Origin of the sequence: Phyllobacterium sp. NPDC097923 (assembly GCF_044760925.1) — a bacterium.
Lineage (GTDB): Bacteria > Pseudomonadota > Alphaproteobacteria > Rhizobiales > Rhizobiaceae > Phyllobacterium > Phyllobacterium calauticae.
Genome location: NZ_JBIWBL010000004.1, coordinates 115344 through 230686 on the forward strand (window position 1 = coordinate 115344; position 115343 = coordinate 230686).

The window sequence follows — 115343 nt, forward strand, 5'->3', positions numbered from 1 at the left end:
CTGTCTCTGCTTGCCGGTCTGATCATCTATTTCTGTATCGTGACCAACGGGTTTGCGTCGCCGCAAAGCGCGGTGTTCATCCTCCAGTCCGTCTCCATCACCGGCATATTGGCGCTAGGCGTTACGGCAACGCTGGTCGTTGGCGGTTTCGACCTTTCAATCGGATCTGTGGCGACCACCGCCATGATGGCATCGTCCTACGTCATGGTGGTGATGGGCGGAGACGCGCTGACCGCGACGCTCGTCTGTCTTGCCATCGGCATCATCGTTGGGCTGATCAATGGTATATTGATTGTCTATATGCGGGTCCCCGATCTCCTCGCGACCCTGGGCATGATGTTCCTGCTGGTCGGGCTTCAGCGCATTCCAACCGAAGGACGCTCGATCGCCACGGGAATGACCTTACCGGACGGCAGCGTCGCCAATGGCACGTTCAGCCCGGTTTTCCTCGCGCTGGGCCGTCACCGCTTCGATTTCATCCTGCCAAACCTCCTGCCGGTATCGGTCGTCGTGTTGATCGTCCTGGCCGTGCTGATCTGGTTTTTCCTCGAATACACCCGCTTCGGACGCATGATGTATGCCGTTGGCTCGAACGAGCGCGCGGCCGAACTCGCCGGCGCTCCGGTTAAAGCATACAAGATCAGCGCCTATATCATATCGGGCGTTTTTGCTTCCGTTGGCGGCATATTGCTCGCTGCGCGTCTTGGCCGGGGCGACATCGCATCGGGCAATAATCTGCTGCTGGATTCCGTCGCCGCGGCATTGATCGGCTTTGCCGTGCTGGGCGCGGCAAAACCCAATGCATTCGGCACCGGTATCGGTGCGCTGTTTGTCGGCGTGCTGCTGCAGGGGCTGACCATGATGAACGCCCCCTACTATACGCAGGATTTCGTCAAGGGCGCGGTGCTGGTGGTCGCACTGGTGTTTACATTTGCACTCTCCAAAAGAGGCAAACGCTGAGCGGGCGGATGCCCCGAGGCAATTGGGACAAGTATAAAAAATCAAAAATGGAGGAAATGAAATGAAGGTGACGCGGAGAATTTTTGCCAAGCTCGGGTTCGGCTTGCTTGGTGCGACCATGTTGGGCGGCGCTGCATTTGCCGATAGCATGCCCGCTCCGTTTGATAATCCCGGCAAGGTCAAGATTGCCCTGGTGCGATACCTTTCGACGGGTGACTTCTTCCAGTCCTATCTTTCCGGCGTCGAGGCGCAGGCAAAGGCGCTTGGCGTCGATCTTCGCGTGCTGGACAGCCGGCAGGATGCTGCCTTGCAGTCCGACATGGTTGACCAGGCGATTGCCCTCGGTGTCAATGGGATCATCATCCAGCACGGCCTGACGGAGTCCATGAAGGATGCTGCGCAACGCGCCGTGGACGCGGGGATCAAGGTCGTCGCGTTCGACGTGAATGTCGGCAACGACAAGATACCGCAAATCGAACAGTCCGATCGCGACCTTGCCCGGCTGGCCCTGGAGCAGGCCGTCAAGGACAATGGCGACAGCTGGAAAGCCGGTTATGTCTATGTCGCAGGGATCGCGCCTCTCGACCGTCGCGACGAGACCTGGAAGGAATTCAAGAAGAAATATTCCGGCATTCATGAAGCCGCCATGTTCGGAACGATGGACAATCCGATCGCCAATTCAGTAGCCAATCAGGCGCGCTCGGTCATCTCCGCCAATCCGGACATTACCGTGATGTTTGCGCCCTATGACGAGTTCGCCAAGGGCGTGAAAATTGCCGTTGACGAGGCCGGGCTTTCCTCCAGTGTCAAAATCTACTCGGCAGATATTTCGACATCAGACATCGCGGCAATGCGTGAACCGGCCAGTGCCTGGACAGCGACCGCTGCGACCAATCCGGCCGTTGTCGGCCAGGTTTCGGTGCGCGCGCTGGCCATGCTGCTTGCCGGTCAGGATCCCGGTCACAACGTCATTGTGCCCCCGACACTGATCACACAAAGCCAGCTCAACAGCGCCGATATCAAGAACATGGAAGAACTGGCGGCCAAATTGCCGCAATTCGCCCATGCGGATGTCGCGGTGCCGGCATGGATGCCGCTTCCCAAGGGGAAATAACAAACGAAAAAGGCGGCCCGAAAGGCCGCCTTTTTGTTGTGTACCAGCACGTCCCGATCAGCGCAGAGCCGCTGCGATATTCCCGCCATCAACGGTCGTCACATCGGCAGTTGTCCGCTCCGCCAGTGCATGGTGCAAAAACGCCTGAGCTACGTCATCGGCGGTGACTTCCAGCCCGAGCAAATTGCCCGCCATGTATTCGCTGGTCGAAAGCCCGCGGGACGCCGAACGGTTCGCAATCATCTCGTCGTTCAACAGGCCGGACCGGATGCGGTCTGCATTGACCGCGTTGGAGCGTATGCCGTCTGCACCATGTTCCAAGGCATACTGGCGCGACAGGAAGAGGGTCGCAGCCTTGGGCAGGCCATAGGCACCAAATTTGGCACCCGGATTGACCGCCTGCTTGCTGGCATTGAACAGAAGAGCGCCGCCGGTCCGCTGTTGTTTCATGATGCGTACGGCACATTGCGCCACGGTCTGGTGCGCGAAAAAGTTGAGTTCGAAACTCTTGCGCAGCAAATCGTCGTCAAGGGTTGCAATCGGGCTTTCCCATGCGGCCCCCGCATTGGAAACAACGATATCGACGCCGCCATAGGCAGCAACGACAGCCTCGAACGCCGCACGGACGGACGCGGGATCAGTCACATCGCAGGCCAGGCCGATGGAATCATTGCCGGCGGACCGGGCAACGGCCTCCGCCTTGGCCGCGTCGAGATCCAGCACGGCAACGTGAGCGCCCTGCAGGGCGAACAGCCTGGCCGTCGCGGCCCCGATGGCACCCGCCCCACCCGTCACCAAGGCCACCTGGCCCGTGAGCGGCTTTGCCTTCGCGCTGGCAAGCTTGGCCTGCTCCAGCGACCAGTATTCCAGGTCAAACAGATCGGGCCGGCTCACCGGTTCGAACCGCCCGATGGACTCCGCATCCCGCGCTGCCTCGATCCACATCTCACCGACATCCGCGGCAATTCTGGCATCCTTGAGCGTACGGCCGTGTCCGAACATGCCGAGGCCTGGCACCAGCGTCAGCCGGGGCATCGGATCGAGCATGATCCGCTTTCCGCTGCTGCGCTTATCATTCGTTGTGAAATAGTCGGTATAATCCGCCATATAAGCCGCAACGGCGCGTTCCACCGCCGCCTTGAACGCATCGAGATCACCGCCATCAGGCGCTGGCAGCACCATCGGACCCGTCTTGATCCGTATGGACAAGTCAGGGGTCGACACGCCGCGCTGCGCCATCTCGTGAACAGTAGTCGCATTGACAAACTCGAGGATCGCCGGCGACGAGCGGAATTCGCTGACCATGCGATCAAACTTGCCTTCGCCCCGATTGACGGCGACGGCACCGCGCACGATAGCAGCGATATCACCGGGTTTGGCCAGCGTTTTCGGCAATGCCGCCGGTGTGAACGGGTTCCGCCCCTTGTCGCGTACATAGGTCTCGACGAGCGAGACATAATGAATCATGCGGTCGTAGGCTTCCCGAGCCGTCGCGCCAAACGTGAAAATGCCGTGCTTGTCGAGAATGAGACCGTCAACGGTGGGATCCGCGTCAAAAACCTCGGCCGCCCGCTTTGCCAGATCAAAACCGGGCATCACATAGGGCACGAAGCCCATTTTGCTGCCAAAGATTTTCTCACTGAGGGCCCGGCTCTCCGCCTGGTCAGCGATAGCGAGAATTGCCGTCGAGTGGGTGTGATCCACAAATTTATGCGGGATGAAGGCATGCAGCAGCGCCTCCACCGAAGGATTTGGCGAAGCCGGATCAATCAGATTTGCCCGTTGCAGGGTGACCATATCCTCGTCCGACAATTTGCTCAGCTTGCGGGCCTTGAGCAGAGGGGCGATCTTGACGGCCGGCAGGCCGGCGGGCTCGATGACACCCATGTCCCAGCCGCTCCCCTTCACGCAGAGCACATCCCACTCGTCACCAATCAGATCCTTGACCGTGGTTTTGACGGAGGTGTTTCCGCCGCCGTGCAACACCAGCTGCGGCACGCTGCCGAGAAGCCGCGTGGTATAGGTTCTCAATGCGAGATCGCGGTTGATACCCTTGGCGGCATAGACCGCCACCATGTCTTCCGCCTCTTTGTCATTCCACAAATTTTTCATGCGAACTCCTCCCGTCCGGCAAATGGTCTCACGGCCTGGCAACGGGCCAGGCGATCCGCCAATGTTTCCAACTGTTGCTATGTTTGTTTGAGCCCGACGCCCTTGGCGCGCTTGAGCAGGCGTTTCGCCATGGATGCCGTGATCATGAGATGGGACGCGAACCCGCCCTTGATTGCTGCCACAAGCGGTTCGAACTTGCTGTCCTCCTGAACCACCAGCATCCTCTTGGGAATTTTCCGGATGGAATCGAGATCCGCAGAAATACAGCGCCGGTTATGGGCGCAGTCCAGCCACTGCCCGTCCACGTCAATCAGTTGCCCGGCAATCACACCCGCAGCGCCGGCCTGCCCGAGTGCATGCATTTCCGCCGCGGTGATCGCGCCGCATTTCACCAGATGGCTGTCATCTTCGATGCCGCCCACGGAATAAAGCGCCAATTGACAGTCCGTGATTGCCAACAACTGCTCCCGGACAACCGGCTCCCGGCGCAGCTCCTCAGCAAGACGTTCAGAGCTGAGCACGAGCGGTGCGTAAAGGTTGATGCCTTCCGCGTTCAACCGGCGGGCAATTTCAGTCGTGCATTGATCCGGGCGATAGGAATACGGCGCCCCGAGATTGCCGCAGAGCTGCACGACCGCCACCCCCTGCAGGTCTGCGTAAGGCATGACGTCGGCGATATGATAGACAGTCCGCCCCCAGGCCACGCCGACACGATCACCTTTGTTGATCAACTCAATGAACGCAGCCGCTGCAACGACGGGCATTTCAACCGATGGATTGAAAGCCTGCCGGTCTTCAGGAATGATCCAAACGGTTTCAAGGCCAAGGGCATCCTCGGTTTCGCGCGCAAGAACGTCATCGGAAAACAATTCCGTCGATGTGGAGATGGTGACAATGCCGATTTCGCGCGCACGGCGCAGATACATCGCCACGGACGCACGGGAAATATCGAGATGCTTGGCCACTTCGTCTTGCCGCAAACCATGGGTATAATAGAGCCAGGCGGCCTTATGGATTATCTGATCGGCGGACCGGACAGGCATTGAAGTTCCTCACAAAATATCGCTGATTAGACAATATTCATGTGATCTGACAAAAGTCAAATAGCGGATCATCTGCTGTCTGCGTTGCGAGCGTTTCTCTCCGCAGTTTTATGGGAAAGTCGCGTTGCCACCCTCGCCCCCCGGGGTGGCAAATCAATGCGTGAGCGCCTCAGGCGAGCTTTGGTATGGCGTTGAGGAGCGCGCGCGTATAGGCCTCCTGCGGCGCGTCGAATATCTCCTCGGCCGTCCCCACTTCGATGATCTTGCCGCGATACATCACGGCAACCCGGTCGCAGAGATGACGCACGACGGAAAGGTCATGACTGATGAACAGCAGCGTCAGGCCCAATTCCTTGCGCAGTTGCAAAAGAAGGTTGAGAATCTGCGCCTGAATAGAAACGTCGAGCGATGCCACCGGTTCGTCGCAGACAATGACGTCTGGGCGCATGGCCAGCGCGCGGGCGATGGCGATACGCTGGCGCTGACCGCCTGAGAACTGATGCGGATAGCGATCCGCAAATGCCGGATCGAGCGAGACAGCCTTCAGCCATTCCGTCACATACGAACGGGCTTCGGCCTTGCTGGTCAGACCATGCGCTATCGGTCCTTCCGCGATGGACTGTCCAATGGTGCGGCGCGGGTCAAGTGACGCAAAGGGATCCTGAAAGATCATCTGGACATTGGTGGTCAGCTTTCTCGGCTGCGGGCCGGCGGACATCACCGGGCTGTTGTTCAGCGTTACCCTGCCTTCCGTCGGCTGATAGATGCCGCAGACAATACGTCCGAGCGTTGATTTGCCCGAACCGGATTCCCCGACCAATCCAAGCGCCTCTCCCTTTGCGATGGTCAGATCAACGTTTTCAACGGCAAGCACTGGCTTCTTTGATTTGAGCAGACCGGCCCGTTCACCCAGCCGCGCCCAGAAACCACGTTTCTGTTCAAATACTTTGACGAGCCCATCCATCGCCACGAAGGACGGATCGGCCATCGTCGCGGCAACGGGATGCGCAGCGCTTTCGCTGTCATTGTCATTGGCGCCAGCACCCAACCGCCGACCGGGCTTTGACCGCGATGGCAATGCATCAAGCAGAGATTGCGTATAGGGATGGCTTGGCGTGCGCAGGACCTCGGAGGCAAGGCCCGTTTCCACGATCTTGCCCGCTTTCATCACGGCGATGCGCTTCGAGATGGAAGCCACGGTTGCCAGGTCATGACTGATCCAAATCATGGAAATGCCAAGCTCGGCAACCAGCGACTTTACTTCAACGAGAATTTCCGCCTGGACCGACACGTCAAGCGCCGTGGTTGGTTCGTCGGCAATGACAATTTTGGGCCGGTGCAGCAATGCAATGGCTATGGCAACGCGTTGGCGCATGCCGCCGGAGAACTGGTGGGGATAAAAATCCACCTTCTGTTCAGGATCGACAATGCGAACCTTTCGCAGCGCCTCGACAGCACGAAGGCGCGCATCGGCGTCTGAAATCCGTTCATGCGCCTGCAGCGCCAGGGTCATCTGATCCAATACGGTCAGGACCGGATTGAGTGTCATCATCGGGTCCTGGAAGACCATGGCAATGTCCCTGCCACGGATCTTGCGCAATTCCGGCTCGCTGAGGCCAACAAGCTCGCGACCGTCAAGTTTGATCGAACCGCTGACAATGCGGCCTGGCTTGTCGATGAGACCTATCAGCGAAAAGCCGGTAATGGACTTGCCCGAGCCCGACTCGCCCACCAGTCCCAGAATCTCGCCCTTTTCCAGATGGAGCGAGATGCCGTCGACTGATTTCACGATTCCCGTCCGCGCCTCGAAATAGGTGCAAAGATCAGTCACTTCGAGAAGGGGAGCGGTCATCGTTTCAACCTCGGATTGAGCTGACTCCGCACCTGATCACCGACAAGATTGATCGCCATGATAAGCATGATGAGAGCCACGCCCGGATAGATGGAAATCCAATATCGGCCGGAGAGAAGATACTGGAAGCCGCCGGAAATCAGCATGCCAAGCGATGGTTCGGTGGGCGGCAGACCGACCCCGAGAAATGACAGGGTTGCTTCCAGCGAAATGGCGCTCGCCACCTGAACGGTCGCCACGACGATAAGCGGCGGCAGCGCATTGGGCAGGATATGCCGTGTCACCACAAACCAGCCGCTCATGGGTACGGACAGAGCCGCCTCGACATAGTCCTTGTTCCGTTCAACGGCTGCCGCGCCATGGGCAGTACGCACGAAATAGGCGTATTGCGAAAAGACCAGTGCGACGATCAGCTGCCCCTTGCCCTGGCCGAGGAGCGCCGCCACCACGAAAGCGAGCAGGATCGCCGGGAACGAAAGCTGCAGATCCACCAGCCGCATCACGAGCGCTTCAAAACGGCCGCCCACGTAGGCGGCGGTACAGCCGACCAGCGCGCCGATCGAAAAGGCTATCGCGCCCGCGAGGAGGCCCATCTCCAGCGAAATGCGCAGGCCGTAGAGGATGGCGGAAAAGAGATCGCGGCCTTGGCTGTCGGTTCCCAGAATGTGGGTATATCCGCCGGTGCCGATATATCCCGGTGCCCTGCGTGCATCGCGCATCACAAGGCTTGAAAGATCGTAGGGGTCCTGCGGCGCAATCAGCGGCGCGAAAACAGCCAGCACAATGACAACGAGCAGTATGACGGCAGCGATGACAGCGACGGGATGACGGACAAAGTCTGCCCAGAAATCGGATGAGCTACGGGCTTTTTCAACGGATAGGGTCATTTGCCACCCCCATGGCGCATGCGCGGATCGAGGACGGCATAGGCCAGATCTACAACCAGGTTGATCGTAATGAACATGAGCGAAACCAGCATGAGATAGGCCACCATCACCGGCCGGTCCAGCGACGTGATACTGTCAATGATCAGCTTTCCGAGACCCGGCCACGAATAGATCGTCTCGGTCACGACGGCGAAGGCAATGGTCGAGCCCAGTTCCAGTCCGAATACGGTAACGAGCGGAATGGAAATCAACCGCAGCACGTGCCGGCGCAGGATCGTCCACTCATGGATACCTGCCGCCCGGGCAAACTTGATCGTATCGGTCAGCATCACTTCCCGCGTGCCAGAGGCCGCCAGCCGTATCATCATCGACATCTTGAACAGGGACAGGTTGACGGCCGGCAGGATGAGGTGGCGCATGCCATCGAACGTCAGAAAACTGAGGGGAACGCCGAAAACAGAAACCGTCTCGCCGCGGCCGCCTGCCGGCAGGATGCCCAGTTGCACGGCAAAGACCATGATGAGCATGAGCCCGATCCAGAAGGTGGGAACCGAGAAGCCGAGAATGGACAGGGCCATGATCACCTTCGCGGTCCAGCTTTCCGGTTTGTACCCCGCATATATTCCAAGTGGTATGCCGATGAGGCTTGCCAGAAGAACAGCGATAACCGCGAGCTCCATTGTCGCGGGGAAGCGCGAGGCAATCAGCTGGGAAACCGGCATGTTGTAGACGAATGAACGGCCCAGATCGCCGTGCAGAAGGTTGCTTGCGAAGTGCAGATACTGCTGCCAGATGGGCAGATCGAGGCCATACTGCGCAATGACGCGATTGCGGATATCCTGGGTTGCATCCGGAGAAATCAGCACGTCGACCGGGTTTCCGATGACAAACACACCCAGAAAAACCAGCAATGACATGACGAGCATGACCAGTGCCGCCTGCCATAATCGCCTGACAATGAACGCAACCATTCGCTCAACCTTCCCCTGCACATTCGTGCTTGTATGAATTGGCTGTCACCGGCGGGCTTTCCTGCATCCGCCGGTGACAACAATCAATGCCAGCCGTTTTCCAGCTCTTCCCGTGTTTCCCCGACGGCAACATCCCAAATCGCCAGCATGTCCGCATCGGGCCGTTCGAACAGTCCGTGGTAGTTGCCCTCGCCCTGAGAAAGCCGTGCCCGCTTGCCGCCGGCGCCGACGCGGGCTAACGCGCCAAAATCAACGCGTTCCTGTGCATGGTCTGGCTGGGCGACACCCGGAAGGCGCGTCCAGGGAAAATTTTCCATCCAGGAGGCATGCGACGCGCGATTGTCGATTTCGAGAACCGTGCCCATGGTCTTGGGTGCACGCCACCAATCGTGCATTTTCACACTGGCATCGCGATTGCGATTGAGCCATTCGGAAACAACCGTCGCCGCCGGCGTGTTGCCCCCATGGCCGTTGACAATGAGGATACGGCGGAAACCGCCATGATAGAGGCTATCAAGGACGTCCTCGATCACACCGACATAGGTGCGCAGGCTCAGCGATACGGTTCCCGGAAAATCGGCAAAACTTGAAGCAAGCCCATAGGGCAAGACCGGGAAAACCGGAACGCCAAGCGGCTCTGCTGCATCGACCGATACTTTTTCCGCCAGGATCATGTCGGTCGCGAGACTCAGCCGCGCGTGTTGCTCCACGCTGCCAATGGGCAGGATGCACCGGTCATCCCTGCGGATGCGTTCCTCAACCTGACTCCAGTTCATCGCACTTATGCGCATGCCACTTACCTCTGCTGATTTCGTCCCCAAGCATAAACACAAGGATCATGTGCATACAAGTTCCAAATGGTACAAAAATTACGTTTGACATACAGCAATAGCAAGATATTTTGTCCCTAATGGAACTTAATGGCGAGGAGCGCGCATGCAGAACCTGATTGATATCGCGCTGCTGGAGGGCCGTGCCGGACGAACGACAGCGCCGAATGAGAGTATTGCGGAAAGCGATATTCTTTACGCAAAGCTGTGGTCGAACCCCTGCTGGCTTTCCTTCCGCATCAACTATCTGGCACTGCACTACAACAACCCCGTATACGGCACGATCAATGCGGATCATGACCTGCTTCGCCCCGAATTCGTCGTGCTCTATTCGCTGTTTCTGCGGGACCGCACCACGCTTTCGGAAGTGGTGGCCGGTTCCGGTTTTCCAAAGAACACGTTGAGCCGCGCAACCAAGAAGCTCGATCGCCTCAAGCTGGTCCGGCGCGAGGAGGATCTGGGAGATCTTCGCCGCGTCGTCCTGTGCCTGACGCAGGAGGGCCGGGCGATTGTCGAAGCCAAGATGGCGCCCATGATCGACCGGGAACGCATGATGCTGGAGGCACTCAGCCCCGCCGAACGCATGATGCTGTCTGACATCCTCGCCAAAATGGTCATCGCATCGCGCGGCTGGCCCGACACAATTTCTTCCGACGCAACCGCATTCGAAGAATAAAAAAGCAACCTCTGGAATAGGGAACAACAATGCAAAGAAGACTGAGAGCCCTCTTATTGGGAACCGCACTCCTGCTGGGCACGGGCCATGCCATCGCCGCAGACCTTGTCATGGCGATCAAGGCCGGGCCGGCCTCGATGGATCCACATTTCACCGCCACCGCAGCCAACGCGGAAGCAACCAAACATATTTTCGACACGCTCATCCGCTCGGGCAACAATCTCGAGCTGGAGCCGTCGCTTGCGCTCAGCTGGACAGCCATCGACCAGACGACCTGGGAATTCAAACTGCGTCAGGGCGTCAAGTTTCACGATGGATCAGATTTCACGGCGGAAGATGTGAAATTCTCCATCGAACGCATTCCTCATGTCACCGGCCCCAACCCCGCGACAATCTTCGTGCGCCGGGTCAAATCGGTTGAGGTGGTCGATCCATTCACCGTGCGTGTCAAGACAGAAGGCCCCGCGCCCACTCTGCCGAATGATTTTGTGCGTCTGTTCATCACCTCGCACACGGCAGCCGCCAATTACTCAACGCAGGAAACAGCGGCCGAAGGTTTCAATTCGGGCAAGGCAACCATCGGTACCGGCCCTTACAAGTTCGTTTCCTGGGCTCCGACACAGGATCTGGTTCTCCAGCGCTTCGACGGCTATTGGGGCGGAGCACAGCCCTGGGATCGCGTCATCCGCAAGGAAATCCCCAACGATGCAGCGCGCGTTGCACAGTTGAAGGCAGGACAGGTCGATGTGATTTCGAAAGTGCCCGCCGCGGATGTGCCGGTGCTTGAGCGGGATGCATCGCTTGCCGTGGTCAAGAACGAGAGCATCTATATCAGCTATCTCGAATTCGATTTCCGCGAGAAAAGCCCGCAGGTCTTTGACAAGAGCGGCGCGAAGCTCGACAAGAATCCCCTGCTCGACCCGCGTGTGCGCGAAGCCATCGATCTCGCACTCGACCGCCAAACCATCGTCGAATTCGCCCTGGAGGGCATGGCTGTCGTGCCAACCCAGTTGGTCACATCGAATATCTTCGGCTATGACAAATCACTCCAGGCACCGGCCTTCGATCTGAAGCGCGCCAAGGAATTGCTGAAGGATGCGGGTTATCCCAACGGCTTCAAGATCACGCTCAGCTATGCCAATGATCGCATGCCAAACGAGCTTGGGCCGACAGTCGCGCAGATGCTAGCTGCAATCGGCATCACAGCCGATGTTAATGGCGTGCCTGCGACTGTATTCAATCCGGCAAAGACCCGGGGCGAGTATTCACTCTATATGGCCAGTTGGGGCACGTTGACAGGCGAAGCAAATTACATGCTCTCGTCGCTGATGCACGCCCACGACACCGCAAAATCGCTGGGCGCATTCAATGTCCGCGGTTATGCCAATCCGCAGATGGACAAGCTGATTGAAGACGCCGGAGCCGAGATGGATACGGACAAGCGCCGCGTCCTTCTGGAAAAGGCCAACAATCTCGTCGCAACGGACCGCCCTGACCTGCCTCTCGCAACCCAGCTCAGCGCCTGGGCCGTGAAGAAGGCCAAGGTCGTCCTGACACCCCGGGCGGACGAAGACACGCTGGCGATGAATATCCGTCCGGCGCAGCAATAAGCATCGACGTGAAAGGGCCGGATACTGATCCGGCCCTTTTGTTGTTTCACACGCAGGAAAGACAGATATGACGAACATAGCTCTGGCCATTCACGGCGGTTGCGGCGTGATGGCCAAACTTGATCTGAGCGAGGCTGAGTGGGCCGGCGCCCGCGCCGATCTGGCATCGGCACTGAAAGCCGGTTGGGCAATTCTGAGTTCCGGCGGCTCCTCGCTCGATGCGGTGGAAGCTGCGGTGGTGGTGATGGAGGACAGCCCTCATTTCAATGCAGGGTATGGCGCCGCGCTTAACGAACACGGTATCCATGAACTGGATGCATCCATCATGGACGGCTCCAGCCTGGCTGCCGGTGCGGTCTGCGCCAGCAAGGCTATCCGCAATCCCATCAAGGCTGCGCGCGCGGTCATGGAAAAGGGAGATGCGGTTCTCCTGAATGGACCGGCGGCCGATCGCTTCGCTGAAGTGGCTGGACTGGCCACGGAACCCCAAGCCTATTTCACGACCGAACGCCGCCTCATCGCTCTTGCCGCCATGAAAGCCCATGAGGCCCGGGGCACGTCCGCGCTGGCGAAGGAGGCTGAGAAACACGGCACGGTCGGCGCGGTTGCGCTTGATGCCGCCGGTCATCTCGCAGCTGCGACCTCAACGGGCGGCTACAACAACAAGCCTGATGGCCGTATCGGCGATTCTCCGATCATTGGCGCAGGAACCTATGCGCGGGATGGCATCTGTGCCGTATCCGGTACCGGCAAGGGTGAAGTATTCATCCGCCATGTCGTCGGTCACGAGATCGCAAGCCGGATGGCCTATCTCGGCGAAGACCTCAAGACAGCTTCGGACAAGGTCATCCACGAAGACCTCAAACGGCACAATGCAGGTGCCGGGCTGGTTGCCATAGGTGCCGACGGCTCCATCGTCGCACCGTATAATACCGATGGCATGTTCCGCGGCTGGGTTACCAGCAACGGTGATGTCTTTGTCGGCACGCACGACAAAGTTCTCCAGCTCCCAGGTCTTCCACGCTAAGACCTGGGCGGCATGGTTGACGGCACCTTATGGTTAAAATCGGGATTCAGTCTTTCTTGGTAATTTCCTGTTAGCAATTGCAGCAGTGAAACCGATTGGCCTCGTTCGCGCCATCGACAATTATTTCGAGTACGGGTGCCTATGCGTGTTTCGTGTGTGCTGACAATCATGTTTTCGTGCCTCGTGCTGACGAACTGCCAATCCAGTTCAGGCGTGGACGATGTGCTGGCGCAACGGCCTTCGCAGGAAATGACCAGTTCGGTGGTCCGGCCAAGCCGTTCGGTGACACGTGTCGCCATGGCAACCGTCCCCCCCTCGCCGGTACCCCAGCAGGAAATTCTGGCATGGGCCGGACCCGTCCCGGAATCGGCAGCGATACTGCCTCCGGCACCATCCCCTGTTATGGCCGCTCCAACGGAAAGGCCGGTCCCCCAGCCTGCCCCCGCGGATCCGATGGTCAAGGCTGCACCGCAGGCCCGAATGCAGATCTACAGCCGCCGTTTCCGCGATGCCAAACCCATTAATTTTGGGCCGGCATCGCCGAAGAAACTCGCCGTGCACGGGGTTGACGTTTCGCGCTGGCAGGGTGACGTGGATTGGGCGAACCTGCGTATGCAAGGCGCCAATTTCGCCTATATCAAAGCTACCGACGGCGGCGATCATATCGACCCGATGTTCAAGACCAACTGGCGCAAGGCCAAGGAAGCCGGTCTGAAGCGGGGCGCCTATCACTTCTTCTACTGGTGCCGCACGGCGGGCGAGCAGGCTGACTGGTTTATCCGCAATGTTCCCCGGGAACCCGGTGCGCTTCCACCTGCGATAGATGTGGAATGGAATGGCGAATCGAGCTGCAAGCGGCGCCCTTCCCGCGCGCAGGTGCTGGAAAAGATGCAGGTCTTCATGGACAAGCTGGAGAAACATTATGGCCAGCGGCCGATCATCTACACCGCCCCGGATTTCTATCGGGACAATCTGAGGGGCGAGCTTGCCGATTATCCCTTCTGGTTGCGCGCGGTCGCCGCTCATCCCTCCAAGGTTTATCCCGGCCGGCGCTGGCTGTTCTGGCAATACTCCGGTTCGGGCCTTTCCCATGGCGTCAGCGGCCGAATTGACCTCAACGTGTTCCACGGCAGTGAGGAGGAATGGCACAACTGGGTGACGGCCCGGGCCGGTTAAGCCCACGCAAGCGCGACGCCAATTACATGCAATTTGCGTCCAGGGTTTAACCTAATTCTGACGAATGGCCGCTATTCAAGGTGTTCCATTCTGAAGGGGGAAAACAATGGCGTGGAGACTTATGCTGGCAAGTGCCGTACTTGCCATGACACGGACGGTACCGAACGTTTTCACTGGACCGCGCAGCTCTGGTCTCGTATCGGACAACGCCCTCGAAATGCAGTTGAACCCCGCTCCCATCAATCCCGATTGGATATTGGACAGTAACCCGCAGGCGCGCGCACGCGAACAATCCGCGAGCTCCGACAGAGCAGCCTACACCGCGATATGGGATTGCACGGCCGGAACCTTCCGCTGGTATTTCGGTTGGGACGAAACCGTTTATATTCTCGAAGGTGAAGTACACGTCACGGACGCCGAAGGGCTCACCCGTACCTTGCGTGCGGGAGACATAGCCTACTTTACCGGAGGAACCTGGGCGACCTGGAAAATAGACCGCTATCTGAAGAAGGTCGCGTTCATGCGCCGTACCCTGCCGGCACCGGCATCATTCATCTATCGCGCCAGTGATGCCGCCCGCAGGCGCTGGGGCCGCACCAAAGGCGGCGCGCTGCAATGAGGCAGCCCCTTCCAGCCAAGATTTCCCGATCTATCGCAGCTTGAGATTCTCCCGGGTCAGTTGATCGACGGAGGTGCAGCCCATGAGCTTCATTCCCCGCTCTAACTCGATCTTGAGCTGATCCAGCGCGCGGTCGACGCCAGCCTGACCGGCCGCGGCAAGGGGATAAAGATAATAACGTCCGATCCCGACCGCCTTGGCGCCCATGGACAAGGCCTTGAGCACGTGCGTCCCGCGCTGGATTCCGCCGTCCATGATCACATCGATTTTGTCGCCCACGGCATCAACGATCTCAGCCAGTTGGTCGAATGCGGCGCGCGATCCATCGAGCTGTCTGCCGCCATGATTGGAGATAATGATACCCGTGCAGCCGATATCGACTGCACGCCTGGCATCCGCCACCGACATGATGCCCTTCAGGCAGAACTGCCCTGACCAGTGCTGCACCATCTCGGCCACATCATCCCAGGTCATCGAGGGATCCAGCATCTCCGTGAAATACCGGCTGATCGACATGGCGCCGCTGCCCATGTCCACGTGTTCTTCCAGTTGCGGCAGGCTGAAGCGTTCATGCGTGAGATAATTCAGTGCCCATTGCGGCTTGATGGCAAATTGCAGCATGCCGGCAAGATTGAGCCTGAACGGAATGGAAAAGCCGGTGCGCAAATCACGCTCGCGGTTACCCCCGGTAATACTGTCGACGGTCAGCATCATCACCTCGACGCCAGCGTCCTTGGCCCTCTGCATCATCGCCCGGTTCAGGCCGCGGTCCTTGTGAAAGTAGAATTGATAGACCTGCGGGCCGCTATAGGACTTGCGCAGTTTCTCAAGGCTGACTGTACCAAGCGATGAAACACCGAACATCGTTCCATGCCTTGCCGCTGCGGCTGCAACCGCATGCTCTCCCTGATGGTGAAACAGCCGCTGCAAGGCTGTCGGGGAGCAGTAGAAGGGCACGGCAAGCTTTTGTCCCATGACGACAACGGATGTATCGACACTCTTTACCCCGCGCAGCACATTGGGAATGAGATCGCAATGGTCGAAACTTTCCGTATTCCGGCGATAGGTGACTTCATCATCCGCTGCCCCGTCGATATAGTCGAAAATTGGCCCCGGCAGCCGCCGTTTGGCCAAAGTCCTGAAATCGTGGAAATTGTGGCAATCGCTCAGACGCATCATTCAACCCTTGTTTGATTCACGCCTGAGAATAGGCGGGAATTGCTGCGGATGCACTAAGTGTGGCGACAAGACATCATTTTCCAACAGGTATAAGGCCGAGCTTTCATTCCCTTGAAGAGAACTTGACGATAACTTTGCCGACACGGCGATCGATGTAGAGCCTCGGCCATATTGCCCCCATGCGTCATTTGTGGCGGCAATATCACTCAGCGTAAAATCTTATGTCTGCCCGGTCGCACTCAACGCCACCGCGAAGACGCCCGAAAAAGCTCGAACCCGAATAATATTCTTCATCTGAATGATCTCTTCTGCTGTCTTCGTCCTTCTGCCAGCAATAGTCGGACTTGCAATCTGTCGAAAAATGGGCTGCCTACACTGAAAATGGAATAAGGAGCGATCCCTTGCAGCGCACTTTTCTCCGGTTGGTCGGTTCCTGCTTGCGGTCGGCGCTTCTTTCCACGGAGACAAGGGGAAATTACTTCCGGTTCACGATTTTTCAAAAGATTTATCTGTCAGTTATATTATCAATAAAGTTCTTGATCTTGGCGTTATATGATATCGTCACACCTGTGATGGGCAGAGGACGGGGGTTCAAAGCAAAAGCAAGTTAGAGTTGCGGGCTTTTCTTTTATGGAAGCTTAGGCTATTCCGCCGTCCATGACTGAAAGGTCAATTGCAGCTACCGCGCACAATCAGCCGATAGACAGTGCTCGCTGAAGAGGCAGCACGGTGTTTTCTGCGGGCATAAGCCCGGCGATGCTCGACCTACGACGAGAGAGTTTGGAAATGGACCATGGTGTTGACGGTGCCGGACGCGACAGGGGCGCGGCGGAAAATTCAAGTAACCAGCCTGTAGCAAGGACTGGCTTCGGAAGTATTGATGCGATTGTAAAAAACGCCTCCGACTCCGGGACGATTGCACGCCCGCAGATTTTGACGGGTGCTGACTTTGCGCAGGAAGGGCGCCCGGGTGAACGGCTCGACCGCTTCTTCGAGGAGCTTGCACAAACCTATGATGCGTCACCTGCAGTTATCTCCGAAGGACGCGTCTGGACCTATCGCGAGCTGAACAGGCGCGCCAATCAGTTCGCCCGTCTCCTGGCGGATCGGGGCGTGCAGCCCGGCGACCGGGTCGGACTCCTGCTCGACCGTTCCGCCGAGACCTACGTTGCATTGCTGGCCGTGATGAAGGCCGGTGCGGCGTTTGTTCCGCTCGCCACCGCCTTTCCCGAAGAGCGGATGAAGCTCATCATCGAAGATGCCAATGTCGGACTGATCATCACCATTGCGGCCTATTCTTCCCGGGTCGAGCCGTTGCCTGTTCCCCATGTGCTGATCGACGGGGCTGCAACCGAAATCACCGCAAAGCCCGACAAGCCGTTGCCGTTGAATCCTGCAGCCTCCGTGGCCGAGGACATCTGCTATATCCTCTATACCTCGGGCACTACAGGCCGGCCCAAGGGCGTGGCCATCACGCATCAGAGCATCTGCAATTTCGTCCGGGTCGCCGCCGCATCCTACGGCTATCGGCCGGGCGACCGCGTCTATCAGGGTATGACCATCGCCTTCGACTTCTCTGCGGAAGAGATCTGGGTGCCTTTCGCCGCCGGTGCAACGGTGGTGCCCGCGCCGGGACCGCTGACACTGGTTGGCGAGGAACTCGCGGATTTTCTCCGGGCGAATGATGTGACATGCATGGCCTGCAGCCCGACCCTGCTTTCCTCCATCGAGAGCGATGTGCCAAGTCTGCGGGCGCTGCTGGTGGGCGGCGAGGCATGCTCGCACAACCTTGTGGTGCGCTGGTCGAAACCCGGACGGCAAATCCTCAACACCTATGGCCCCACCGAAGCCACCGTTACCGCCACGATGGGCCTGCTCACACCCGACAGGCCCGTGACCATCGGCGCGCCGCTGCCCACTTACTCCATTGTCGTGATCGATCCTTCCGTCTCGGCACTGACCGAGCCCGGTGAGCTTGGCGAAATCGGCATTGCCGGCATCGGTCTTGCGGTGGGCTATCTCAACCGGCCGGACCTGACGGAACAGAAATTCATTCCCGATTTTCTCGACCTGCCGAACAATCCTTCAAAGCGCATCTACCGGACGGGTGATCTTGGCCGGATCAATGACGATGGCGAGATTGAGTATCACGGGCGCATCGACACCCAGGTCAAAATCCGCGGCTACCGCATCGAACTCGGAGAAATCGAAACCGTGCTGCTGGAGCAGCCCGCAATCGCACAGGCCGCCGTCACGACCTGGGAAATTGAACCCGGCCGTGTCGAACTCGTTGCCTATTATGCTCCCAAGAGCGGCATGCCGCCGATCTCCCGCGCCGACATTGCCGGAGAGCTCAAACGGCGCCTGCCCGATTACATGGTGCCATCCTATCTGGAAGAGCTGGCCGCCATCCCGATGACCGTCTCGAACAAGGTGGACTCGCGCCAGCTTCCCAAGCCGACAAGCGTGCGTTTGTCGGCCGAACGAACCATCACCCCGCCCAGCAATGATGACGAACGCTTTTTGGCCGGCGTGCTGGCCGAAGTGCTGAAGTTCGACGAGGTATCCGTTGAGGACAACTTCTTCGACGATCTCGGCGCCAACTCTCTACTGATGGCCCGTTTCTGCGCGCGCGTTCGCACCCGGAAAGAATGGGCGACGACATCCATGCGGGATATCTATCTCTATCCCACCGTTGCCCGCCTTGCGCAGCATCTGCGCATACCCGAGGAAATGGCGACCGCCGCCAACGAGCGCGTTCTTACGCACCGGGCGTCGAACATTGCCTATTGGACCTGCGGAGCGGCGCAGCTGCTTTTCTACGGTCTCTATAGCTACTTTGGACTGTGGGCACTGGACCGCGGACTCAACTGGACCTACGACAAGCTCGACGAGCCGCTGCAACTCTATCTGCGTTGTGTCCTGCTTTCGGGTGGCATCTTCTTTGGAATGTCAGGCGTTGCCATTGTTGCAAAATGGGTGCTTGTGGGGCGCTGGAAACCGGAAGTCTTCCCCATCTGGGGCTGGCGCTATTATCGTTTCTGGGTTCTGCAGACGTTGATCCGCACAGCCCCCGTTGTGCTGTTCCGCGGCAGCCCGCTCTATAATCTTTATCTGCGGCTCCTTGGAGCCAAGCTCGGACGAAACGCAGTCATTGAGTGCCGCACCGTTCCAGTGTGCACAGACCTCATATCCATCGGTGACAATGCGATACTGCGCAAGGAATCGATGATCCTTGGCTATCGAGCCCAAGCCGGCTATATCCAAACGGGATCGCTGACCATCGGTCATGATGCATTTGTCGGCGTGGGCTGCACGCTCGACATCGACACCAAGATGGGCGACCGCTCCCAGCTCGGCCATTCTTCCTCGCTTCAGCGCGGGCAGAGCATCCCCGACGGTATCCGCTGGCACGGATCGCCGGCAGTGCCGACGACCGCTGACTATTGCAAGGTTCGTAACGTCAATCCGTCCAATATCCGGCGCTTCCTCTTTGAAGCCGTTCAACTGGTGGGCTTGTTTACCCTCGTCACCCCCATCCCGCTGTTGTTCCACAGCTATTGGCAGAATGTCAGCGACGACTACCAGGAAACCATCGGCATTGTGGCGATCGGCACCACCGTCACGCTATTCGGATATATTGTCGTGGCTTTTTTGGCAGCAACAATCGTGCCTCGCTTGCTCAGTCTGATTTTGAAATCCGGCCGCACCTACACGCTTTACGGGTTCCGGTACTGGTTGCAGACTGTGGTCGAATTCACCAGTAATTCGCGCGTTCTCAATCTCATGTTCGGCGACAGCTCGGCAATCGTCCATTACATGCGCGCCATCGGCTGGAACCTCAACAAGGTGGTGCAGACCGGTTCCAATTTTGGCAGCAACCAGCAGCACGAAAACCCGCTCCTCTGCGAAATCGGCAGCCAAACCATGGTGTCGGATGGGCTTTTCATGATCAACATGCACAAGTCCGCCTCCTCCTTCCGGCTTGAGCACACGAAGATTGGCGAACGCAACTATTTGGGCAACAACATCTACTATCCGCCGGACGGACAGACGGGTGACAACTGCCTGCTGGGCACGAAAGTGATGATCCCCATTGACGGACCTGTCCGTGAGAATGTCGGCCTTCTCGGCTCGCCGTCCTTTGAAATCCCTCGCATGGTCAACCGCGACAAGGAACTTATTGCCGGAATCAGCGAAGAGGATAGGCGCCATCGCCTCAAGTTCAAGAACCGTTACAATGCGATGACAGCGCTGCTGTTTCTGGCGGCGCAATGGGTCATGCTGTTTGTCACATTGGTGATCTGGGACCGCGCGCTCAACTACTATACCGAATGGGCGCAGACCGCGCTCTTCGTCGCCGTGCTCCTGACGTCGGTCATCACCATTCCTTTCTATATTCTGGTGGAGCGGGCAAGCCTCGGGTTCGGCAAGCTGAAGCCGCAGATGACGACGATCTATGACGTTACTTTCTGGCATCACGAACGCCACTGGAAGCTGGCGGATTCGCCCATCATCCGCCTGTTCGCCGGTACGCCATTCCGGCCGATGATCCTGCGCCTGCTGGGCGTCAAGATGGGCCGCAGGGTCTATGACGGCGGCAGCAATCTGACCGAACGTTCGCTGGTGGAAATCGGCGATGACGCCACTCTCAATGAAGGTAGCGTCATTCAGGCCCATTCGCTCGAAGAAGGTGCATTCAAGTCCGATTTTATCCGCATCGGCCGCGGCTGCACGCTCGGACCTGCTGCCTTTATCCATTACGGTGTCGTGATGGGCAACGGCTCGGTCGTGGATGCGGATTCATTCGTGATGAAAGGCGAAGTGCTGGAGCCCAACTCCATATGGCGGGGTAACCCGGCCAAGCTTCACCGCTTTGTCACGCCTGTTCTGAACGGTGGTATGAAGACAACCGCTTGACCCTCGCCTTCGCGATGTGGATTGTTGAACTGCAAAACGCTCCTGGGATGCATGCATCCCAGGAGCGATTGTGCCGGAGATAGCATATTGACAGACCGCCACGGGAAGGTTGTTGAGGTCCAGCTCGCCCCCGTCACCGAAGCCGTCAGGGCCCTGGTGACGTCGCTTGAACTTGGTCCAGAGCAGTTGGATTTTGTTGCAAGCAATACGGAATCCCTGGATGAGGCCGCGCTTGATGCGGATGCACGGCCGCGCGTCGTGATGGCCGGGGACCGCGTCGTCGGTTTCCTGATGTACGAGGCGCCCGCAGACGATGATGAGGCGACGATCTACCGTTTTATGATCGATCGTGCCTCTCAGGGCAAAGGCTATGGCAAAGCTGCCTTGCGCAAGGTGCTGGACGAAATCAGTGGCCTTGGACACGTGCGGCACGTTTCGATCTGCTATGAACCGGAAAACGAAGGTGCGCGGCACCTCTATCGCGCCGCAGGCTTCGTGGAAGAAGGATTGGACGAAGACGGAGAAATGATTGCCGATCTGGTTCTGCCGACGCAGACAGTTGATCCGTGACATACCCACCCCGCATCTCCGCATCTCCGTCAGCAGAATTAACCCTCCTGGAAGCCATGAATGGCATTGCACCGGAGGGTGTCCGGGTCGGATGCCGGACTATCCGTGACGGCGATGAGGCCTGCCTGCTGCCGCGGGAAGTACACTCCATATCGTCACGCCACCCGGCCAGGCGCCGGGCCAGTGGCGCAGCGCGGCGGGTCGCACATGGATTGCTGGCGGAACATGGCTTGAACGACGTTGCGATCCTGCGCGCGTCGTCCGGTGAGCCGGTATGGCCCACGGGGATGACAGGTTCTCTGGCCCATGACGAGGAAATGGCTGTAGCCGCGGTTGCAGCTCTTTCAGCCAAGATCGGCTCAATCGGCATCGATGTCGAACCTGCCACAGCGCTCCCGGATGATATTTTTGCGCTCGTTGCAACCCGGGACGATGTGACAGGCGCGGTGGAGCCAAGCCTTGCCGGCCGTGTCCTGTTCGCAGCCAAGGAGGCTGTCTACAAGGCTGTGTATCCGCTCGACCATGACATGCTGGACTATCACGATATCGCGGTGGATTTGAACGCAGGCCACGCGATGACCAGCACGGGACGCAGGGTGAGCCTCACATACTGCATTGCGCCAAGAGTGGTCGCCCTCGCCCTTGTTCGCGGCAGTGCTCCGGTCGGGTTCGCCTGACCCACCCCGCCCACGCGACCGGACGATTTAGTCGAGTGAACCGGATATCCGTTGGAATTTGACCGCAATCCCCACGTCAGATCACCATCTCGGGGCGCAATGGTTTGCTGCCGGCTGTCAACCATTTTGCAAAATTGATCATCCGTTTTTCCACGACCACAAATACGGCCCAAGAGACTAAAATGGTGAGAAGAACACACAGACTCATAACAAGCAGGTCGCTCCATTGCCCGGTCAATGGAAAAACCCGGTAGACAAGCGTACAGACGATCCAATGGAACAAGTATATCGAATAGCTGATCTGACCAAGGAACGAGAGGAACGCAACGTTTGGTCGCGCGCTCGAGACCGCAGCAATGAAAACAACCGCCGCGAGCCCATAGGCTCCCAGCACCGGTTGCAATCCGGTGATGACAAAACCATCGTCACGCCCAAGTGAAAAATCTGATATTGCCGCTATTGAAGCGAACTGAACACAAAGCAGGCCGATCGCTGCAAGCCCGGCATATCTAACCTTTTCCATGATGGCGAGACGCAGCAGCAAACCGCAGAACAAGAATGACAGATGCAACCCGATATATTGGACGGGAATGTTTGCAGAGAAATAAAGCCGGGCCAAAATCGGCAGAGCTGTCGACGCTACGAGGAGAAGTCCAAACGCAAAGATCGCACGAAAATCAAAGAGCAATCCGGTTGCAAACAATGCGGCAGCCAGGAAATAGAACACAAGCTCGATGAACAATGTCCAGTAAATACTGGACAGCCAGGCTTTCCCGAACAGGGTCGGTGCCATCGTCAAGTTCGCCGTGATCGTCGCAAGGCTCGGCGTGTTCCCATCGTTCCAGTACAATACCGTCAGCGCGGCAATCGCAACCCATAGCGCCGGGTACAGCCGGAACAGGCGCGATATCGCAAATCTCTTGAGAGGCCGATCGCCGCGAATGCTGAACGGGACAACGAAACCACTGATCAGAAAGAATAAAACGACGCCGAACCGTCCTAAGTCGATATTGTCAATCGATTGGCCAGCGAAGCTGAACAAAGCTCCTGGTCTAGCAGCACTACTGCGCAGCATGTCGCCGAACATATGTTGAACCAAAACGGAGAGCGCAGCGATAGCCCGCAGGCCATCGATATGGGATAGTCGGTTTAAAGACATGGTTCATCATTCAGCAGTTAGAGAAAATTGTCGGCCTAAAGCAACGAACCGTTACCCGACCCCCCAGCCAACACCGCGTATTCCCCTGAAATTTCGCGTCATGTTGTAGTCTTTGAATATTCTTGTTTCACCCTACCAGCCAGTTGTTACCTATTGCGCCGATAGTTCGGTCAGTTGTCTTAACCTGTTGTAACGAATTTGATAGCGGAGCGCTGAGCATTTGCAGCGAGCTTTTCAAGCGGTGTCAAGCGGTATTGAGCATGATAGCTTATTACGACCGGGTTTGTTCTTGTCGTTGAAACAATAGGTCAAGTTCAAATCGCAAAAGCGACCGATAAGTCTCCCGCTCCGGCGCAAGCCAAGCATGTCGAAGAAATAATGCCGTGGGTTGGTCCAAAGCCCATCTCATCTCTCTTCATCGCCTTCACTGCCAACGGTCCGCTTTTAGCGAAACTGTACGCGCGCGCCTAACGCGAGAGCGCCTGGCTTGGATAACGCAGTGTCGGATCAAAGGGATTGAGTTTCGCACTGATCGCAGTGGCTTCTGACTTCAAAAGTTCTGTCATCGTAGCGCGGCGCGCATCAGTCAAACGATCGGACAGTGTGCCGATACTAAGAGCGGCGACTGCGCAGCCCCTGTTGTCAATGATAGGCACGCCGAGCCCCGCCATGCCCGCTATCATGTCAAAATTGATGTGCGCAGCCCCCAGACGCCGCACTTCCTCTATCTTGATACGCAGATCAACTTCATCGATCTGCGAACGATCCAGAATGCGTGGCATATTGAACTGAATGATTGCGTCACGCTCCGGTTCCGGCAAAAAAGCCAGGATTGCAATACTTCCTTGGCCGATCCCAAGGGGCACCTTCCCGCCGATATCGCCAGTAAAGGACCGTATTGGAAACGGCCCTTCCACGCGATCGAGGCAGACAGCATCAAAGTTGCTGCGAACGAGAAGAAACACCGTGTCGTTCAGGGTTGCCGAGAGCCGAAGGAGCGACGGCCGTGCAATCTCCAGAATACCGTCGCGGCGGCGTGCCTGAGCCGCCATTGAAAAGAACTCAAGGGACAGGCGGTATAGTTTACTGCCTGGCAATTGCTCGACCAGGCTCTCGGCAACCAGTGATTTCAGCAAGCGGTGGGCCGACGGTTGATTCAACCCGACAGTCAGGGCCAGCTCCTTCAGCCGCATGCCTTCTGCTGGCCCCTGCGAAAGCGCCCTCATGAGATTTACCGCCTTGTTCAGGCTGGTGCTTGTTTCAATCTGCTGTTTCATTTCCACGACCATTTTTCTGAAAATTAGCACAGTAATTTTGTATTTCAGAATTTTTATTAATTTTATTCCAAAATACAATATTTCATTTGATGAACCCTTCGGATTTGGGTCACTAATAGTGAAACTGCCACAAAGCAACCACGATGGCGGATCTGAATTCAGGGGATTACGGTATGGGATTCTTACACCTCGAACGGGTTTCCAAACTTTACGGAGAGTTTGCTGCCGTTCGTGATTTCGATCTGGAAATCGAAAAAGGCGAGTTCATTTCGCTGCTGGGGCCGTCCGGTTGCGGCAAGACAACAACCCTTCAGATGATCGCCGGACTGGTGGCGCCGACAACCGGCAGAATTGCCCTCGACGGCCGGGATATCACGCGGGAGAAACCGGCCAGACGCGGGCTCGGCGTGGTCTTCCAGAGCTATGCGCTCTTTCCGCACATGACCGTCGCGCAGAATGTCGCCTTCGGACTGGAAATGCGGAAAATTGCGAGGGCCGAGCGTGACAGACAGGTTGCGGAAATCCTTTCGCTGGTTCAGCTGACCGCCCTCGCCGATCGCTATCCGCGCGAAATGTCCGGCGGCCAGCGCCAGCGGGTGGCAATTGCCAGGGCTCTCGTGATCAAGCCGCCCGTACTGCTTCTCGATGAACCTCTCTCAAATCTCGACGCCAAACTGCGCGAAGAAATGCAATTCGAATTGCGCCGCATTCAACGCGTCGTCGGCATTACCACAATCATGGTGACCCACGATCAGGCGGAAGCGTTGTCGATCAGCGATCGCGTCGTGGTGATGGAAGGTGGAAAGATCACACAGGTCGATCATCCCTACAGCCTGTACGAACACCCGAAGAACAATTTTATTTCCTCGTTCGTCGGCAAGTCGAATTTTCTGGCCGCCCGCGCGGTGAAAGAAACCGCTGGTGTATCGCTGCTCGTTGACAACACGGATCTGAAAATACCGGCAACGGGAAACTATCCGGGCGGCGAACTTTGCCTGTCGGTCAGGCCGGAAAAGATCCGCTTGACGGATCCCGCCGGCGGTATGCTGCGTGGATCGATATCGAGCCGTTATTTTCTTGGAAACCAGTGGCTTCTCAGTGTTGCGACGCCAGCGGGCGAAATATCCGTCTCGGTGGCCAATCTGGGCGCTCCGCCGCCATCTGAAGGAGAGGTCACGGGCCTCGCATGGAACATAGAAGAATGCCGGATACTGGCCGCTGAGCAGGAAGGCATTCTGCAATCATGACAGGCGCAGCGACCAGACCATCGCCGCGCCTGCCGGCACCATTCTTTCTTGCTGCACCGGCCACATTGCTGTTCGTGGGGCTTATCCTCTTACCCCTCGCATTGACGGCCGTTCTGTCATTCAATGTCTATGACTACAGCAGCGGCGTTCAGAACCGGTACACAACGGCAAACTATCTGACCGTTCTCCAGGATCCCTATTACCTCGCCATATTCTGGCGGACGTTGCGTCTTGCCTTGCTCACCACGGTGATCACGGTCCTTTTGGGAACACCGGAGGCCTATATTCTCACTTGCATGGGCAAGCCGTGGCGCTCGATCTTCCTGCTGGTCATCATCGGGCCGCTTTTGGTGTCCGTCGTTGTCAGGACCTTTGGCTGGAGCATGCTGCTTGGCCGCGATGGTCTCGTCAATCACGCTCTGGCCATGCTCGGTCTCGAACCGGTACAGCTGCTTTATACGGAAACGGCCATCGTCATCGCGCTTGTGCATATCATGCTGCCGTTCATGGTCATTCCCGTGTGGACGGCCTTGCAGAAGCTTGATCCGACGGTTGAAGCCGCAGCATTGTCGCTGGGCGCTTCGCGGTTTACCGCCTTGCGGCGGGTTGTCTTTCCTCAGGCAACGCTCGGCATTCTCTCTGGCAGCCTGATCGTTTTCGGGCTTTCGGCCAGTGCCTTTGCCATTCCGGGCCTGCTTGGCGGTCGGCGGCTCAAAATGGCTGCAACGGTGGTCTACGATGAATATCTGATCGAGCTGAACTGGCCGCTCGGAGCGGCGATTGCGATCATCGTGCTGCTGGCAAATCTTGCGATCATGCTGGCTTACAACCGCATGGTGGAGCGTCAGGCAAAGCGGAGGCTCGGATAACGCCATGCAGAAGAACGGTCTCTTTGCCCTCGCATTTCACAGCCTGATTGTCCTCTTCGTGCTTGCACCCCTGATTGTGGTCTGCCTCGTTGCCTTCACGCCTCAGAACACGCTTTCCCTGCCATGGGATGGCGTGTCCCTGCGGTGGTTTTCGGCGGTCTTCCATCATCCCGACTTCGTCGCTTCATTTTGGAACAGTGCACGCCTGGCACTCTTCTCGGCAACCATCACTACGACACTCGCCGTACCGTCAGCGCTCGCTATCACCCGGTATTCATTCAGAGGCCGGGACGCGCTCAATACCCTGTTTCTGTCGCCCCTCATCATTCCGCATCTGGTGATTGGCGTGGCCTTCCTGCGGCTCTTCTCGTTCATCGGCGCAACCGGTTCTTTCGGCTGGCTCGTGGCTGCCCATGTGATGGTGATCATGCCCTATGCCCTTCGCCTGATATTGGCCGCCCTGAACGGCATGGACCTCAGCGCAGAAATGGCGGCGCGTACACTTGGCGCCGGTGAGTGGACCGTGTTCCGGCGGATTACCTTTCCGATGCTCCTGCCCGGCATTAGCGGCGGATGGCTGCTCGCCTTCATCAACAGCTTTGACGAACTGACCATGTCGATCTTCGTGACTGCACCATCAACCGTCACCCTGCCGGTGCGCATGTACATGTATGCGAGCGAGTCGATCGATCCAATGATGGCCGCCGTCTCGACCCTGATGATCGCTTTGACGGGCGTCACCATGATCATACTCGACAGGTTGTTCGGGCTTGATCAACTGCTGGTTGGAAAAGGCTGATGGCGGCACATCATTCCCGGTCGCAGTTTCAGCGCCACTTCCGACGCGATGAAGCGCCCATCCCATTCACGATCGATGGCATTGCATATTCCGGACGGCGCGGCGACACGGTTCTCGTGGCGATCATGTCCGTAACAGATCGCCTGCGCCAGAGCGAGTTCACCAATGAACCGCGTGCAGGGTTCTGTCTTATCGGAGCGTGTCAGGATTGCTTCGTGACCCTTGCCTGCGGAACGCGGGTGCGGGCGTGCACCACGCCTCTCGAGGCGCAGATGGCATTCATAACAAGAGAATCCGGCAATGAATGATACGTCACCCACCGTGATTGTCGGAGCTGGGCCCGCAGGAATCTGCGCCGCAAAAACGCTTGTCGCCGCAGGGTTGCGGCCGATCGTGATCGACGAAGGTTTGCGTGCCGGTGGTCAGATCTATCGCCGTCCGCTCCTCGATGACGGCCGCAGTGCAACAGATCTCTATGGCTCGGAAGCGGCCAAGGCCACGAGACTGCACCGTGAATTCGATGCTCTGCTCCCGTTCATCGATTACCGTCCGCAGACATTGGTCTGGAATATTGCGGACAATCAGCTCCACCTCATGGCCAAGGGAGATCATCAGCAGATCAGCTTTCAAAATCTGATCCTTTCGACTGGCGCCACCGACCGTGTGCTGCCTTTTCCCGGCTGGACTTTGCCGGGCGTCTACACATTGGGCGCAGCCCAGACCGCACTGAAAGCACAGGGCTGCACCATCGGCCAGAAGGTCGTCTTTCTCGGATCGGGTCCGCTTCTCTACCTTGTCGCCTGGCAATATCTGAAGGCCGGCGCCAACGTGGCCGCTGTACTCGACACAGCTCCGTTCACTGCCAAGCTCAATCTTCTCTCCGCATTCCGGTTCGATCCGCGTCTCGTGCTCATCGGCATGTCCTATGCGGCAAGGCTCGTTCGCCGCGGCGTAAAGCTTCGCTACAATGTTCGCCCAACGGGTGTGGAAGGCTCTCAACATGTCGAGGGGCTGAGTTTTAAATCCGGAGCAAAGACACATTCCATAGCGTGTGACGCAGTTGCGTACGGTTTCGCGCTTCGTCCCGAAACACAATTGGCAGACCTTGCGGGCTGTTCATTCCGCTTTGATGACAGGGATCGTACGTGGTTGCCGGTAACGGATGAGACCGGCCGCACGAACCGCAAGGGCGTTTACCTCGCCGGTGATGGCAGCGGTATTGCTGGTGCCGATGCCGCGGAGATTTCAGGCGAACTCGCCGCCCTCGCCCTGATCCAGGATTCCGGAGCGGCGGCTGATCCCGTGCGAATGTCTGTGCTTGTGGAAGCACGCCGGCGGAAAGCCAAACTGAGAGATGCACTTGAAAAAGCATTTCCGTTCCCGGAAAACTGGTTTGAACAGGTTCCGGGCGAGACAAAACTCTGCCGCTGTGAGGAAATCACCGTTTCCTCCGTTGTCGACACGGTGCTTGGAAACGACCTTCGTGAGCTCAACCGGCTGAAAGCGCTGAGCCGCGCGGGTATGGGTCGCTGTCAGGGCCGCATGTGCAGCGCGGCTTTGGCTGAAGTTCTTTCATCCACGCAAAAGCTCACTCTAACGGAAATCGGTCGCTTGCGGGCGCAAGCGCCGGTCAAGCCACTGCCGCTGTCTTTGCATGAGGGTGGGGAATGACCCGGCGTCTCTCTGCAGATGTTGCGATCATTGGCGGCGGCTTGGTCGGCAGTTCCGCCGCCCTTGCGCTGCGCTTGGCTGGCTTGTCGGTCATCCTCATCGACAAGGGCTTTTGCGGGGCGCAGGCAAGCGGCGTCAACTATGGGGGCGTGCGGCGTCAAGGCCGCTCCGTAGCTCAACTCCCGCTCTCGCAACGTGCCCACCAGATCTGGCCGAGATTGAAGGAGTTGATCGGGATCGAAGGAGAATACCAGCGCAGCGGGCATCTGAAACTCGCACGCACGCCGGAGGACTTCGCAAAGCTCGAACACTATGCGGAAACCGTAAAATCCTTTGGTCTTGATCTCGAACTGTACACCGGCGCGATGGCAAAAGCCCGTTTTCCATGGCTGTCCGGAAACATCGCCGGCGCTTCGCTGTGTCCGGACGACGGACAGGCCAATCCCCGGCTGGTATCGCCAGCCTTCGCCAAGGCAGCACGGGATGCCGGGGCGATTGTCCTTGAACAGACCACTGTCCATGCGGCGGTGCGCGCAAATGACGGGTTTGCCCTTCAGGCGGGGGCGGACTGTGAAATAACCTGCCGCTTTCTCATCAACAGTGCCGGGGCATGGGCCAACAAAATTGCCGCCGACTTTGCCGAGCCCGTGCCGCTCTCCCGCATATATCCTTTAATGGTCGTGACCGAGCCGCTTGCACCGCGGCTGCCCGTAAGCCTAGGCGAGGAAGGCGGCGGTTTCTATTGCCGGCAGGTGACACGCGGAAACTATATCATGGGCGGCGGGCGTGGTTATGCCCTTGCCGATCCTGATTTTTCCCGTCCATCCACCACGGCTGCGCAATCCGTCATGAAACGGGCCACCACGCTTTTCCCGCATCTTGCCGGCGCGCACGTGATCCGGTTCTGGTCGGGGACGGAAGGCCAACTTCCCGACAACAATCCTGTTATCGGCCCAAGTGGCACGACACCGGGCCTTTTCCATGCATTCGGTTTTTGCGGCGCCGGTTTTCAGGTGGCACCGGCGGTTGGCACCGTCCTGTGTGATCTCGTCACATCTGGCGAAACTGCAACGCCGATCGACGCCTTTTCGATCGAACGCTTCAGAAACATGTCTTCACAACACAACGAGAAAAAGGGAACTCACAATGAAACAGTTGAATAATTGCCTGGTATCCATGATCGCTCTGACAGTCGCAGGATTAACCACCTCGCACGCTCAGGCTGAAACGAAAACGCTCTACGTCGGAATGAATGGTGGAAACTACGAACGCGCATTCTCCCAGGACGTCTTTCCTGAATTCGAAAAGGCCAATGACGTCAAGATCGTCGTCGTGCCCGGAACATCCGCCGATATTCTCGCCAAGGCGACGGCAGCCAAAGACAATCCGCAGATGCATGTCATGTTTCTGGACGACGGTGTCATGGTCCGCGCAATCGGTACCGGACTTTGCCAGAAACTGCAGCCTTCACCGGTTCTAGAAGACATCACGCCCGGGGCACGCATGAAGGACGACATGGCTGTCGGCATCGATATGGGCATGACGGGTCTTGCCTACAACAAGCAGATGTTTGACCAGAATGGCTGGAGCGCACCCACATCATGGATGGATCTTGCCGATCCCAAATTCAAGGGCAAGGTGGTCTTCCAGTCGGCTTCCGTCTCGACGTTTGGTCTCCATGCATTTCTGATGTTCAACCGCATCCAGGGCGGCGATGAGAACAATGTCGAACCGGGATTCGAGAGATTCGCTGATACAATTGGCAAGAATGTCCTGGAATATATCTCCAGCTCGGCAAAAATTTCGGAAATGGTCCAGACCGGCGATGCTGCGATCTTTCCGCTCACGCCGACTGCCGTCAACAATCTGAAGGAGAAGGGTATTCCGGTTGAATATGCCCAGCCAAAGGAGGGATCAGTTGTGCTGACGGTTTCCGAATGTGTGATCGCAAACAATAGCGAGCCGGAACTCAGCCAGAAACTGGCCCAATATCTTCTCTCTGCCGAGGCGCAAGCCAAGGCGCTGGACAAGGGGAACATCGTCCCTTCAAACGTCAAAACCCATGCAGGAACGGCTGGAGGCGAAGAAAAGCTGACTGCCTTTCAGACCTATATGAGCAATGCTAGGGTTGTGGATTGGGACGCAATCAACAAGAACCGGCCCGAATGGAACAACCGCTGGAACCGCAAGATCGAGCGGTAATCCATGGTGGTGGAGCGCAGCATCGATCAAGGCTGCGCTCACCGCTTTGATGGACGAAAGGCCGTACCGTCAACCCGCCGGCACCACCCGAGCGGCTGCAACTTTTATATCGTCGATCAATCGGCTGACAAACATGTCCTCCATCCGCTCGTGAAGGACGTAAATTCCCACATTGAACCGCTCAAGCACATTCTCGTCTTCGATAATGACGGGATAGACGTCCCGTTGCCTGAACGTGTGTGACATCACTGCCGAGTGACAGAAGACGGCGTCAGTCTCCTTGATGTAATCAAGGCAAGCCGCCAGTGAGTTGGAGGCAAACGCAAACTTGTAGGCATTGGAAGCGACGTCCGCCCGTTCCCTGACATTGTAGCCAAAAAGCCTCAGGTGCCTTGTTTCCGGAGAGTTGCTCACCACAGCCGGATATTCCTCCAATTCGGCCAGTTTCCGCGGTTTGCCGAGCAAAGGATGACCCGCCCGGACAAAATAGCCATTGTGCACCTGTGTCAGCGGGATGAAGGTCGTCCCCGTATCCCGCGCCATACCCTTCACCTCATGGCCGATGAAGAGTGAGGTATCGCCGGAGAGCAGTTGATCCATGCAGCGCAATTGATTGCCGATGCTCACGTAAATCGGCGCATTTGGATTTTTCTGGCGATAATCGAGGATGAGGTCCTTGAGAAAAAGCGACCACCAGGAATAGCCGGTGCCGATATTCAAACCTTGCTCGCGGCGTGCGCGCTGCTCCTCGATGGATGCGATCGTATTGTCGTAGAGGCGGCGCATGACGCGGGTGTTCTCGTACAACGTCTCGCCGTAGCTGGTGAGGGTAATGCCGCGTGATGTGCGCACAAACAGCGGCACGCCAAGGGTATCTTCCAGCTTTTTCATGTTGAACGTCAGCGTGGGCTGGGTCACGAACAATGTGGTTGCCGCCCCGCTGATGGTGCCGGCTTCCGCAATAGCAAGAAACTGCTGGAGTACCTTGTCCATGATATTTGCTCCCTACAAAGACTGGCAGATGGCTGCCGGTTCGTTTGCTTCCGGCGTCAACACGGCGATGACTCTACTTCATGATATAGATTTTATCTATAATACGATGCTCATTTCGTATTTTTCCATAGTCTGGTGAACTGTTACTGTTGCATGCCGTCATCCGGTGAGGAGACCGATGCCGGCTCGTTTCAGTGGGAGGCACTATGAACGGACAAATCGACAGGCGTCATTTTCTCAAGGCGACAAGCGCATTGCTGGCAATGGGAGCCATGGGAAGCCGGATGGCCTTTGCAGAAGGCAGCAATCTGCGTCTCATTTTCTGGGGAAGTCAGACGCGAGCCCAAGTCACCAACGCAGCCGCCGACCTTTACGGAAAAAGAGAGGGCGGCAGCATTCAAAGCGAGTTCCTGTCATGGAACGACTACTGGCCAAAATTGGCTACGCAAACCGCCGGCGGCAACGCGCCGGATGTGCTGCAGATGGATTACCGCTACATCGTCGAGTACGCCGCGCGTCAAGCGATTGCGCCGCTCGACGAGTTCATCGGCAACGCACTCAATCTCGGTCAATTCGACAAGGATCAGCTTGCGGGCGGCTCGGTCGGTGGAAAACTGTATGGCATCAGTCTGGGTGCCAATTCATGCGCAACAATGATCAATACGGATGCTTTTAAGGAAGCAGGCATTGCAGTCCCGACAAACGCCCTCACCTATGACAGTCTTCGCGACATTGGCGCGGCGTTCAAGAAAGCCAATATACGCGGCGGTATCAGGGCGATTGCGGATACATCCGGACTGGAACCAGTTCTCGAGAATTGGCTGCGGCAGCGTGGCAAGGCGCTCTACACCGCAGACGGTAAACTTGCATTTGATGCCGACGATATCGTTCAGTGGTTCAAATTGTGGACCGAGCTGCGCGCGGCCGGAATCTGCGTGACCGCGGAAGACCAGGCGCTCGACACTGGCTCGCTCGAGACCTCGATGCTTGTGACCGGCAAGGCTGCGATGTTTCCTGCAAATTCCAACCAGCTTGTCGCCCTGCAGGCACTCGTCAAAGACAAGCTCGCACTGTGCGGTTATCCGCGCGTCGCGGCAACCACGGGCGGCGGCCACTACCGGAAGCCCGCCATGCTGTTCTCCGTCGCCGGTTCATCCAAGCAAAAGGCGGCAGCGGCCAAGTTCATCAGCTTTTTCGTCAGCGACCCCGATGCCGCCAAGCTGCTCGGTACAGAGCGCGGTATCCCCTGTTCGGCTGCCGCACGCGAAGCCATTGCAGCAACCCTCGACGAAAACAGCCGTATGGCGCTCGACTTCGTGACCAATCTCGGTGACCTGCTCGGACCAATTCCTCCGTCACCGCCGAAAGCTGCAGGGGAGATCGAACTCTCTGTCCTCAGAACCCTCAGCCAGGAAGTCGCATTCGGGACTAAAACACCAGAAAATGCCGGACCTGAATTTGTTGCGCTTGCCAATGATCTGCTGAGCAGGGGCTGATCATGGATATCACCGCCTCTAATCCAGCTGCCCGCACAAACCGGCGGGCAGCGACAGGAGAGTTTTCACGCGGTTTAGGCACCAGGGAGCGCTACGGTTATCTGTTCCTGGCTCCCTGGTTCATCGGTTTCTTTGGCCTGTCGGTCGGGCCGATGATCTGGTCCTTCTATCTGTCATTCACAAACTTCGACCTGTTGACCGATCCCAAATGGGTCGGCGCCAGCAATTACATCCGTATGTTCACGACCGATCCGAAATTCATGACGTCTATGCGTGTTACGCTGTTCTTTGTCGTCCTGTCCGTGCCCCTGAAACTGATCGCGGCTTTGACCGTCGCCCTGCTGCTCAACCGCGGTATGAAAGGCTTGCCGATCTACCGCGCCCTGTTCTACCTGCCGTCGCTTTTGGGAGCCAGCGTGGCAATCGCCATACTGTGGCGGCAGATCTTTGCGGGGAACGGGCTGGTCAACAAATTTCTGGCGCTCTTCGGAATCGCCGGGCCAAGCTGGATATCCAATCCCTCCTATTCGCTCTGGACGCTCATCATCCTGTCGGTTTGGCAGTTTGGCTCACCGATGATCATTTTTCTCGCCGGCCTGCGGCAAATTCCTGCAGATGTCTACGAGGCTGCCAGCCTTGACGGTGCCGGACGCTGGCGGCAGTTCATCAAGATCACCCTGCCCCTGCTGTCCCCGGTGGTTTTCTTCAATGCGATCATTCAGACCATAGAAGCATTCAAGAATTTTACGCCGGCCTTCATTATCTCCGGCGGCACCGGCAATCCGATCAACTCGACCCTGTTCTATACGCTTTACCTCTATCAGGAGGCGTTCGGCTTCTTCCGCATGGGCTATGCCTCGGCGCTTGCCTGGGTTCTTCTTGCGCTCGTGGCGATCTTCACCGCCTTTGCCTTCCTCACAGCGAAGTATTGGGTGCACTATGACTGACACCGCAAAGCAACCGGCTGTATCGGCAGAGGCGTCGCAGAACGCGCGAAAATATCTGACATTGGGCGCAACGCATATCGTCCTGATCATCGCCTGCGTGGTGATGCTCTATCCACTTCTATGGATGCTGTCGGCCTCGTGCCGTCCGGAACAGGAGATCTTCACATCGGTCAGCATCTGGCCGTCATCCTGTCATTTTGATGCCTATGTCCGCGGATGGAACGGACTGAAGGTCGGTTTCGAGACCTTCTTCAAGAACTCGCTCGTTATTGCGCTCTTGTCAGTGGTAGGCAACGTGCTCAGTTGCTCCATGGCGGCTTATGCCTTTGCCCGGTTGGAATTCCGGGGGCGCAGCTTCTGGTTCGCCCTCATGCTGATGACGATGATGCTGCCCTATCAGGTCACGCTCATCCCGCAATATGTGCTGTTCCGGCACCTCGACTGGGTGAATACCATCCTGCCGCTGGTTGTCCCGAAGTTTCTCGCGGCCGACGCATTCTTCATCTTCCTGATGGTGCAGTTCTTCCGCGGGCTGCCGAAGGAGTTGGATGAGGCCGCCATGATGGATGGCTGTTCGCCCTGGCGGATTTACTGGAAGATTATCCTGCCGCTTTCAACGCCGGTGCTGGCAACCGCAGCAATCTTCACCTTCATCTGGACCTGGGACGACTTCGTCGGCCCCCTGATCTATCTCAGCGATATGCGGCAATACACCGTGATGCTGGGGCTTCGCACCTTCACGGACTCAACCGGCATTTCCGACTACGGCAGCCTCTTTGCGATGTCGGTTCTGTCCCTTGTGCCGATCTTCGCCTTTTTCCTCTTCTTCCAGCGCCTTCTGATCGAAGGCATAGCAACCACAGGAATGAAACGATAAGCCATGTCCCATCTGAATTTTGCAGCCATTGGCATCAATCACAGCCATATCTATGGCCAGGTCGAGTGCCTGAAACGAGCAGGCGCACGGCTCGTCTCCTTCCATGCACGGGAAGATGATCTTGCCGCCGCATTTTCCAGCAAATTTCCGGAAGCCATACGCGTTGCCGATCCGCGCGCGATTTTCGATGACCCGTCCATCCAGATCATAACGACAGCCGCAATTCCCGCCGAGCGCGCCGCGATATCGATTACCGCGATGCAGCACGGCAAGGATGTCCTGTCCGACAAGCCGGGAATGACAAGCTTTGAACAGCTGTCGGACATTCGCGCTGTCCAGAAGGCCACCGGGCGAATATACAGTGTCCTGTATTCCGAGCATTTTGAGGTGCCGGCCACGGTCAAGGCGGGCAGCCTTGTCGCTCAAGGAGCGATTGGCGAGGTTATCAACACCGTCGGTCTCGGGCCCCACGCCATCCGCAACAACCACCGGCCTGACTGGTTCTTTGACAGAGCGCAATACGGTGGAATCCTCTGCGATATCGCCAGCCATCAGTTTGAACAGTTTCTGTTCTTTTCCAATGCGATCGACGGGGAAATCATTTCGGCCACCGTTGCCAACCGGGCCAATGCCGGTCGGCCCGGCCTGCAGGACATCGGCGATGTCCACATGAAGACAGAACGCACATCCGGCTATGTCCGCGTTGACTGGTTCACGCCGCAGGGACTTCCCACCTGGGGCGACGGTCGCCTGACCATCCTCGGCACAGAAGGATATATCGAGCTTCGCAAATATATCGACATCAACGGACGTCCTGGAACAGACCACCTTTTCCTGGTCAATGCGGATGGTGTCCAGCACCTGGACTGTATGGCCGTCGACCTGCCCTTTGGGCGGCAATTCCTTGAAGACGTGCGCAACCGGACCGAAACGGCCATGCCACAGGAACGCTGCTTCAACGCCATGAAACTTGCCTTGACCGCTCAGCAACTGGCCGAGCGCGGTACGGAGTGGAAACAATGACACGTCTCAGAACAGTCGCCGTCGTCGGATGCGGTATCGGCAGAAGCCATATTGTCGAGGGCTATGTCCCCAATGCCGACAAATTCAGGCTTCTCGCCATCTGCGATATAAACGAGGAAAAAATGCATGCGCTTGCGGATGAATTCTCCGTCGAGCGCCGGATCACTGATTTCGACGAACTGCTGGCCATGGACGATCTGGATATCATCGATATCTGCACGCCGCCGAAACTGCACTTCCCGATGGTCATGAAGGCGCTGAAGGCAGGAAAACACGTCATCTGCGAGAAGCCACTCGTCGGGTCGCTGTCCGAGGTGGATCAGGTTATCGCCCAGGAGAAATTGTCCAAGGGCCGCCTGATGCCGGTGTTCCAGTACCGCTTTGGTGATGGGATCGAGCAGGCAAAGGCCATTATCGACGCCGGCATCGCCGGAAAACCCTTCATCGGTTCCGTCGAAACATTCTGGACGCGCGGACCGGACTACTACGAGGTGCCATGGCGCGGCAAATGGGCAACGGAACTCGGCGGCGTGTTGATGACGCACGCCATCCATCAGCATGATCTGTTCAATTATCTGATGGGGGATATCAAACGTCTGTTTGGCCGGGTCGCCACCAGGGTCAACAAGATCGAGGTGGAGGATTGCGTCACCGCCTCGATCGAACTGACCAACGGCGCGCTTGCCAGTTTCACCGCCACCCTGGGCTCGGCCGATGAAATCACCCGTATCCGTCTCACCTTCGAGCACGTGACGTTTGAAAGCGACCACGAGGCCTACAACCCCGGCGCAAAGCCCTGGGTTATCCTGCCACGGGATCAGGCAACGAAGGACAAGATCGACGCCCTCCTCAAAGACTGGAAGCATGTTCCATCGCGCTTCGAGACACAAATGGCGCGGTTCTTCGATGCGCTTGAGAATGATAGCGTGCTTCCGGTGACAAGCGCCGATTCACGCAGGGCACTCGAACTGGTCACCGCATTCTACTATTCATCACTGACGCACCAGGACGTGGAGCTGCCCATTCCGAACGACCACCCGAACTATGAAAGCTGGGTTCCCGCCGCATTCCGTCAGACTGATGAGGTCCCGCATGGCAACCGCAGTTGAGCTTCAGAATGTTGTAAAGAGCTACGGTAATCTTCAGGTCATCCACGGCGTCAACCTGACGATCGATCCCGGCGAATTCACCGTCTTCGTCGGTCCGTCCGGTTGCGGCAAGTCGACATTGCTGCGGATGATCGCAGGTCTTGAAGCCATCAGCGACGGGGATCTGCTGATTGACGGCGAGCGCATGAATACTGTCACGCCGTCAGAGCGGGGAATTGCGATGGTTTTTCAGTCATACGCGCTTTACCCCCATATGAGCGTCTACAAGAACCTTGCCTTTGGTCTCGAAACCGCGCGGCTGCCGCGGGCTGAAATAGCAAAACGGGTTCAGCGGGCCGCTGAGATTCTGCAAATTGAACCGCTGTTGAACCGCAAGCCGAAGCAGCTCTCCGGCGGGCAGCGTCAGCGTGTTGCCATTGGCCGCGCCATTGTGCGCGAACCGAAAATCTTCCTGTTCGACGAACCTCTCTCAAACCTGGACGCGGAACTGCGGGTTCAGATGCGCGTGGAGATCGCCAAACTCCAGCAGCGACTGGGTAACACGACGATCTACGTCACGCATGACCAGGTCGAGGCGATGACCATGGCGGACAAGATCGTTGTCTTGCGCGATGGCAGGATCGAACAGGTCGGTGCGCCCCTTGATCTGTACAATCATCCGCGCAACCTGTTTGTCGCCGGCTTTATCGGCTCGCCGAAAATGAATTTCCTGCAGATATCCGCCGCAGAGATCGGGGTCGATGCTGACGCAACTGGATCAGCAGCGGGCGGGCGGCCGGACATCCCGATGACACTGGGGATCCGTCCTGAACATATCACCATCGACCCCAATACCGGTGCCTCCCTCGGTCCGTTGAAAGTCGTGCTGGTCGAGAGCCTGGGCGGTCAAACCGTGGTCTACGCAACCGCGGCGAACGGACAAACCATTACGGTTGTTCTCGATGGACAGGTCGCCGTTGGAGAAACGCTGGAGGCCTTTTTCGATCCGGCCAAGGCCCATCTTTTTGCGGCCGATGGCAATGTGGTGGCGGGCGCCCGACTGCCGCAGATCATAAAGCTCGTTTGATGGAAACGGACGGTCTGGCGCGGATGGCCGTCCCGCGTCAGACCGCTTGCCATGCTCCGCTTTGCCGGTATTAATCCGTACATGGCATTCACACTCCGGCAATTGCAATATTTCGTCGCCGTCGCGGAACAGGGCTCGATCACCCGTGCCGCACAGAACCTGTCGATTTCGCAGTCATCCATCACCGAAGCCATCAAGGAGCTGGAAACCGATCTGGGCGTCGAGCTGTTCGAGCGCCACCCGCGCGGCTTGCACATCACCTATAACGGCCATCAGTTCCTGCGCCACGCCACCAAGATACTGGCCGATGTTTCCGATGCGCGCCGCTCCTTCTCCGAGGACAGGCCGACCGATGCCGGCAAGCTGCAATTGGGTGTCACCTCGCTCGTCGCCGGTTATGTCCTGTCCGATCTGCTCGCCCGCTATCGCCGTGCGTGCCCGGGAGTGGAGGTCAGCGCCATCGAGGACAATGGCTCTTATCTCGAGCACCTGTTGATCGGCGGCGAGCTGGATGTCGCCGTCATGGTCATTTCCAACCTGCGCGACCGCATGGCCCTGCAGGCGGAAATCATCGAGACCTCGCCCTACCGGCTCTGGCTGCCGCTTGGCCATCCCCTGGTCAGCGCCGATATCATTTCCATCAATGATATCGCCAAGGAACCGCTGATCATGCTGACGGTCGACGAAATCGAGGAGAACACCGGCAAGCTGCTGACAGCACTGGGCGCCCGCCCGCACGTCGCTTTCCGTACCCGGTCCGTCGAAGCGGTCCGCAGCCTCGTGGCAACTGGCGCCGGCATCGCGCTATTGCCAGATCTGGTCTACCGCCCCTGGTCGCTGGAAGGCGACCGTATCGAAAGCCGTGACGTATCCGGCGCGCTCCCGGTGGTGCAGGTAGGCATGGTCTGGCGCAAGGGATCCAGCCTGCCGCAAGCGGCGCGTGACTTTGTCGGCATCGCCGAAGCGCTGCGCAGCGGCCGCACTCGATGATATCGGAAAAACCGATAGCGCCCTTCTGATTAATGAATTTGCGAAAGCGGCAAAAGAGAGGCACTTTTTCTCCCGGGAACACACGCCGCAAAGGCGGCACCACAATCGGGAGACTCGAGATGAAGCAGTTTCTGAAATCCTGCACAGCGCTGACCCTTTCGCTTGCCTTCTGCACGCAGGTCATGGCTCAGGAGGCCTTGAAGCAATTGGGCAAGGGCGAAGGCGAACTCTCCATCGTTGCCTGGGCCGGCTATATCGAGCGCGGCGACACCGACAAGGCCTATGACTGGGTTACCGGCTTCGAAAAGGAAACCGGCTGCAAGGTCAGCGTCAAGACGGCAGCCACATCGGACGAGATGGTGGCGCTGATGAACGAAGGCGGCTTCGATCTCGTAACCGCTTCCGGTGACGCCTCGCTGCGCCTCGTGGCCGGCAAACGCGTCCAGCCCATCAACACTGATCTTATCCCGAGCTGGAAAACAATCGATAAACGCCTGCAGGATGCTCCTTGGTACACGGTCAAGGGCGTGCATTATGGTGTGCCCTATGTCTGGGGTCCGAACGTCCTGATGTACAATACCGAAGTCTTCAAAGGTAAACCGCCAAAGAGCTGGAACGTTGTCTTTGAGGAAATGACCCTGCCGGACGGCAAGTCCAACAAGGGTCGCGTACAGGCCTATGACGGTCCGATCCATATAGCCGACGCCGCCAACTACCTGATGTTCCACAAGCCGGAACTTGGCATCAAAAGCCCCTATGAGTTGAACGAAGACCAGTACAAGGCAGCGCTCGAGCTGTTGCGCGGGCAGCGCAAGCTTGCCGGACGTTACTGGCACGATGCGATGATCCAGGTCGATGACTTCAAGAATGAAGGCGTTGTCGCTTCCGGTTCGTGGCCATTTCAGGTCAATTTGCTGAAGTCGGAAAAGCAACCGGTTGCTTCGAATTTCCCGGAAGAAGGCACAACCGGTTGGGCTGATACGACCATGCTGCATGCGGAAAGCACCCATCCGAACTGCGCCTATATGTGGATGGAACACAGCCTTTCCACAAAGGTGCAGGGCGATGTTTCCGCGTGGTTCGGCGCCAACCCATCCGTCGGTGCAGCCTGCAAAGGCAATGAACTCCTCACGGACGAAGGCTGCGCCACCAACGGCTACAATGATTTTGACAAGATCAAATTCTGGAGGACGCCGGTTGCCAAGTGCGAAAGCCAGAGCGAATGCGTGCCGTATCACCGCTGGGTATCCGATTATATCGGTGTCATTGGCGGCCGCTGATCCCGGGTGTCACGCTGCGGTGCCTGGTTCGCCCCGGCAAGCATGCCTGAAACATGGAGTGAGACATGACAGCTGCTGTCCTGTTTGAAAACGTATCGCGCCATTTCGGAGCGGTCCGCGCCGTCGATGCGGTTGATCTCGCCGTTGCCGAAGGGGAATTCTTTGCCATGCTTGGCCCCTCCGGCTCGGGCAAGACCACCTGTCTGCGCCTGATGGCGGGGTTCGAACAGCCGACCGGTGGCCATATCGAGATTTTCGGCGAGACGGCGGAGGGCGTGCCGCCGTACCGGCGCAACGTCAATACGGTGTTTCAGGATTATGCATTGTTTCCGCATCTGAGTATCCTCGACAATGTCGCCTATGGTCTGATGGTCAAGGGCGTGGCGCGGGAAGAACGGCGCAAGGCTGCGGAAGATGCGCTCGCCATGGTCAAGCTGCCTGGGTACGGCACGCGGCGGCCCGGTCAGCTTTCCGGCGGCCAGCGCCAGCGCGTTGCGCTTGCGCGCGCCCTCGTCAACAAGCCGAAAGTCCTTCTGCTGGACGAGCCATTGGGTGCGCTTGACCTCAAGCTGCGTGAACAAATGCAGGAGGAATTGAAGACCCTGCAGAAATCGCTTGGCATCACCTTCGTATTTGTCACCCATGATCAAGGCGAAGCCCTGTCCATGGCCGACCGCATCGCCGTGTTCAACGAAGGCAGGATCCAGCAACTTGGTACGCCGGAAGATGTCTACAAGCGGCCGAAGACGCGCTTCGTCGCCGATTTCGTCGGCTCGTCCAATATCCTGCAACCGGAATTTGTCACCCAGCTTGGCGCTGGCCGGCAACTCGCCAGCCTGCGTCCCGAAGCCATAGAGCTTACCGGCAAAAAGGACGGCCAGCTTTCGCTGTCCGGCATTGTCCTCTCGCGCAGCTTCCTTGGTGCATCGAACCGTATCACCATCGATGTCAGCGGGACCAAACTTCATGTGACCAGTCCGGCGGCAAGTCCTGTTCCGGAAGAAGGCAGCAAGGTCACATTGAGTTTTGCCCCGGCCGATCTTCATCTCATGGAGGCTGTGTGATGAGCGCCATCACCGGCGAACAGGCCATATCAACGCAAAGGCCCGGTCTCGCCGGCCGCATATCGGATTTCTTCTGGAAGCGTCCGCATGTTTTCCTGGCAGTGATGCTGGCTCCGCCGCTGCTGTGGCTCGGCATCATCTATTTGGGTTCGTTGCTCGCGCTCCTGTTGCAGAGCTTCTTTTCCATCGATGATTATTCGGGCTTGGTGAATTACGAGTTCACGCTTGCCACCTACGGGCAGCTGCTGAACGAGACCAATCTCGACATCATCATCCGCACCGTGTGCATGGCGGCGATCGTGACCCTGTTTTCCGCACTGATCGCCTTTCCGATCGCTTACTATGCGGCGCGCTATGCCAGGGGAAAATGGAAGGCGCTGTTCTATCTCGGGGTAATGCTGCCGCTGTGGTCGAGCTATCTTGTCAAGATTTACGCGTGGAAACTGATCCTTGCCAAGGAAGGTATTCTGACCTGGCTCCTGACCAAGCTGAACCTGCTCTGGCTGCTGGATGCGTGGCTGTCACTCCCGGTGATCGGCGGCAATTCCCTCTCGGTCAGCTATACCGGCACCTTCATCGTCTTCGTCTATGTCTGGATGCCCTTCATGATCCTGCCGATCCAGGCATCGCTGGAGCGCGTACCGGTCAATCTGATCGAGGCCTCCTCCGATCTTGGCAGCACCCCCCAGCAGACATTCCGCCATGTCCTGTTTCCGCTGGCTCTGCCCGGCATCGTTGCCGGATCGATCTTCACCTTTTCGCTGACGCTGGGTGACTACATCATTCCGCAGATCATCGGTTCTTCGCGTCTGTTCATCGGCCAGGCCGTCTATGCGCAGCAGGGCACGGCGGGCAACATCCCGCTTGCTGCCGCCTTCACCGTCGTGCCCATCGTCATCATGGGGCTCTATCTCTGGGCCGCCCGCAGAATGGGAGCTTTCGATGCGCTCTGACCGTTCCGCCTCCGCTCCGCTGGGTCTGAAGATTGCCGCTGCCGGCGGGCTGCTCTTCCTGCATCTGCCGATCCTGCTGATTTTTCTCTATGCCTTCACCACGGAAGAAAAGAGCTACCAGTTCCCGCCGCCCGGCCTGACACTGCAATGGTTCGCGGTGACCTGGAACCGGCCCGATGTATGGCAAGCGCTGAGCCTCTCGGTCCGGGTCGCCTCGATAGCCACGGCCATTGCATTGCTGCTTGGCACGCTTTGCGCCGCTGCTGTCAGCCAGACCCGGTTCTTCGGGCGCGAGACGATTTCACTGCTGGTCATCCTGCCGATTGCCCTGCCCGGCATCATCACCGGCATTGCCCTGCGATCAGCCTTCAGCATGGCGGACATTCCTTTCTCGATCTGGACCATCGTGCTTGGTCACGCCACGTTCTGCGTCGTGGTTGTCTATAACAATGCGGTCGCCCGCTTCCGTCGTGTTTCGGGTTCACTGGTCGAAGCGTCGATGGATCTCGGGGCCAACGGCTTCCAGACATTTCGGTACGTCATCCTGCCCAATATCAGCACGGCACTCCTGGCAGGCGGCATGCTCGCCTTCGCCCTGTCCTTCGACGAAGTCATCGTCACCACATTCACCGGCGGCCAGCAATCCACCCTGCCGATCTGGATGCTGCAGGAACTCATCCGCCCGCGCCAGCGGCCCGTCACCAACGTGGTCGCTATGGTCGTGGTGCTGGTGACATTCCTGCCGATCCTTGCCGCCTATTATCTCACACGCGACGGCGACCAGATCGCCGGTGCCGGCAAATAATGCAAAGCCTATGGGAGAACAACACATGGATACGCAACTGCTGATCGGGTCGACATTCGTCGCCGGAACCGAGGCCGAAGAACATATCCTCAATCCGAAGACCGGCGCGACAATCATTGATCTTGCCGAAGCCTCCCACAGTCAGATCGATGCGGCTGTCGACGCGGCCGAACGGGCCTTTGCGACGTGGTCGCTGACAACACCTGCCGAGCGCTCCGGTTATCTCCTGCGGATTGCCGATGCCATTGAAAAACATGCGGATGATTTCGCCGCGCTTGAAGCGCTCAACTGCGGCAAGCCGATCAATGCCGTGCGCAATGACGAGCTTCCGGCCATCATCGATTGCTGGCGGTTCTTTGCCGGAGCCATCCGTTCCATGCATGCGCCTGTCGCGGGGGAATATCTGCCTGGCCACACCTCAATGGTTCGCCGCGATGCCGTCGGCATTGTCGGATCGATTGCGCCGTGGAATTACCCGCTGATGATGATGGCGTGGAAACTTGCGCCTGCCATTGCAGGTGGCAATACGGTGGTGTTCAAGCCATCCGAACAAACACCGCTGACAGCGCTGAAAATGGCGCGGCTTCTGGCGGATATTCTCCCCGAAGGAGTGGTCAACGTCATTCTTGGCCGCGGCGACACGGTCGGCAACGCGCTGATCAACCACCCCAAGATTGGCATGGTGTCCATCACCGGCGATATTGCCACGGGCAAGAAGGTGCTGCAGGCCGCCGCCAAGACGGTCAAGCGGACTCATCTGGAACTGGGCGGCAAGGCGCCTGTCATCGTCTATGACGATGCGGACCTTGACGCCGTGGTCAACGGTATCCGTACCTTCGGTTATTACAATGCCGGCCAGGATTGTACGGCTGCCTGCCGCATCTATGCGCAGGATGGCATCTACGAGAAACTGGTGGCGGACCTCACCTTTGCCGTCTCCACCATCCGCTTCAATGACGCCGACGATACGGTCAATGAGATCGGACCGCTTATCTCCAGCCGCCAGCGCGATCGTGTGGCGAGTTTTGTGGAGCGCGCAACGGAACAGAAGCACATTGAGATTACCACGGGCGGCCATGCGGGCAGCACCAATGGCTTCTTCTTCCAGCCCACCGTCGTTGCCGGTGCGACGCAGGAGGACGAGATTGTCCGCCGCGAGGTGTTCGGTCCGGTGGTTTCCGTCACGCGTTTCCGTGCCGATGATGAGGCGGTAAGATGGGCCAATGACAGCGATTACGGCCTAGCCTCTTCGGTCTGGACGAAAGATATTTCCAAGGCGATGGGAACCGCATCGCGGCTGCAATATGGCTGCACCTGGATCAACACCCACTTCATGCTGACCAATGAAATGCCGCATGGCGGCGTGAAGCAGTCAGGCTATGGCAAGGATATGTCGATCTACGCATTGGAGGATTATACGGCCGTTCGCCATATCATGATCAACCACGGCTGAAGGCCCGTTTCCGGCAGCGCGACGGCGCCAAAGGAATAAAATATCCATAAAACATTGAAATCAGGAATTTATTATTCTAGCCTGATTTTACGGTCCTGACTTATCCATGCGGTAGAATGAACATCCATCTCGAAGTCACAGAAGCCCCCTCGCCAACCGATCTCAAATTCCTGGGAGATCAGCTGACGGCATTCAATGATGGCGACGTCGGGCCGGGCCAAAGAGTGGCCCTTGCGGTCTTTGTGCGTGATGAAGCGGATAGGGTTGTCGGTGGAATATCGGGCTACACCGCGTGGGGATGGCTCTACGTTCAATGGCTGTGGGTGGATGAGAGTTTTCGCGGACAGCACATGGCAGGCAGAATGCTGGATGCCGCAGAACAGGAAGCCGCGAAACGCGGATGCCATGGCGCATATATTGATACGTTCAATCCAAGGGCCGCGAAGGCTTATCAGAAGCAGGGATATCAGACCTTTGCCACCCTGCCCGATTTTCCGATGGGGCGTGACCGCATCTTCCTGCAGAAACGGCTCTGACTAGTGGTCCGATTCTGACATTTGCATCCCTCTTATACAGGCCATTGAGGCAAATGTCAGAATCAAAGTTCCACTAGCCTGCGATGCGTCCGCCGCGCGTGGGCTCGCGAACGCCTGTCGTCGTCGGGAAACTGATCGGCAAGTCCCTGAGAACACGCACCGCAAGAAAACCAAAGCATTCCGCCTCGACCGCGTCCCCGCGCAAACCCAAGGTTTCGGCGGACAGGACCTCGACGCCGGCGCGCTCTGAAAGCATGGCCATGATCGCCGGATTGCGGCGACCACCTCCGCAAACCACCAGCCGACCGGGCCGTTGCGGCAAGAGATCGAGCGCTTTGCCCACGGAAGATGCGGTAAATGCCGACAGAAGTGCCGCCCCATCCCGTGCATTGAGGCCATCGGCCATTTCCGCGCCAAAATCGAAGCGGTCCAATGATTTTGGATAAGGTGTTGTCAGATAAGGATGCTGCAGGAGCGTGGAAAGGCGTTCTTCGTCAACCGTTCCAGCCAAAGCCAGAGCGCCGTCCCGATCCATTTCACCCAGCCCTTTCGCCTTGACGAAATCATTGAGCGGCGCGTTGGCAGGCCCGGTATCGAACGCGACAAAGCCACCATCGCCATCCCACCAGGTAATGTTCGCAACACCGCCCAGATTCAGCATGGCGGTGTCCTTGCCAACTCCGGCAGCCTGCAGCAGTGCAGCATGATAGGCCGCCGACAAAGGAGCGCCCTGCCCTCCCATGCGCATATCAGCCGAGCGGAAATCATAGGCGACCTTCGTTCCAAGAATGGCGCTCATCAGTTCGCCATCGCCGAGCTGGCGGGTCGCGCCAAGACGGCCGCCCTGGGGTGCGCGGTGCAGGACAGTCTGGCCGTGAAACCCGACGATGCCGATGTCGGCCATTGTCAGGCCGGCACCGTTGACCAGATCCTGGATTGCCGCGGATTGCGCGCGCGTCAGTGCCTCTTCGGCTTGCCGGAAGATCACCGGTTCGGGACCGTTGAAATTCCAGACACGGGCCTGGCTCAACGTCTCCTCCAGCAGGCTTCGAACGGATGCGTCGTAGGGGGTCAGCGCGTAAGCGCCGAACGCCTCTATGCGCTCGCCGTCGGTTTTGATCAGAGCAACGTCAATGTTGCCGTCAAGTACGGTACCGGTCATCAGGCCAACGGCCCACATTGGTTCCATGGTTGAATTCCTACTGTCCGTTGACGAGATTGCCGACTTCCTGCCGAAGCAAGGTTATTCCACTGTCGAAATGGCGTGTCGGATGAATGCGGTTGGTGAGCAGTGTCCAGGCCCTGCCCTTGTCGAAATCAATCCACAGGCCAGTACCTGTAAAGCCGGTATGACCGATCGTGTTCGCAGAACACAATCCTCCGCCTGACCAGTCCTCATATGGCCGCTCCCACCCATGGGTGCGTTTGGCGGACAGAGGTTCTTTCATGAGCGCGATCGCATGCTCGGACGCTCCGGTTCCATCCAGCAGACCTTGCGCGAAATCCAGAACGGAATGGGCCGTTCCAAACAGCCCGGCATGACCCGCTCCCTGCAAGGCGGCACAATTGTCGTCATGCACCTCGCCCGACAGCACCCGGTGCCGCCAGGTGCAGTCCTCGGTGGCCGCCGCAGCATCAGATGCAGCAGAGAACGCAAAACCTGCTCCTGGGTCCATGTCACGGATGGAGCACTTGGATAGGCGCTCCAGCACAAAGCCCAGAAGAATGAAATTGATATCGGAATAGACAGGTTCCCCGGCCTGCCATTCACGCTGCAGGATGAAGCTGCGCAGCAAATCCGGATCGCGGCCATAGGTGTATATCGGGGCAACAGCCGGCAAGGGCGTCTGATGGCCGAGACATTGCCTAAAGGTGATTTTCCGCTCCCAGGCGTTTGCGTCATATTGGCGTAGATCCGGCAGCGCGGAGATGAGCGGTGCATCGAGATCAATGATGCCCGCTTCCGCCAATCCAAGGATGCGCGGTGTCGTAAAGATGACCTTGGTCAGCGATGCAAGGTCGAACCACGTGTTGATCCGCATCGGCCTGATACTTGGAATAAGTTGAGCTGAGCCAATCGCCTGGATGATCCGGCGCTGATCCCGATCAACAATGCCGAACACGCCCCCGGGAATGCGGCTCGTTGCTACGGCACTGGCAAGAGGTGCAAAAGCGCGATCGAACAACCGGGAAAGCGCGGCATTGGCGAACTGTTCCGTACGATCAGATGCACTCATGATCTATCCCGCCGTTTGCGTATATGGTGGAGCTTCGGTACGTGCCTTGTGATCGGCACCAAAATGCGTCCAGTCTGCCGGGGCGGGTTCAAAACCCGGCTGGCGCACCAGGGACGGCACCTGCCGCGTATCCAGTTCAAAGTGCTCCTTGCGGCGGCTGACTGTCGGAACGGCGGCAATGAGCCTTTGCGTGTAGGAATGCTGCGGATTTGCCAGCACCGCTGCAGCACGACCGATTTCAACAATCTGTCCGGCATACATGACGGCAATCCTGTGGGCGATCCGCTCGACAACGGCCATGTCATGCGAGATGAACAGATAAGCCAGATTGAATTCCCGTTGCAGGTCGACAAGCAGATCCAATACCTTGGCCTGCACGGACACATCCAACGCCGAAACCGCTTCATCCAGAACCACAACGGAAGGGTTCAGCATCAGCGCCCGGGCAATGCACAGGCGCTGGCGTTGACCGCCGGAGAATTCATGCGGATAGCGGTCAAGGCTGTTGGACGGCAGGCCGACGCGCTCGATCAGCGTGGACATTCTCTCGCGCGTCTGGACATCGAGCCGCCCGCCTGCAGCAATCACCGGCTCCGCAAGAATGCTCGCAATGGAGAGCCGCGGATTGAGCGAAGCATAGGGGTTCTGGAAAACCATCTGCACCAGTTGCTGGCTTCGCCGCGCGGAGGCTTCCTGCCTGTCGGCAGAAAAGGTGCCGCGGGTGGATTTTGTCAGACCCAGAATGGTGCGCGCCGTTGTCGATTTCCCCGAGCCGCTTTCGCCGACAATCGCCAGTGTTTCCCCCGGCATCAGATCAAAATCCACGCCCTCCACCGCGTGAACCGCACCGGCGGGGCGGCGAAAAATGCCTGACGTAACCGGAAACCGCACGGTAAGCCCGTCAACCCTGAGAGCCGGATCGACCGATGCCTCGCTGTTGCGTTTGCCGTCGGTACGCGCTGCCTGCCCGCGGGCGAAATGCGGGACGGCATGCAGGAGATGTTGCGTATAGGGATGTTGCGGGTGATCGAGTATCTGGTTCAACTCCCCTTGTTCCACCGCCTGCCCGTTCTGCATCACCATGACCCTGTCGGCAATTCCCGCGACGAGGCCGATGTCATGCGTGATGAAAATCATCGACATCCCGGTTTCCCGCTTCAATTCTGCGAGAAGCGCCATGATCTGTGCCTGCACGGTGACGTCCAATGCCGTGGTGGGCTCATCGGCAATCAGCAGACGGGAGTTGCACGCCAAAGCCGTTGCTATCATGACGCGCTGGAGCATGCCGCCTGATAGCTGGTTGGGATAATAGCTCAAGCGCCGTAGAGCGTCGGGAATCCGCACACGATCAAGCGCGTCCTTGGCAGCCGCACGCGCCTGCTTTCCGGTCAGTCCTCGATGGAGCCGAAAGGATTCTTCAATCTGCGTGCCTATAGAAAGCACGGGATTGAGCGATGTCATCGGCTCCTGAAAAATCATGCCGATTTCAGCGCCGCGCACTTTTGTCAGTTGCAGTTCCGTCGCGGCCGTCAGGTCCAGAATGCTGTTATCGGGCCGTTTCAGCTTTATGGAACCGGAGACGATGCGGCCCCCGCCAAAATCAACGAGCCGATTGATCGAGAGCGCCGTGACGGATTTTCCGGAGCCGCTTTCACCGACGATTGCCAGTGTTTCTCCGGCGGCCACATCAAAGCTTACGCCGCGCACAACCTGATTGACCTCAGGGTCGTGGCCAAAGCCGACGCGCAGATCACGGACAGAGAGCAGCGGGCTCATGGGTTTGACCTCCGCATTCTCGGATCAAGGATATCGCGCAACGCATCGCCAAGCAGGTTGAAACCAAGGATGCTCACCATGATTGCAAGGCCGGGGAAGATCAGCAGCCATGGGGCTGTTTCCATCAGATTGCGGCTGTCGCTCAACATCAGACCGAGCGACGATGCGGGCGGCTGTGTGCCAAGACCAAGGAAACTGAGGCCCGCTTCGGTCAGGAGAGCCCATGCCAGCGCCAGGGTGATCTGAACCGTTAGCGGCGCCACCAGATTGAGCAGGAGATGCCGCGTCAGGATATATGTGCGACTGCTGCCGAACGTGCGCGCCGCGTCAACGAAATCGCGTGCCTTCAGTGACAGCGCCGGCCCGCGCACGACACGGGTGAATATGGGCGTGTAGACAATCCCGATCGCCACAACACTGGTCCAGGTTCCCGGTCCGACAATGGCAACAACCAAAAGGGCGAGAAGAATGGCTGGAAATGCCAGCAACACATCCATCAGGCGCATGATGATGCCATCCAGCCGATGGCCGAACCATGCCGCGGCCAGGCCAAGGACAGTTCCCGCAAGCGATGCAAAGGCAACCGACAGGAAGGCCACCGTAAAGGACTGCCCTACCCCGCGCATGAGACGGCTGGCGACATCGCGACCAAACAGGTCGGTACCCATCCAATAGGTGATGGTGGGGGAATGCAGGCGGTCCAGGCGGTTCTGCATCAACGGGTCATGCGGTGTGAAACCCATGAGGCCGAGCAAGGCGATCACGAGGTAGAGCATGACGATGATCCCGCCTATTCTCCCGCTTGTGTGTCCAAAAATGGCGCGGAGGATGCGCATTACCGTTCTCCCAAACGAATACGGGGATCGAGCGCAGAATAAGCGAGGTCGACCAGAAGATTGACGACCATGAAGTTGAAGGCAATGAACAGCACGCTTCCCTGCAACAGGGCATAATCCCGCTGCAATATCGCATCGAGAACCACGCGCCCCAATCCTGGCAGTGCATAGATCTTCTCGACAAGAACGGCACCGCCCAGCAGATAACCAAATTCCATGCCGCTGAGAGTGACGACCGGGATGAGTGCATTCGGCAGCGCGTGCCGCCAGATGACACTGCTCGCCGATGCCCCCTTGCTGCGTGCGGTCCTCACATAATCATCGCTCAGAACATCGAGCATGGCCGACCGGGATATGCGGGTGACGGAAGCGGCAAATGCCAATCCAAGCGTGATGGCCGGAAAGATCAATTGGCTAAGGTTACGCAGCGGGTCCTTCCAGAAGGGCGAAAAATCTCCCATCGTCGGCAGCGCACCGAAGCCGACGGACAGCATGTAGATAATCAGGAGGCCGACAACGAAGCTCGGCGTTGATTGGCCGACCATGGCAAAGATGCGCACCGTCAGGTCGGATGGCCTGCCATTATGGGTTGCGGCGAACACCCCCGCCGGAAGACCGATGGCAAGCGCGATGATCATGGAAAGAAAGGCCAATTCCAAAGTCAGGGGAAAGCGATCAAGTATTACGTCGAGCACCGGTTTTCCGTAGGCGACCGAGATACCCAGATCGCCACGGAAAAGCCCGAGCAGCCAGTGCCAGTATTGAACGAGCCAATTCTGGTCGAGGCCGAAATAGGCCGTCAACGCCACGCGTTGTTGCGGCGTCAATAGTCCGGCCTCTGTCCCAAGCATCGCCGTGATGGCATCGCCGGGAACGAGACGGATTGCAACGAACACAAGTATTGAGACGCCGATCAAAACCAGCGGAAACGTCACCAGACGCCGTGTAACATAACCCATCCAGAAACGTCTCCGGGTAAGAAGTGATCGGCAATCCCATCCGAGCTATTGCTGGACGGTCACCTTGCTGAGACCGAAAAGCGAACCGATGGGCGTTGCGGTGAAGCCCTGGACACTCTTTTGCTGTGCCGTGTAGCTGTAGGAGGTATAGAGCCAGATCCAGGGAGACATCTCCGCGAGATGTTTTTCGAAGTCACTGAAAATGACCTTGCGTGCTGCGGGATCGGTTTCGGCGCGGCCCTTCTGCATGAGGCTGTCCAGGGTATCGTCAATGTAATTTGCAACCTTTTGCAGGTTTCCGGTCTTGGTCCAGTACCGGCTGTACATCGAATAGGGATCCGCGCTGCCGCCATTCAGGGCAACAGCCATGTCGAAATCGCCTTTCAGCCATGTATCGACATAGACGTTCAGTTCCATGACCTTGATATCGAGTTTGACGCCGATTTCGGCCAGTTGGGATTGGATGACCTGAGCCTCTGCGGCGGCCGTTGGCGGTTCGCCGGTTGCCGCGATGACCGTGGCCGAGAATCCTTTCGCATATCCCGCGTCGGCCATGAGTTTCTTGGCCTTCTCGACATCCCGCTTGTAACAGAACAGGCTGTTGGGATCGGTTGCAAAGGATGGTGTCGTTATCGGGCCTGTCACCTTGCCTTCCCCCAGAGAAGCCGTATCGAGAACTTCCTTCCGGTCGATGGCGCAGGAAATGGCCTGCCGTACCGCAAGCTCGGTCATTGGCTTGCGCGACGGATTAAGCTGCAGCACGTGATAGGCAAGCACAGGTGCACGGTTCAGGACCAGTCGCTCTTCCCGTGGAATGAGTGTTGCAATCAGAGGGTCGTTCAGCAGCGCAAAATCGACCTGGCCGGTGCGCATGGCCGCCAGGATCGCAGTTTCGTCGGGAAGAACACTGATATTGATGCCCTCTACACCTGTTGCACCTCCGGCCCACGCCTTGTTGGCAACCAGTATCTCGCGGGAATTCGGATCCCACTTTTCAAGCTTGAAAGGCCCCGAACCTACAGGCGTTGTGCTGATCGCTCCTTTTTCAATTTCACGCGCGGAAATGATCGCCGCGTTCAGATTTGTCATCGCCGTCAGAAGCGGCACATCCGGCTGGGACAGATGAAAAACCACCGTGTGAGGATCAACGGCTTCGATATTGGCAATCGACAAGAAGTTGGCCCGCGCCACCGCACCGGTCGCTTCGTTGAGTATACGCTCAAATGACGCCTTCACATCCGCTGAGGTGACCGGGTCCCCGTTCTGGAATTTTGCATTCGGGTTGAGTTTGAAGGTCAATTCCGTACCGTTGGACGAAAACTGCCAGGAATCGGCAACCGCCGGAACAATCTGCAGATTGGCATCCAGACGCACGAGCGGCTCATAAATGAGCTCAAGCAGCCTTATGGAAGAGAAAGCCGTCTGCTTGTGCGGATCGAGACCCGTCGCGTCCTGCGACCAGGCCATGCGCAGCGTTGCCGCGCTTGCTGGCGAACCCACCACTGTCGCGCCAAGGGCTGCAGCTATTGCAAGACAAGAAACCAGTTTCGCTGTTGAACGCCTTTTCATTTTTCTTTTTCCCTCTGGAGCTATTTTGAGCGGCCTTATGGACGCTTGATTCGTTTTACTTCCTGCTAAACCGTCATGGTCTTACACCGGCTTCGCATTTATCGCCTTTCGCAGAAAACCTCCTGCATCTTTTAACGCCACCCGCGCTTTTTCCACGTCCATTCCCGTTTTGACCATCAATATCGCCAGCTTCACATCATTGCTTGTCTGATCGAGAGCTTGGCGCGCCTGCTCAGTGGTACAACCGGTTGCTTGCATGACAATACGCGACGCCCTGGCCACGAGTTTTTTGTTGCTCGCGTGCACGTCCACCATGAGATTCTGATAGCTCTTACCGATCCGTATCATACTGGCCGTCGTCAGCATGTTGAGAATGAGCTTCTGCGCGGTGCCGGATTTCAAGCGGGTTGACCCGGTAAGAACCTCCGGACCGACAACGGGAGAAATCGCGATATCGGCGATTCCGGCAATGATTGAATCCGGGTTGCAGGACAAGGCAATGGTCGAAGCCTCTACCTGTTTGGCGTAATTCAGTCCACCAATCACGTAGGGCGTACGCCCGCTGACCGCGATCCCCACAACCACATCCTGTGCCGTCAGCCCAATGTCCCGCAGCGCTCGTTCCCCCTTATGCGGATCGTCCTCAGCGCCTTCTATGGCCCTGATCATCGCCTCGGGACCGCCAGCGATCAGCCCCACCACCACGCCTTCGGGTACGCCGAAGGTTGGCGGACATTCCGAAGCATCCAGAACCCCCAAACGGCCGCTGGTTCCCGCTCCCATATAAATGAGCCTCCCCCCGACTTGGAAGGCAGTGACGACCCGGTCAACCGCCGCTGCGATATGCGGAATAACCTTCTCGACAGCCGATGGCACGCCTTTGTCTTCATCATTGATCTTCTGCAAAATATCGGTAGTTGGCAGAAGATCGATCTGCATCGTCTGCGGATTTCGGCCCTCGGAGACCAGTTTTTCCAACTCGGATATCAACGCTTGCTCAGTCATCGGCCAACTTTCGGGAGAACTGCTTTTAATCAAAATGCGATACCGGCGAAAAGCGATGAGATCGCATCTCACCGGGGTCGTCCGCGCATTGCATGAATTGTCTATTCCGCATTCGGAATGCGGCCGCTCGCTCCCTGCTGCAACAGCTTTCATTCTTTTTATGTTAACTTTTTATGATTTATTATTCCTTATGTCAATATAAAATTGGAATTATATATTCCTAACCAGACGCGTTTATCCATCGGCTGAAACTGGCAGTTCACTTGCCCTCCGCAAACGGACGGCCATGGTTGAGCGTCGCTTACCGACAATGATGATGGGCAGTCGTAGTCTGAAATCTCAGCACGATTTTCTCGCCAGAATGATCGCACCTGAAACCGCATCGCCGTCGGCTGGTTTCAGGCGGCGGCGAATATCCGGAGCCAGCCATGGCTCCAGCGGCGTCGACAGCCCTCCGAGAAGCGTGACGCGGGGCGCACCTTTTTCGATCAGCGCGCGGACGATGGAGTCAATCTGCTCGGCCGCTCCCTGAACCAGACGCCGCCCCACCATGTCACCCTGATCCGCATGGCGCATCACCATGGGTGCGAGCACGGCATAGTCGGTCGCCGTCGCCCGATCCATCCACGCAACCACCTCCACAGGGTCGTTCTGGAACCGCTGCATCACCTCGCCCAGCAATGCACTCTGTTCGTGGCGGCCGTCGAAAGCCCGCAATGCAAGTTGAACGGCCTTCAATCCCAGATCCGCGCCGCTGCCTTCATCGGATATTGGAAAGCCATAACCGCCAACCCGCAGATCGCGCCCTTCGGCAAAACCCAGACCGATGGAACCCGTTCCGGCAATGACAATCGCGCCATCCGCGCCGGAGTGAGCTCCCAGACAGGCGGCAACGCCGTCGCTCGTGAAAGCGATGCTGGCAAACGGATGAGGGATAGCCCGAAGCGCCTCAAGCGCGCCCTTGCGGCCGATGCCGGCAAGACCGATACCGGCATGTATGCGTGCGGTTTCCCGCTCCGTGAAACCGGCTTCCACTATTGCCGAGGTAAAGGCGCTGGCAACGGAAGCCCAGGCCGCGTCCACGCCAAGACGGGTTGTCGCGGGTCCGGAGAGCCCTTGGCCGAGGACCGCACCAAAGCCGTCTTCAATGCGGGCGCGGCAGCCCGTGCCGCCGCCATCGACGCCAAGAAAAAACGGCTTCTCGTGCATGGCGTCGCTCATGAGCTGATCCGCTCGATATCCGCGCCGCAGAGCCGAAGCTTGCGATCCAGCTGCTCATAGCCGCGATCAAGGTGATACACCCGGTTGATGATCGTCTCACCTTCACAAACGAGGCCCGCCAGAACGAGCGAGACGGAAGCCCGCAAGTCTGTCGCCATGACCTGCGCACCGTGCAGCGGTTCCCCGCCGCGCACCAGCGCAGTCGTTCCCTGCAGCGTTATGTTCGCCCCCAGACGCATGAGCTCCGGGACATGCATGAAACGGTTTTCGAATATGGTTTCGCGCAGCAACGATGCGCCCTGACTCCGGCACGTCAATGCCATGAACTGGGCCTGGAGATCCGTGGGGAACCCCGGATAGGGCTCTGTGGTGATGTCAACGGCCTTCAGCGGCCCCTCCCGAGACACAATCAGGCCCCGGTCGCTAGGCCAGACGCTGGCACCTGCCGTTTCAAGCGCTTGCACGACCGAAGCCAGATGCTCCAGACGGGCATGGGTCAGTTCAAGCTGACCGCCGGTGATGGCCGCAGCGATTGCATAGGTGCCGGCCTCTATCCGGTCAGGGATGATAGCATGCCGGGCGGGACGCCACGTCGTATCGCCTTCCACCAGAATGCGATGCGTCCCGGCTCCTTCAATGCGGGCTCCCATCGCATTGAGGCAGGCGGCGAGGTCAACCACTTCCGGTTCGCGTGCAGCATTGAGGATTTCCGTTTCACCTTTTGCTGCGGTGGCCGCCATCATGGCTGTTTCGGTCGCCCCCACGGATGGAGAGCTGAGAACAATGCGGGTTCCCCGCAGCGAACCTTGCACAGATGCAACGATGACGCCGTTCTCGATGGCAATATCGGCCCCAAGCGCGGCAAGTGCGCTGACATGCATGTTGACGGGCCGTGCACCAATTGCACACCCGCCCGGCAGCGAGACCCTGGCATGTCCGAAGCGGGCGAGCAGCGGCCCAAGAACCAGTATGGTCGCACGCATTCGCCTGACAGTGTCATAGGATGTTTCCTTCGACACAACGGCGCTTGTATCGATGGTCGCCGCATGCGGCGACCGGTCAATGCGCGCGCCGTGGAGCTGCACCACGCCCAGCATGTTCTCGACATCGTTGACAGCTGGCAGATTGGTCAATTCCAGCGGATAGGGACTCAGCAGCGCAGCGGCGATTTGCGGAAGCGCAGCGTTTTTGGCGCCGGAAATCGTCACCGCGCCTTCCAGCCTGTTTCCCCCGATGATCCGTAATCTATCCATGATAACCACTGCCCGATCTGAGGAGCATGAAAACAGGGTGGGCTTCGTTCGACACCCTCTTCGCCCACAGGTTGCGTCCGACATAGAAGGCACAACCCTCATGGCGATACACAAAAACTAATTGATCATTCCACGGTGTCAATTGATTTAGGAATATATTATTCTATGCCGGAGTGTTGGCCGTGCGCCGCGTTTATCCGGCCTGTCTCTTGCGCTGTTGCCGGGAGTAGCCAGTGCCTTGAATTGACGGTAGGTATGTCATTTGAACGAGCCTGAAGGCTCCGATCACTCCAGAGGTCCGCGCTTTGGCGCGAGCAGCCTGAACTGCCAACGCGCAAAGGAACGCATGTCTATACTGCAGAAAATCAATGCACAGTTGGACTCCATGGCGCCTGCCGATCGCCAGATCGGGCAGTTCATCATCGACAATCCGGATCAGATGCTGCGGCTGTCATCGGCTGCTCTGGCCGTGGAGACGGGCCGGAGCCAGTCCAGTGTGGTGAAGTTCAGCCAGAAGCTCGGCTACGCAGGCTATATGGAGCTGAAGCTCGCTGTCAGCGAAGCCAAGGCACAGGAATGGACGGCCCCGGCGGGCATGATCCACGGCACGATCGAAATAGGCGACAGCTATCTCGTCATCCTGCAGAAACTGATCGGCAGCAAACAATTGTCGATGCAGCAGACCGTTGCCGTCAACAATGAAAAAGACATCGGCATTGCCTTGGAAATCCTGCGCAAGGCCCGGCGCATTCATATGGCGGGCGTGGGCGCATCGTCGCTGGTGGCACGGGATTTTGCCTATAAGCTGATGAAGCTTGGGCGCAATGTGCTGCACGACAGTGATAGCCATGTCCAGATGGCCAACGCATCCACGCTTGGAGCTGATGACGTCTTGTTCGCCCTCTCCTATTCGGGCGACAGTATCGAGACGTTGCGCATTGCCGAGCTTGCCAGCCAGCGCAGTGCGACCGTCATTGCCGTGACCGGGCTGAAGGACAATCCATTGAGCCGCGTGGCGGATATCCGGCTTTACACCTTTGCCGATGAAGAACGCGTTCGCTCTTCATCCATCACCGCAAGAGATGCGCAACTGACGCTGACCGACCTGTTGTTCATCCTGCTCATTCAAGGGCAACCGGATGCCCATGAATATATTCACAACAGCGAAGTTGCAGTCTCCGTTCTGAAAGCTGAGCACCTCTAGAAACCCGGGCAGGCAGCCCATACCGGCCGCTACCTTGACGGGATGATCACGCCAAATTGCCCACCTGCTCCACCTTGGATGCGGGGGACGGCGATTTGATCCTGGGGAAATCATAGCCATTCACCTTGGACGTCTTGTATCCGGCCCCGACCAGCGCTTCGGCAACCTTGACGGCTGCCGTGACGCCGTCAATGACGGGAATACCGGTCGCGGCGCTGAGCCGGTCGCACAACAAAGACATGCCCGCACAGCCAAGAACGATCGCTTCCGCGCGGTCTTCCAGTTTCGCCTTGCCGATTTCAAGCACGAGAAGACGCTCTGCCTCGACCGGGTCTTCATCCAGTCCCAGCACCGGCAGATTGATGGCGCGAACGTTGCGGCAATGGTGGTTTGCGCCGTAAGCGCTGACCAGATCTTCGATGATCGGGATGGAGCGGGGCAATGTCGTGATCACCGTGAAGCGCCGGCTGATCGTCATCGCGACCTGTATGGCGGCCTGGCAGATGCCGATCACGGGGCCCCGTGCAATCTCGCGTGCCGCATGCAGGCCGGGATCATCGAAGCAGGCAATGACATAGGCATCCACGCCTTGCGCCTGCCCCTTGCGTATTTCGGAAAGCATGGCCGGAACAGCCATGGCCTCGTCGGCCCCGCCCTCGATGCTCACCGGCGTATCCACGGGATTGACCGCGGTGACGCGCGTTGTCGGATAGGCCACCCGGACGGCACTTTCCAGAACCTGGGAAGTCATGGACGCTGTGGAGTTTGGATTGATGAGAAGAATATGCACGGTCGAGTTCCTTCAGCGCCACTTAATCGCGGCGGGATTTGGTAAAATCGGCAATTGGCGGAGGCGCCAGAACGAACTGTCGATCGGATGTGATGTAATTATCGGCGTGGAGACGGGCGATGGGCTGATAAACGTCCGGATTGACGTAGCGCCCCTCCGCGTCAAGGCAATCGCGGCGCACATGCATGTGGACGACTTCGCCAAGGACAAGCACCCGCTTCGGAAATTCGATCAGGCGCTCTACGCGGCATTCCAGGGCACAGGGAGCCGTAGCAGCATACGTTGCATCGATTTGATTGCATGCGGCCGCCTCAAGACCGGCCATCTCCAGCTCATCGACCTCGCTGTCGAAACCCAGCCCGCAAATGAGCATCTGCTGCGCCATGCTCATATCCACCATGTTGACGGCAAACTCACCCGTACGGCGGATATTGGCGATCGTGTCTTTCTCTTCCCCCGACGGCCGTGGCTGCACACCGAGGATCAGGATCGGCGGATCATGTGAGAACACGTTGAAGAAGCTCATCGGCGCCGCATTGCTGTGGCCGGCGCTTGAACGGGTCGTTACCAGGGCGATCGGCCGTGGGCCGATAAAATTCGTCAGCAGACGATATCGGCTCTCCGGTTCAAGCTCTGTAAAATCAAACTGCATGCCGACTCTCCCGTTTCGCTATATAGTATACAATTATTGGGCATTATTGTCTACAATCATGCAGACAAAACGAGTTGACATTTTCCATTTGATCGCGATTGTCTGTCACAATCGGGAGACAGGTACATGACTGAACAAGCAGGGGCTTCAACACAGCAGATTGTTGAACGGGTATGGCTTTCCATTGCCGAGCGCAGGCTTCGGCCCGGCGTGCAACTTAAGGAAGGGCAACTGGCCGCGATCTTCGACGTCAGTCGTGCCCGCATCCGCCAGGCGTTGGTTGCACTTGAACGGGATGGGCTCGTCACGATCATCCCGAACCGCGGCGCATTTGTCTGCCAACCTTCGGTGGATGAAGCACGGGATGTCTTCTTTGTCCGCCGTGCGGTCGAACGCTGTATTGTCGAGCGGCTTTGCAAATCAATCTCCAAAGTAAATGTCACGCGGCTGCGAACGCATGTTTCCAAAGAGCGCACCGCCAATGCACAGGATAGCACGACCGATATCATCAAGCTGTCAGGCGGCTTCCATCTCTTGCTTGCAGAGGTCGCGAACTCGGACTTTCTTTTCGCCACGATGCGCGATCTGATCGCAAGAAGTTCCCTCATCACTGCGGTCTACCGCAACACCAATCGCTTCAACTGCGGGCCGGACGAACACGCCGAAATTGTCGACGCAATCGCAAATGGCGATCTTTCCAAGGCGACAGGGCTCATGGAGCACCACCTTGAACATGTGGAGGCCGAGCTCGATCTGAGCGAAATCCGTGATCTTGCGCACGATTTGCGTTCCGCGCTGGCCTGAACCGCTGACCGTCATTCTGCTGCAGTTGCCATCTTCTCCTCGACCAGATGGCATGCCACACGCGTGCCGCCCTGGAGAGTACGAACCTCTGGCACTTCAGCCGAGCAGCGTCCAATGGCAACCGGACACCGCGGGTGGAAAGTACAACCGGATGGCGGCTTGAGCGGACTCGGCACCTCGCCGCCGCCAACGACCCGATCCCTGTTCGGCTGCTGCACATTGGGTATTGTCTGCAAGAGAAGCCGCGTATAGGGATGCCGCGGATTGGCAAACAGCTCTTCCGTATCCCCCTCTTCCACGATACGCCCAAGATACATCACCGCTATGCGATCCGACATGTGCCTTACAACGCTCATGTCATGGCTGATGAACAGATAGGTAAGACCAAGTTCGTCCTGCAGCTTGCGCATAAGGTTGAGAACCTGCGCCTGAACCGACACATCGAGCGCAGATGTCGGCTCGTCGCATACGAGGAATTCGGGTTCGCTGGCGAGCGCCCGTGCGATTGAAATACGCTGACGCTGACCGCCCGAAAACTCATGCGGATACTTTTCACCATCCGAAGCCGATAGCCCGACAGTCTCGAGCAGTTCCTCAACGCGTTCGGTGATTTCATTTGACGTTTTGAGCAGCTTCATCTCGCGCAGCGGCTCGGCAACGATGTTCTTCACACGCCACCGGGGATTGAGCGAGGCATAGGGATCCTGGAAGATCATCTGCACCGAAAGTGGCGCCCCATTGCGTCCTGGTGCAAAGCGAAGTTCGCCACTGCTGGGTTTGTGCAACCCGGTTACAAGACGCGCAACCGTTGATTTGCCGCAGCCGCTTTCTCCCACGATGCTGAGGCATCCGCCTGCGGGCACGGTGAAGCTGATGTCATTGACGGCTTGCAGAAGCTGACGCGGCTTGCGCTCGACAACCCGGCTCAGCCACGGTGCCGAGACATCGAATGTCTTAACGAGACGTTCAGCGGTAAAAGCCGGCGTTTTTTGTCCGGTCCCGGTCATGCGGTTCCTCCCGCGTTGAGCCAGCAGGCGCTTGCGCCATCGCCCGCCGGCATGAGTTCAGGTTGCTCTCGAATACAGCGCGGTCCGACCGATTTGCAGCGCGGATTGAAAGCGCACCCATCCGGAATCGCATCGAGCCGGGGCATGGATCCATCGATCTGATTGAGGCGCTCCACGCGGGCGGCAAGTGCCGGAATGGAAGCCATGAGGCCGCGCGTGTAGGGATGCGCCGACGCGTGCAACACCTGATTGACCGAACCAACCTCGATCAACCGGCCCGCATACATGACCGCCACCCTGTCGGCTGCTTCCGCAATGACACCCATATCATGGGTAACCAGCATGACAGCCGTGCGCTTCTCCTTGCAAAGTTTACGCAGCAGCGAAATGATCTGCGCCTGAATGGATACGTCCAGCGCCGTGGTTGGCTCATCGGCGATCACCAGCTTGGGCGAGGCCGCGAGTGCCAGGGCGATGACCACTCTCTGCCGCATCCCGCCCGAGAACTGATGCGGATAATGGTTCACCCGCTCATCCGGAGAAGGAATGCCGACCTCTCCGAGTAATTCGATCGCTCGTGCCTTCGCCTGCGATTTGCTCATGTTGAGATGCTGGCGGATTGTCTCGCTCAGTTGGGCCCCCACCGTGAACAGCGGGTTCAGCGAGGTCAGCGGATCCTGAAAGATCGCACCGATTTTGCGGCCGCGGATTTTTTCCATCTCATAGTCATCAAGGGTGTCAATCCGGCGATTCTCGAGCCAGATTGCGCCGCCGCTGATATGGCCGGGGCGCTCAAGCAGACCTTGAATGGCCAGACCGGTCATCGACTTGCCGGCTCCGGATTCGCCGACCACACCAAGGATCTCGCCTGCCCGGATGTCGAGGCTCACATCCGAAAGCGCGGCCACTGTTCCGTGGCGTCCGGGGAATTCCACCGTGAGATTGCGAACCTCAAGGATGGGCTGATCCATTGTTTCACCCATGTGCGCTGCTCTCTATTGGATAACTCGGAGGGAATATTTCGGCGACCGATGGATGCGCCCAGCTTCGCTCGGGATATTTGGCAATCAGTCCGTCAAACTGTTTCTGTATGCGTTCCCGGGCAGACATCATGTCGATGCCTGCAACCTCACCGAACAGCATGGAAGGACGCCCGTCGACAAAGGACGCCCGTGTTACCTTGCCGGATCCGCCGGTAACAAGCGTCGTGATCGGATCGATCGATGGCGCCATGATCGCATCGTCAAGGCCGAACACCGCAATATCCGCGCGCGCGCCCGATGAAAGATGGCCAAGGTCCGTTCTGCCAAGCGCTCGCGCACCGCCAAGCGTTGCAGCGTCGAAAAGATCAGCGCTGCGCGCCCGGTCCGGCACCCCGTCATTGATACGCGATGTGATTAGGCCGATGAGCAGATTCATCAACATGTCGGCCGGTGCCGTGTCGGTGCCCATCGCAATATTGATCCCGCGGTTGCGGCATGCCGAAAACGAGTTCAGCGTATTGCCGCCACGGGCAGACACCAGCGGACAATGCACAATTGAAACACCATTGGCCGCATAAAGGCGAAGATCTTCGTCCGTTGCGTTGGTTGCGTGCGGCGCAATCAGCCGCTCGCTCAAAAGTCCTGACTTCGCGAGCCAGACCGGCGCCGTCGAGCCATGCAGCGCACGGACCGTATCGACCTCCATGACGCCTTGCGCCATGTGCAAGCGGATCTTGCAACCGAGTTCGCGTGCTGCAGCGTCGGTGCGTTGCAGCAATCCGGCCGTGCATGTCTCGACGCGGTCGGGCGCAAGCATCCCCCGCACGAGATCTCCGTGACGGCCGGTCTGCCGTTCGATGAAGCGCACGGCGTCTTCCAGGCCGCGGAAGCCGCGCTGCTCATCGAACACCGGTCGTATCTGGCCCGGACTTTCAAGGACCATGCCGCCTGAGCGGTAGGCCGGACTGAGATAGACCCGCAAGCCGAGGTCTCCAGCCGCATCCGCAGCGGCATCGAACTCGGCAACGGTCTCACCCCACTCGCGATAGAACAGCGACGCGATCGGCGCGGCAGTGGTTATGCCGTTCAGCAGAAGCTGACCGAAGGCGAACCGCTTCTGGAAGGCCAGCTCTTCCGGCGTATACATCTCGTAGGGACCAGCCTCGACATAAGAGCGGGGCCAGACGCGCCCCTTGGCCCAACCCGGATGGTTGTCGATGCCGAGGATCGTCGTGTCGAGATCGGAGAGTGCATCGAGGTCGATGAACCCTGGACTGATCAGCGATCTCCCGAAATCGACACGGCGTGCCACCTCCCCCGGAAAGTGATGCCCGACGAACAGAATTTCGCCGTTCTCGAACACAACTTCTCCTTTATGGACAAGCCTATGGGCCCCATCCCGATGGCCAAGCACCCAATCGGCAGTCAACAGGGTCTGCCCTTCGGGCCTGCGGCCAAGCTTCAGCGTCTCGAATCCGGCTTTTGTCATGGCATGTCCACAATGGCTTGGCCTTGCCGTGCCGTGACACGTCCGCCCTTGATGACCAGCGGACGCGGGGCAATGTCGACAACCGCATGCGCCAGGGTCTCACCCGTCAGAAGGGTCAGGTCGGCCGTACACCCGACTTGCAGACCATAGCCCTCGATCTGCATCACGTCAGCACCACCCTGCGAAACGATATGCAGAACATGTTCAAGTTCGCGGTCTTTCCGCAGCCCGTTTTTCATGCCGATGATCTTGGCACGGTCGAGCATGTCCGGCTGGCCCCACGGCCCCCAGGTGTCGCGAATACCATCGCAGCCGCCGCCGACGCGTATGCCGGCTTCCTTCAGTCGCATGACCGATGGAACCGAAGCAGACGGCGCACCCGTGGTGAGGATCGCCACATCGAGTGCTGCGAGTTCATCCATCAACTTTCCGACCCGCAGATAGTCGTTCATCCCGAGTGCGAACGCATGGCTAATGGCAACTTTACCCTGCATGCCGTTTGCGCGGATACGCTCAAAAATGAGCTCCATTGTGAATGCGCCGAGATCTCCGACCTCGTGCAGATGAATATCGATCGGCCGTTGATGTTTGACGGCAAGCGTGAATATCGTGTCGAGCTGGCCCTTCGGGTCGCGATCTATACCACAGGGATCGATCCCTCCCAGCACCTCACAACCCTGCCGCAGCGCCTCGTCAAGCAGGTCGGTGGTGCCGGGCATGACCATGACACCGGACTGGGGGAAGGCAACGATTTCGATATCGATGATGCCGCGCAATTTCTCGCGGGTTTCCCAAACGCCTTCCACGATGGACAGGCCGTGGGTCGGGTCGATATCGACATGGCTGCGGATATGGGTTGCACCATGCGCCGCCAGCCCGATCGCATGCCGCATGGACTGCCGGTGCGGATCAATACCGATAGCGCTGCGGTTCTCGCGCTCAAAATCAATGCGCTCGCGCAGTACAGCCGCCCGGTTGTTTTCGTGCCACGGCATGCCCCATGTCGTCTTGTCGAGATGGGTGTGGGCATCAATGAGGCCAGGAATGACAATGGAGTTGCCTCCATCTTCGACCGGCATGCCCGGCTCTGGCGTAAATTGACCGAAACCGGCTATTTTCCCATCCTTGATCAGGACATCGCAGCTGTCGCCAGCCATGGGCCGTACATTACGGAGCAATAGATTGGTCATGTGTCATTTACCTCAATTTCGGGTTTAGAGCGTCGCGCAACCAGTCGCCCAGCAGGTTCACCGCAACGACGAGAAGGCAAAGCTGGAGCACGGGAAACAGCACGATCCACCACGAACCGGAAAACAGGAACTGGTTGCCGATGCGGATCAAGGTTCCGAGCGACGGCTGGCTAGGTGGCATACCTATGCCGAGGAAAGACAGCGTCGCCTCAGTCAAAATCGCCATGCCGAAGTTCAATGTCGCTGCCACAAGGACCGGTGTGAGCGTGTTTGGCAGGATATGGTTGGCCATGATCCGGCGAGCCGGTACCTTGATGAGCCTGGCTGCGTGCACATAGTCCTTGCCGCTCTCCACAATCGTCTGGGCGCGAACCGTGCGGGCATACTGAACCCATGCCGACAGCGCGATAGCAAACACCAGCACGGCCGAAGCCCCCATTTCCCGAAGGTCCGCGGGAAGCATCTGCCGAACGACCGTCGAAACCAGAATGGCGACGAGAATGGTTGGGATCGAAAGCGTAACATCGCCGATGCGCATCAGAAGGTTATCGACAAAGCCGCCGAAATAGCCAGCCACGAGGCCGGCACTCATGCCAATCACAAGGGACAGGGCGACAGACGCTATGCCGATGAAAATGGAGATGCGTGTCCCGTAAAGGATGGCCGAGAGCATATCGCGGCCTTGCGTATCGGTTCCGAGCAGATAGGGCCATTCGCCGTTTTGCTCCCAGATCGGCGGCAGTTCCGCCTTCCACATGTCCAGCTGCGCCCCGTCATAGGGATTTTGAGCCGCGATCAGCGGCGCAAACAGCGCCGTCAAGATCAGGACTGCTAGAATGACGGCACCCGCGATTGCTACCTTGCTATGCGTGAATGACCACCATAGGTCGCTGTTGCGCATGCGCCTGAGAAGCGGTGCTCGTGCAGGCCTTGGCGCTTTCGGTGTCTTCGATACGTCTGTTGTCATCGGACAGGTCCCTGACTCTGGGGCTAGCGTGTGCTGCGCAAACGGGGATCGATGACCGCATAAGCGATGTCCACGAGCATATTCAGAACAACGAAAATGAAAGAGATGATGCACAGATAGGCCGCCATCACGGGGATATCGATGAATGTTACAGCCTGGATGAACAGCATGCCCATACCCGGCCACTGGAACACGGTTTCCGTGATGAGTGCGAAAGCGATCAATGAGCCCACATTCATCGCCGTCATCGTGACAACCGGCATGAGGCAGTTTCTCAGCGCGTGGCGGAAATAGATGCGCCAGCGGGGAATGCCTCTCGCCCGGGCGAATTTAATGTAGTCGGACCGGAGCACTTCCAGCATTTCGGCCCGCACCAGCCGCATGATCAGCGTGATCTGGTAAAGCGACAGCGCGATTGACGGCAGGATGAGGGCAGCCCGTCCCGACGATGTCAGCAACCCGGTCGACCACCAGCCAAGTTTGACGACGTCGCCGCGTCCGAATGCCGGCAGCCACCCCATGCTGACCGAGAACACCAGGATCAGCAGGATACCGACGACGAAACTCGGCAACGACACGCCGACAATGGAGAGAAATTGAAGCCCTTCCGTGTACCACTTGCCGCGCTTGATCGCCGTAAGAACGCCAAGAGGAATGCCGAACACCAGTGAAATCAGTGTTGCCACCAGCACCAATTCCAGGGTTGCGGGAAACCGGTCTGCGATCAGCGTCAGAACATCCTGGCCGTTGCGATAGGAGATACCGAAATTGCCCTCAGCCGCATGGATGACAAAGCGGACATATTGGGTGGGCAGGTTATCGTTGAGACCCAGCCGTTCACGCAGATTGTCGCGATCGGCCTGCGTCATCTGTTCATTCGCCATAAGCTCAACCGGATCGCCGGCAAGCCGGAAAATCAGGAAGGCGAGCATGGCCACTGCGAGCATCACCAGGATTGCGTTTGCCAAGCGCCTCACAATAAAAACCAGCATCTGTCGCCTCCCTTAATTCTGTCTACCTTGAACCCGTCAAGGCAGACCGCCACGTCTACTTGGCAAAATGCGTCAACCAGTGACGGGGCTTGTTGTCGGGCAGTTGAACGATATGATCGATCTTGTCCGTCATCACCCAAGCCATGGGCTGCTGATGCAAGGGAAGCATGATGATCTCATCCTTGACCATCTGCAGGGCCTTGGTCTGCAACGCCAGCCGCTTGTTCCTGTCCATCTCCGTCGAGGCCTGCATGACCAGCTTGTCGATTTCGGGATAGCTCCAGCCGCCCCAATTGAAGACACCGGCATTGTCCGACTTCGTCTCAATCATCTGCAGCAGAATGGAGTAGCTGTCGAGCATCGGCTCGTTCGCCCAACCGATCAGATAGACATCAGCCTTACCATTGGTCCGTTTGGGCGTTTGTGCCGCCACCGGCGCAATGTCAAGCTGCGGCTTGAAGCCCGCACGGCTCAGCATGTTGACCATGCCCTGACAGAGCTCCTCCTCGTTGACATAGGCGTCTGTCGTGCACACGAGCGTGAACGCGAAATCCTTTGCCCCAGCCTCTACCAACAGCTTCTTTGACAGTTCCGGATCGTAGGAAACTGGCTTGTCGAGCGCCTCGGTATAGCCCGGAATTTCCGGCGCAATAATCGCACCCGCCGTACGCGATTTACCGCGCATGATCCGCTTCTGGATCAGTTGCGGGTCCAGCGCATGGGCGAATGCCTGCCGGACACGCAGATCATTGAACTTATTGTCATCGCCGTTGGTGAGCTTCGGCTTGCGATTGAACCCCATCATGACCGTCCGCAGATCGGTCCGTTCCATGACCTTGAGTTCGGGTTGGGCCGAGAGGCGGGGCAGATCCTGGGAGGGCGCGTTATCGGTAAAATTGATCTCCCCCGACAGGAGCGCCGCAACGCGGGTGGCTGCCGATGTGATCGGGGTGAACTCGATACGGTCTATATTGGTTTCGGACTTGTCCCACCAATTCGGATTCTTGACGAGAACCGTCTTGCTGTCCGGCACCCGGCTTTCAATGGTGAAGGGGCCAGTGCCATTGGCATGATAGGTCGCATAGCCCTCGAGCTTTGCGCCGACGTCGGTCGGCTTCAACGAATTGTTCTCCGCAAGCCAAGCGGCGTTGAAAATGTGAATGTTGGTCAGATCGTTGAGCAGAAGCGGGTACGGACCCGTCAACTCGATGTCGATCGTATAGTCATCGACCTTTTTTGCCGATTTGTAGGCGGGCAGATTTCCACGCAAGGGCGAGGTCTTGTCACTCACGCGTGTGAGCGACGCCAAGACGTCATCGGCGGTAAAACCTGCGCCGTTGTGGAATTTCACGCCCTTGCGCAGATGAAACCGCCAGACCGTGTCCGACACCGTCTCCCACGATGTGGCAAGGGCTGGCTCAATTTTCAGCTTGGCGTCGTACCGTACCAGGCCTTCATAGACGTGGTTCAGGAAAGCAAGCGTATAGCTGTCACCGTAGGAATAGGGATCGAGCGAGTATATATCATGGGGCGCGCCCCATTTGAGTGTTGCGGCTTGGCCTGGAAAAATCAGGCTCATTGCCACCGTGGCCGCGAGGCTTAGTTGCTTCAACATTGTGGTTTGCTCCGCTTCTGGACGTTTGCCGCCTCCTTGAACGGAGGTCTTGCCTTGGTTATCAGACAGCGCCAAAGGCGCTGCAGATCAGTCTGTCATGCGTGTCAGCCAATGCCGCGGCTTGTTGTCGGCCCGGATCACGACATTCTCGATTTTGCTGGTCATGGCCCATGCCATCGGCTGCTGGTGCAGCGGGATCATGATCGCCTGATCCTTCGCAAATTTCAGCGCGGTGTTTTCAATCGCCAGACGCTTGTCGCGATCCTGCTCCGTGGCGGCCTCTTTGACCATCTTGTCGAGTTCGGGATAGGACCAGCCGCCGTAATTTGCGACGCCATCGGCACCGTGACGGGTGGAAAGCACCTGAACCAGAATCGAGTAGGCATCGAGCGTGGGTTCGTTGGCCCAGCCCACCATGTACACGTCGGATTTACCGCTCGAGCGTTTTGGTGTTTGCACGGCACGCGGGCCGATATCAAGCGTCGGCTTGAAGCCGGCACGCGTCAGCATGTTGACGACACCAGAGCAAACGTCCTCCTCGTTCACACTTTCATCGTTCATACAAAGATAGGTAAAGGCAAGATCGCTCTTTCCAGCCTCTGCCAGAAGCTTGCGCGACAATTGCGGATCATAGGTTGCAGGCTTGTCCAGCTCTGCGCTGTAGCCCGGTATCTCCGGCGCAACCAGAGCCCCGGCGGGATGCGCCAACCCGCGCATGACCTTCTTGTTGATGAGGTCCCGGTCAATTGCATGATCGAACGCCTGCCGCACCCGCAGATCGTTGAATGGATTGTCACGCCCGTCCGTCAGCTTTTCCCGGCGATTGAATGCAATGGAAATGGTTCGCAGATCCGAGCGCTTATCGACCTTGATGCCCGGTGTCGATTCAAGCCGGCCGATATCCTGGATAGGCGCCGCGTCAACCAGATCGACTTCCCCGGACAACAAAGCGGCGACCCGCGTTGCCGCAGATGTAATCGGCGTAAACTCGATGCGATCGATATTGTGCTTCTTCTCGTCCCACCAGCCGTCGTTCACGACAAGGATTGTCTTGCTGTCTGGAACGCGGCTTTCAAGCTTGAAAGGCCCGGTCCCGTTGGTGTGGTAGGTTGTATAGCCTTCGACTTGCGCGCCCACGTCGGTGGGCTTTTCGCTCTTGTTGTCGATCAGCCATTGCGCATTGAACATGAAGATGTTCGTCAGATCATTGAGAAAGAGCGGCGACGGTGCCGAGACTTCAATATCGACCGTATAATTGTCGACCTTTTTCGACCCGACGTAGAGAGGAATGTTGCCCCTGAGCGGCGAGCTCGGATCACTCACGCGCTTGAGCGACGCAATGACATCATCGGCATTGAAATCCGCGCCATTATGGAACTTCACGCCCTGGCGGAGCTTGAAACGCCAGTATTTGTTGTCGATCAGCTGCCATTCCGTGGCCAGCGCCGGAACAACCTTGAATTCAGGCGTGTAACGGACCAGGCCTTCATAGATATGATTGAGAAATGCCAGGTTGGATGTCGAGCCGTAGGAATAGGGATCGAGGGAGAATATGTCCCGCTGCCCGGCCCACCGCAGCGTCGCAGCCTCTGCCGCTGTTCCAAACAATAGCAACGATGTCATTGCCACCAAGACGGATTTTCGCAGTCGCGCCATCGGCATTTCCTCCTCATGTGTGCCCCGTCGCTAGGCTTTCCCGCGACTTTTATTTCCCTCCATAGGCCACAAGGATTTGGCTTTGTCAACGATATTGTCGACAATTTTCTCTGTTATTGGCACCAATAAAGTATACAGTTCATGCGCAACCACCGCTGAAATCGCTGGCGCGCAAATTTCGTAAAATCAACGGGCTTGGACAAGTAGGAATGGCGTTGCTGGCCCATATGACGTTTAATGAGTGCGGGATGTCCGGGGGTAACATGATTGAACAAAAGCCGTTGAGCCTGGCGTCGCGGATCGCCTATTTTGTCTCCAGCCTCATGTTCGCGATCTTGATGACCATTGGGTTATCGGTTGTATATCTTGCAGCACTATCCAACCCCGCGGTGAGCAGGATTGATGTTGGTGGCTTTATGGTCGGGATGTTGTTTGTCTGCACGCTGCTCATTGCGGCTTGCTGGCTCGCCTATCTTCCGCTTCGCCGGCATCATGGACTTATCCGAATTGTCACAACTGCCTTCTGTCTTTTGATCGCTATATCCGTCGTTCTCATCGTGCTCATTGACTGGGGTTAAAAATCAAGTTGCAAACGTACGGACCGTCCGCGTTATGGCTCGCGCTTCGGACGTGGCGCTGCTAAAACGCTCACGCTCATTGATTGACAACCGTAGGGACACTGGAATGAATTCAATGCGTCGCGGTGTGCTCGCGTTTTTGGGTGGCCTCATGATGGGCAAGCCTTCTCTCAGCACGGCGTCCAGCAAGCTTCCGGCATACGCTGCATCGCGTTCCAGCTACCCGCCGCGCCATGTGCTTTGTTTTCTTGGCGGTGAGCATGGCCTTCCAGCCCTGGTCGAAAATGCCCGCGCCGCCATAGAGAAACTGGCAGGTGGTTTTATCGCCGATGAAGATGGCTCCCGGAATGAACCTGATGACCGGATGGAGCGATCGTTCAACGTCTGCTGGGATCGCGTCGATCCCGAGGCCTATCAGGACACTGACGAAAAAGCCGTCGCCGGGCACGGGTCTGTCCTCTACGTGCTCGGCCCGTCAATGACGGCGGAAACAACCGTAACGACATCCGCAAAAGCCTTGCAGCTTGTGCAATACATGCTTGATCACGGGGGCATTGCCGTGAAGGGTGAAAGCGCAGGGGTCGCCCATGGCGTGCGGCGATGGAAGGAACTGGCTGAACAGGCCCGCAACGCATCGGCATCCGGTGATGTCATGGCACTCGCAAGAACCTGCCGTCTGGCCTTCGCGCGCCGGCCCATCGGTGACGACGTCGATGGCATGGCCAGCGTCGGGTTCCATTTGGTTGGGTTGCCCGATGTCCTGGTAACCACCGTTCGTCCGGCAGATCAACGGCCGCCAACCAACGCCGAGCAGCTCAAGATTGCGGCTCTGATCGACGATATCGCCGACGAAATGACCCGGGATGGCGTTGAAACCGCCGTAGCGGATCGTCGTGCCGCTCTATCCAGCGATACCCGCTACGAGGAAGACGAGTACAAATTCAATCCGTTCGGGGTTGTGCATATTCAAGTGAACAAGCTTTAGCGAAGCGATATTTGTGAGCCGCCATCGGCACGACGTGATTACCTTCGCCCGGTTGACGGGACATGAGCCTACACCTTTAACGGGAAATTCTTTGCCGGACTGATTGACTTATCACGTGCGCAGGATGACTATTTCAGCCAGGAGGGGTTTTCATGAAATATTGTGTCCTTCTTATCGGCTTTTCAGTCGCTGTCCTTTCCGCAGGCGGAGCGCACTCCCAGGAGGGGGACGCCACGGCGGGCGCAGCCGTTTTCAAAAAATGCGGCATCTGCCATGTGGCGGAGACAGATACGAACAAAGTGGGGCCTTCGTTGAATGGCCTGTTCGGCAGAACAGCCGGAACACATGCAGGTTTCGGTTATTCACCGTCGATGACGGATGCAGGCAAAGCTGGTCTTGTGTGGAATGAGATCTCGCTGCGAGACTATCTGCATGACCCCAAGGCCAAGGTAAAAGGCACGAAAATGGCCTTCCCCGGATTGAAGGACGATGGCGACATCTCCAATCTGATCGCCTATCTGAAACAGTTTTCCAAGTAATTCTTCCTCCCGTTGAGAATGAACGGGTATGAATATCTGGTGAACACCTGATGAAACACAGCTCATGCGCGCGTCTTTTCTGGCCTGATTGCCTGTCTTATCCGTTCATGAGATAATAGATTTGTCTTTCCCAAGATGCGACCCATGTCCACACCCAGTAAAGGCCGGGAGGGCGGAAAATGGCAGTCGTGGTAATTCTGATCGTCATAGCCGTCGGCTCGGTATTGTTTCACCTGCTGAGCCCATGGTGGTGGACGCCTATAGCGTCGAACTGGGACTATATCGACAACACCATTATCATAACGTTCTGGATCACCGGGGTCGTTTTCGTCGCCGTGGTTCTGTTCATCGCGTTTTGCGTCTACCGTTTCCGGCACAATCCCGGCAAACGCGCCGCATACGAGCCGGAAAACAGGATACTGGAGTTCTGGCTGGCGACCGTGACTGCCATTGGTGTCGCTGCGATGCTGGCGCCGGGCCTGTTTGTCTGGAACCAATTCATTACGGTCCCGAACGATGCCACGGAAGTTGAAGTGGTTGGGCAACAGTGGTTGTGGAGCTTTCGACTTCCGGGAAAAGATGGGCGGCTGGGAACTTCCGAGACCAGCGATGTCAGTTCGGATAACCCTTTGGGGATCAATAAAAGGGACCCGGCGAGCCTTGATGATATCATCATACAAGGCGGTGAATTGCATTTGCCCGTCGGCAAACCCGTCAAGATGTTGCTGCGCTCCCTCGACGTAGTGCACGATTTTTACGTCCCCGAGTTCCGGGCCAAGATGGATATGATCCCAGGATCGGTGAGCTATTACTGGTTTATCCCGACACGAACGGGAACTTTTGAGGTTCTTTGCGCAGAGCTCTGCGGCGTTGGTCACCCGCAGATGCGCGGGACGGTCGTCGTTGACACCGAGGCAGACTATCAGACGTGGCTGCAGCAGCAGCAGACTTTTTCCCAGATGATGGCATCGGCAGGAGACGTGCAGACGGCAAAATGAGAATGGTCGCCCTCCGGGAGAAGGGGCATTAAAGGTCGGGAGTATAGGGAATGGTCAATATTCCAGCTGGTATCGATGACACGGTTCCGTTAGCGGAAGTCGCCGATGTCGAGCTTTACCACCCGAAGAGCTGGTGGACGACCTATGTCTTCAGTCAGGACGCCAAGGTCATCGCCATCCAGTACTCCGTCACCGCCATATCGATCGGCTTCGTGGCCCTCGTCTTGTCATGGCTCATGCGGATACAGCTCGCCTTTCCCGGCGCGCTTTCCTTCATCGATGCGGAACACTACTACCAGTTCATCACCATGCACGGCATGATCATGGTGATCTATCTCTTGACCGCATTGTTTCTCGGCGGCTTCGGCAATTACCTCATCCCGCTGATGCTGGGTGCCCGGGATATGGTGTTCCCCTATGCAAACATGTTGAGCTACTGGCTTTACCTGCTCGCCGTGCTCGTGCTTGTGGCTGGCTTCTTTGTGCCCGGCGGGCCGACGGGCGCGGGGTGGACGCTTTATCCGCCCCAATCTATTCTTTCCGGCACCCCCGGGGGAAAAGACTGGGGCATCATCCTGATGCTGACCTCGCTCATCCTCTTCATCATTGGCTTCACGATGGGCGGGCTGAATTATGTGGTCACAGTCTTGCAGGGGCGCGCAAGAGGCATGACCCTGATGCGCATGCCCCTGACAATCTGGGGCATATTCACGGCGACCGTGATGGCTTTGCTGGCGTTTCCGGCACTCTTCGTTGCCTCAGTCATGATGTTGTTCGACCGGGTTCTTGGAACCAGCTTCTTCATGCCCGCCATCGTCGAAATGGGTGAGCATCTGAAAAATGGCGGCGGCAGCCCTATCCTCTTCCAGCACCTGTTCTGGTTTTTCGGTCACCCGGAAGTCTACATCGTCGCTCTGCCGGCCTTCGGCATCGTATCGGACCTCATCAGCACGCATGCGCGCAAGAATATATTCGGCTACCGCATGATGGTGTGGGCGATCGTGGGGATCGGTGCGCTCAGTTTCGTGGTTTGGGCACACCACATGTATGTCAGCGGGATGAACCCCAAATTCGGGTTCTTCTTTGCCACGACCACGCTGATTATTGCCGTGCCCACCGCTATCAAGGTCTATAACTGGGTGCTTACTTTGTGGCGGGGTGATATCCATCTGACCTTGCCAATGCTGTTCGCTCTCGGGTTCATGGTCACATTCGTCAACGGCGGATTGACGGGACTATTTCTCGGCAATGTCGTCGTCGACGTCCCGCTAGCCAAGACGCTGTTTGTCGTTGCGCATTTTCACATGGTCATGGGCGTTGCCCCCATTATGGTGGTCTTCGGGGCGATCTATCATTGGTATCCCAAAGTCACCGGGCGAATGCTCGACGAAACACTGGGCAGAGTGCATTTTTTTGTCACCTTCCTTGGGGCCTACGCCATCTTCTTTCCCATGCATTATCTCGGATTGCTGGGCGTGCCACGCCGCTATTCCGAACTGGGCGATACGGCATTCATTCCGCCATCCGTGCAGGCCCTGAATGAATTCATCACGATCATGGCGCTGATCGTCGGGGCCGCACAAATCCTCTTCCTGTTCAACTTGGCCTGGAGCGTGCGCAGGGGCAAGGAGGCTGGCGGCAATCCCTGGCGGGCAACGACGCTCGAATGGCAGACGCCGCAGACACCGCCGGCCCATGGCAATTGGGGCAAGGAACTGCCGGTGGTCTATCGCTGGGCCTATGATTACAGCGTTCCAGGCGCAGCCCAGGATTTCATTCCGCAGAACCAGCCCAATGGCGACCGAATTTCCAGGGAGCCCGCATCGTGAGCACTATTCTGGTTTTCCTGGCCGGGCTCGCCGTCATCATCACGTGGTGGATGGCGCAGCAGCGCCTGACGTCCAAACCTTGGCTTGAGGTCAATGCAACCAGTGATATTCCCGCGTGGACCAGGTCTGCCATCGCCACCGAGAAAATCGGTCTGGGCGTATTCCTGGCCGTTGTCGGCGCCTTGTTCACTCTGTTCATCAGTGCTTACTTCATGCGGATGGGACTGCAGGATTGGTGGGCTATCCCGCTTCCGCGGATACTTTGGCTCAACACGGGCATACTGGTGATAAGCAGCGTCGCACTGCAACGGGCCAAGACTGAAGCCGCACGCAGCAACGACAGCGCCTTGAGGCTTGCCCTTATGACGGCTCTTGCCGCCACCACCGGATTTCTGATCGGACAGTTGTTCGCATGGAAGGAGCTCGTCACTGCCGGCTACGTCATAGCAGACAATCCGGCGAACAGTTTTTTCTACCTGATTACCGGAATGCATGGCCTGCATATTCTTGGCGGACTCTTCGTGCTGAGCCGTACGACGTCCCGGGTATGGCAGGGCGCTCCGCTCCCCAAGGTCCGGCTGAGCATCGAACTGTGCACCATGTACTGGCATTTCATGCTGGTGGTGTGGCTGGTTCTGTTTGCTCTGTTTGCCGGTTGGGCCAATGATTTCATCGCCATCTGCCGCCAAGTGCTCAACTAGGACGTTTGACCCATGTCTCAATCCTCCGCACAAGCAAAACCCGAGATCGCCCTTCCCCGGCCTGCCGGCCTGCGCGGCTTCGCATCTGACTGGGCCTCCGATCAGCGCGCGTTTAAAAACGTCTCCTGGGGCAAGGCCATGATGTGGATCTTTCTGCTCAGCGATACGTTCATCTTCGGGTGTTTTCTGGTCGCCTACATGACGGCGCGGGTGTCAACGGCCATTGCCTGGCCAAACCCCAGCACGGTCTTCGCGCTCAATATCGGCGGCAAGGAAATCCCGCTGATCCTGATCGCCATCATGACCTTTGTCCTCATCAGCAGTTCAGGGACAATGGCTATGGCCGTCAATTATGGTTATCGGCGTGATCGCCGCAAAGCCGCGATCCTCATGCTGATCACAGCATTGTTCGGTGCGATCTTTGTCGGCATGCAGGCTTTCGAATGGACCAAACTGATCACCGAGGGCGTCCGCCCATGGGGAAATCCGTGGGGCGCTGCGCAGTTCGGGTCGACGTTTTTCATGATCACCGGCTTTCACGGCACACATGTCAGCATCGGCGTCATTTTCCTTATCATCATCGCGCGCAAGGTCTGGCGGGGCGATTTTGATACGGAAAGACGCGGCTTTTTCACCAGCCGCAAAGGCAACTACGAGATCGTCGAAATCATGGGCCTGTACTGGCACTTCGTCGATCTCGTCTGGGTTTTCATCTTCGCATTTTTCTATTTGTGGTGAGGATCATGGAACAACCGGTGACACATTCGCAAACACAGGTGCTGACACACACCGACCATCAGCAGCATCCCATCAAGCTTTATCTGGTCGTCTGGGGATTGCTGTTTTTTCTGAGTGTCTGCTCCTACATGGTCGACTATCTCGGGTTCCAGCACTATCTGCGCTGGGGCCTGATCCTGCTTTTTATGATTTTGAAAGCCGGATTGATCGTCGCCATCTTCATGCATATGGCATGGGAACGACTGGCCCTCGTCTATGCCGTGATACTTCCACCGATACTGGTGCTTGTCTTTGTCGTCCTTATGACATCGGAAGCGCACTACACCTTGTTCACACGCATGACGTTCTTTGGCACTGCGCAATAGAACACGGTTTGCGTGGGTGCATCGCGCTTCACGATGCCTTGAGAAAACTTACCGGCGGACCGGACGTTTCTTCACCTCTGCAAGGATGGGCTGGGGTTCCACCACCTTGCGGTAGAGGTGCCAGGTGGCATGGCCGAGCACCGGTATAATGATCGCCAGACCAACAAAGAGCGTCAAAAAGCCGACCACCAGCAATGCCGCAACGATCAATCCCCACAATGCCATCGTCACCGGATTGGCAGCGACTGCCTTTATCGAGGTCACAACAGCGGCGAATGCGCCGACATCCCGGTCAAGCAGGAGCGGGAACGTCACGACGCTTGTGCACAGCACAACTACGGCAAAGACAAAGCCGATCGTATTACCAAGAAGGATCATTCGCTGGCCTTCCGGCGTGTTGAAAACCTGATCGAGGAATGCGCGCACGGAGACCGGTGCTTCGGAACCGAAAAGGCTGGTGTAGAGAGACTGAGCCGTCAGCAGCCAGGCGATGAAAATTGCAAACAGCATGACGCCGACGGCAATGATGGAAGGAATGGCAGGCGAACGCCGGACCTCGAATGCGTGACGCCAGGACGTATCGAGATTGAGTTCGCGCCGGCGGCTGATCTCGTAGAGACCCAAAGCGGCAAGAGGACCGATCAGCGCAAAGCCGGACATCAGCGGAAAGACAAGTGGTAACGTGTTGGCGCCCGAGGACCACCGCATGAGGACCACACCGACAATCGGATAGATCAAGCAGAGAAAAACATAATGGGATGGTTTGTCCCAAAAATCATCCAACCCCTCGCGGAGAGCCGCAATGATATCGGATACGCCAATTCGGCGAACATGGGGGTAGACAGGGACCTCGTTTGCACCAGCAATCACATGAAATTGCGCCATGACCAGTTCTCCCAATTCAGTTATGGGCGGCAACGATATACCGATATGCCTTGCATTGGCGGGGCTACCGGATCGAACCTGAACCCTTGTCCAATATACGCCCTCCAACCTCGTTTTGCCAGAGTCCGATCTTTACCCTGTCTGGCCACGACAGATGAAAGACGCGGATAACCGGGGCGCCTGGGACGCCCCGGTTATCCGGCGAACGTGGATGCTTACTTGGCGGCGGCTGCCTGTTCGATGAGAGCCGCGACGGCTTCAGGCTTGGAAACATAGACGGCATGGCTGCCGGCCGTTTCGACGACGGTGGCATTCGCGCGCTTGGCCATCATGCGCTGGGCTGGCGGCGGGATCATGTGATCGTCCGACGCAACCAGGTAGAAGCTCGGCTTGCTCTTCCAGGCCGGTTCGGTCACGGCACCGGCAAGGGCTTCGACACCCCAGGGAACCTGCGAGTCAGCCATGAATGCTGCCGTTCCCGCATCAACATCGGCAGCGAAGGCGGCGGCAAACTTGGCCTTGTCAAGGAACAGATAGCCGTCAACAGGCGGCAGGATCGGAGGCACGGGAGCGCCGGCGGGCGGATTGGCGATCAGGGACGAGACGGACTCGCCTTTGTCGGGCGCAAACGCTGCGATATAAACGACTGCCTTCACCTTTTCATCCGTACCGGCTTCGCTGACAACGACGCCGCCATAGGAATGGCCGACCAGGATTACTGGACCGTCCTGCTGCGCGATGACCCGCTTGGTCACGGCCACGTCATCGGCCAGCGAGGTGGTCGGATTCTGCACGATGCTGACGGTGTAACCATCCTTTTTCAGGATGTTGTAGACGCCCTGCCAACCGGAGCCATCAACGAAGCCACCGTGGACAAGGACGATGTTCTTGGCACCGGCGGGTGCGGCGTGAACGGGGTTCAAAGCGGTTGCGGCCATGGCGAGGGTGGCGGCTGCGGTCAGGATCTTGCTCATGTGCGTATCTCCTTTTGTTTGGTTCGCAATAATCATTATCGCGATAATCAATACATAATCGACAATCCAAACCTTGTAAAGCATTTTCTTTATCGCGATATCATTATTGTGATAAAGGTTATAAACGCATTCGAATCAAGGAGACGACAATGGACAACGCCCCCACCCTGCCGCTTGACAGCCAGCTCTGCTTTTCAATCTATTCGGCGTCGATCGCCATCCACCGGGTCTACAAGCCGATGCTCGATGAGCTTGGAATTACCTATACGCAGTATCTTGTCCTGAGCACCCTTTGGGAACACGACGGCCTGACCATCAGCGCCATTGGCGATCGGTTGGCGCTGGAGCCAAGCACGATCACGCCCGCCGTCAAGCGGCTGGAAAGCGCCGGCTTTCTCGCACGCCGCCGCAGCGTTACCGATGAGCGTCAGGTTGAGGTGCATCTCAGCCCCAAAGGCACTGAGCTTCACGCCAGGACAGGTTGCCTCACGGAGACGCTGTTGCGCCGCTCCGGCTTCACCATACCGGAGATGATCGATCTCAACCGCAAGGTCCAGTTGTTGCGCGACGGAATGACAAAGACATCGGTCTAATGGCCGCATCCGTTGAACGGGAGTGGCTGGATTGTCCACGAGTTGATCAACTCGGTTGACACCGGTAATGCCACAAACACTGCGGCATCACCGGGAATCCGCTGATTCTACAATGAGAGTTCACGCCGCAATGCTTCGAGCCATTCCATCGCAATCACTCCGTCGTGAATCGTCGGAGCAGCTGTCGAAGCGCCGCCAAGCGCCGATACGACGTCGGCGAGGATTGCGTGATAACCTTTCGGATCCTCGTTCGCTGCTGCGGTGAAATTTGGCTTCCATGTCAGCGTATCCATATCATCAGCGAGCGTCGCATGGGGATCATCGACCTTGAATGGAGGATTGCGGTTCCAGCGCACCTCGATCACGTCATCCACCTCCAGCCGCTGATGATCACTCATCAGTTCGATGCGTTCGACCGGTGTGCCACGCGACTGGATCGTCCCCATCGCAATATTGCCGATGGCTCCGCATTCAAACTCGAAACCCACGTGAAAGAGTACCCTGCCCGGCGTCTTTTCCACCTTCCGGGCGGAAATCGTCCGTATCGGCGACACGAAGAATGATACCAGATCCATGTAGTGCACACAGTGGTGCAAGAAGAAGCCGGTGTAGTCGACATTCCCGGTGAAATAGCCCGGGGCTGTCATGTAATACCCCGTAAGGCCGAGTACAGGCCCGAAACGTCCGGATTGGATGATGTTGTGGGCAATCTTGTTGCCGACGGAATAGCGCTTCATGAAGCCGACCAGCAGCGGTTTTCCGGAGCGTTCGGACGCTGCACACAATTCACGCGCGCCCTGCGCCGTGCCTGAGGGCGGCTTTTCCATGAACACAGGCAATCCTCGCTCGAGCGCCATTTTGCCGAAGTGCAGGTGCTGCTCCGGCCCCACAGCCATGCCGACGGCATCAATCCCGGACGCACGGATCAACTCCTCGGCATCGCTGGTCAGGCGGGACACGCCGAATTGCCGCCCTGCATCCGCCAGGCGTTTGCCATCGATATCGCACAGCGCAACGATCTCGACATCGTGGCGAACAAGTTGCGGAAGAAGCATCTGGGTTGCGTGAATACCGCAACCGATCCAGCCGATTTTCAATGTCATCGCCGATATTCCGTCAGTGTGAGGTGGGATTTGATAAAGGCTGCACTCGCCGCCAGACGCTCGCTTTCATCCTCATGGGGCGGGCGCCACTGCGCGAAAGGAACGCCGAAACGGTCGTCATTGCGCCGGAACGGTTCCAACGAAACCGGCCCGTTGTAACCGATCTCGTGCAGCGCCCGACCGACGGAAACCCAGTCTGTCGATCCGGTCCCCGGAAACCCGCGATGGTTTTCGTTCGCCTGGAAATGCACGAGGTATGCTCCGCCCAACCGGATGGCTTCGGCAATCGAGGCTTCTTCCATGTGCATATGGAAGGTATCGAGCATCAGCTTGATGGCTGGATGATCGACCGCTTCAAGAAGTTCGATGGCCTGTTGTGTCGTGCACAGTACATCGCTTTCAAACCGGTTGAGCGGTTCAATCGCAAGCAGGACACCTGCACTTGCGGCGTGGTTGCCCGCTTCCACCAGACCTTTGACACAGCGCTCCTTACGCGCCAGCCGCTCATCTTCCGGCACGGGCAGAGGAGCACGTCCGGCAAAGACCAGCGGATTGCCTGTCAACGGCCCGCCGACCACACACGCACCGAGCGCTGCCGCGCAGTCTGCTGTGTAGCGCAGATAGTCTATCCCGGCGCGATGCGCCTTCTGATCGTCTGACGAGAGGTTGCGCTGAAGATTGACGCGCGCCGCGAGCACGACATCGAGCCCTGCATCGTCCAGTGCACGCCTGGCCTCGGCAAGATCGATTTCGCCCGGTTCAGGTACGAGCAATTCGACGAAGTCGAAGCCGAGGTCGCGCATCTTCTTGAACAGGGGAAAATGCGTGGTGGTAAACGGCCTTGCATATTGCATGGAGATCAATCCGATGGGATTCATCATAGGTCCTCTTTGATAAGCATGGGTCATCCCTTCACCGCACCTTGGGTAAGGCCACCGATGAGACGGCGTTGGACGAGAAGGAAAAGGAGGGTGGCAGGCAGCGCACCGACAACGCCTCCCGCGGCAAGCAAACCCCATTCGATCTGGTACTCACCGATCAGGGTCTGGATCGCTACGGTAACCGGTCGGACATTGCGGCCTCCCAGCGTCAAGGCGTAGAGATACTCGTTCCAGGCGGTGATGAAGATGTAAATACCGGTCGAAATGATGCCGGGCATCGCCAGGGGCAGAACGATGCGCCGCAGGGCCTGCAGCCGCGAACAGCCATCGATCATGGCCGCCTCGTCGAGGCTGCGCGGAATGGCACCGACATAGCTGGTCAGCATCCAGACGGCAAAGGGAATGGCAACCGTCGAATTGGCAAGGATCAGCCCGATATGGGTATCGAGAATACCGATCTTCCGCATGAGGACGAAGAGCGGCAAAATCAGGAGCACGATCGGGAACATGTTGACCAGCAGGAACTGCAGCATGATCAGCTTGCGTCCGGCAAACCGGAAGCGCGACAGTGCATAGGCTGCGGTAACCGAAACGACGAGCCCGAGGACAACGGTGCCGCAGGCGATGATCAAGCTATCCAGCATGTTGTGAAGAAACGAGGTTTGCCGGAGAAGCCGGGCATAATTGTCGATGCTCCATCCTGATGGTGACAAGGATACACCGGACGCAGACAGCTGCGCGGTCGGCGTCAGCGAGGTGAGGATCATCCAGACAAATGGCCCGATGGCGAGAAGGATGATCAGGGCAACAGGAATGTCCGTTGTGAGAATGCGCCGGAGTGTCGAGGGCTTGTTCATCTTTCCACCTCGCGCAGTGTACGGACGATATAGACCGCAACGATCGCCCCGAGCAGAAGCGTGAACGTCACGGCGATCGTGGTCCCGTAACCGAAGTCGAGATTTTGACGCGCCTTGATGAAGGCGTAGAGCGGCAGTGTGTGCGTTGCATAGCCCGGGCCGCCGCCGGTCATTACAAAAATCACGTCCATGGAATTGGCAACCCAGATGATGCGCAGCAATCCTGCGGTTGCGAGCACAGGCGCAATTCCCGGCAGCGTTATGTGGACGAACTGCCGCCAAGGGCTGGCGCCGTCGATAGAGGCGGCTTCATACTGACTTTGCGGAATGCCTTGCAGGCCAGCCAGGATCATCACTGCGAAAAACGGAAAACCCTGCCAGGTCAGCGTCGCGATTACCGCATAGAGCGCGAGGTGGGGATCGGCGAGCCAGGGCACCGTCGAATGAATGATGGAGAGATAGAGCAGGATATCGTTGAGCACCCCTGTGGTCGGGTCATAAATCCAGCGCCACATCAAAGCGATGACCACGCTTGGCAATGCCCAGGGAATGATGACCAGCGCCCGCGCCAGGCCACGCCAGGGAAATTCACGGTTGAGCAGAAGTGCCGTGACAAGACCAAGCCCCATCTGCAACGGAACCGTCAGACCGATCCAGATTGCCGTGTGGCCAAGCGAGGTCCAGAACACCGGATCACGCAGAAGCTTGACATAGTTGCCAAAACCAACGAAGCGATTGGCGTTCGGCTTCCACAAGATGACGTCATAGAAGCTGGTTACAACCGCCTGGAACATCGGAAAAAACACGATGAACAATGTCACCAGCACAGCAGGCGCCAGCAAAGCATAGGGCATCAGCCTGCTGCGGAGCGGGCGCGCCTGCGTGAAATCGTCCGGTGCGGATGGTGCGAGCGTGGACATGGGCTGACTTTCTGGCGGTGCCAATGACGGGAACCTGCACGCGCTATTGCGCGAACAGATTCTCGAGTTGCTCCATCATCTGCTGCGACGTGATCTGGCCGGTCAGCGCCTGCTGCATTGACGTCTGCCACGCGGTGTTGACGAACTCTGCCGTCGCAGTGCTCTGCGGCAAGACGTGTGCAAAGTGCAAGGACTGGACCGTGGCGTCAACAAACCGGCGTTCGTGCAGGGTCCAATGTTCAGCTCCGCTCTTGGTCACGGTCATCTGCCCGGTTGCCTTGTTGAAGGCCACGTTGTTTTCAGCTTCCGCCAGGAAGGAAATCCACTTCCACGCAGCGTCCTTTACCTGTGACGACGAAAAGATCGCCAGGGATTCGTCGCCATAGGAGGTCCACTGCTTGCCGCCGCATTTGGGGACAGGAACTGCGGAGACCTTGTCACCAAGCGCTTTGACCAGGTCATTCGACGAGCCGATATGGTGAATGGTCATGGCCGTCTTGCCGGCCTTGAACGCCGCGACAATTTCCTGGAAGCCGTCATTGGGGGCCGATGGCGGGATGACCTTGTCCTTTTGGAACAGATCGATCAGCCACTGGTTGGCGGCAATAGCCGCTGGCGTGGTCAAACCACCCGGTTTGAGTTCCGCCCCTTGCGAAAAGACAAATGCTCCCCACTGATCCCAGCCACCCTTGCCGCCACGCAGGCCAAAGCCATAGGTGTCAGGTGCCTTGGTCAGCTTTTGCGCTGCCGTGCGAAACTCCTCGCAGGTGGCGGGTGGATTGAGGTTCGCGTCCTTGAACAGATCGGCACGATAATAGAGATAAAGCACGACATACTGGATTGGCAGATAATATTGCTGTCCGTCCGGCCCCTTGTTCAACTCCAGCAGATTGTCCAGCAGGTCGGCTTTGCCCGGCCATGCATTGATACGGTCGCCGAGCGGCTCGAGTGCACCCATTTCCGCCAGTCTTGGCTGCGCGAAAAGCTTGACCATTCCGGCGTCCGGCGCGTTGCCGCCAACCAGCGAAGTGTAGAGATTATCGTAATAACTGTTCCATGGAACGTTCTCAGCGTCGATCTTGATATCCGGGTTCTTGGCCTGGAATTTTGCCACAAGATCCGACATCGGATTTTCCGGATTGTCGAAATGATACCAGAATCGTACCGTTTCCGCCGCGTTGGCCGTGCTGATCGCCAAGCCGGTCAGGAATGCGCAGCTGATACCCAGCTTCTTGAGAATGCTCATTGTTTCCTCCACGTTTATTATGCATTTATCGATTGCCGCTGATCATTCCCCGGGCAGCTTCACCAGCCGACTTAAGCGCCTCCCGCGCTGCCGCCAGCTCGTTGGTGTTTTGCAGAAAACCATGCGTGACCCCCGGCACCACTGACAGGGGATCATCGCGGCCGACCGCCTTCAGCCGTTCGGCTAGACGAAGCGTATCGGACAGCAACGGGTCGACCCCGGCAGCCATGAGATAGAGCGGCGGCAGGGTACGCAGCGCGTCATCATCGGCCTGAAGCGGAGCAGCCAATGGATTGCGCCGCGCCTGATGATCCGCGCAGTACCAGTCCCAGTAACGCTGCATTTTGCCAAGCGTCAGCCCCGGACCATCGGCAAAACGCCGATAGGACTCCCTATTGAAATTGGCATCAAACGTGCCGTAAAACAGCAGTGCGCCCGATGGCAGCGACCGTCCCGCCTTCTGTTCGTGCATGATCGCTGCGAGCGCGAGATTTGCACCGGCTGAATCCCCCGAGATGATCAGCGGCCCCGCCGATACGCCTGCCGGAGATGTTGCAGTGAAAGCAGCACGCAGGCAGGCGATAACATCGTGCAGACCCGCAGGAAACGGATATTCCGGGGCAAGACGGTAATCAGGAACCAGCACGGGCATCCTGGTCTCATTGGCAAGAACGCGGGCACATCGTTCATGTGTCTCGGGGCTGCAAAAGGCAAAGCCGCCACCATGAACGAACATGACAGCTCCAGCACCCGCCCCATGCGGAACCAGAACGCGCAGGCGGCAGGCCGAGGAGCCAAGCTCTGCGTCAGCGGCAATAACGACTTCCGTTGCCCCGGCAAGCGGCGGCAGATCGACGTTGTTCCGCTCATTCGCGCGTTCGGATTGCGCCCTGCCCTCGGCGGGCGTCAGCAATGTAGGATCGGATTGCGGTCCCAACACGCGTTCCGCGCGAAGCAGCACCTCACGCATAACCGCCGAAAGCTCATCGCTAAAACCGGGCGTGATGCTCATTGATCCGCGTCCGGGAATACGGTTGGCCCGAAGTCGACGATTGTCACGATATGGTGACGCAACGTCTCCGTTGCGGCAGAAACATCGCCCTCCTCGATGGCTTCTATTATGACGCGATGCCGCAACGCTGTGGCCATAAGATCGCGCGAACCGATACTTCTGGATATCTTGAACCGGTGATTGTGAACGAGGCAGCGATGAAGGATCGGATCGAGCGCCGGAAGATCGGCATCACGAAAGATTCTGCGATGAAAATCCCGGTCAAATGCCGCCAATTGCAGCTCGTCATCGACCTTCGCCGCGTCGACCATATCGTTTGCGATTTCGTTCAGGTCGGCGATCAGCGTGCGGCTCTTGTGGCGCAGAACCCGGATGATGCCGTTGCACTCGATCTGCTGCCTCACCCGGAACATCTCGACCGCTTCATCGACGGTGCAGGCTGACACCAGCGTACCGCGGTGCCCCTGACGCCGCACAAGCCCCTCTTCCTGCAATTGCAACAGCGCTTCCCGAACCTTGCCCTGGCTGCACTGGAAGCGGGCAGCAAGGTCGAGCTCCGTCAGCGGCTCTCCGGCACGCAATTCACCAAGCATGATATCGCGCTTGAGAGAGTCGAACACGGCGGATGCCTTGGAGACGGCCGGATTGCGCGACGGACGGATTGGCTGCGAAGCGATGGGGTCGGACACTGCTGGCTCTCCTGTCAAGTTGCGGACTGCACGAATTATCATTATTGATATTGATATCGATAATGGAAGTCAATAACGTATCGACAGAGGAGGAACAACACATGACGGCGATCAGTCTGAAGCAGATCAAAAAGCTCTATGGCACGGTTCCCGTGATCCACGGTGTCGACATTGACATTGCGAGCGGCGAATTTCTGGTTCTCGTTGGTCCATCCGGTTGCGGAAAATCCACCCTGCTGCGCATGATCGCCGGACTGGAGGAAATCAGTTCAGGCGAATTGAAGATTGGTGACACGACGGTCAACACCCTGCCGCCGTCGGATCGTGACATAGCCATGGTCTTTCAGGATTACGCGCTCTATCCGCATATGAGCGTTGAGGAGAACATGGCATTTGGACTGAAGATGCGCAGTGAACCTGCCACCGAAATTGACAAGCGCGTCGCAGGCGCGGCGGACATCCTCAAACTCCAGGATTATCTCGAACGGCGTCCAGCACAACTTTCGGGCGGACAGCGTCAGCGTGTCGCCATGGGGCGCGCCATCGTCCGCCGGCCAAAGGCCTTCCTGTTTGACGAGCCGCTATCGAACCTTGACGCGGCGCTGCGCGTCGAGATGCGGCTGGAGATCGCCAAGCTGCATCGCCGGATGCAGGCGACGACGGTCTATGTCACGCACGATCAGGTCGAAGCGATGACATTGGCGGATCGGATCGTGGTGATGAACGCTGGTCATATCGAGCAGATCGGCCAACCGCTCGACCTTTATCGCAAACCGGCAAGCCTGTTCGTTGCACGCTTCATCGGCAGCCCGACGATGAATACCTTCCCTGCCCAGGTCATCGAATCCGGCGGTAACCATCTGGTCGTGCATTTGCCGGCAGGCAAGGCCTCGATCGAGGTCCCGAACAGATCATATGAAACAGCAAAAATGGTTACCTTCGGCATCCGGCCGGAAGATCTTGGGATCTGCGACGCCGCGGAAGCATGGTTCAGCGGCGAACTGGTGGTGGTCGAACGGCTTGGGAGCCAGACCTTCGGTTACCTCGATGCCGGAACGGAGAAATTGATCACCGTCGAATTTCCGAGAACCGCGGACATTCGCGTCGGCGAGCGCATCTCCATCAAGGGTGATGGTTCCCACATCCATCTGTTCGACACCGACAGAGGAAAGCGGATCAATTGACAGGCTGGCGACCCACACTTACTGCGCTTAACGGGGGATGAGGTTCGGGCCAACAATATGGCCCTTGAACCCTGCCTGGGAATCAGCAAAGAATCATAGCCGCACTGTATTGAACAGCCCCGTTTCTGCGGCCTGTATTCATATAATCAAATGGTTTGGAAAACACTGTGAGCAGCAACGCATTCAAGCGGGCGGCGAGTCATTCGGATTCGTTGGCGCACGCAAATGCAGCGGGGTGGGGTCAAGGCTTCTCCACCCTTGTCCGAATTACCCATATGACGCTTCGCCATCCCTGGCAGACGACATTTGCCATCGGAGCCACCGTGATTGCGGCCAGTCTCCAGCTGATGATCCCCAAGCTGCTGGGGCGTGCCATCGACGAGACCCAAACGGCCATGGCTGGAGGAACCGCTGGCACGATTGCGCAGGATGCCCTGCTCGTGACGGCTTTCGTCCTTTTGGCAGTCAGCATTCTGCGCGGCGTCTTCACCATGATTCAGAACTATTATAGCGAAGCCGTGGGCCACCATATGGGTTACGAGTTGCGCCTGGCCTGTTATGAGAAAATCCAGCGGCTCAGTTTCAGTTTTCATGACAGCGTTCACTCAGGCGATCTCATCACGGTCGGCATGCTCGATCTCGAGGGGGTGCGCATGTATTTCTCCACGGCGCTGATACGCACAGTTCTCCTGTCTATTCTGATCGGCATCGGCGCCTATATGCTCTTGTCGACGGATTTCACTTTGGGGCTTGTTGCGTTGAGCTTTGTACCCTTCGTCGCATGGCGCTCGTCGGTTACACAGTTGCGCTTGCGGGCGACATGGCTCGATCTGCAAGAGCGTTTGTCCGTGCTCACAAGGGTCATGGAGGAAAATCTCGGCGGCATTCGCGTGGTGCGCGCATTTGCGGCAAAGGATCATGAGCTGGCAAAGTTTGACAAGGCTTCGCAAACCGCACTCGATCTTGCCCACGAACGTGTCGGCATCCGTGTCAGAAACACCAGCGCCATGACGCTTTCCTTTTTTGCCGCCATGGGCCTCGTGCTGTGGGTTGGTGGCAACAAGGTCGTTGCAGGTGAAATCACCGTGGGAACGTTGACATCGTTCCTGACATTCATGACGATCCTGCAGATGCCCGTGCGCCAGCTTGGCCTGATGGTCAACTCCTATGCCCGTGCCTCCACATGCGGAACACGCATCTTTGCGCTGCTCGACCTTGATGTCGCGATCAAGGACCCGGTAAATGCCAGGGAGCTTGCCATATCGGATGGGCTGTTGCGTTTTGAAGATGTTGGCTTCTCCTATCCGCAGCTCAGCAACCGGCCGGTGTTGCAGCATCTGAGTTTCGAAGCCCGGCGCGGTGAAACCGTTGGCATTGTCGGCAAGCCAGGCAGCGGAAAGAGCACGTTGGCGCACCTCATTCCACGCTTTTATGATGCGACCAGCGGCAGGATCACCATCGACGGACAGGATATTCGCAGCGTGACGCTGGAATCGCTGCGCAGTGCGGTCGCGGTCATTCAGCAAGATGCATTTCTGTTCACGACGACTATCGAGAACAACATCGCCTATGGCGATCCATGGGCGGAAGAGCCGAGAATCGAACGGGCAAGCGAGTCCGCGCAGTTGCATAATTACGTCCTTGGTCTGCCCATGGGCTATGGCACAATCGTCGGTGAACGCGGCGTTTCATTGTCAGGCGGACAGCGGCAGCGCCTTTCGATCGCGCGCACCCTTATGCTCAAGCCGGCGGTCATGGTGTTCGACGATTCAACGGCCGCAATCGATGCCGGTACGGAACAGCGCATCCGCATCGCCATGCGCCGTTACGCCAAGGACCGGGTGACAATCGTTGTGGCGCACCGCCTGAGTTCATTGATGCATGCCGATCAGATTCTGTTTATCGAGGATGGCCAGATCGTCGAACGCGGGACCCATGAAAGCCTGCTCGCGGCAGGCGGCCGCTACAAGGCACTTTACGACTTGCAGGTTCGCCCCGGTGACGGTCTCGCCGCAATGGAAAAAACGGAGATGAGATCGTGAGCGACGAGAATGAGACGGAGCGCAACGACGTTCGCGACGATGGACGCCGACCGCCCCGCGCCGTTGTGGGATCGCACCGGATCGAAGAGGAAATGTTCGGCAAGGTTTTCGATGGCAACATCATCAGACGGATCTGGGCGTTCGTGGCACCTTACAAGATGCAGATGCTCATTGCTGTTGGCGCAGTGCTGACGTTTACAGCCACGCAATTGATGATCCCGCTCATCATTCGCTACGCTATCGACCATGGCATTGCGCCAGGCGGCAATCACGCCGCACTTGCCTATGCGATCATTGCATTTGCTCTGGCGATACTTGTCAATTTCGTTGCCAGCTATATCCAGGAAACGGTGGTGGGACGTGTCGCGGAAGACGTCCTGTTTGACATTCGCCGGGCGATGTTCTCGCATCTCCAGCGTGTTTCGCTTTCCTTCATGGACAAGACGGAGGTTGGACGGCTGATGTCGCGGCTGCAGGGCGACGTGAACTCGATGCAGGAGTTTCTCGAAACCTCCGTCCTGTCAGTTGGCGATATCACCCTGCTCTTCGGCATTGTCTTCGTCATGCTGTATCTGGATTTTCGCCTCGGTCTTTTGACCCTTGCCGTGCTTCCCATTTTGTTCGTCGTGCGCATTTTCTGGCTGCCCCGCGCCCGGATCGCCTTCATGGCTGCGCATGAAACCAATTCCGTTACCAACGGTGCTCTGGCTGAAACCATCCACGGCGTGCGCGCCGTTCAAAGCATGGGACGCCAGAGGGTCAATTTCATGCTCTACAATGACAAAGCCCATGCCAATCTGATGACGCATCTCAGAGCAGCAAAGTACGCTCAGGTCATGGTGCCGATCGTGGATTCGCTCACCGGCGTTGCCATGGCACTCGTCATCGTCGTCGGCGGCGCGCGGGTGCTCAATCAGGCGCTCGATGTGGGTGTCATGGTCGCGTTCCTGTTTTATATCCAGCGCTTCTTCGATCCGATCCGCTCCCTGACCCTGCAATATTCGGTGATGCAGCGGGCCATGGCGTCTGGACAGCGGCTGACCGAAGTTCTGGATGTACCGATCAGCATCACCGACGCTCCGGATGCGCGCGTTCTGACGCCGGACACCGATGGATCGGTCGAGTTCCGCAACGTCGTTTTCGGCTATAATCCGAAGCATCCGGTACTGAAAAATGTCAGCTTCAAGGTCAACCCGGGCGAGACCGTGGCGCTTGTTGGCCCCACCGGTTCCGGCAAGTCGAGCGCGATGGCGCTCATTCACCGCTTCTATGACGTCCAGCAGGGACAGGTTCTCGTGGGTGGCCACGACGTGCGGAATCTGACCCAGGATTCCCTCGGTCAGCAGATCGCAATGGTCCTGCAGGAGCCGTTTCTGTTCACCGGAACGGTTTTCGAAAATATCCGCTATCATAAGGACAGCGCATCACTCGACGATGTCATCGAGGCGGCCAAGGCTGTCGGCGCACATGAGTTCATCATGAATCTTGCCGAGGGATACCAGACTGAACTGGGCGAGCGTGGTGGAAATCTTTCGCTTGGCCAGCGCCAGCTGATCAGCTTTGCCCGCGCACTGGTCGCCGATGCCAAGATCCTCGTTCTTGACGAGGCCACGGCAAATATCGACAGCTACACCGAGATGCTCATTCAGAAAGCCCTCGTCAAACTACTGGAGAACCGCACCGGGCTTGTGATCGCCCACCGCCTTGCCACCATTCGCGAAGCCGATCGCATCATCGTCCTGCAAAATGGACAGATGATCGAGATGGGAGACCATGAGGCCCTTATGGAGAATGGCAAACTCTATGCGCAACTCTACAATCTCAACTATTCATCCTTCGACGATATTCCAGCCGTCGAGCCTGAATGGGGCCAGGCCAAGGATTCCGGCACGTAGCGAATTCACCGTAGATGGCAGTGCCGGCAACACCTATTTCGCGGGCGCCCGTTTGCGGACAGTTCGAGCCTGCGGAACACGTTTGTCCGGTGACGGTTCCATACGCGGCTTGCCGGTGAGCTTCCCCTCGACAAAGGTGAGATAAACGGAGCCGCTCCAACCGTCAGGAACGATCCTCGGCAGTGCCGATGGTTCCAGATGGAGCACCCCGGCAGCCGGGGCATCAAACAAGGCGGCGAGTTTCGAGCCGATAGGCGAACCGATGCCCGTACAGGGGTCGGGACCAGTGCGTGCCCGGTAATAGCCATTGTCACCCACAGTGATATCGTTGAAGCACATATGGTTCAGCCAGAGTTTGGGTGTGATAAAACCAAGTTTGCGGCCAAAAGCGGCAAACAGGCCTGCATAGAGAGGTGCCACCGCGCTGGTGCCGCCGACGACCATCGTCTGCCCGTGCACGCAAATCTCATAGCCATTGCGCGGATCGGCATGCGCCGCAACATCAGGCACCATCCGGCCCGGCCCGTGCGGTGCACCGGCTTCCCACGGTTGCGGCGCAAACAATGTCGAGAAGCCGCCGCCCGTCCCATTGCCGTCCGGATTGCCCGGATCTTCATTCCAGACCACTTCACCTGCAGCCGATTTGGAGGTTCCACCGCAGCCAATCACATTCGGGCAGGACGCAGGCATGTCGACATTGGCCGGACTGCTGCCACCGTCACTTGAATTATTGTCGCCAGCCGCAGCGAAAATCACCATGCCAGCAGTTGTCGCCGCCTGTGCTGCGCTTTGCATCTGAGCAACCAGGTCCTGGCTGGTGCCCTGTCCGGCCTTGACCCAAAGTGCCTCATCGGCACCCCAGGAAAGCGAGCAGACATCGCAGCCATCCGCTGCCGCCGCCCGCACCGCCGCTGCGATTCCACTGGGTTGAGGCGACGCCCAGTATACCCGGATCGAGGCGGGCCGGCCGGTTGCCGCATAATGGGACGCGGCCGCGATTTGAATGTCGAGTGCAACCTCGACATCGGCATCACCAGACCGGCCATTGTTCCTATTGGGATTGTTCCCAGCACCGGCAACCGGCACATCAACGATCTGAGGCACAGGCTGTCCCAGCGCTGCAAAATACGCGTCCATGTCGCTCGCAACCCAGCCGCCACCGAGCTCAACAATGGCAATCACACCGCCACCGAGAAGGTTTTGCGGCCAATCATAGGCCTTGCAAAGATCGGGAACGCCCCAGCTTGCCGGTACCGCCTGGCCACGACCGGTCTTCTGCGCCTCGACAGGATTTCGAAGTTTGAAATAAGGCCTGCAAATGGCAGACTGTTCGCTGCGCAGCGCCTGGGCAATGAAACGGGCCCTTGTGCTGTCGTAGAAAACACTGAGATCAGCTTTCAACGCGGTCCGGGACTCGCCATCAAGATAAATCATGTGCCCCGACGGATAGTTGCGAATAGTCAGATTGGCGCGCACCGACGGATTGGTGAGCGGCATATCCGCCAACGTCAGCGCGGTCTGGAAGAATGGCGTGACCGAATCATAATAGCCATTGGCGGAAAACACCTTGAGGCTGGGATTGAGCGCCATCACCGCCGCCAGATCGCCGGCCGTATAGAGAACCGGGTTGCCATTGGCATCCTTGCCGCCTCTCTGCGTGCCCGTTGGATCGATGTGGCCGAAATCCCAATTTTGAAATGCCTGATCGTTGAGATCGGCGAAGGGTGACAGAGCCGTGAACTTCAACTCATCGTTCAGATAGGTATTCCACATGGCGGTATAGACGCCGCTTACGGCGGTCATCGTCGGGTCATTGCCGCCGGAATTAGGGTCAATCTGGCCGGCAATTCCCGTATCGATGGCAGTCACCCTTCCATCATAGGCCCCAAGCGCCAGCCCCCGATCCTGCAGGAGGGTCGTCAGGAAGAGAAGATTGGCACCATTGTTCGCCTCGACATTCAAGCTCCAGGACGTGAGGACGACGGGCGAAATGCCGAGATAATCACTCAGTGTCTGCAATGTCGCCGCGTCAAACTTGGGAAAATCCGTCAAAGCCTTTGCATAAGGGCCCTGCGCGAAGGCCTTCACCGTATCCATGAAGGCAGGCAGCGGCGGCCGCACCCCCACATTGACTTTATTATGATACCAGGCGTCTGCCGCCAATGTCGGCAACAGTCCAACCGGATTGCCGGTTTGCGTATAATCGAGGATCGACGACTGCAGCGTCAGGCCGTTGATATCGACACCGTCTTCATGCAGCATCCATGCCAATACACAGGTGCGGGGCGTGCCATAGGATTCGCCAAAGAGGAATTTGGGCGAATTCCATCGATCAAACGCGGTCAAATAACGCTTGATGAATTGGGCAATCGAGCGCGCATCCTGATCGACACCCCAGAAATCCCGATTCCGGTTCGGCGCAATTGCGCTTGAATAGCCGGTGCCGACGGGATTGATGAACACCAGATCGCTGCGATCCAGCAGACTGTCCGGATTGTCTTCAATGGTGTAGGGAGCGGGCGGCGTAAAATCGGGCATACTGGTCTTGATACGCCGCGGCGCAAACGACCCGAGCAACAGGAACACCGACGAGGACCCCGGCCCGCCATTGTAGAAAAAAGTGACCGGGCGCGTCGACTGATCGACGCCATCAGCGGCAAAACTGACGTAGAAGAACGCCGCTGCCGGCTGCGCACTGGATGGATTAACGGTAACCAGATGGCCGGCACGCGCTGTATAGGGAATTGGCTTGCCGCCAATCACGGCCACGTGGTGAGTAACCGCAGCATTCTCCGCTGCACTTGCAATGGAATCATCAGGCCCTGCGCCGTAAGGCGTGGTATCGAGAACGGGTTGGTCTGAGGGGGATTCTTCAACAGATGAAACCTCGGTCATGGATCACACTCCGATACTAGGTAACATTTTCTCTGCTGCTTTGATCCTAGACCTCAAGCTTTGCCCTGTAAATCAGATAGGCGCCGCTTTGAGGCGACGCCTATCTTGATCCGGCACCACCCCCGCAGAGCCGATGGCACCGCGTGCCCTGGATTTGCGGGAGGGTGAGCGGCGCTTCCGCCACCGCCCTGTAGAAACGGCCTAGATCAATCCCTCCAGCCGGACATAACTCGCTTCCATGCCGTGCTCCATGCCGCTTGCCAGCATCATCGATCGCGTTTCAGCGTCAGGCAACGTCATACGCATGGTCATCAGCGTACCGGATCCGTCCGGATCGAACCGCGTTTCCACATGGTTGTCTGGCGTCGTGTGTGGAAGATGCATCCGCTCGATATGAACAATGCGGCTATAAGGCTCCAATTCCAGATATTCGCCTGTCAGATAAAAGCCACTGCCGTCAGGGCCTTTCCATTCAAATCGGATCTTCCCGCCAGGGCGCGCCTCGTTGGTGCAGACGGGCATTGTCCATCCGTCCGGCCCAAGCATCCATCTTTGAATCAGCGTTGGCTCTATGTGTGCACGGTAAACGGCTTGAGGCGGCGCATTGAAATGCCTCGTCACCACAACATGCAGATCGCCCTCGGTCTTGATCGTTAGTTTGCTCATTTCAATTCCTCTCCATTCTCAACCATGTCTGCCAGGACTCCATCGAGCCTGTCGTAGTTCTGAGCCAGCGCATCCCTTAGCATCGCAAGCCATCGATCGACGGTTTCGATCCCGGCGCTCGATAACCGGCACGGCCGCTTCGTGCCCTGGATACGCCGGACAATCAGCCCGGCATTTTCGAGCACCTTCAAATGCCGAGAAATTGCTGGCTGGGTCATCGCGAAGGGTTCGGCCAACTGCATCACCGTCTCCTCACCATGCGCCAGGCGCGCAAGAATTGCCCGGCGTGTGGGGTCGGCCAGCGCTAAAAATGCAGCATCGAGATTTGTCGCGTCAGTTGAAATGTTCATAACATATTTGTTATATAACATATTCGTTATAGTCAATAGGGAGCACACGTCTTGACACCGGATTGGGCATGATGTCCCAGCCTGCGGTCAGACCGCCCATTCCAGATCAGTGGTGAATGCAATGGTCAGCCACCGGTCTGTACTTTCGTCGCCTATGGCTTCGCCGATCTCATCCCGGATAGAATCCCATTCCTCAAGACGCCTTGACGGCCACCCCATAGGGACAATGAAGTACAGCTCAATCTGCTTTCCGCGTCCGACCTTTGCCACATAAGCGCGGTAGGAAACGAAGCCATATCGCTCAACAAAATGTTGCGCGACGGTGTCAACGTGCAATTTCAGCGCCGGGGGCGTGATCAGAAAGATATCGGCCAGTGCCTGCCTGATCGTGCCGATGGGAAGTGGAATGATAACGACGCAGACAAGGGCAAGGACTGCCGGATCAATATAGGGGGTGATCCAGTCGAGCCGCGTTCCCTCTATTGCATAACCAACGGAAAATGCCACCAATAGTGCAGCGGTGATGCCTCCGGACATAATCCAGGCCTTGGCGTCCAAAGCGACAAAGTCGGAATGCAGACGTTTATTCATTTTCATTTCAACGACTGCCATGACCGTGCAGGCAATGAGAGCAACGGCGGCATAGAAAATCGCGAAGCTGAACTCGAGATCGCGGCCGCCACTCATCAGGCTGCCGATCGCGTTGATCAATGCATAAATCGCAACGCCCGATAGCATAATGCCGTTGAGGCCAAGCACCATGGGTTCAAGATGCCAGAAACCCATTGTGAACCGTTCCCGGAGTTTTCCGGTCGGAACAGCGGATAATGCGATCAGCCGCGCAACCCCCAGAGCCAGGCCGCTCATCGCGGCATCGGCCAGCATGTAGACACCGTCAAATACGATGGAGAAAGACCCTGCCAGCAAGCCGAATATCACGCCAAAGCCTGCGACACAGATTGTAACAGCTATGGATATGCGAAGAATGCCCTGTTCGCTGTTCAACGGTCGCCTCCGGTCATGAGTGTCGGAATTATATCCCGGCGAACCGTATCACCATCACAAGATGATCGACAGGGATTCCGGGCAGACAACACACTTGCGGATAAACATTCCGACATAAAACCCGGCCGCGCCCCGCGGGACAACGAGCATCGGCCAATGCCCCGACGCCCCCAATCTAATGCTCGCCCAACTTCTTCAGGTAGATGGAAAGAAGTTGGGTCTGGGACGATATGCCGAGCTTGCGGTAAACATTGCGCCGGTGAACCTTTACAGTGCCCATGGTGATCGAAAGCCGCAATCCGATAGATTCCGACGAGTGCCCTTGCAGCACAAGTTCGATGATCGCTGCCTCGCGATCCGTCAGGTTGAGATCACGCCACACTGTGTCAGCGGCATTTAACTTGTCCTTGCGACGCCCTTTCCTTTGCTTTGCAACGGCGGCGTCAAAGAGAAGGCCGATATCCTGATAATAGTGTTTCACCAGTCGCGCGACCAGCGGCTCAGCCTTGCGCAATAGCGAAAGATCTTGCGTTGCAAAGGGACCTGTTTCTTCGCGCCGCATCAGCGAGAGCACAATTGTCAGGTCCTGCGCGATGGGAACGAAGAAGCCAATTTCCTCGGCAAGTCCTGTCTGAACATAATAGGTGCGATAGTACTCGCTGGAAAAAAAGCGGTCTGGCGCAAGCTCGCGCATGCGCCAGACTCCAGACCTCGCCTCGCGGGCGTTGTGATAGAAAGGATCGAGGAGATAGGGGCCCATTTGATACAGATTGACGAAAATCACCTGCTCCGCCGGATCAAAGGTGCTGTAGAGATCAATGGGGCGTTCATTCCCGCGATAAGCAAACATCACCACGTGATCGAACTTGACGAGTGAGCGCATCATCTGGCGAAAAAGATCGCCAAACTCATGCGACAGCATTGTCGATCTGCCTACAAACCGGCGAAACACATCGAATAGCGTTTCAATATCGACGCTCATCGTGCCGGCTCCTCATCTTTTCATAACTGCAATTGCGTATACACCTTACATTGGTATTCGCCTGATGAAATACCTCTTTTGGGGTATATACCGCACAGTCACGGATTGGCTACTTTGCTGGTCATGACGGTGGCAAAGGCAGCGCAGACTGACCAATGTAACTTAAAGCCGCAGGGGACTAATGTGACATCTCATTCAGTGAACGACATCGAGTTTCGGTCGGTCAGCAAATCCTATGGCGCCGTGACCGCTGTCTCCGATATTAATCTCCAGGTCCCAAAGGGCGCATTCGTCGCTTTGCTCGGCCCTTCCGGTTGCGGCAAGACGACGTGCCTGCGTATGATTGGCGGTTTCGAACAGCCCACGACGGGCGACGTCCTGATCAACGGCAAACCCATGAACGGTGTCCCGGCCCACCAGCGGCCCGTGAACATGGTGTTTCAGCAATACGCGCTCTTTCCGCATTTCAATGTCGAACAGAATGTCTCCTACGGGCTAAGGCAGGCCCGCCCGAAGATCAGTGCGCCCGAGATATCCCGCCGGGTTGGCGAGGCGCTGGAAATGGTGCGGCTTGGCGGGTTCGGCAAGCGCCGTATCCATGAAATGTCCGGTGGACAGCAGCAGCGCGTGGCCTTGGCGCGCGCATTGGTCAATAAGCCGTCCGTGCTGCTTCTGGACGAACCCCTCGCGGCACTCGACAAGAAATTGCGCACGGCCATGCAGATCGAACTGCAAACATTGCAGCGCGAACTGGGCATCACCTTCGTTCTGGTAACCCATGACCAGGAAGAGGCCCTCTCCATGAGCGACCTTGTCTGTGTGATGAATGCGGGACGCATCGTACAGCTTGCAGCCCCGCAGGAAGTCTATGACAAACCGCGGGATCTCTTTGTTGCCGACTTTGTCGGCAAGACCAATCGAATAGCTGCAACAGTCGAAGCAGATGGTGCCACGCTGCGCCTTGCAGATGGGAGTGCCCTGTCGATAGGGGAAAGGAGCGCACTGCCTCCTGGCGCAGTGACCCTGGCGCTGCGCCCAGAGGCCATCACCTTGCATCGACAGAACCAATCGATCTCGGGCAGGCTTTCAGGGATTGTAACCCATCGCATCTTCCTTGGATCATCGGTTGAATACTCGGTTTCCGTCAACGGGCTTGGCAATTTCCTGATCACCGCCGATCGGCATGTTCTCTCGGAGAGCAGCCTGGTCGAGCCCAATGAAAGGGTTGTGCTGAGCTTCAACCTCGACGCTGCGCATATCTTTCCGGCCTGAATAATATCAAAAAAGGGAACATCTTCATGCCTAAAAACTATAGAGAGAATGCCCCAATAACAGCTGCACAGTTCATGGATGAGTTGCTGCGCCTCAAACGCGGGTCCGTCTCCCGCCGGCACTTCCTGGGCGTTACAGGACTTGGTCTGGCCTCCGCAGTGCTGGCAGGCCAGACCGGCTTGCTCTCGTCTCCGGCCTTCGCCGAGGACCTTGGCAAGCAAATGTCGATCGCCACCTGGCCGAACTATCATGATCCTGCAACGTTTGAAGCTTTCACGGCGAAAACCGGCGTTGCGGTCGAAGTCAATGTTTTTGGTTCGAATGAGGAAATGCTGGCGAAATTGCAGGCCGGAGGCACCGGCTGGGACCTGTTTGTGCCAACCAATTACACCATCTCCACCTATGTAAAGCTTGGCCTGATCGATCCTCTCGATATGTCGAAGCTGACCAATTACAGCCCGGCCACAGAAACGGCGCGCTTCACCGCCGAGGGGACCGTCAGCGGCACGACCTATGCAGTGCCAAAAAACTGGGGCACGACCGGAATTGCCCTCAACTCAAAGAAAATCAAAACACCCGTAGCGAGCTGGAAGGATTTCTTCGAGGTCGCACAAAATGAGGCCGACACGCGCACCATCGTGCATGACTATCAGCTCACGACGATCGGCAGTGCGCTGGTTTCGCTCGGCTACTCCTTCAACTCCGTCAAACCTGACGAACTGGCCAAGGCAGAAGCACTTCTGGTGAAGGTCAAACCGCACCTCTATGCCATCAACAGCGATTATCAGCCGGCCATGCGCGCAGGAGATGCATGGATGACCATGTGCTGGACCAATGATGGGGCGCAGCTCAACCGCGATGTACCGGAAATCAAGTTTGTTCTTGGCAAAGATGGCGGCGAGATCTGGTCGGACTTCTATGCCATCCCCAAAAGCGCCGCGAACAAACCGGCGGGTTACGCCCTGCTGAACTACCTCATGGATCCAGCCAACGCCGTCAAGGAGCATATCGCCAATGGCGCTCCGACAACTGACAGCCGCGTGCTTTCGCTTCTTCCGAAGGAAATTACCTCCAACACCATTGTCTATCCGCCGGATGGACAACTGACTCCACTGGAGTTCGGCGCGGCGGTCACGCTCACCGACCCCGCCCGTGCCGAGGTCATGGCGCGCTTCAAGTCAGCCTGACAACACATCTTGTCCTTCTCTCGGCACCCCGTAGTCGAGAGAAGGACGGGCACATCATCCATACAAGAGATATCCGATGGCATTGGCTATAAACACAAAACGAAGGATGGTGACCGCATCGCTTGTCGCACCAGCTGTGGCTTGGCTTTTCATTTTCCTCGTGCTGCCCTTCATTGCCATGCTGGTTTTTTCAGTCGGAGAGCGCGCACCTGAAGGCGGATATCAGCCGGCCTTCACATTCGCACAATTTGCCAATCTGCCATCGCGCGCTGCGGCTTTCTGGAATACGCTCTTTCTCGCGCCTGTCGGCGCCTTCATCTGCCTGATTGTCGCTTATCCGGTTGCCTACTATCTCGCAGTCAAGGCCAATCCCCGGTATCGGCTCCTGCTTGTTTCACTGGTCATTGTCCCATTCTGGACCAGCCTTTTGGTGCGCACCTATGCCTGGATGTATCTCCTCGGCTCCCGCGGCATTCCCAATCTTCTGAGCATGGTCGGTTTCGACGACGTGCGCATCCTCAACACCCATGGCGCTGTCCTTCTTGGTATCGTTTACGGCTATCTGCCGCTCATGATCATGCCCATCTATGTCAGTCTGGAAAAGCTTGATCGTCGCCTTCTCGAAGCGTCCGCTGATCTGGGTGCCAAACCGGTCTCCACTTTTTTCAGCATCACATTGCCACTCTCCCTGCCCGGGGTGATGACAGGATTGTCGCTCGTCACGATCCTGCTGCTTGGCGAGTATTTGATCCCGCAGCTTCTTGGCGGCGGCAAGGTGTTTTTCATCGGCAATGCCCTCGTCGATCTCTTCCTGCAGTCGCGCAACTGGCCATTCGGATCGGCAATCGCCGTCACACTGGTGATTTCAGTGGTTTTCGTGCTGCTCATTGCCATGCGTATTGCCTGGAAGATCGCGGGAACCAGACAAGTGGACCTCGTTTGATGCGTGCTTTTATTTCGGCAGTCTATGTGTTCCTCTACGCACCGATCGCGCTCGTGGTGCTGTTTTCCTTCAATGCCGGTCGCAATGCCAGTGAATTCACCGGCTTTTCGACAATGTGGTATGGCAAGGCTCTGGGCAACACGTTTCTCGTTGCCGCATTGCAGAACAGCCTCATCATCGCCCTGACAAGCGCAACACTGGCCGCCATATTCGGCACAATGGCCGCCATCGGGATGGAGCGATTGGGCACGCGCGCACGTGCCGTGCTTGATGGTCTGTTTGCAGCAGCCATCGTCGTGCCGGGCGTGGTGATCGGCATTGCAACACTCGTCGCATTGGTGGAAGTTTTCTCCTTTCTCAATCCGCTGCTCAACGCCATTTGGCCAGGGGCCAATCCGCCGCAACTTGGGCTTGGCTACGGTTCGATTGTCGCCGCGCACGGGCTCTTTTCGATGGCATTGGTGACCATGATCGTGAAGGCGCGTATCGCCAGTCTTGGCCGCGACATCGTCGAAGCCTCAAGCGATCTCTACGCAACGCCGCTGACCACTTTTCGATTGGTGGTGCTGCCGCAAATCCTGCCGTCGGTGCTGGCGGGCTTTCTGCTCTCGTTCACATTTTCCTTCGACGATTTCATTATCGCCTTTTTCGTCGCCGGCTCCAAAACGACTTTGCCCATCTATGTCTTCGCGTCCATTCGCCGGGGTGTTACCCCGGAGATAAATGCCATTGCCACGCTGGTTCTGGTCGCCTCGCTGATGATGATCCTGATAGCCCGCATTCTGATGCGGGAGAAAAAAACAACAAACTGACACACAGGAAACCCCATGATCCTCAGAGATCGCGTTGCTATAGTCACCGGAGCCGGCTCCGGAATCGGTGAGGCCGGTGCCGCCATTCTGGCGCGCGAAGGTGCCCATGTAGTCGTCATTGATATCAATGCAGAGAATGCGGAAATCGTCGTGAACCGCATTTGCAAGGCGGGCGGGCACGCGGAAGTTGCTGTTGTTGATGTAACCGATGACGAGGCGCTTGCGGCAAGTATATCTTCAGTGGCCGCCAGGCTCGGGCGCATCGATATTTTGCACAATCATGCCGGAGCACAGATTGCCGGCAACCTCGAGCAGGTGCCGGTTGAAGGGTTCGACCGGTCGTGGAGCCTCAATGTACGGGCGCATTTCATGGCCTCCCGTCTTGTCATGCCGGTGATGAAAGCCGCGGGCAAAGGCGTCATACTCAACACATCATCATCGTCCGGCGTCCTCTATGATCGCGAGATGATTGCATACACGACCACCAAACATGCCGTCATCGCGATGACCCGCCAAATGGCCGGCGATTACGCGCGATTTGGAATCCGTGTAAACGCGCTTTGCCCCGGTTGGGTTGATACCCCCTTCAACGAACCTTTCATCGGCCAAATGGGCGGACGCGGTGCAATAGAAGCCTATGTGCAAGAGCAGGTTCCATTGGGGCGCTGGGCACACGTCGAGGAGATAGCCGAATCGATCCTGTTTCTGGTTTCAGATCGTTCGTCCTACATTACCGGGCAAGCGCTTGTGGTGGATGGTGGGGAAACGATCTCCTGAGCCCAGCTTGTACATCTCTTGAAAAGGGCCGGACCATTGGGTCCGGCCAAGTTGTGAAGGCCCAAGACCTTCTCCCTGGGGTGGGGGATGTCAGCACCCAAGAGGAGTGGTGCCGACATGTCTTCAGTAATGCCCCGCTGAAGCACTTGCAACCCGATTGTCTCCAGCATTCTCACATTATGGGCCGCTTGCCAGCCCCTCGCAGCAGGTTCATTATTTAATGGGGAATCCAGCGCGCGGGATAAAGCGCGGCAGGATCGTACATCCGGGTTCCTGTGAGGTCATATCGATGAACTGCACGGGTTGCGGTTTTGACGTTCAAAGCGGTTTTGCGTTTTGCCCAAAATGTGGCGCGAAACAAGCCAGCGCGTGCCCCAACTGCGAATATCTGTGCCCACCAGACTTCGTGTTCTGCCCAAAATGCGGAGCCCAGATCGCCGATCCGCCGACAATCAGCAGCCTGCAAAGGCCGCAAGAAACGTCCCGACAAGCCATCCGGCCCACGCTGGTAAAATCCGAAACCGGTGCAGATCGCCGTACCGTTACCGTGTTGTTTGCCGATCTCTGCGGTTTCACCACATTGAGTGAACAACTCGATCCGGAAGTCATGCAAACGCTCCAAAACGAACTTTTTGAAGAGCTGACGGCGGCGGTACAGGGCTTCGGGGGCTTTGTCGACAAATTCATTGGCGATGCGCTGCTCGCATTGTTCGGTGCACCGGTCGCACATGAAGATGACCCTGAGCGAGCACTCCACGCGGCGCTGGACATGGTCAGCCGGGCCGCAATGGTAGGAAAACGCTGGCAAACACGCTCGCATTCGCCCCTGATTCTGCATGTTGGTATCAATACAGGCCCGGTCGTTGCCGGCGGCTTTGGTGCGGGCATCGCCAAATCCTATTCAGTGACGGGCGATACGGTGAACAGCGCACAACGGCTGCAGTCGATGGCGAAACCGGGCGAGATCCTCGTTGGGCCGCTGACCTATCGCCTCACACGACATGCATTCTCTTATGATTCGCTTGGTGACCAGGCCCTGCGTGGCAAGGTTGGCAGCGTTCTCGTACATCGGCTGGTGGGAGCGCTCGAGGAGCCCCGCACCGCAAGGGGCCTCGAAACACTCGGCCTGAGTGCGCCACTGGTCGGGCGTGAAAAGGAACTTGCCCGTATGCTTGGCTGCCTTGATATGGCAGCCTCTGGTCGAGCCCAACTGGTACGGCTGATCGGCGATGCAGGCATTGGGAAATCACGCCTGACCGAGGAATTCCTGGCAAACACGCGTGATGATCCTCGTTTCACCAATGTTGTGGTCCGGCGAGCCATCTGTTCACCGCTCGGCGAGCCGTCATATGGCACACTCGCTGCTGTGTTGCGCAGTGCCTATGAAATCAACGCCAATGATTCACCGGAGAAAACAAAGGATTTGCTCGCCGCCGGGCTGAGCGACCTTGGCCTTGCCGCCGGCGAAGTGAAGCAATTGATGCCGCTTCTGCTTTACGTTATCGGTCTTGGCGAATCCGATGACGTGCTGCATCAGGTTGAACCCGAGCAATTGCGCCGGCAGATCTTCTATGCAATCCGCACTATTTTCGAGCAGCGCCTGGCGCGTTCGCCCCTGCTGCTTGTCGTCGAAGACCTCCATTGGGCTGATACCGCATCGCTCGAAGCATTGCGCTTTTTGATGGACCGTCTGGAGCGTAGCCGCTTCATGCTGCTGACGACCCATCGGCCTGCGTTTGAGACGGATATGCTGGATTCAAGCCGTATCAGCTTGACGGCGCTGCGCCTCCCCCCTTTGCATGCCAATGACGGTCGAAAAATGCTCCGTGCATTCTTCGGTCATGGCCCCGGCGGATTGCCAGCTGATCTGTGCAACAGCATTGTCGATCGCGCCAACGGCAATCCTCTGTTCATCGAGGAAATTGTGCGTCATTTCATCGAGGTTGGGGCTGTGCAAAGGGACAACCGGCATTGGCGGGTGGCAAATAGGGAGGCAGCTGCCGACATTCCCGTCGGGATACAAGCAATGTTGCTCGCCCGAATGGACAGGCTGCCGCCGGAAGTGCGCAGATTGGCCCAGGAGGCCGCAGTTATCGGGCCGCGTTTCGACGCGGAATTATTGAAGACCATTTCGGCAGCCCCGGCAAACGTCGAAGCGGGGCTCGATCTCCTTTGCGATGCTGAAATCATCGAGGAAATCCCCGGTGCAAACCCGGTATCGGCGCCAGGCTACCGCTTCATCCAGACGCTGCTTCACGATGTGATTTACCACAATCTCCTGTTGCAACGACGCATTGAGATGCATGAGCTCATCGGTGATACATTGGAACGATTGTATGGAGACGATCCAGAACGTCTCGAAGATCTGGCAATGTTGGGTCACCATTTCAGCCAAACCGCAGCCGCGACGAAAGGTGCGCACTACCTGATGGCAGCAGGCGACCGGGCGCGCAAGACATACGCCAACGATGACGCGGTCCGTCTCTACAGGCAGGCACTGGATGCCCTGTCGAATACTGGTGACCACGGACCGGAATCGCTGCTCTTGCGCGAACGCATTGCAGATCTCTGCGGACCCGCAGGTCAGCGCGATGTCGCCGATGAGCAATACCAGACCGTCCTTAATATTCATCGCGCCAAGGGTGACCTCGCCGCTACCGCAAGAATATTGCGCAAGCTTGGGCGATTGCTTTGGGACTCCGGCAAACGCGATCAAGCCGAGACACGCTATGCCGAGGCAGCAGCACTGCTTGAAGGGATAGATCCGCTGATCGAGCATGCGCATCTCTCGCAGGAACGCGGCCGCCTTGCATTTCGCACTGGCGACCACACTGCCGCCGTGCGGTGGGCGGACGAAGCATTGCGTTTTGTTCAAACCATGGCGCCCGAAGCCGGCGCCGAAAGTGACATCGAAACTGCTCGGGTCACGGCCGAAGCGCTGAACACCAAAGGGGTGGCGCTTGCACGACTTGGCCGGAGCCAGGAAGCGGTGAGCGAGGTGGAGCGCAGTGTCAAGGTCGCTGAAGATGCAGGCCTTCTAAGTGCCGCCTGTCGCGGCTACACCAATCTGTCGGTGCTCTATACCATGGTCAATCCGGAACGCGCGATCCGGGTGTGCCAGCGCGGGCTCGGGGTGGCGCGCCGCATCGGCGATCTGGGCTTTCAGGCGCGTCTCCTTGCCAATCTTGCCGTGGCCTACTGCACCTTTACCGATCGGTGTATCAGCGAGGGCGTGCCCGCGGCCGAAAAGGCAATCGAGATCGATCGGGCGCTGGATCAGCGCGACCATCTCTCGGTTCCCCTCATCGTGCTCGGACAAATTCATCAGTGCCATGATCAACCGGAACTGGCGCGTGAATGTTACAATGAGGCCCTCGACGTGGCACGCGAAATCGGTGAACCACAATTGCTGTTTCCGTGTTATGATGGGTTGGCGACGCTCAATCTCGACCTCGATGATTTGGCCGAGGCGGAGCGATATTTCGCCATGGCGCAAGAGGTCTGCGCACAGCATGGGCTCGACCCCGAAGCGCTTGTCGTATTGCCATTTCTCGATTAGCCGAGTGGAAGGGGATGACGCATATGTCGGAGCCTCATATCAAAGGACCGTTACAGCCGGGCGACCGGGCACCCAATGTTGTGCTTGACGCGATTACCCGCCAGGGCAAAGTCGCAATCGATGATTTTCGTGGCCGCAAACCGGTATTGGTAGGCCTGTTTCGCGGTTTGCATTGCCCGTTCTGCCGGCGCCAGATCACAGCCATGTCGCAGCTTGAAGGCGCCCTGCGCGAGAAAGGCATTGACAGTCTGACTGTGGTGAACACGCCAATCGACCGCGCCCGGCTCTATTTCAGATATCACCCATTGCCCAACCTGCTGGCTGCATCCGACCCGGAACGGATCTCGCACCGGGCATTCGGCCTGCCCAATGTCGAATTCACCGAAGCTGAAAGCGATTGGCCACGCAAGATCAGCGCAGAGGCCGTCACGAATATGCGCATTGAGATGCCGGGCGAATTACCCGAACCGATGAATGCAATGGCAGCGGTCGAGTTTCTCGACAAATTGGATGGATACGAATTTTCCGAAGCCGACCGCCAGATGATCGCAACCGGTGAAGGTCAGCTTGTGGGAGAGTTTCTGCTCGATCGTGACGGTATCGTGCGCTGGAGCTTTACCGAAGTACCCGAAGGTGGCCGTTACATGTTTGGGGTGCCGGCACCCCAGGAACTGATGTCCGCCGCTTCGCAGATCGCGGGGTAGAGCGACGCTGTTCTGCCTGCAAAGCAGGCCCGGCGCCGGATGAACTGTCAAATATCCGTTGGAGAACAAAGAACAAAATAAAACAATAATGAGGAGGAGAAAATGACGGACGTTAAATGGACTCTCGTGGGCCGTGAATTCGTACACTGCAACTGCGCCTATGGTTGCCCCTGTCAGTTCAACGCTTTGCCTACCCGGGGGGATTGCTGCGCGGTTGCAGCCCTTACGATCGAAGAAGGCCATCACGGAACCACCAAACTGGACGGGTTGAAATGCGCCATGATCGTGGCCTGGCCAGGAGCGATCCATGAGGGCAAGGGCCAAGCCGTGCCAATCGTCGACGAGCGCGCTTCGGCGGAGCAGCGGGAAGCGCTGTTGCGCATCATGAGCGGGTTGGATACCGATCCCGGCGCGACTTTCTTCCAGGTCTTTTCGACGACGTTCGAGAAAGTCCACGACCCGGTCTTTGCAAAAATAGATTTTGAAGTCGATGTGAATGGCCGTGCGGCGCACTTGAACGTTCCGGGATGGATCGAGGCTCGCGGCGAGCCGATCCTCAACCCCGTCACGGGCCAGACCCATCGGGCGCGCATCAATCTGCCAAACGGTTTTGAATATGACACATGCGAAGTGGGGCGCGGATGGGCCGAGACGCAAGGTCCCCTGAAGCTGTCTATTCCCAACTCTCATGCACAGTTCGCCAGACTGCACCTGACCCAGAGTGGTGTCGTGCATTGAGTGCCACGGGCGCCACAGCGCTCGAAGCGGTACTTCGACGCGATCGATTGATCGTCGCCGCATCCCTTGCCGTGCTCACGATGATCGCCTGGGCCTATATTCTCTGGCTCGCGCGCAGCATGAACAGCGATGGCATGGCAATGCAGGGCATGGACGCGGCTTCCTTCGATGTGATGATGATGTCCGGGTTTCGGTCGTGGACCACGACCGAATTTGCCGTCACGATGTTGATGTGGGTGGTCATGATGATCGGCATGATGACCCCCTCCGCCGCACCGATGATTTTGCTCTATGCGCGGGTCGGCCGTCACGGCGAGGTGCAGGGCAAGCCATTGGCTGCAACGGGATTTTTCGTTGCCGGCTATTTTCTGGCCTGGACGGCTTTCGCCTGTGCGGCGACCATTGGTCAATGGGCACTGGAGAGCACCTTGCTGCTCACCCCCCTGATGACGAGCGCGAGCGGAATTTTCAGTGGGGTTACGCTCATCGCAGTCGGGCTGTTTCAATGGACGCCCCTGAAGGATGTTTGCCTCAGACAATGCCAGGCACCCGTCATGTTCATTCATCTGCACGGCGGGTTCCGGCGTGACCCGTTGGGCTCCGTTGCCCTTGGATTTCGCCACGGCATCTATTGCATTGGATGCTGCTGGGCGCTGATGGGCTTGCTCTTCATCGGCGGGGTGATGAATGTCCTGTGGATTGCGGCCGTCGCAATCTTTGTCCTTGCCGAAAAGCTTGTGGCAAGGGGACGCTGGTTTTCCCGCCTATCCGGCGTCGGGTTGTGCCTGGCTGGGTTGTGGTTGCTGGGAGCAACGATCCTCTGATTTGTCCAGCGCCATGGAATATTGGAAAATGCACTCTTGCTCGAAACCGTCCCTCAACCGTAGGTAAGCGACCAGCCTGGAGCCCGCAGCCAGCAGCGTTCAGTTGGTATGTCGTCGGTGCGATAGAGGCGAGCAACCCGTTTATAGTCGCCGCTCTCAAAGGCTCTCGCGAGCGCTTTTTCTGATGCTGCATCGCGCATCCCCTCGCATGGGAAGATCGCCACCGGTGATATCCACCTGGCCCAAAACGTCTCTGCTTGGCGCGTTATCAGAAAGACGGCACCGTGGAGTTGTATTTTGCTCCAATCGCTGCTGAAGCCCTTTTCGGTCGTGAGCGGAAGGATCAGCCTTCCGCCTTCCTTGAGGCGGTCGAGCCAGATATCTGCGGGCTTCGTAGCGCCCGCGTTGACATAGATCAGGTCTGCGGATTCGAAGTCAACTTTGCTTCCATCGCCCTGTATCAAGCAAACGTTCGAATACCCGGCAAGGTTTACGCGGGCCCTTTCAGCAAGTTCCGGGTCATATTCGATCGCGGTCACCTTGCCGGATGGACCAACGAGTTGCGCCATAATCGCCGAATAATAGCCAACGCCCGCGCCCACATGCACGATGTGTTCGCCTTCTCGCGACGTGCTCTGTGAAAGAAGGAAAGCATGCAGCGAGGGTTGCCCGTTGTTGATATGCCGTTCAGGCAGAATTCCGACAAGACTGTCGGTGTAGAGATAAACCGGATCGGCGGTGGGCGTCGGAGTATAGGCTTCCTGCCAACGCAGGACGGGCCACGGTCCCGGCCCCAGATAATCCTCTCGCGGCACGGTCGCAAATGCGTCCTCTACGGGTTCGTCAGCGATCCCTGCAGCTGCTGCGATCTGCATCGCATAGGCGCGCCGTACTATCTTCAGCTCGTCAGGTGTCATGAGCAAAATACCCCGTTGATTGGAAGAGTAATCCTAACGAGCAACATTCCCAAATCAATGACGTTACGTGAGTTAGACTTTGGCCTTGATACAACTGTTTCGGCAGATCGACGCCCGCGTCGTCGATCTGTTTACCAATCAACAGCCAGCATATCAATTCGATGAAAAATAATGTGGTTTCCGTAGCTTGCAATCCATTTGAGATGATGGAAGTCTTTAAAAAAACACAAGCATGACGGGAACCGTGCTTCATGACTCCACCAAAACTGGTCGCTGCAGACAGCATTTTGCACAATGGTAACATCTGGTGCGGATACGAAGAAGGCGTCGTTGAAGCGCTGGCGATATGGCAAGGCAAGATCCTTGCAACAGGCTCATCCGCTGAAATGCTGGAACTGCAAGGCGCGCATACAAAGCTCGTCGATCTCCACGGAGCATTCGCAACGCCCGGCCTTAACGATGCACATCTGCATTTGATTTCTACTGGCTTAACACTCCAATGGATCGATGCAACGCCGGCTAAGCTTCCAACACTTGAAGCTCTGCTTGACGCAATCGGAGCCAAAGCTGCCAGCCTTCCCAAGGGCGAATGGATTCTGGCGCGCGGCTATGACCAGACCAAGCTGGATACGGGCCGCCACCCCTTGAAATCGGAGCTGGATCAGGTTGCGCCCGACCATCCGGTCATGCTGACGCGGGCCTGTGGTCATGTTTCAATCTTCAATTCCGTAGCTTTCGCCAAGGCGGGTGTCGACGAAGCCTATGCCGCTCCGTCGGGTGGCATGATCGAGCAGAGAAATGGCGTCTTGACCGGTATGGTCGCTGAAAATGCCCAAGACGTTCTGCGTGCCGCCATTCCAGATCCCGATGAAAACCAATTGATCGAAGCGATCGAAACAGCCGGGAAAATGCTGCTCTCCTATGGCATCACGTCGGTCATGGATGCTGCGGTCGGGCACCTTGCCGGCTTTAACGAAATTCGCGCCTATCAGATTGCCCGGCGTGACAATCGGCTACCGGTTCGCAGCTGGCTGGTTTTACTTGGCGACCCCGGCAAATCGATTGTGCCCGACTGTTATCGCGCCGGACTTGTCTCGGGGGTTGGCGATGACATGCTGACCATTGGCGCCGTCAAGATTTTCCTGGACGGTTCGGCGGGCGGGCGTACGGCCTGGATGTCCAAACCCTATCTCGGGGACGATAACAATACCGGCATTCAGATGCTGCCAGATGCTGAACTGCAGGATCTTGTCTTGGATACCCACAACAAGGGTTACCAACTTGCCTGCCATGCCATCGGCGATCAGGCCATCGAACAGCTGATTACGGCTTATGAAAAGGCGCTTGCTGCCACACCTGATCCAAACCGTCGCCACCGGATCGAACATTGCGGATTTTCAACCTCCTCACAGCATGATCGCATGCAGAACGCCGGCATCTATCCCTGCCCCCAGCAGGTTTTCATCTATGATTTCGGTGATGCCTATATTTCGGTTCTGGGCGATGAACGCAGCCGCTCCAGCTATCCGTTGAAGACCTGGGCCGATCTCGGTTTCAAGCCTGCCACAGGCAGCGACAGCCCGGTCTGCCATCCCGACCCGTTTCCGAATTTGTACACGATGCTGACGCGCAAAACCTGGAAAGGGACGGTGATGGATGCCGCACAATCCGTTTCCATCGAAGATGCGCTGCGCGTTTATACCGAATATGGGGCTTTCTCCCAAAAACAGGAACACATCAAGGGTCGTTTGGTCCCCGGGCAGGTTGCTGATATCGCGATCTTCTCACGCAATCTGTTGACCGCGACACCGGAAGAAATCCTGCACGAAACCCAGTGCAATATGACCTTGAGAGGCGGGGAAATCGTTTTCACGCGAGATTAGAACCTACCAATACCGTGCATAATCATAACAGGGGGAAACACTCAATGTACAAACGGTTCGTGCTCCAATCAACTCTGGCTGCCGTGCTGCTTGCCGGTGTGGCTATGTCGGCATCCGCGGAAGCGCCACGCAAAGGCGGCACGATTAATTTCGTTGCTCCCTATGGTTCGAGCTTTGGCACGCTTGATAACCAGGCGAGCCCGGCAACACAGGATGAGTTTGTCACCAAGGCCATTCACAGACGACTTTATGCCTGGGACGGCAATGCCAACAAGCCGGTGCTGGATCTGGCAACCGATGTCAGTGCTTCGGCTGATCGCCTGACTTACACGTACAAGCTGCGTCAGGACGCGTTTTTCCACAATGACAAGAAGATGACTGCCGATGATATCATCGACAGCTACAAGCGCATCATGACGCCCGGCAAGGCCTATACGGGCGCGCGGTACATCGGCACAATCAAGGGTGCAAGTGACTATTCCGACGGCAAGGCAAAGGATATTGCCGGCTTGAAGAAGATCGACGATTACACGCTGGAAATCACCTTCAATGAACCCGTCAATCCGGCGTTCCAGCTCATGCAGCCAAGCACGGTGATCTATCCGTTGGGTGAAGCCGACAAGGACAGCTTCAAGAGCCATCCGATCGGCCTTGGACCTTATAAGTTCGCCGAATATATTCCGGGCTCACGTCTGACCGTTGAAAAATGGGACAAGTTCTACGGAGCTGACAAGCCGCATGCCGATAAGATCAACATCATGATCATGGGCGAAGCCTCGGCGCGCGACGTCGCTTTCCGCAACAAGGAGGTCGATGTCTCGGTGCTCGGACCGGCGCAGTATGTTGCCTATAAGAATGATCCGGAACTGTCGAAGAATATCTTGGAAGTGGCCGAGGTCTATACGCGTCTCGTCGGCTTCAACGTGGATTTCAAGCCGTTTCAGGATAAGCGGGTCCGCCAGGCCATCAACTATGCGATCGATTCCGATCTGATCATCAAGCGCCTGGGTAAGGATAAGGCCTATCGCGCAGTGAGCTGGTTGCCGCTTTCCTCGCCCGCCTTCGATAAAGCCGCCAAACCCTATCCTTATGATCCCGAGAAAGCCAAGGCGCTTTTGAAGGAAGCCGGCTATCCCGATGGATTTGAGTTTGAACTGACCGCCACCCAGAACGAAAGCTGGGGTTTGACCATCGTCGAAGCGATTATTCCGATGCTCGATAAAGTCGGCATCAAAGTCAAAGCCAAGCCGGTTGAAGCAGCTGTTCTGTCCGAGGTGGTCCCAGCCGGTGATTTCCAGTCCTTCATGTGGTCCCTGGAAAGCGGTCCTGATCCAATGACAGCGATGCAGTGCTTCTATTCAAAGACCTCACAGTCAGCCTGCAATTATTACAAGTTCAACAACAAGGACTTTGACAAACTGTATGAGGCAGCATTGAGCGCGCCGACGGAAGAGCAGAAGAATGATCTTTTGCGCCAGGCGAATAATCTGCTGCAGGATGAGGCCCCCGGCTGGTTCTTCAATTACAACAAGGCAGTTATGGCCTATCAGCCCTGGCTGCATGGTTTGCAGCCAAACTCGGCGGAGCTCGCCATCCAGTCTTATGAACAACTCTGGGTAGGCGACGGCGCCCCATCGGGCCGCTGAGGCAACGGTGCCTGCCCGCCGTCAACGACATGACGGCGGGTCAGCCTTTTCATCTCGCGTGAAGCGCTGTGCACGCATCCTCATCTCCCAACATCAAGCGGCATGAGGGACGTATCGGGGCCACTATGCCGGCCAAGGCAGACGCGACCGCCATCCGAACGAAAGGACATGGATCCGTTGCTTCGATTTGTCATTCGGCGAGTTCTGCAGATGATACCGACCATTCTGGCGGTATCTTTGCTGATCTTTGTGATTTTCAGCGTGATACCGGGCAGCTTCACATCAAGTCTCATCGCTGATGGCAAGGGTCGCAATGATCCGAAAGTCGTCGAACAGATGAACAAGGAATTCGGGCTGGACAAGCCCGTCTATCAGCGGTTCGGTAGCTACGTCGTCAATCTCGCGCAACTCGATCTCGGACAGTCTTTCCGTACGCGCCAACCCGTCACCCACATGTTGCTGGAACGGGCATGGCCAACCATGAAACTGGCCATCGCTGCAATGGCGATCGCCATCCTCATTGGCGTGCCGCTTGGGTTCGTCGCGGCGCTCAAACCAGGGAGCCTTCTGGACACGGCCACGATGATTGCAGCCGTTTCGGGCCTGTCGCTACCGCAGTTCTGGCTGGGGCTGCTGGCTATGTATGTCTTTGCACTCACATTGGGCTGGCTGCCGAGTTTCGGTTATGGCGATGGCGGAATACGCAATCTGATCCTGCCGGCCGTGACGCTCAGCGTGGCGCCTCTGGCGCTGCTTGCCCGGACCACGCGGGCGGCGGTTCTCGACGTGATGAGCGCAGACTTCATTCGCACCGCCCGCTCGAAGGGCATGAATGCCTATCGTCTCGTCACATGGCACCTGATGCGCAATGCGCTCGTGTTAATCATCACCACGGTTGGACTGCAATTCGGCTCTTTGATGGGACAGGCCGTGGTGATCGAGAAGCTTTTCTCATGGCCTGGCCTTGGTTCCCTTCTCGTCGACAGTGTTTCCATGCGGGACATACCGGTGGTACAGGGTGCCATCCTCATGATTGTATTGTGGTTTTTGATCATCAATACGGTTGTCGATGTTCTTTACGCGGTCATTGACCCGCGTATCAGCCACGGGTGACGGATATGCGACTGCGTTTCAACCTCCTCTTCGGTGGCGCCATCTGCCTGATTATCCTGACGCTGGGCGTGTTTGCACCTTTGTTCGTGCATCACGATCCGGTCCTTGATGCCAATTTGATGAATGCGGAATTGCCCCCGAATGCCGATTTCTGGTTCGGAACCGACTCGCAAGGCCGCGATGTGTTCAGCAGGGTGCTTTACGGGTCCCGTGTATCGCTGACGGTGGGTGTCGTTTCACAGTTGATCAACAGCTGCATAGGCCTGCTGTTTGGCATATCCGCTGGCTATATCGGCGGCAGATGGGATGAATTCGTCAGCGGGCTTACCAATGTGATGCTGTCGATCCCCTCACTGATTTTTGCGCTGGCGATTATGGCCATTCTCGGCCCTGGCCTCGGCAGTTTGCTGATCGCACTTGGACTGACCAACTGGTCATGGACCTGCCGGATTGCGCGTTCATCAGCGTTGTCGCTGAAGAGCCAGGGCTATGTGCAAGCTGCCAAGACGCTTGGCTATAGTGATATCCGCATCATGATCACGCAGATCCTGCCCAATATGATCGGCCCCATCCTCGTGATCGGGACGCTTGGCATGGGTGATGCCATTCTTGCCGAAGCAGCGCTTTCCTATCTGGGACTCGGCATCAGACCGCCCTTCCCAAGCTGGGGCAGCATGCTGACGGATGCACGCGAATTGATCGCCGTCGCCCCTTGGGCAGCCATATTCCCGGGGATCGCTATATTTCTGACCGTGCTCGGCCTCAATCTGTTTGGAGATGGGCTGCGCGACTACCTCGATCCGCATATGAGGACACGCAAGGCATGAGCGCTCCCCCTTTGCTTGAGGTCAGGAATCTGCATATCGATATGCGTTCTGGGCAAGAACGACTGAATGTCGTTGAAAACGTTTCTTTTTCGATCGGTGCCGGCGAGACATTCGGACTCGTCGGCGAAAGCGGATGTGGCAAGAGCATCACCGCTTTGTCGCTGATAGGTCTTCTCAACAGGCCGCTTGCGGTTGGACAGGGTGAAATCCTGTTCAAGGGCCAGAACCTTCTGAAGATGAACGGCAGCGAGCTGCGCAGACTGCGCGGCAATCGAATCTCCATGATTTTTCAGGAGCCGATGACCGCGCTCAATCCGCTGGCGACCGTCGGACGTCAGATTGCGGAAATGTTCGTCTTGCATCAGGGCTCGACCTGGCACGAGGCTGAACGCAAGGCGATCGCCGCACTGGCACAGGTTCAAGTGCCCGCTCCCGACAAGCGCATCAAGAACTATCCGCACCAGATGTCAGGCGGCATGCGCCAGCGCGTGATGATTGCAATTGCATTGGCCTGTCATCCCGACCTGCTGATTGCCGACGAACCCACGACCGCGCTCGATGTCACCGTTCAGGCGGAAATTCTCAAACTGATGCAAGAGCTCTGCGATCAACGCGGTACATCAGTTCTGATGATCAGTCACGACCTGGGCGTTATCGCGAAAATGTGCCAGCGTGTTGGCATCATGTATGCGGGCCATCTCGTTGAAGAACGGGCAGTCGCCGATCTCTTCCGCCATCCAGCTCACCCTTACACGCATGGCCTGCTCGCTTCATTACCGGTCTTAGGGCAGCGCAAGCTGAACGAGCGCAAACCTTTGCAGGAAATCGAAGGAATCGTGCCATCGATTGCCGCTTTTCCCACCGGTTGCCGTTTTGAGCCACGCTGTACGCGCGCCTCGCCAATCTGCCGCGACGCAGTGCCGGGCCCATCCGTTCTCGGGGACGATAGCTTTGTGAGGTGCTACCATCATGGCTGATCAAACCC

The 115343-nt window shown here is 57.6% G+C and carries 103 protein-coding genes (2 of these 103 cut by a window edge); 59 read left to right on the plus strand and 44 right to left on the minus strand.

Features of this window, described 5'->3' with window-relative positions; genetic code table 11:
• Nucleotides 1-960: the 3' portion of an ABC transporter permease gene (locus ACIQWS_RS18960; protein ID WP_165401922.1), read on the plus strand. Its footprint begins 36 nt before the window's first position; 960 of the gene's 996 nt are visible here — the last part of the coding sequence; its start codon lies off the left edge, out of view; the stop codon is at nt 958-960.
• A 61-nt stretch (nt 961-1021) separates the two neighbouring features.
• Complete coding sequence (locus ACIQWS_RS18965; RefSeq protein WP_403182908.1) at nt 1022-2074, plus strand: substrate-binding domain-containing protein; 1053 nt, start codon at nt 1022-1024, stop codon at nt 2072-2074.
• A gap of 57 nt (nt 2075-2131) precedes the next feature.
• On the opposite strand, the gene ACIQWS_RS18970 is transcribed toward ACIQWS_RS18965, so the two are convergent.
• The 6 genes from ACIQWS_RS18970 to ACIQWS_RS18995 all read right to left on the minus strand — a co-directional run bounded on the left by ACIQWS_RS18970 (nt 2132) and on the right by ACIQWS_RS18995 (nt 9730).
• Nucleotides 2132-4186, minus strand: a complete 2055-nt coding sequence (locus tag ACIQWS_RS18970; protein WP_403182911.1) for a bifunctional aldolase/short-chain dehydrogenase — start codon at nt 4184-4186, stop codon at nt 2132-2134.
• 77 nt (nt 4187-4263) lie between these two features.
• Nucleotides 4264-5229 carry a sugar-binding transcriptional regulator gene (locus ACIQWS_RS18975; protein WP_403182914.1) on the minus strand — a complete coding sequence of 322 codons (966 nt, stop codon included), beginning with the start codon at nt 5227-5229 and terminating at the stop codon, nt 4264-4266.
• Between the two features lie 169 nt (nt 5230-5398).
• A complete protein-coding gene (locus ACIQWS_RS18980; protein WP_403182917.1) occupies nt 5399-7081 on the minus strand; it encodes a dipeptide ABC transporter ATP-binding protein in 1683 nt (560 codons plus the stop codon).
• On the minus strand, nt 7078-7968 hold the full coding sequence (locus ACIQWS_RS18985; RefSeq protein ID WP_403182921.1) for an ABC transporter permease: 891 nt from the start codon (nt 7966-7968) through the stop codon (nt 7078-7080). The genes ACIQWS_RS18980 and ACIQWS_RS18985 overlap by 4 nt, the downstream gene beginning before the upstream one ends.
• On the minus strand, nt 7965-8939 hold the full coding sequence (locus tag ACIQWS_RS18990) for an ABC transporter permease (RefSeq protein WP_403182924.1): 975 nt from the start codon (nt 8937-8939) through the stop codon (nt 7965-7967). Before ACIQWS_RS18990 ends, ACIQWS_RS18985 begins: the two co-directional genes overlap by 4 nt.
• Before the next feature lie 83 nt (nt 8940-9022).
• Entirely contained in the window at nt 9023-9730 is a 708-nt protein-coding gene (locus tag ACIQWS_RS18995) for a creatininase family protein (protein WP_403182927.1), read from the minus strand.
• Nucleotides 9731-9875: 145 nt separating this feature from the next.
• Here ACIQWS_RS18995 and ACIQWS_RS19000 point away from each other — a divergent pair, with 145 nt between their 5' ends.
• The 5 genes from ACIQWS_RS19000 to ACIQWS_RS19020 all read left to right on the plus strand — a co-directional run bounded on the left by ACIQWS_RS19000 (nt 9876) and on the right by ACIQWS_RS19020 (nt 14877).
• Nucleotides 9876-10445, plus strand: a complete 570-nt coding sequence (locus ACIQWS_RS19000; protein ID WP_223614271.1) for a MarR family winged helix-turn-helix transcriptional regulator — start codon at nt 9876-9878, stop codon at nt 10443-10445.
• A 29-nt stretch (nt 10446-10474) separates the two neighbouring features.
• Nucleotides 10475-12055, plus strand: coding sequence for an ABC transporter substrate-binding protein (locus tag ACIQWS_RS19005; protein WP_403182931.1), 1581 nt, complete (start codon nt 10475-10477; stop codon nt 12053-12055).
• A 67-nt stretch (nt 12056-12122) separates the two neighbouring features.
• The gene (locus ACIQWS_RS19010) at nt 12123-13082 is read left to right on the plus strand and encodes an isoaspartyl peptidase/L-asparaginase family protein (protein WP_403182933.1); all 960 of its coding nucleotides are present in this window, start codon (nt 12123-12125) and stop codon (nt 13080-13082) included.
• 141 nt (nt 13083-13223) lie between these two features.
• Complete coding sequence (locus ACIQWS_RS19015; RefSeq protein ID WP_403182938.1) at nt 13224-14258, plus strand: GH25 family lysozyme; 1035 nt, start codon at nt 13224-13226, stop codon at nt 14256-14258.
• Between the two features lie 106 nt (nt 14259-14364).
• Nucleotides 14365-14877 carry a cupin domain-containing protein gene (locus tag ACIQWS_RS19020; protein ID WP_403182943.1) on the plus strand — a complete coding sequence of 171 codons (513 nt, stop codon included), beginning with the start codon at nt 14365-14367 and terminating at the stop codon, nt 14875-14877.
• A 30-nt stretch (nt 14878-14907) separates the two neighbouring features.
• On the opposite strand, the gene ACIQWS_RS19025 is transcribed toward ACIQWS_RS19020, so the two are convergent.
• Nucleotides 14908-16053, minus strand: a complete 1146-nt coding sequence (locus ACIQWS_RS19025; RefSeq protein WP_403183646.1) for an alpha-hydroxy acid oxidase — start codon at nt 16051-16053, stop codon at nt 14908-14910.
• Between the two features lie 789 nt (nt 16054-16842).
• Between ACIQWS_RS19025 and ACIQWS_RS19030 the strand changes: the two genes are divergently transcribed.
• From ACIQWS_RS19030 to ACIQWS_RS19040, 3 genes are all read left to right on the plus strand, one after another.
• Nucleotides 16843-20976, plus strand: coding sequence for a Pls/PosA family non-ribosomal peptide synthetase (locus ACIQWS_RS19030; protein WP_403182948.1), 4134 nt, complete (start codon nt 16843-16845; stop codon nt 20974-20976).
• An 87-nt stretch (nt 20977-21063) separates the two neighbouring features.
• Nucleotides 21064-21546, plus strand: coding sequence for a GNAT family N-acetyltransferase (locus tag ACIQWS_RS19035; protein WP_403182951.1), 483 nt, complete (start codon nt 21064-21066; stop codon nt 21544-21546).
• A gap of 56 nt (nt 21547-21602) precedes the next feature.
• Nucleotides 21603-22223: a 4'-phosphopantetheinyl transferase superfamily protein gene (locus ACIQWS_RS19040; protein WP_346308237.1), complete on the plus strand. Its 621-nt coding sequence runs from the start codon at nt 21603-21605 to the stop codon at nt 22221-22223.
• A 76-nt stretch (nt 22224-22299) separates the two neighbouring features.
• Here the strand turns inward: ACIQWS_RS19040 and ACIQWS_RS19045 are convergent, their stop codons facing one another.
• Nucleotides 22300-23382, minus strand: coding sequence for an acyltransferase family protein (locus ACIQWS_RS19045; RefSeq protein ID WP_403182955.1), 1083 nt, complete (start codon nt 23380-23382; stop codon nt 22300-22302).
• A 467-nt stretch (nt 23383-23849) separates the two neighbouring features.
• Nucleotides 23850-24659, minus strand: coding sequence for an IclR family transcriptional regulator (locus tag ACIQWS_RS19050; RefSeq protein ID WP_346308272.1), 810 nt, complete (start codon nt 24657-24659; stop codon nt 23850-23852).
• 173 nt (nt 24660-24832) lie between these two features.
• Here ACIQWS_RS19050 and ACIQWS_RS19055 point away from each other — a divergent pair, with 173 nt between their 5' ends.
• The 7 genes from ACIQWS_RS19055 to ACIQWS_RS19085 are packed head-to-tail and all read left to right on the plus strand — an operon-like array spanning nt 24833 to nt 31447.
• Nucleotides 24833-25906 carry an ABC transporter ATP-binding protein gene (locus ACIQWS_RS19055; RefSeq protein WP_403182962.1) on the plus strand — a complete coding sequence of 358 codons (1074 nt, stop codon included), beginning with the start codon at nt 24833-24835 and terminating at the stop codon, nt 25904-25906.
• Nucleotides 25903-26775: an ABC transporter permease gene (locus tag ACIQWS_RS19060; protein WP_403182965.1), complete on the plus strand. Its 873-nt coding sequence runs from the start codon at nt 25903-25905 to the stop codon at nt 26773-26775. The genes ACIQWS_RS19055 and ACIQWS_RS19060 overlap by 4 nt, the downstream gene beginning before the upstream one ends.
• Before the next feature lie 4 nt (nt 26776-26779).
• Entirely contained in the window at nt 26780-27574 is a 795-nt protein-coding gene (locus tag ACIQWS_RS19065) for an ABC transporter permease (protein ID WP_403182968.1), read from the plus strand.
• A complete protein-coding gene (locus tag ACIQWS_RS19070; protein WP_346308242.1) occupies nt 27574-27882 on the plus strand; it encodes a (2Fe-2S)-binding protein in 309 nt (102 codons plus the stop codon). The genes ACIQWS_RS19065 and ACIQWS_RS19070 overlap by 1 nt, the downstream gene beginning before the upstream one ends.
• Entirely contained in the window at nt 27875-29245 is a 1371-nt protein-coding gene (locus ACIQWS_RS19075) for an FAD-dependent oxidoreductase (RefSeq protein WP_403182973.1), read from the plus strand. Before ACIQWS_RS19070 ends, ACIQWS_RS19075 begins: the two co-directional genes overlap by 8 nt.
• Nucleotides 29242-30408: an NAD(P)/FAD-dependent oxidoreductase gene (locus ACIQWS_RS19080; RefSeq protein ID WP_403182976.1), complete on the plus strand. Its 1167-nt coding sequence runs from the start codon at nt 29242-29244 to the stop codon at nt 30406-30408. The genes ACIQWS_RS19075 and ACIQWS_RS19080 overlap by 4 nt, the downstream gene beginning before the upstream one ends.
• Nucleotides 30409-30421: 13 nt before the next feature.
• Entirely contained in the window at nt 30422-31447 is a 1026-nt protein-coding gene (locus ACIQWS_RS19085) for a polyamine ABC transporter substrate-binding protein (protein ID WP_403183649.1), read from the plus strand.
• Between the two features lie 69 nt (nt 31448-31516).
• Here ACIQWS_RS19085 and ACIQWS_RS19090 read toward each other — a convergent pair whose 3' ends face one another.
• Nucleotides 31517-32440: a LysR family transcriptional regulator gene (locus tag ACIQWS_RS19090; RefSeq protein WP_403182978.1), complete on the minus strand. Its 924-nt coding sequence runs from the start codon at nt 32438-32440 to the stop codon at nt 31517-31519.
• 206 nt (nt 32441-32646) lie between these two features.
• Between ACIQWS_RS19090 and ACIQWS_RS19095 the strand changes: the two genes are divergently transcribed.
• The 13 genes from ACIQWS_RS19095 (at nt 32647) to ACIQWS_RS19155 (ending at nt 46039) form a co-directional block, all read left to right on the plus strand.
• Complete coding sequence (locus ACIQWS_RS19095; RefSeq protein ID WP_403182982.1) at nt 32647-33936, plus strand: ABC transporter substrate-binding protein; 1290 nt, start codon at nt 32647-32649, stop codon at nt 33934-33936.
• Between the two features lie 2 nt (nt 33937-33938).
• Nucleotides 33939-34883: a carbohydrate ABC transporter permease gene (locus tag ACIQWS_RS19100; RefSeq protein WP_403182986.1), complete on the plus strand. Its 945-nt coding sequence runs from the start codon at nt 33939-33941 to the stop codon at nt 34881-34883.
• 103 nt (nt 34884-34986) lie between these two features.
• Entirely contained in the window at nt 34987-35760 is a 774-nt protein-coding gene (locus ACIQWS_RS19105; RefSeq protein ID WP_403183652.1) for a carbohydrate ABC transporter permease, read from the plus strand.
• Between the two features lie 3 nt (nt 35761-35763).
• Nucleotides 35764-36783 carry a Gfo/Idh/MocA family protein gene (locus ACIQWS_RS19110; protein ID WP_403182989.1) on the plus strand — a complete coding sequence of 340 codons (1020 nt, stop codon included), beginning with the start codon at nt 35764-35766 and terminating at the stop codon, nt 36781-36783.
• On the plus strand, nt 36780-37892 hold the full coding sequence (locus tag ACIQWS_RS19115; protein ID WP_403182992.1) for a Gfo/Idh/MocA family protein: 1113 nt from the start codon (nt 36780-36782) through the stop codon (nt 37890-37892). Before ACIQWS_RS19110 ends, ACIQWS_RS19115 begins: the two co-directional genes overlap by 4 nt.
• Complete coding sequence (locus ACIQWS_RS19120) at nt 37876-38958, plus strand: ABC transporter ATP-binding protein (RefSeq protein ID WP_403182995.1); 1083 nt, start codon at nt 37876-37878, stop codon at nt 38956-38958. The genes ACIQWS_RS19115 and ACIQWS_RS19120 overlap by 17 nt, the downstream gene beginning before the upstream one ends.
• Nucleotides 38959-39039: 81 nt before the next feature.
• Nucleotides 39040-39948: a LysR family transcriptional regulator gene (locus ACIQWS_RS19125; RefSeq protein ID WP_223614295.1), complete on the plus strand. Its 909-nt coding sequence runs from the start codon at nt 39040-39042 to the stop codon at nt 39946-39948.
• Nucleotides 39949-40067: 119 nt separating this feature from the next.
• The gene (locus tag ACIQWS_RS19130) at nt 40068-41228 is read left to right on the plus strand and encodes an ABC transporter substrate-binding protein (RefSeq protein WP_346308254.1); all 1161 of its coding nucleotides are present in this window, start codon (nt 40068-40070) and stop codon (nt 41226-41228) included.
• A gap of 65 nt (nt 41229-41293) precedes the next feature.
• Nucleotides 41294-42292 carry an ABC transporter ATP-binding protein gene (locus ACIQWS_RS19135; protein ID WP_403182999.1) on the plus strand — a complete coding sequence of 333 codons (999 nt, stop codon included), beginning with the start codon at nt 41294-41296 and terminating at the stop codon, nt 42290-42292.
• The gene (locus ACIQWS_RS19140) at nt 42292-43245 is read left to right on the plus strand and encodes an ABC transporter permease (RefSeq protein ID WP_403183004.1); all 954 of its coding nucleotides are present in this window, start codon (nt 42292-42294) and stop codon (nt 43243-43245) included. The genes ACIQWS_RS19135 and ACIQWS_RS19140 overlap by 1 nt, the downstream gene beginning before the upstream one ends.
• Nucleotides 43235-44050: an ABC transporter permease gene (locus ACIQWS_RS19145; RefSeq protein WP_403183008.1), complete on the plus strand. Its 816-nt coding sequence runs from the start codon at nt 43235-43237 to the stop codon at nt 44048-44050. The genes ACIQWS_RS19140 and ACIQWS_RS19145 overlap by 11 nt, the downstream gene beginning before the upstream one ends.
• 25 nt (nt 44051-44075) lie before the next feature.
• Nucleotides 44076-45503: a gamma-aminobutyraldehyde dehydrogenase gene (locus tag ACIQWS_RS19150; protein ID WP_403183011.1), complete on the plus strand. Its 1428-nt coding sequence runs from the start codon at nt 44076-44078 to the stop codon at nt 45501-45503.
• Between the two features lie 116 nt (nt 45504-45619).
• Nucleotides 45620-46039: a GNAT family N-acetyltransferase gene (locus ACIQWS_RS19155; RefSeq protein WP_403183012.1), complete on the plus strand. Its 420-nt coding sequence runs from the start codon at nt 45620-45622 to the stop codon at nt 46037-46039.
• Between the two features lie 73 nt (nt 46040-46112).
• Here ACIQWS_RS19155 and ACIQWS_RS19160 read toward each other — a convergent pair whose 3' ends face one another.
• From ACIQWS_RS19160 to murA, 9 genes are all read right to left on the minus strand, one after another.
• Nucleotides 46113-47228 (minus strand): anhydro-N-acetylmuramic acid kinase, encoded by a 1116-nt coding sequence (locus ACIQWS_RS19160; protein ID WP_403183014.1) that lies wholly within the window; start codon nt 47226-47228, stop codon nt 46113-46115.
• Nucleotides 47229-47238: 10 nt separating this feature from the next.
• Nucleotides 47239-48276, minus strand: coding sequence for a serine hydrolase domain-containing protein (locus ACIQWS_RS19165; RefSeq protein WP_403183017.1), 1038 nt, complete (start codon nt 48274-48276; stop codon nt 47239-47241).
• Between the two features lie 3 nt (nt 48277-48279).
• Nucleotides 48280-50052, minus strand: a complete 1773-nt coding sequence (locus ACIQWS_RS19170; RefSeq protein WP_403183019.1) for a dipeptide ABC transporter ATP-binding protein — start codon at nt 50050-50052, stop codon at nt 48280-48282.
• Nucleotides 50049-50888, minus strand: a complete 840-nt coding sequence (locus ACIQWS_RS19175; protein ID WP_403183021.1) for an ABC transporter permease — start codon at nt 50886-50888, stop codon at nt 50049-50051. Before ACIQWS_RS19175 ends, ACIQWS_RS19170 begins: the two co-directional genes overlap by 4 nt.
• Nucleotides 50888-51847, minus strand: coding sequence for an ABC transporter permease (locus tag ACIQWS_RS19180; protein WP_403183024.1), 960 nt, complete (start codon nt 51845-51847; stop codon nt 50888-50890). The genes ACIQWS_RS19175 and ACIQWS_RS19180 overlap by 1 nt, the downstream gene beginning before the upstream one ends.
• Before the next feature lie 45 nt (nt 51848-51892).
• Entirely contained in the window at nt 51893-53416 is a 1524-nt protein-coding gene (locus tag ACIQWS_RS19185) for an ABC transporter substrate-binding protein (protein WP_403183027.1), read from the minus strand.
• A gap of 81 nt (nt 53417-53497) precedes the next feature.
• Entirely contained in the window at nt 53498-54421 is a 924-nt protein-coding gene (gene murQ / locus ACIQWS_RS19190; protein ID WP_403183655.1) for an N-acetylmuramic acid 6-phosphate etherase, read from the minus strand.
• A 339-nt stretch (nt 54422-54760) separates the two neighbouring features.
• The gene (locus tag ACIQWS_RS19195) at nt 54761-55642 is read right to left on the minus strand and encodes an N-acetylglucosamine kinase (protein ID WP_346308267.1); all 882 of its coding nucleotides are present in this window, start codon (nt 55640-55642) and stop codon (nt 54761-54763) included.
• Nucleotides 55639-56895 (minus strand): UDP-N-acetylglucosamine 1-carboxyvinyltransferase, encoded by a 1257-nt coding sequence (gene murA, locus ACIQWS_RS19200; RefSeq protein ID WP_346308268.1) that lies wholly within the window; start codon nt 56893-56895, stop codon nt 55639-55641. The genes ACIQWS_RS19195 and murA overlap by 4 nt, the downstream gene beginning before the upstream one ends.
• A gap of 346 nt (nt 56896-57241) precedes the next feature.
• On the opposite strand from murA, the gene ACIQWS_RS19205 reads away from it, so the two are divergent.
• The gene (locus ACIQWS_RS19205) at nt 57242-58099 is read left to right on the plus strand and encodes a MurR/RpiR family transcriptional regulator (RefSeq protein ID WP_403183033.1); all 858 of its coding nucleotides are present in this window, start codon (nt 57242-57244) and stop codon (nt 58097-58099) included.
• A 46-nt stretch (nt 58100-58145) separates the two neighbouring features.
• Here ACIQWS_RS19205 and ACIQWS_RS19210 read toward each other — a convergent pair whose 3' ends face one another.
• Complete coding sequence (locus ACIQWS_RS19210; RefSeq protein WP_403183035.1) at nt 58146-58889, minus strand: aspartate/glutamate racemase family protein; 744 nt, start codon at nt 58887-58889, stop codon at nt 58146-58148.
• A gap of 22 nt (nt 58890-58911) precedes the next feature.
• Nucleotides 58912-59541, minus strand: coding sequence for a flavin reductase family protein (locus ACIQWS_RS19215; RefSeq protein WP_288191449.1), 630 nt, complete (start codon nt 59539-59541; stop codon nt 58912-58914).
• Nucleotides 59542-59667: 126 nt separating this feature from the next.
• Here ACIQWS_RS19215 and ACIQWS_RS19220 point away from each other — a divergent pair, with 126 nt between their 5' ends.
• Nucleotides 59668-60345, plus strand: coding sequence for a GntR family transcriptional regulator (locus ACIQWS_RS19220; RefSeq protein WP_346308269.1), 678 nt, complete (start codon nt 59668-59670; stop codon nt 60343-60345).
• An 11-nt stretch (nt 60346-60356) separates the two neighbouring features.
• Here ACIQWS_RS19220 and ACIQWS_RS19225 read toward each other — a convergent pair whose 3' ends face one another.
• From ACIQWS_RS19225 to ACIQWS_RS19260, 8 genes are all read right to left on the minus strand, one after another.
• Nucleotides 60357-61352 carry an ABC transporter ATP-binding protein gene (locus tag ACIQWS_RS19225; protein ID WP_403183039.1) on the minus strand — a complete coding sequence of 332 codons (996 nt, stop codon included), beginning with the start codon at nt 61350-61352 and terminating at the stop codon, nt 60357-60359.
• Entirely contained in the window at nt 61349-62323 is a 975-nt protein-coding gene (locus ACIQWS_RS19230; protein ID WP_403183042.1) for an ABC transporter ATP-binding protein, read from the minus strand. The genes ACIQWS_RS19225 and ACIQWS_RS19230 overlap by 4 nt, the downstream gene beginning before the upstream one ends.
• Nucleotides 62324-62327: 4 nt before the next feature.
• Nucleotides 62328-63824: an amidohydrolase family protein gene (locus ACIQWS_RS19235; RefSeq protein WP_403183045.1), complete on the minus strand. Its 1497-nt coding sequence runs from the start codon at nt 63822-63824 to the stop codon at nt 62328-62330.
• A complete protein-coding gene (locus ACIQWS_RS19240; RefSeq protein WP_403183048.1) occupies nt 63821-65014 on the minus strand; it encodes an amidohydrolase family protein in 1194 nt (397 codons plus the stop codon). The genes ACIQWS_RS19235 and ACIQWS_RS19240 overlap by 4 nt, the downstream gene beginning before the upstream one ends.
• Nucleotides 65015-65021: 7 nt before the next feature.
• The gene (locus ACIQWS_RS19245) at nt 65022-65981 is read right to left on the minus strand and encodes an ABC transporter permease (RefSeq protein ID WP_346308321.1); all 960 of its coding nucleotides are present in this window, start codon (nt 65979-65981) and stop codon (nt 65022-65024) included.
• 23 nt (nt 65982-66004) lie between these two features.
• Nucleotides 66005-66973: an ABC transporter permease gene (locus tag ACIQWS_RS19250; RefSeq protein ID WP_223614328.1), complete on the minus strand. Its 969-nt coding sequence runs from the start codon at nt 66971-66973 to the stop codon at nt 66005-66007.
• Nucleotides 66974-67028: 55 nt separating this feature from the next.
• Nucleotides 67029-68588, minus strand: coding sequence for an ABC transporter substrate-binding protein (locus ACIQWS_RS19255; protein WP_403183053.1), 1560 nt, complete (start codon nt 68586-68588; stop codon nt 67029-67031).
• Nucleotides 68589-68675: 87 nt separating this feature from the next.
• Nucleotides 68676-70244 (minus strand): ABC transporter substrate-binding protein, encoded by a 1569-nt coding sequence (locus tag ACIQWS_RS19260; RefSeq protein ID WP_403183056.1) that lies wholly within the window; start codon nt 70242-70244, stop codon nt 68676-68678.
• A gap of 209 nt (nt 70245-70453) precedes the next feature.
• Here ACIQWS_RS19260 and ACIQWS_RS19265 point away from each other — a divergent pair, with 209 nt between their 5' ends.
• The 8 genes from ACIQWS_RS19265 to ACIQWS_RS19300 all read left to right on the plus strand — a co-directional run bounded on the left by ACIQWS_RS19265 (nt 70454) and on the right by ACIQWS_RS19300 (nt 76977).
• On the plus strand, nt 70454-70822 hold the full coding sequence (locus ACIQWS_RS19265; protein ID WP_403183059.1) for a hypothetical protein: 369 nt from the start codon (nt 70454-70456) through the stop codon (nt 70820-70822).
• A 106-nt stretch (nt 70823-70928) separates the two neighbouring features.
• Complete coding sequence (locus ACIQWS_RS19270) at nt 70929-71807, plus strand: hypothetical protein (RefSeq protein WP_403183658.1); 879 nt, start codon at nt 70929-70931, stop codon at nt 71805-71807.
• 152 nt (nt 71808-71959) lie between these two features.
• The gene (locus ACIQWS_RS19275) at nt 71960-72346 is read left to right on the plus strand and encodes a c-type cytochrome (RefSeq protein ID WP_403183062.1); all 387 of its coding nucleotides are present in this window, start codon (nt 71960-71962) and stop codon (nt 72344-72346) included.
• 179 nt (nt 72347-72525) lie between these two features.
• Nucleotides 72526-73344, plus strand: coding sequence for a cytochrome c oxidase subunit II (locus tag ACIQWS_RS19280; protein ID WP_403183065.1), 819 nt, complete (start codon nt 72526-72528; stop codon nt 73342-73344).
• A 50-nt stretch (nt 73345-73394) separates the two neighbouring features.
• Entirely contained in the window at nt 73395-75173 is a 1779-nt protein-coding gene (gene ctaD, locus ACIQWS_RS19285) for a cytochrome c oxidase subunit I (protein ID WP_346308315.1), read from the plus strand.
• Nucleotides 75170-75874: a cytochrome c oxidase subunit 3 gene (locus tag ACIQWS_RS19290; protein WP_288191504.1), complete on the plus strand. Its 705-nt coding sequence runs from the start codon at nt 75170-75172 to the stop codon at nt 75872-75874. The genes ctaD and ACIQWS_RS19290 overlap by 4 nt, the downstream gene beginning before the upstream one ends.
• Before the next feature lie 12 nt (nt 75875-75886).
• On the plus strand, nt 75887-76612 hold the full coding sequence (locus tag ACIQWS_RS19295) for a heme-copper oxidase subunit III family protein (protein ID WP_288191505.1): 726 nt from the start codon (nt 75887-75889) through the stop codon (nt 76610-76612).
• A 17-nt stretch (nt 76613-76629) separates the two neighbouring features.
• Nucleotides 76630-76977, plus strand: a complete 348-nt coding sequence (locus ACIQWS_RS19300; protein ID WP_403183073.1) for a cytochrome C oxidase subunit IV family protein — start codon at nt 76630-76632, stop codon at nt 76975-76977.
• A 48-nt stretch (nt 76978-77025) separates the two neighbouring features.
• On the opposite strand, the gene ACIQWS_RS19305 is transcribed toward ACIQWS_RS19300, so the two are convergent.
• Nucleotides 77026-77862 carry a DUF2189 domain-containing protein gene (locus ACIQWS_RS19305; RefSeq protein WP_346308313.1) on the minus strand — a complete coding sequence of 279 codons (837 nt, stop codon included), beginning with the start codon at nt 77860-77862 and terminating at the stop codon, nt 77026-77028.
• Between the two features lie 215 nt (nt 77863-78077).
• A complete protein-coding gene (locus ACIQWS_RS19310) occupies nt 78078-78836 on the minus strand; it encodes an alpha/beta fold hydrolase (protein ID WP_374042632.1) in 759 nt (252 codons plus the stop codon).
• Between the two features lie 149 nt (nt 78837-78985).
• Here ACIQWS_RS19310 and ACIQWS_RS19315 point away from each other — a divergent pair, with 149 nt between their 5' ends.
• Entirely contained in the window at nt 78986-79429 is a 444-nt protein-coding gene (locus ACIQWS_RS19315; RefSeq protein WP_403183081.1) for a MarR family winged helix-turn-helix transcriptional regulator, read from the plus strand.
• Nucleotides 79430-79536: 107 nt separating this feature from the next.
• On the opposite strand, the gene ACIQWS_RS19320 is transcribed toward ACIQWS_RS19315, so the two are convergent.
• Genes ACIQWS_RS19320 through ACIQWS_RS19350 form a run of 7 tightly spaced genes read right to left on the minus strand, consistent with a single transcriptional unit; the run spans nt 79537 to nt 86137 of the window.
• On the minus strand, nt 79537-80532 hold the full coding sequence (locus tag ACIQWS_RS19320; protein WP_403183084.1) for a Gfo/Idh/MocA family protein: 996 nt from the start codon (nt 80530-80532) through the stop codon (nt 79537-79539).
• Nucleotides 80529-81410 carry a sugar phosphate isomerase/epimerase family protein gene (locus tag ACIQWS_RS19325; protein WP_403183661.1) on the minus strand — a complete coding sequence of 294 codons (882 nt, stop codon included), beginning with the start codon at nt 81408-81410 and terminating at the stop codon, nt 80529-80531. Before ACIQWS_RS19325 ends, ACIQWS_RS19320 begins: the two co-directional genes overlap by 4 nt.
• A 26-nt stretch (nt 81411-81436) precedes the next feature.
• Nucleotides 81437-82270: a carbohydrate ABC transporter permease gene (locus tag ACIQWS_RS19330; RefSeq protein WP_403183087.1), complete on the minus strand. Its 834-nt coding sequence runs from the start codon at nt 82268-82270 to the stop codon at nt 81437-81439.
• Nucleotides 82267-83190: a carbohydrate ABC transporter permease gene (locus ACIQWS_RS19335; protein WP_403183090.1), complete on the minus strand. Its 924-nt coding sequence runs from the start codon at nt 83188-83190 to the stop codon at nt 82267-82269. The genes ACIQWS_RS19330 and ACIQWS_RS19335 overlap by 4 nt, the downstream gene beginning before the upstream one ends.
• A gap of 43 nt (nt 83191-83233) precedes the next feature.
• Nucleotides 83234-84436: an ABC transporter substrate-binding protein gene (locus tag ACIQWS_RS19340; RefSeq protein ID WP_403183093.1), complete on the minus strand. Its 1203-nt coding sequence runs from the start codon at nt 84434-84436 to the stop codon at nt 83234-83236.
• A 25-nt stretch (nt 84437-84461) separates the two neighbouring features.
• Complete coding sequence (locus tag ACIQWS_RS19345) at nt 84462-85448, minus strand: alpha/beta hydrolase (RefSeq protein WP_403183097.1); 987 nt, start codon at nt 85446-85448, stop codon at nt 84462-84464.
• The gene (locus ACIQWS_RS19350; RefSeq protein ID WP_346308088.1) at nt 85445-86137 is read right to left on the minus strand and encodes a GntR family transcriptional regulator; all 693 of its coding nucleotides are present in this window, start codon (nt 86135-86137) and stop codon (nt 85445-85447) included. The genes ACIQWS_RS19345 and ACIQWS_RS19350 overlap by 4 nt, the downstream gene beginning before the upstream one ends.
• 101 nt (nt 86138-86238) lie before the next feature.
• Here ACIQWS_RS19350 and ACIQWS_RS19355 point away from each other — a divergent pair, with 101 nt between their 5' ends.
• From ACIQWS_RS19355 to ACIQWS_RS19365, 3 genes are all read left to right on the plus strand, one after another.
• Entirely contained in the window at nt 86239-87321 is a 1083-nt protein-coding gene (locus ACIQWS_RS19355) for an ABC transporter ATP-binding protein (protein ID WP_403183101.1), read from the plus strand.
• Between the two features lie 167 nt (nt 87322-87488).
• Complete coding sequence (locus ACIQWS_RS19360; protein ID WP_403183105.1) at nt 87489-89363, plus strand: ABC transporter ATP-binding protein; 1875 nt, start codon at nt 87489-87491, stop codon at nt 89361-89363.
• Nucleotides 89360-91258 carry an ABC transporter ATP-binding protein gene (locus ACIQWS_RS19365; RefSeq protein WP_403183108.1) on the plus strand — a complete coding sequence of 633 codons (1899 nt, stop codon included), beginning with the start codon at nt 89360-89362 and terminating at the stop codon, nt 91256-91258. The genes ACIQWS_RS19360 and ACIQWS_RS19365 overlap by 4 nt, the downstream gene beginning before the upstream one ends.
• A gap of 33 nt (nt 91259-91291) precedes the next feature.
• On the opposite strand, the gene ACIQWS_RS19370 is transcribed toward ACIQWS_RS19365, so the two are convergent.
• The 5 genes from ACIQWS_RS19370 to ACIQWS_RS19390 all read right to left on the minus strand — a co-directional run bounded on the left by ACIQWS_RS19370 (nt 91292) and on the right by ACIQWS_RS19390 (nt 97156).
• Nucleotides 91292-94153, minus strand: coding sequence for a S8 family serine peptidase (locus ACIQWS_RS19370; protein ID WP_403183111.1), 2862 nt, complete (start codon nt 94151-94153; stop codon nt 91292-91294).
• Nucleotides 94154-94354: 201 nt separating this feature from the next.
• On the minus strand, nt 94355-94819 hold the full coding sequence (locus tag ACIQWS_RS19375) for an SRPBCC domain-containing protein (RefSeq protein ID WP_346308093.1): 465 nt from the start codon (nt 94817-94819) through the stop codon (nt 94355-94357).
• A complete protein-coding gene (locus tag ACIQWS_RS19380) occupies nt 94816-95169 on the minus strand; it encodes a metalloregulator ArsR/SmtB family transcription factor (RefSeq protein WP_346308094.1) in 354 nt (117 codons plus the stop codon). The genes ACIQWS_RS19375 and ACIQWS_RS19380 overlap by 4 nt, the downstream gene beginning before the upstream one ends.
• Nucleotides 95170-95256: 87 nt before the next feature.
• Nucleotides 95257-96174 carry a cation transporter gene (locus ACIQWS_RS19385; protein ID WP_346308095.1) on the minus strand — a complete coding sequence of 306 codons (918 nt, stop codon included), beginning with the start codon at nt 96172-96174 and terminating at the stop codon, nt 95257-95259.
• 175 nt (nt 96175-96349) lie between these two features.
• Complete coding sequence (locus ACIQWS_RS19390; protein WP_403183116.1) at nt 96350-97156, minus strand: LuxR C-terminal-related transcriptional regulator; 807 nt, start codon at nt 97154-97156, stop codon at nt 96350-96352.
• 183 nt (nt 97157-97339) lie between these two features.
• On the opposite strand from ACIQWS_RS19390, the gene ACIQWS_RS19395 reads away from it, so the two are divergent.
• From ACIQWS_RS19395 to ACIQWS_RS19435, 9 genes are all read left to right on the plus strand, one after another.
• Nucleotides 97340-98428 (plus strand): ABC transporter ATP-binding protein, encoded by a 1089-nt coding sequence (locus tag ACIQWS_RS19395; RefSeq protein WP_346308097.1) that lies wholly within the window; start codon nt 97340-97342, stop codon nt 98426-98428.
• Between the two features lie 26 nt (nt 98429-98454).
• Entirely contained in the window at nt 98455-99615 is a 1161-nt protein-coding gene (locus tag ACIQWS_RS19400; RefSeq protein ID WP_346308098.1) for a spermidine/putrescine ABC transporter substrate-binding protein, read from the plus strand.
• 76 nt (nt 99616-99691) lie between these two features.
• Nucleotides 99692-100558 carry an ABC transporter permease gene (locus tag ACIQWS_RS19405; RefSeq protein ID WP_403183122.1) on the plus strand — a complete coding sequence of 289 codons (867 nt, stop codon included), beginning with the start codon at nt 99692-99694 and terminating at the stop codon, nt 100556-100558.
• The gene (locus ACIQWS_RS19410) at nt 100558-101370 is read left to right on the plus strand and encodes an ABC transporter permease (protein WP_288193013.1); all 813 of its coding nucleotides are present in this window, start codon (nt 100558-100560) and stop codon (nt 101368-101370) included. Before ACIQWS_RS19405 ends, ACIQWS_RS19410 begins: the two co-directional genes overlap by 1 nt.
• A gap of 15 nt (nt 101371-101385) precedes the next feature.
• A complete protein-coding gene (locus ACIQWS_RS19415; protein WP_403183128.1) occupies nt 101386-102147 on the plus strand; it encodes an SDR family NAD(P)-dependent oxidoreductase in 762 nt (253 codons plus the stop codon).
• Between the two features lie 289 nt (nt 102148-102436).
• Entirely contained in the window at nt 102437-105706 is a 3270-nt protein-coding gene (locus ACIQWS_RS19420) for an adenylate/guanylate cyclase domain-containing protein (RefSeq protein WP_403183131.1), read from the plus strand.
• A 23-nt stretch (nt 105707-105729) separates the two neighbouring features.
• A complete protein-coding gene (locus tag ACIQWS_RS19425; protein WP_346308103.1) occupies nt 105730-106410 on the plus strand; it encodes a peroxiredoxin-like family protein in 681 nt (226 codons plus the stop codon).
• A 102-nt stretch (nt 106411-106512) separates the two neighbouring features.
• Nucleotides 106513-107148 (plus strand): DUF1326 domain-containing protein, encoded by a 636-nt coding sequence (locus ACIQWS_RS19430; RefSeq protein ID WP_346308104.1) that lies wholly within the window; start codon nt 106513-106515, stop codon nt 107146-107148.
• Nucleotides 107145-107972, plus strand: coding sequence for a DUF2182 domain-containing protein (locus ACIQWS_RS19435; RefSeq protein ID WP_403183136.1), 828 nt, complete (start codon nt 107145-107147; stop codon nt 107970-107972). The genes ACIQWS_RS19430 and ACIQWS_RS19435 overlap by 4 nt, the downstream gene beginning before the upstream one ends.
• A gap of 53 nt (nt 107973-108025) precedes the next feature.
• On the opposite strand, the gene ACIQWS_RS19440 is transcribed toward ACIQWS_RS19435, so the two are convergent.
• The gene (locus ACIQWS_RS19440) at nt 108026-108889 is read right to left on the minus strand and encodes a protein-L-isoaspartate O-methyltransferase (RefSeq protein ID WP_403183140.1); all 864 of its coding nucleotides are present in this window, start codon (nt 108887-108889) and stop codon (nt 108026-108028) included.
• 251 nt (nt 108890-109140) lie between these two features.
• Between ACIQWS_RS19440 and ACIQWS_RS19445 the strand changes: the two genes are divergently transcribed.
• From ACIQWS_RS19445 to ACIQWS_RS19470, 6 genes are all read left to right on the plus strand, one after another.
• Nucleotides 109141-110772: an amidohydrolase gene (locus ACIQWS_RS19445; RefSeq protein WP_403183143.1), complete on the plus strand. Its 1632-nt coding sequence runs from the start codon at nt 109141-109143 to the stop codon at nt 110770-110772.
• Between the two features lie 44 nt (nt 110773-110816).
• The gene (locus ACIQWS_RS19450) at nt 110817-112418 is read left to right on the plus strand and encodes an ABC transporter substrate-binding protein (RefSeq protein WP_403183146.1); all 1602 of its coding nucleotides are present in this window, start codon (nt 110817-110819) and stop codon (nt 112416-112418) included.
• A gap of 177 nt (nt 112419-112595) precedes the next feature.
• Entirely contained in the window at nt 112596-113531 is a 936-nt protein-coding gene (locus ACIQWS_RS19455) for an ABC transporter permease (RefSeq protein ID WP_403183664.1), read from the plus strand.
• A 5-nt stretch (nt 113532-113536) separates the two neighbouring features.
• Nucleotides 113537-114358, plus strand: a complete 822-nt coding sequence (locus ACIQWS_RS19460) for an ABC transporter permease (RefSeq protein ID WP_403183149.1) — start codon at nt 113537-113539, stop codon at nt 114356-114358.
• On the plus strand, nt 114355-115335 hold the full coding sequence (locus ACIQWS_RS19465; RefSeq protein WP_288193026.1) for an ABC transporter ATP-binding protein: 981 nt from the start codon (nt 114355-114357) through the stop codon (nt 115333-115335). Before ACIQWS_RS19460 ends, ACIQWS_RS19465 begins: the two co-directional genes overlap by 4 nt.
• A protein-coding gene (locus tag ACIQWS_RS19470; RefSeq protein WP_403183152.1) for an ABC transporter ATP-binding protein crosses the window boundary here: on the plus strand, nt 115328-115343 show its 5' portion. 953 nt of this gene lie beyond the right edge of the window; 16 of the gene's 969 nt are visible here — the first part of the coding sequence; it begins with the start codon at nt 115328-115330; its stop codon lies beyond the right edge, outside the window. Before ACIQWS_RS19465 ends, ACIQWS_RS19470 begins: the two co-directional genes overlap by 8 nt.

What these genes read in the sequence shown, in the direction of transcription:
- ACIQWS_RS19450 (WP_403183146.1), top strand. Translation starts at nt 110,817, where the DNA reads ATGTACAAACGGTTCGTGCTCCAATCAACTCTGGCTGCCGTGCTGCTT.
- ACIQWS_RS19315 (WP_403183081.1), top strand. Translation starts at nt 78,986, where the DNA reads ATGGACAACGCCCCCACCCTGCCGCTTGACAGCCAGCTCTGCTTTTCA.
- ACIQWS_RS19215 (WP_288191449.1), bottom strand. Translation starts at nt 59,541, where the DNA reads ATGCAGTTTGATTTTACAGAGCTTGAACCGGAGAGCCGATATCGTCTG.
- ACIQWS_RS19380 (WP_346308094.1), bottom strand. Translation starts at nt 95,169, where the DNA reads ATGAACATTTCAACTGACGCGACAAATCTCGATGCTGCATTTTTAGCG.
- ACIQWS_RS19085 (WP_403183649.1), top strand. Translation starts at nt 30,422, where the DNA reads ATGATCGCTCTGACAGTCGCAGGATTAACCACCTCGCACGCTCAGGCT.
- ACIQWS_RS19310 (WP_374042632.1), bottom strand. Translation starts at nt 78,836, where the DNA reads ATGAGCAAGATCCTGACCGCAGCCGCCACCCTCGCCATGGCCGCAACC.
- ACIQWS_RS19025 (WP_403183646.1), bottom strand. Translation starts at nt 16,053, where the DNA reads ATGCGTCTGAGCGATTGCCACAATTTCCACGATTTCAGGACTTTGGCC.
- ACIQWS_RS18990 (WP_403182924.1), bottom strand. Translation starts at nt 8,939, where the DNA reads ATGGTTGCGTTCATTGTCAGGCGATTATGGCAGGCGGCACTGGTCATG.
- ACIQWS_RS19065 (WP_403182968.1), top strand. Translation starts at nt 26,780, where the DNA reads ATGCAGAAGAACGGTCTCTTTGCCCTCGCATTTCACAGCCTGATTGTC.
- ACIQWS_RS19110 (WP_403182989.1), top strand. Translation starts at nt 35,764, where the DNA reads ATGTCCCATCTGAATTTTGCAGCCATTGGCATCAATCACAGCCATATC.
- ACIQWS_RS19195 (WP_346308267.1), bottom strand. Translation starts at nt 55,642, where the DNA reads ATGAGCGACGCCATGCACGAGAAGCCGTTTTTTCTTGGCGTCGATGGC.
- ACIQWS_RS19150 (WP_403183011.1), top strand. Translation starts at nt 44,076, where the DNA reads ATGGATACGCAACTGCTGATCGGGTCGACATTCGTCGCCGGAACCGAG.
- ACIQWS_RS19015 (WP_403182938.1), top strand. Translation starts at nt 13,224, where the DNA reads ATGCGTGTTTCGTGTGTGCTGACAATCATGTTTTCGTGCCTCGTGCTG.
- ACIQWS_RS19175 (WP_403183021.1), bottom strand. Translation starts at nt 50,888, where the DNA reads ATGCGCATCCTCCGCGCCATTTTTGGACACACAAGCGGGAGAATAGGC.
- ACIQWS_RS19220 (WP_346308269.1), top strand. Translation starts at nt 59,668, where the DNA reads ATGACTGAACAAGCAGGGGCTTCAACACAGCAGATTGTTGAACGGGTA.
- ACIQWS_RS18965 (WP_403182908.1), top strand. Translation starts at nt 1,022, where the DNA reads ATGAAGGTGACGCGGAGAATTTTTGCCAAGCTCGGGTTCGGCTTGCTT.
- ACIQWS_RS19050 (WP_346308272.1), bottom strand. Translation starts at nt 24,659, where the DNA reads ATGAAACAGCAGATTGAAACAAGCACCAGCCTGAACAAGGCGGTAAAT.
- ACIQWS_RS19010 (WP_403182933.1), top strand. Translation starts at nt 12,123, where the DNA reads ATGACGAACATAGCTCTGGCCATTCACGGCGGTTGCGGCGTGATGGCC.
- ACIQWS_RS19375 (WP_346308093.1), bottom strand. Translation starts at nt 94,819, where the DNA reads ATGAGCAAACTAACGATCAAGACCGAGGGCGATCTGCATGTTGTGGTG.
- ACIQWS_RS19060 (WP_403182965.1), top strand. Translation starts at nt 25,903, where the DNA reads ATGACAGGCGCAGCGACCAGACCATCGCCGCGCCTGCCGGCACCATTC.
- ACIQWS_RS19340 (WP_403183093.1), bottom strand. Translation starts at nt 84,436, where the DNA reads ATGAGCATTCTCAAGAAGCTGGGTATCAGCTGCGCATTCCTGACCGGC.
- ACIQWS_RS19075 (WP_403182973.1), top strand. Translation starts at nt 27,875, where the DNA reads ATGAATGATACGTCACCCACCGTGATTGTCGGAGCTGGGCCCGCAGGA.
- ACIQWS_RS19045 (WP_403182955.1), bottom strand. Translation starts at nt 23,382, where the DNA reads ATGTCTTTAAACCGACTATCCCATATCGATGGCCTGCGGGCTATCGCT.
- ACIQWS_RS19270 (WP_403183658.1), top strand. Translation starts at nt 70,929, where the DNA reads ATGAATTCAATGCGTCGCGGTGTGCTCGCGTTTTTGGGTGGCCTCATG.
- ACIQWS_RS19155 (WP_403183012.1), top strand. Translation starts at nt 45,620, where the DNA reads ATGAACATCCATCTCGAAGTCACAGAAGCCCCCTCGCCAACCGATCTC.
- ACIQWS_RS19345 (WP_403183097.1), bottom strand. Translation starts at nt 85,448, where the DNA reads ATGAGCATCACGCCCGGTTTTAGCGATGAGCTTTCGGCGGTTATGCGT.
- ACIQWS_RS19415 (WP_403183128.1), top strand. Translation starts at nt 101,386, where the DNA reads ATGATCCTCAGAGATCGCGTTGCTATAGTCACCGGAGCCGGCTCCGGA.
- ACIQWS_RS19265 (WP_403183059.1), top strand. Translation starts at nt 70,454, where the DNA reads ATGGCGTTGCTGGCCCATATGACGTTTAATGAGTGCGGGATGTCCGGG.
- ACIQWS_RS19425 (WP_346308103.1), top strand. Translation starts at nt 105,730, where the DNA reads ATGTCGGAGCCTCATATCAAAGGACCGTTACAGCCGGGCGACCGGGCA.
- ACIQWS_RS19030 (WP_403182948.1), top strand. Translation starts at nt 16,843, where the DNA reads ATGGACCATGGTGTTGACGGTGCCGGACGCGACAGGGGCGCGGCGGAA.
- ACIQWS_RS18970 (WP_403182911.1), bottom strand. Translation starts at nt 4,186, where the DNA reads ATGAAAAATTTGTGGAATGACAAAGAGGCGGAAGACATGGTGGCGGTC.
- ACIQWS_RS19040 (WP_346308237.1), top strand. Translation starts at nt 21,603, where the DNA reads ATGAATGGCATTGCACCGGAGGGTGTCCGGGTCGGATGCCGGACTATC.
- ACIQWS_RS18980 (WP_403182917.1), bottom strand. Translation starts at nt 7,081, where the DNA reads ATGACCGCTCCCCTTCTCGAAGTGACTGATCTTTGCACCTATTTCGAG.
- ACIQWS_RS19305 (WP_346308313.1), bottom strand. Translation starts at nt 77,862, where the DNA reads ATGGCGCAATTTCATGTGATTGCTGGTGCAAACGAGGTCCCTGTCTAC.
- ACIQWS_RS19320 (WP_403183084.1), bottom strand. Translation starts at nt 80,532, where the DNA reads ATGACATTGAAAATCGGCTGGATCGGTTGCGGTATTCACGCAACCCAG.
- ACIQWS_RS19185 (WP_403183027.1), bottom strand. Translation starts at nt 53,416, where the DNA reads ATGAAAAGGCGTTCAACAGCGAAACTGGTTTCTTGTCTTGCAATAGCT.
- ctaD (WP_346308315.1), top strand. Translation starts at nt 73,395, where the DNA reads ATGGTCAATATTCCAGCTGGTATCGATGACACGGTTCCGTTAGCGGAA.
- ACIQWS_RS19105 (WP_403183652.1), top strand. Translation starts at nt 34,987, where the DNA reads ATGCTCTATCCACTTCTATGGATGCTGTCGGCCTCGTGCCGTCCGGAA.
- ACIQWS_RS19235 (WP_403183045.1), bottom strand. Translation starts at nt 63,824, where the DNA reads ATGACAAAAGCCGGATTCGAGACGCTGAAGCTTGGCCGCAGGCCCGAA.
- ACIQWS_RS19370 (WP_403183111.1), bottom strand. Translation starts at nt 94,153, where the DNA reads ATGACCGAGGTTTCATCTGTTGAAGAATCCCCCTCAGACCAACCCGTT.
- ACIQWS_RS19245 (WP_346308321.1), bottom strand. Translation starts at nt 65,981, where the DNA reads ATGACAACAGACGTATCGAAGACACCGAAAGCGCCAAGGCCTGCACGA.
- ACIQWS_RS19280 (WP_403183065.1), top strand. Translation starts at nt 72,526, where the DNA reads ATGGCAGTCGTGGTAATTCTGATCGTCATAGCCGTCGGCTCGGTATTG.
- ACIQWS_RS19230 (WP_403183042.1), bottom strand. Translation starts at nt 62,323, where the DNA reads ATGGATCAGCCCATCCTTGAGGTTCGCAATCTCACGGTGGAATTCCCC.
- ACIQWS_RS19250 (WP_223614328.1), bottom strand. Translation starts at nt 66,973, where the DNA reads ATGCTGGTTTTTATTGTGAGGCGCTTGGCAAACGCAATCCTGGTGATG.
- ACIQWS_RS19465 (WP_288193026.1), top strand. Translation starts at nt 114,355, where the DNA reads ATGAGCGCTCCCCCTTTGCTTGAGGTCAGGAATCTGCATATCGATATG.
- ACIQWS_RS19240 (WP_403183048.1), bottom strand. Translation starts at nt 65,014, where the DNA reads ATGACCAATCTATTGCTCCGTAATGTACGGCCCATGGCTGGCGACAGC.
- ACIQWS_RS19460 (WP_403183149.1), top strand. Translation starts at nt 113,537, where the DNA reads ATGCGACTGCGTTTCAACCTCCTCTTCGGTGGCGCCATCTGCCTGATT.
- ACIQWS_RS19255 (WP_403183053.1), bottom strand. Translation starts at nt 68,588, where the DNA reads ATGTTGAAGCAACTAAGCCTCGCGGCCACGGTGGCAATGAGCCTGATT.
- ACIQWS_RS19205 (WP_403183033.1), top strand. Translation starts at nt 57,242, where the DNA reads ATGTCTATACTGCAGAAAATCAATGCACAGTTGGACTCCATGGCGCCT.
- ACIQWS_RS19225 (WP_403183039.1), bottom strand. Translation starts at nt 61,352, where the DNA reads ATGACCGGGACCGGACAAAAAACGCCGGCTTTTACCGCTGAACGTCTC.
- ACIQWS_RS19160 (WP_403183014.1), bottom strand. Translation starts at nt 47,228, where the DNA reads ATGGAACCAATGTGGGCCGTTGGCCTGATGACCGGTACCGTACTTGAC.
- ACIQWS_RS19020 (WP_403182943.1), top strand. Translation starts at nt 14,365, where the DNA reads ATGGCGTGGAGACTTATGCTGGCAAGTGCCGTACTTGCCATGACACGG.
- ACIQWS_RS19070 (WP_346308242.1), top strand. Translation starts at nt 27,574, where the DNA reads ATGGCGGCACATCATTCCCGGTCGCAGTTTCAGCGCCACTTCCGACGC.
- ACIQWS_RS19170 (WP_403183019.1), bottom strand. Translation starts at nt 50,052, where the DNA reads ATGAGCCCGCTGCTCTCTGTCCGTGATCTGCGCGTCGGCTTTGGCCAC.
- ACIQWS_RS19330 (WP_403183087.1), bottom strand. Translation starts at nt 82,270, where the DNA reads ATGAACAAGCCCTCGACACTCCGGCGCATTCTCACAACGGACATTCCT.
- ACIQWS_RS18985 (WP_403182921.1), bottom strand. Translation starts at nt 7,968, where the DNA reads ATGACCCTATCCGTTGAAAAAGCCCGTAGCTCATCCGATTTCTGGGCA.
- ACIQWS_RS19140 (WP_403183004.1), top strand. Translation starts at nt 42,292, where the DNA reads ATGAGCGCCATCACCGGCGAACAGGCCATATCAACGCAAAGGCCCGGT.
- ACIQWS_RS19145 (WP_403183008.1), top strand. Translation starts at nt 43,235, where the DNA reads ATGCGCTCTGACCGTTCCGCCTCCGCTCCGCTGGGTCTGAAGATTGCC.
- ACIQWS_RS19005 (WP_403182931.1), top strand. Translation starts at nt 10,475, where the DNA reads ATGCAAAGAAGACTGAGAGCCCTCTTATTGGGAACCGCACTCCTGCTG.
- ACIQWS_RS19100 (WP_403182986.1), top strand. Translation starts at nt 33,939, where the DNA reads ATGGATATCACCGCCTCTAATCCAGCTGCCCGCACAAACCGGCGGGCA.
- ACIQWS_RS19260 (WP_403183056.1), bottom strand. Translation starts at nt 70,244, where the DNA reads ATGGCGCGACTGCGAAAATCCGTCTTGGTGGCAATGACATCGTTGCTA.
- ACIQWS_RS19080 (WP_403182976.1), top strand. Translation starts at nt 29,242, where the DNA reads ATGACCCGGCGTCTCTCTGCAGATGTTGCGATCATTGGCGGCGGCTTG.
- ACIQWS_RS19420 (WP_403183131.1), top strand. Translation starts at nt 102,437, where the DNA reads ATGAACTGCACGGGTTGCGGTTTTGACGTTCAAAGCGGTTTTGCGTTT.
- ACIQWS_RS19090 (WP_403182978.1), bottom strand. Translation starts at nt 32,440, where the DNA reads ATGGACAAGGTACTCCAGCAGTTTCTTGCTATTGCGGAAGCCGGCACC.
- ACIQWS_RS19410 (WP_288193013.1), top strand. Translation starts at nt 100,558, where the DNA reads ATGCGTGCTTTTATTTCGGCAGTCTATGTGTTCCTCTACGCACCGATC.
- ACIQWS_RS19135 (WP_403182999.1), top strand. Translation starts at nt 41,294, where the DNA reads ATGACAGCTGCTGTCCTGTTTGAAAACGTATCGCGCCATTTCGGAGCG.
- ACIQWS_RS19400 (WP_346308098.1), top strand. Translation starts at nt 98,455, where the DNA reads ATGCCTAAAAACTATAGAGAGAATGCCCCAATAACAGCTGCACAGTTC.
- ACIQWS_RS19000 (WP_223614271.1), top strand. Translation starts at nt 9,876, where the DNA reads ATGCAGAACCTGATTGATATCGCGCTGCTGGAGGGCCGTGCCGGACGA.
- ACIQWS_RS19125 (WP_223614295.1), top strand. Translation starts at nt 39,040, where the DNA reads ATGGCATTCACACTCCGGCAATTGCAATATTTCGTCGCCGTCGCGGAA.
- murA (WP_346308268.1), bottom strand. Translation starts at nt 56,895, where the DNA reads ATGGATAGATTACGGATCATCGGGGGAAACAGGCTGGAAGGCGCGGTG.
- ACIQWS_RS19120 (WP_403182995.1), top strand. Translation starts at nt 37,876, where the DNA reads ATGGCAACCGCAGTTGAGCTTCAGAATGTTGTAAAGAGCTACGGTAAT.
- ACIQWS_RS19335 (WP_403183090.1), bottom strand. Translation starts at nt 83,190, where the DNA reads ATGTCCACGCTCGCACCATCCGCACCGGACGATTTCACGCAGGCGCGC.
- ACIQWS_RS19180 (WP_403183024.1), bottom strand. Translation starts at nt 51,847, where the DNA reads ATGGGTTATGTTACACGGCGTCTGGTGACGTTTCCGCTGGTTTTGATC.
- ACIQWS_RS19165 (WP_403183017.1), bottom strand. Translation starts at nt 48,276, where the DNA reads ATGAGTGCATCTGATCGTACGGAACAGTTCGCCAATGCCGCGCTTTCC.
- ACIQWS_RS19445 (WP_403183143.1), top strand. Translation starts at nt 109,141, where the DNA reads ATGACTCCACCAAAACTGGTCGCTGCAGACAGCATTTTGCACAATGGT.
- ACIQWS_RS19355 (WP_403183101.1), top strand. Translation starts at nt 86,239, where the DNA reads ATGACGGCGATCAGTCTGAAGCAGATCAAAAAGCTCTATGGCACGGTT.
- ACIQWS_RS19095 (WP_403182982.1), top strand. Translation starts at nt 32,647, where the DNA reads ATGAACGGACAAATCGACAGGCGTCATTTTCTCAAGGCGACAAGCGCA.
- ACIQWS_RS18975 (WP_403182914.1), bottom strand. Translation starts at nt 5,229, where the DNA reads ATGCCTGTCCGGTCCGCCGATCAGATAATCCATAAGGCCGCCTGGCTC.
- murQ (WP_403183655.1), bottom strand. Translation starts at nt 54,421, where the DNA reads ATGACTGAGCAAGCGTTGATATCCGAGTTGGAAAAACTGGTCTCCGAG.
- ACIQWS_RS19430 (WP_346308104.1), top strand. Translation starts at nt 106,513, where the DNA reads ATGACGGACGTTAAATGGACTCTCGTGGGCCGTGAATTCGTACACTGC.
- ACIQWS_RS19130 (WP_346308254.1), top strand. Translation starts at nt 40,068, where the DNA reads ATGAAGCAGTTTCTGAAATCCTGCACAGCGCTGACCCTTTCGCTTGCC.
- ACIQWS_RS19055 (WP_403182962.1), top strand. Translation starts at nt 24,833, where the DNA reads ATGGGATTCTTACACCTCGAACGGGTTTCCAAACTTTACGGAGAGTTT.
- ACIQWS_RS18995 (WP_403182927.1), bottom strand. Translation starts at nt 9,730, where the DNA reads ATGCGCATAAGTGCGATGAACTGGAGTCAGGTTGAGGAACGCATCCGC.
- ACIQWS_RS19115 (WP_403182992.1), top strand. Translation starts at nt 36,780, where the DNA reads ATGACACGTCTCAGAACAGTCGCCGTCGTCGGATGCGGTATCGGCAGA.
- ACIQWS_RS19405 (WP_403183122.1), top strand. Translation starts at nt 99,692, where the DNA reads ATGGCATTGGCTATAAACACAAAACGAAGGATGGTGACCGCATCGCTT.
- ACIQWS_RS19325 (WP_403183661.1), bottom strand. Translation starts at nt 81,410, where the DNA reads ATGAATCCCATCGGATTGATCTCCATGCAATATGCAAGGCCGTTTACC.
- ACIQWS_RS19275 (WP_403183062.1), top strand. Translation starts at nt 71,960, where the DNA reads ATGAAATATTGTGTCCTTCTTATCGGCTTTTCAGTCGCTGTCCTTTCC.
- ACIQWS_RS19295 (WP_288191505.1), top strand. Translation starts at nt 75,887, where the DNA reads ATGTCTCAATCCTCCGCACAAGCAAAACCCGAGATCGCCCTTCCCCGG.
- ACIQWS_RS19440 (WP_403183140.1), bottom strand. Translation starts at nt 108,889, where the DNA reads ATGACACCTGACGAGCTGAAGATAGTACGGCGCGCCTATGCGATGCAG.
- ACIQWS_RS19390 (WP_403183116.1), bottom strand. Translation starts at nt 97,156, where the DNA reads ATGAGCGTCGATATTGAAACGCTATTCGATGTGTTTCGCCGGTTTGTA.